The organism is Bacteroidota bacterium (genome assembly GCA_036522515.1).
Lineage (GTDB): Bacteria > Bacteroidota > Ignavibacteria > UBA10030 > SZUA-254 > VBOC01.
Genome location: DATDFQ010000028.1, coordinates 1 through 82,006 on the forward strand (window position 1 = coordinate 1; position 82,006 = coordinate 82,006).

An 82,006-nucleotide genomic window follows, 5' to 3' on the forward strand; every position below is an offset into this window, starting at 1 on the left:
ACTACAAATATAATACACTAACGAGCTTTTGCGAGGGGCACAGATAGATTTTTTTCTCGCATGATCTCACGCTCGGAGCCCCTTCGACGGAGGAACATCCGGAGGGGTTTTCACACAGTCTGAGAGCGTGGGAACGAGAAAATAAGGCCGAGTCATCGGTAGGCGCAACCTTTAGGTTGCGTCCCGTTCCCACGCAGAGCGTGGGAACGAGAAATGACACGTTACAGGGGGGAGGCAATGGGAGGATTCACCAACCGTCCGGCGGTGAAGTTCTTAGCACCGTTTATGACCGGTATCGCCCTGGGATGGCACTGGCCGTTTAGCGGGCCGGTGGCCCTTTGCGCTCTGTTTGTCGCCTCATCCGTATTGATTGTCATCGCTATCATCGGCCGCCCTGCGCCGATGCGGCCTCTCTTCCTTTTCCTCCTGATTCTCCTTTTCGGAATCCTCAAGATCACGTATGATTCGAGAATCGCCCCCGCGGATGCGATCGCGGACGAGATCAAGCCCGGGCAGAGGTGTGTCGTCCGGGGAGCGGTCACCGATCTTCCTGATCTGACCCGGCCCTTTGTCCGATTCGTGGTGGAGGCGGAGAGCATCCGCACCGGGGATGAGGGATTTCGATCCGTTTCTGGAGGCATACTCGTGAGCGCAGCCAGGGAGGGAACCGATAGCGTTAATTTTGCAGCGTTTGTCTATGGCAGCAGAGTTGTTCTCACCGGCGAATTGGCCCGGCCGTTGCGTGCCCGCAACCCGGGGGAGTTTGACCAGCGGGCCTACCTGCACCTGAATAACATCGACGCGAGAATGTTTCTTGCTCCCGGGGAACTCACCGCCATCGGACCGCCTTCGAAGTCGGATTATCTCGCGAATTTCGTCGCTCCCGTGCGAAGGTCGGTGGGAATCCGGATCGACCGGCTGATCGGGGGGACCGAGTCGAGATTTCTGAAAGGACTCATAACCGGAGACCGGGGCGGCATCCCGATGGAGGTCAAAACGGCGTTCATCAATTCCGGGGTCATGCATATTCTCGCCGTCTCCGGGCTGCACGTGGCGATTGTGGTCATGATCCTCCTCGCACTGCTGCAGGCGGCGCGTGTCCCGGAGATACCCCGGATCATCGTGACATGCCTTCTCCTCGTGTATTATAACTTTCTCACCGGCGGGGCCGCATCGGTGACCCGCTCTGTGCTCATGGCGATCGTGTTCCTGGGAGGGAAACTTTCGCAGAGGAAGCCGGATTTCTATAACACCCTCGCGGTTTCCGCTCTTCCCATTCTTCTAATCGACTCCAAGCAATTCTTCGACCCGGGTTTCCAGCTCTCATTTGCCGCCGTCTTCTCGCTGGTTTACCTCTATCCCAGGCTGGATGCAATGTGCAAATTGCTTCCCCACGCCTTCCGGCAGATCTCCCCGCTCATGTACGCTCTTTCCGCCTTCTGCGTCTCTCTCTCCGCCGGCATCGGAACGCTCCCGTTCACATCCTATTATTTTGGGAAAATCTCGATCGTGGGTATTGCGGCAAATATCATCGTGGTCCCGCTCTCAAACGTCATTCTTGCCGCGGGGATGCTGGCTGTAGCTCTGTCTTATGTCTGGGGCTGGCTCGCCTCCGTCTATGCCGGCGCCACGGGGTTTCTGACGAACGCCCTGCTTTATTCGGTCGAATACTTCGGAAGTCTTCCGTTTGCTTATCTGACCTCCCACTTTACGTTTTGGTCCTCGGTCTTGTTCTATGGCGGATTGGGGATTGCGATCGGAATGACCCGGCCCGGCTCGAGGAAGACTGCGCTGATCGCGCTTTTCATCTCGGCCGATGTCTTTCTTTTCGTCGACATCCTCAGGCCCGTCGGGCCGGGGACGCTTAGGGTGACCTTTCTCGACGTCGGGCAGGGGGATGCGGAACTCGTCGAGCTGCCCGGCGGAAGGAAACTCCTTGTAGACGCGGGCCCGAAGAACACTTCAGGGGATGCAGGTGAGAGGTTCGTGGGGCCATTCCTGGCGAGGGAGGGGATAGGCAAGATCAACGCGATCGTGCTCACCCATCCTCACAGCGATCACCTCGGAGGAATTCCTTACCTGCTGAGGCACTTCGGGGTCGGCGAGGTAGTGGATGCCGGCTCCGGGGCGAACTCCTCGCTCTACCGGGAGTATGTCCACGTTATCGATTCGCTCGCCGTTCCGAGGAGAATCGTGCGTGCGGGCTTCACGCTAGACGCCGCGGAGGGGGTTCGCCTTTACGTGTTGCACCCGTCCGGCAGGTTTGCCGCCCGGGACACGCTGAAGCATGGGAACCTCAACAATCAATCGGTGGTCCTCAAGCTGGTGTACGAACGCACTTCACTGTTGCTCGCGGGAGACGCGGAAAGAGAGGCGGAGGAGAGGATGGTCGCGGTCTACGGCGACTGGCTCCGGTGCGATGGGTTGAAAGCGGGGCATCACGGGAGCATCACAAGTAGTTCCGAACCATTTCTCGACCGGGTGAGGCCTTCGGTCGCAGTTGTCTCGGTGGGCGCAAGAAATAAATTTCGCCTCCCCTCGGAGAGGGTCCTCCGGCGATTCGCAGAGAGGGGGGTGGAGTATTTCAGGACCGACGAATCGGGTGCGGTCGTCCTCGAATCGGACGGAGAAAAGTGGAGCGTGGTGGATTGGCGGTAGCAAAAAGCCCGCAGCCTGAAGGCTGCGGCTACCGTGGCCGAGGGGCCTGGGGGCGCAACCCTCTGCCTGTAGATTCGGTAGCCGCAAGCTTTAGCTTGCGGGTTTTGCCTGGGTTCTTGTATGTCTGACCTTCTTTATGTATAATCAAGCAACCAATGAGTACGACACACAAATCGAGCCCCAGATCTTCGAAGGAGACAAAGCCCGCTGCAGCTCCGGCCGTCGTCCGCACTGATTCGGGGATTGTAATCGAACCCGTTTACAACCCGGTTCCGTTCGATTATGAGTCGAGGCTCGGATCCCCGGGGGAGTACCCCTTTACGCGTGGAATCTATCCCACCATGTATCGCGGGAGACTCTGGACAATGCGCCAGTATGCCGGATTCGGGAGCGCCCGGGAGGCGAACCAGCGGTACCGCTACCTTCTCGGCCACGGAACGACGGGGTTGTCGGTCGCTTTCGACCTGCCGACTCAGATGGGGTACGACTCCGATCACCCGATGGCTGACGGGGAGGTGGGAAACGTGGGGGTCGCGATCGATTCGCTGGAGGATATGGAGGCGCTCTTCGAAGGTATCCGCCTGGATGCGATCACGACCTCGATGACGATCAATTCAACTGCCGCGATCCTGTTGTGCATGTACGTGGCCCTCGCGAAGAAACAGGGCGCCGACCTCACAAAGCTTTCGGGCACGGTTCAGAACGACATCCTTAAAGAGTATATCGCGCGGGGCACCTACATCTATCCGCCTGTGCCCTCGATGCGGCTCGTTACCGACATTTTCACCTGGTGCCGGGACCATCTTCCAAAGTGGAACACGATCTCGATCAGCGGCTATCACATCAGGGAGGCGGGCGCGACGGCGGTTCAGGAGCTGGCGTTCACCTTCTCCAACGCCATAGCGTACGTCCAGGCCGCGCTCGACTCCGGGCTGGAGATCGATACGTTCGGACCGCAGTTGTCGTTTTTCTTCAACGCCCACAATAACCTGTTCGAGGAGATCGCGAAATTCCGTGCGGCGCGCCGGCTCTGGGCGCACATCATGAAAGACCGTTTCAAGGCAATCAACCCGGAGACGATGAAGCTGCGATTCCACGCCCAAACGGGAGGTTCGACCCTGACGGCCCAGCAGATCGATAATAATGTCGTCAGAGTCTCCCTGCAGGCCATGGGGGCGGTGCTCGGAGGTTGTCAGTCCCTTCACACAAACGGCAGGGATGAAGCGCTTTCCCTTCCGTCCGAGGAGGCGGCCCGTCTTGCCCTCAGGACTCAGCAAATCATCGCTCGGGAAACCGGCGTCACGAACACGGTAGATCCCCTCGGCGGTTCGTATTTTCTCGAAGAGCTGACCGATGCGGTGGAAAGGGGTGCGGTGGAATACATCGCCAGGGTCGACGCAATGGGAGGCGCCGTGAAGGCGATCGAGCAGCAGTTCTATCAAAACGAAATCGCGGAGAGTGCCTACCGCCACCAGAAAGAAGTCGAGGCGAAGCAGAAGGTGGTCGTCGGCGTGAATGAATTCGTCGTGCCGGAGGGGGGCGGAGCGGGAGCCCGAAGGTCCAACGAAGAGGTGCAATTTCGGCAAATCGAGAGCGTCCGGTCCGTCCGCTCGAGGAGGGATCCCTCGAAGGTGGCCTCAACGCTCCGGGGATTGGAACGGGCGGCCCGCGGAGATGAAAATGTCATCCCGCACATTCTCGCTTCAGTAGAAGCGCTCGCAACTCTGGGAGAGATCTCGGATCTCCTCCGGGGCGCCTGGGGGGAATACGGTCACTGATGTGCCCGCCGCCCGCTGTCGGGGCAATCTTATTCACCGCGGCGAATTGGGGTCACGTATGATTCATCACGACTGCAGAGTGAAGATGTTACCATCCTGTAAACAATCTTCCCGGCGATGATCGGCAGGACTATTTCGCATTATGAGATCCTCGAGAAGTTGGGCGAGGGGGGCATGGGCGTGGTCTATAAAGCCAGGGACCAGAGACTCAACCGCATCGTGGCCGTCAAGTTCCTTCCCGAAAACCTTCTGCAGTTTACCGACGCGCTCGAACGATTTCAACAGGAGGCTGAGGCGATCTCCGCGCTCAACCACCCGCATATCGCAACAATCTTCGAGATGGATGACATAGAGGGGCGAAAGTTCCTCGTTCTCGAATACCTCGGGGGCGGAACGCTCAAGTCTGCGATCAAAACCCTTCACCTCTCCGGCAAGGAACTTCCACTGAAGGATGTCATTGAGTACGGGGTCCAGGCCGCGGAGGGTTTGGGCCATGCTCACCAGCGGGGCATCGTTCATCGCGACGTGAAGACCGATAACATGATGCTGACCGAAGATGGGAAGGTCAAGATCACGGACTTTGGATTGGCGAGGTTGCGGGGAGCCGCCCATTTGACCAGGACAGGAAGCACCGTCGGGACGGCGGCGTACATGTCGCCCGAGCAAATTCAGGGCGAAGAGGTCGATCATCGGTCCGACCTGTTTTCCTTTGGCGTTGTTCTCTACGAGCTCACCACAGGGCGACTTCCGTTTCGCGGCGAGCATGAGGCGGCAATCAGCTATGCCATCGTCAACGAAGCTCCGGCACCGGCCGGGTCGTTGCGTCAGGGTTTGTCGAGGCCGCTCGAACAGGTCATCGAGCGATGCCTGGAAAAGGACAGGCAGATTCGGTATCAGAGTGCCGGCGAGATCGCAGAGGATCTTCGGGGAATACTCACCGGGTCGCAGGAGATGGGGAAGGTGAGTTCCGGATTTTCGAGGCGTGCGCGGGTGGCGGTGGGAACGATCCTGGTGGCCTGTGCCATCGCAGCGACGCTTTTTCTCCAGCGGACCCGGCCCGCACCGGCGGTGGAGAATTCGCTGGCGGTGCTGCCGTTCAGGAACATGAACCAGGACATCGAACTGGAATACTTCAGCGACGGGATGACGGAAGATATCATCACCTCTCTGTCGAAGATCGCAAATCTCAGGGTCATTTCACGCACCTCGGCGATGCGATTCAAAAACACCGAGAAGAGCATGAAGGAGGTTGCAAGGGATCTCAATGTGAGCGCCCTCCTGCAGGGAAGCGTGCGGCGTTCGGGCAACCGTGTCCGGATTGGCGCACAGCTCATTAGCGCCGGGGAGGATGAAAACATCTGGGCGGAAACCTACGATCGTGAATTGACGGATGTCTTCGAAATCCAGAGCCAGATATCCCGGGAAATTGCGGCAGCGCTGAAGTTGAGGCTGGACGGAGGTGTAAACCGGGGGATCGCACACAGCCCCACCGGAAATCCGGAAGCTTACGACCTGTATCTCAAGGGCCGTTACCAATGGAATAAACGAGTGCCGGAGTCTCTGCTCAAGAGCGTGGAATTGTTCCGCCAGTCCGCCGAAAAAGATCCCGGGTACGCCGCCGCCTCGGCGGGTCTGGCCGACGCCTACACGCTGATCGGGACGTTCGGTCTCCAGCCCCCGGCGGTAGCCTTCCCGCAGGCAAGGGCCGCGGCGATGCGGGCGCTGCAGATCGATTCCACGCTTGGGGACGCTCATGCCTCGCTCGCCTTCGTCCTCATGTACCACGACTGGAAATGGGACGACGCGGAAAAGGAATTTGGCAGGGCCATCTCCCTGAACCCGGGGAATGCGGTCGCGCATAGCTGGTATTCGATGCTTCTCACCCTTCAGGGGCGTACCCGGGAGGTGCAGATTGAGCGGAAGAAGTCCGGGGATCTCGATCCCCAATCGCCGGTCATCAGATCGGACCTTGGCCTTGAATCATACTTTCAGCACAACTATGACCAGGCCATCGATGATTTCCAGGGGTGCCTGAAGCTCGACCCTCTCTTTGTGGCGGCGTACGTTCCGCTTGGCGGCGCATTCCTGCAGAAAAAAATGTATGCCGAAGCGATCGACGCGTTTCAACACGCGAGCATGTTTTCACAGGGGCATCCCATTACGGTGGCGGCGCTGGGGTATGCCTACGCTCTGACGGGGAGGACGGAGGACGCGGTGTCGATGCTCGATCTCTTGATCGAGCGCCGCGCCGGGGAGTATGTCCCGCCCTACTGGATCGCGGTGGTCGAAGCGGGTCTGGGGAGGCGCGATGCCGCTTTTGATTGGTTACAAACAGCGTTCGAGGAGAAGGACCCCTCTCTGCTTTACCTGAGATTCGATCCTGCTCTGGATGGTTTGAGAACGGATCCCAGGTTCGCCCTCCTTGTTCAGAAGGTCGGCCTCGGGCTTTCGGGGGGTTAGGAGGGAAAGCCGGTCAGGCTCCGGCTCGAAGAAATCCGGCCGCGGAGGGGCAGAGGTCGCTGAGCCCGCACTCCGCGCACTTCGGCGTTCTGGCCTGGCAGGTCCGTCTCCCGTGGAGGATCAACAGGTTTCCGATTTCGGTCCAGTCTTTCCTCGGGATAACCTCCATCAGGTCGAGTTCGATCTTCTCAGGGGTGGTTTCCTTCGAGAAGCCGAGCCTGCCGGAGAGTCTCGCAACGTGGGTGTCGACGACGACCCCTTCCGCCTTTCCGAAATGGTTTCCCAGAACGACATTTGCGGTCTTCCTCCCGACTCCGGGCAGCCTGACCAGCTCGTCCAAAGAATCGGGGACTATGCCGCCATGGGTGGCGACTAGTTCTTTGCAGCAATTGATGATGCTCTTTGCCTTGGCATGGAAGAACCCCGTCGAACGGATGATCTCTTCAAGCTCGGGTTGCCGCGCATTGGCAAACTCCGCTGCCGAACGATATCTCTTGAACAAGATCGGGGTGACCTTATTGACACGCTCGTCGGTGCACTGGGCGGAGAGAATCGTCGAGAGTAGGAGCTCGAGCGCGTTCGAATGGTTCAGGGCCGTCTTCGCTTCCGGGTAGAGCCGCTTGAGCTTGCGGGTGATGGTGGCCGCGCGTTTCTTGCGTTCTTCGGGGGTCTCTTTTTTCGTCACAATTCCTGCCGATGTGTTTCAGAATTACGATCTGAGATAGAAGCTCCTACCGTCGCAAAGCCCGCAAGCTAAAGCTTGCGGCTACCGATACCTCTGGCGATTCTTTATTCCACCCTGATGCTGCCGAACACGCGTGTGATCGTAACTTTGAGACGGTTGGTTGCGGTCGCGTAGTTCGGCGTCACGTGCTGGATCTCCGTGGAGATACCACCCTTGCGCTGCCCCAGGATCATGAGGTCGCCGAAGACCGAGCTTGCCGAGATGGCGACAGCGGCATCCCTCGGGAGGACCAGCCTCGATTCTCCGAACACGCCATGGATCCGGAGCTCGTGCTCACCTTCTGCAATCCCTGCGGCGGAAAGGTCGAGATTCGACCCCCCGAAGACCGTCGAGATTGATCCTCCCCGGAAATGGGTAGATGTCACGTTGACAGAAATGTCGCCAAACGCGCTCGACTGGTGGAGAAGCTCGCTCGCAGATTGGTTCGGTCCGCCTGCTGACGAGGGGGGTTGGTACGATCCCTGCTGTTCGGACCCCGTGTCGCCCGGTTCGGTCTGTTGGGTCTCCCCGCCAACGAAGCCACCCGGCTGCGACCCCGGTTGCTGAGCGGCGCTCTGCGGGTATCCTGCCGGTCCCGGGACCTGCGAGATCGACCTCTTCCGGAGGAGGATGGCCAGCCCCCAGAACACCAGGATAAGCGGCCAAAAGTTGCTCATCACGTCCCCGAAATCCGCCACCCCAAGATTGTCAAGGAGAATAAGGATGCCGATGATGATGAGGATGAATCCCCAATAGAGATTTCGCATGGTTCTTGTTCGAAGTGAATGTTAACGGTTAAGGAGCTTGGCGACTTCCCCGGCGCCGAGGGTGTTGATCACGTCTTTTTTCTCGAGCCATCCCTTGCGGGCAATCCCGACGCCGTAGCGCACATCCGTGAGACCGTGAATATTGTGCGCGTCCGGGTTGATGCTTATTTTGACGCCTTTTTCCTTCGCATACTTGCACAGCCGCCAGTCGAGGTCGAGCCGGAGGGGGTGAGAATTTATTTCAATCATTTTCCCGAAGTCCGACGCGGCATTGATCACCTCAACCATGTTCACGGGGTACCCTTCGCGTTCCAGCAGAAGCCTGCCGGTGGGGTGGCCGAGCATGGTCACATATTTGTTTTTGACGGCCTTGATGATCCGCTTCGTGGCCTCTTTCTCCGTCATTTTGAACTTGCTGTGGACGGAGGCGACCACAAAATCGAATCCCGCAAGGATCCGGTCGTTCCAGTCGAGGCTTCCGTCTCCCAGGATATCCACCTCGGTGCCCTTAAAGATCCGAAAACCCCGGAAGGTCCCATTAAGTGATTCGATTTCCTTGTGCTGAAGTTTCACACGGGCCTCGCTCAGACCGCCCGCGTAGGCCGCGATCTTGCTGTGATCGGCAATTCCGATGTATTCCCAGCCCAGCGCCCTGGCCGCCTGGGCCATCTCGGCGATGGAATTCGATCCGTCGCTGTATGTCGAGTGGCAATGAAATGTGCCGCGGATGTCCGATTCTTCGATCAATCTCGGAAGCGTACCCTTATGAGCGGCGTCGATTTCGCCCATATTCTCCCGAAGCTCCGGGGGGACATATGACAATCCCAGTGCCTTGTAGAGGTCTTCTTCCGTTTTGCAGGTGACGAGGCGTTTCGGCTTTGTCCGCAATTCGGATGCGGGAAGCTTTGAGAAGCCGTACTCGTTGAGGCTCCACCCGAACCGCTTGGCACGGGCGCGGATCTCGATATTGTGCTCCTTGCTGCCCGTGAAGTACTCCAGGGCGTAGGGATATTCGCTATCGGAGGTGATTCTGAGATCGCAATTGATTCCCGATTTGAGCACAACGCTCGATTTCGTCTTCCCTTTGGCGAGGACCTTTTCCACGTCCTCGTGCCTGGTGAAGGCGTCCATGATCTTCGGCGCGCGTCCGCTTCCGGCGCTCGCGAGGATGTCGATGTCGCCTATGACTTCCTTCCGGCGGCGGAGGCTTCCGGCAATCTCGCACCGGATCACCCCCTGCTGGCGGCGGATGAGGGCGAGGATGGAGTCTGCGGCCGTCCGGGCCGTAGAATAGAGGTGCTTATCCGCGTGCTTCTGAAGCTGCTCGATTCCCGAGAGGATGTTCGCTTCCGTCTTTTCGCCGAAGCCTTCCATCGAACCGAGTTTGTGGGCCGCCGCGGCAGCTTTGAGCTGATCGACGCTCTTGATCCCGAGTTTCTCATGGAGGAGCTTGACCTTCTTCGGCCCCAGCCCCTGGATCCGGAGCATCTCGGTAAGTCCGGCAGGGAGGGAGGACTTCAGCTTCTCGTAGTAGGGGGAACTTCCGGTCTCGACGAGTTCCACGATCTTTTCGGCGAGGCCTTCTCCGATCCCTTTGATGTTCTTCAGGCCTCCGCTCTCGATCAGGGCGCTCAAATCGTCAGGGAGAGCCGCGATGATCCTGGAACCGTTGTGGAAGGCGCGGCACTTGAAGGGATTCTCTCCCTTGAGTTCCAGAAGGGTGCCGATCTCGTCGAGTATGGAGGCGACTTCTTTGTTCGTCATGCTATTTGAGGAGTTGATAAAAACAGAACACGCGTGCGGCGGATAGCCTCACCACCGGAGGAGAGCCCCTTCGAGCGCGAGGCCAGGGCCCATCGCGAGCATCACTCCGAGGTCGCCCGGCCGGGGCGCCGATTCCCGCAAAGTTTCCTGAAGTACGAACAGGACCGTGGGCGACGACATGTTTCCGAAGTGCTTCAGCACGCATTCGCTGTGGCGGACCTGTTCGTCCGTGAGGGCGAGCTCCGCCTTGAGATTGTCGATGACCTTCCTTCCGCCGGAGTGGAGGATCCAATGCCGGATTAGGTCCTTCCTCACGCCGGTCTTCTGGAGCAGGTCCGTCACGACTTGCTTTGCGAGTTTGCCCGCAACGTCCCGGATATCCTTGGAGAGAATGATGCGCAGCTTGCCGTCGCGTTGCTCGAATCCGACCTTATCGATGAGCGAGGGCTCGAGAAACGAGATGAATTCCGAGATGCGTGGAACCGTTCCCTCTCCGTCCATGCCAACGATCACCGCCGCCGCGCCATCGGCACAGATGGCGTTCCCCACGACCGTTTCAAGAGAGTCGTCGATGTAATAACAGGCGGAGCATATCTCAACCGTAATGAGGAGCGCGCGCTTCTCCGGGTACGCTTTCACGAAGTCGTAGGCGCGCTGCAGGCCCGGCATCGCCCCCGCGCACCCCATCCCGAGAAGGTCCGCGCGCTGAATATCGCGCCTCATCCCCAATTCCTTGATCAGGAGGGAGGAGAGGCCCGGGCAGAGGTACCCGGTGCACGACACGGCGACAATGTAGTCGACGTCGGAGATGGAATACCCACCGGAGGCGAGGCAGGCGTTGATGGCCTCTGCGCTGAGCGTAACCGATCCTACCGCGAACCGTTCGTGGAGTTCGTCTGAACTCTCGTTGAGATTGAACGATTCGATATCGAAACAAAAATGCCGGAAGTCAATCCCGGAGTTCATGAAGATCTGCCTGACCCGCTCGCTCCGGTAAAATGCCGATGAGCGGTGTGCCAGCTCGTAGATTTCCTCCTGGGAATATCGGCGCGGCGGGTTTGCCGTGCCGACGGCGAGAATGGCGGGAGAGGCGTTCACCGGGTCACTCGGATTCGAGCCCCGTCGAACGCTCAGGCCGCGAGGGCTTCGTCTCTGGTTTGTGGGGTGCCATCCGGAAAATTGGCAGCGAATTGCCGGAGTTCTTCAAGAATCTGGTCGAGCGCTGTGTGTGCCATGAGCCGGGCGCGCAGCCAGGCGATACCGCGGATATTGCGAAGGTAACCGCTATAATGTTTGCGGAATTCGATCACCCCGTAGCGGTCGCCCTTGTGTTCGATCGATAACCTCAGGTGCTGGATCAGGGTTTCAAGACGCGCTTCGAAGGAGGGCTCCGGAAGCAGAGATCCCGTCTTGAGATAATGTTTTATCTCTCGGAAAATCCAGGGATTCTGGATCGCGCCTCGGGCGACCATGACACCGTCGCATCCGGTCACATCGAACGCGTGCTTCGCCGAGGCCGGGGAGTCTATCCCACCGTTCACGATGATGGGGATTTCCACGGCCTTCTTCACGAGGGGGATCCAGGAGTAATCGGGGGCTCCCTGGTGCCCCTGCGCCCTGGTCCGGCAATGGACGGTGAGAGCTTTTGCACCGGAGTCTTCAACCATTTTCGCCACATCCACGATCCGGATCGTCGAGGTGTCCCAGCCAAGGCGGGTTTTCACGGTGACTGGAATCCCCACCGAGGAGACGACGGTCGATATGATCCTCATCATCCGGTCCGGATCGAGGAGCAAACCGGCTCCCGCCCCGTGGCCGGCGACGTTTTTGACCCAGCATCCGCAATTGATGTCGATCAGATCGGGGTTCAATTCTGCCGCCATCCTTGCGGCGCCCGCCATCGATTCCTCGGCCCCGCCATAAATCTGGATTCCGAACGGCCGTTCCTCTTCCAGGAACTCCATTTTCCGCTTCGTTTTGGCGGAACTGCGGACAAGGCCCTCCGCGTTGACGAATTCCGTATACATGACGTCCGCCCCGAGCCGCTTGCAGATGAGCCGGAACGGAATATCCGTCACATCTTCCATCGGTGCGAGGAGAACCGCCTGCGATATGTCTGTTTTGCCGATGATCATGGTTTTTCGAGGTGTCATTCTGAGCACGTTCGCTTCGCTCAGTGCAAACTCTACGCAGTGAAGCGAAGAATCTCCTATTCCGACCAGTGAGATCCTTCGCTTCGCTCAGGATGACAATACTAAAATATCGAAAATACGGCCGGAATGCAAGCCCCTATTTCATCAACAGAATCTTTCGGACCTGGCTGAAATCGCCTGCGGTCAGGCGGACCATGTACATTCCCGAGGGGACCGTCAATCCGTGCTCGTCCCTCGAATCCCATTCCGTGACATGGTATCCGGCTGCCTGCTCTCCGTTCATGAGAGTCGCAATCTTTCGCCCCAACACGTCGTAGACGGTGATATTAACCGCCGCCGCCTTCGGGACATCCACGCTGAATTGCGTCGTCGGATTGAAGGGATTGGGATAATTCTGCGAGAGGGCGAATTCCTTCGGTACCGCAAGCCCGTCCACGAGCTTCAAAACCAGTTTCGTGACGTTGGGATCGGAGATCGTCACTTTGCCGGTCCCGTTAATGATGCCGAGCAGCTGGCGTTCTTTTGGCGTCGTTGCCATGATCGCAAGTTTTTGATGTTCGCCCGGCTGAGATTCCCATGACAGGCTGAGTGGGTAGACGGCGTCATCCATGGTAATCGTGTACTCATTGAGATTTGCATGATCGGGCTGCGAAGGATAGACCTCAACCATTCTGCCCGAGGCAAACCTCACGTTCAAAGCCTTCTCGGGAGCCGAAGGGGGCAATTCGTACTTATGCGCGGCTTCTGCGCTGAGAATGGCGTCCGAGCCGATGTAAAGTGTCTGCGATCGACCCTTGACCTCCTGGATCGTTACCCTGTCCAGGCCCGAGAGTTCCGAAATACCAGGGGACTGCTTGGCGATTGCGCCGGAAGTCGAACAGAGGTGCATAATGCCCGCCGCATTCGTTTTTACCCAATATCCTCTTCCTGGATTTATTATTGTGGCGACAGTGTACGAACCGGAGAAGCCAAAGTAGGGGGAGGTGACAATCGACGGAGGCGTCGTTGTAAGTGAGCCAACGAGCACCGGCTGCGACACGCAGCCGATAATGTTCCAGCCGGCCAGGAGCGTGTCATCGACGCAAGTTATGGCAGATCCAACATAGCACTGATTCTGAGCGCCGCTGAACTTCACCCAGTACCCGCGCCCGGGGACGATTGTCTGTGTGGGAACGTAGCTTCCCCCATAGTAGAACGCGCTCGGCGATGTTGCCGTCGGGAAGATGAATGACTTCTGATTGCTGGGAGAAAATGAGCCGAGGCAAACGAGGTTCCAACCGTCCGTTCCGGCCGTACAGAAGAGGACCGGGTTATACGTGACGCACAGCCCGTTGTGAAGATGGCTCTCGGGAGGGTAGCCATCCTTGTTGAAATAATTGAACGGAGCAATTGGGCCCGGAGGATGCTTCAGGGAATCCGAATTGATCCCGGTGAGGTTTGCCGCGTCGAGCCCGCCAATACCGATGTTCGGATACTGGAATTGGATCGTTCCCGTACCGCGGTCAAGGATTACACGGAATATGTCGTTATCGCCGATCGCCCCGGTGGCGTCGAAATCGCCGCTGGAGTCCCACTCAACGACAAATTTTCCGGGGTATGCGGTGCTGCTTGTCCGGACATGGCCATATGTGGCAAAGGGTGAATCCTGTTTGCTGATCCAATCCGCCCAATACGGGGCGATAAAATTCTTGGGCATAAAGCCCGCGGCGCGGCGTGCGGTATCGGGCCGACCCTGGTGCTGGCGCTGCGGAAGGTCAAACCCGTCGGTTGCAAATCCGTTGGAGTTGACGTCGAGCGTATCTGTGGCGTTCCTGGAGAGCGCGATCGCTCCGTTCACGCCGACCCACGCATAATTCAGCGTGTCTCCAAAATAGACAAACGGTCCGCCGAGTGAATAGGGTCCGGCAGTTCCGTCATCTCCCCTGGCTACGTTGGTTGTGCCCGGAGGGAGGAACCATTTCGAAGTGTCGATGACGGTCCCGGTACCGACGATGCTCATCGGGGTGCAGGCCAGCGTCGTATCGCACAAATAATAAGTGCTGTTGAAGTCAACGACCTTGTACGTATATTCAAGCGTGGAGTCGGCCGAACCAAGGGAGTCAACTGCGAAAACTCTGTAATGGACGATCCTGTTTTTTGAGCCTGTTCCCGGGAGAGTTCCGAGATACGTGTCCCCTCCGATATTCCCCAGCGATGCCGAACCGCTGGTGACCAAATTTCCGGCCAGGTCGGTGACCCTGTAACGAATGCCCGCCGATTCGACGCCTGCCTTGCCCGCATCCGCGGGATCGCAGTCGAATATTTCGGCGGAAATTGTCTGGGGTGCCGTAGAAATTGTATTATTGATCTTGTCGAAGTTGGAAATCGTCGGGGGGAGGTTGGAAGTCGCGGTCATGACGTACCAGAAATTGATGTTAAAATCGCCGCGCGCCACCCAGCCTTTGCAGGTAAAGCCCGCCTGGAAAGTGACAACGTTCTCATAGAACTTCCAGTTGTGAGAGTGAACGTGGTCTGTGTCGGCCGAAGCGAAAAAGCCCGTATTCTGGTTTGTGCCGCATGTTCCGCAGCAATTGTCGTTGACATCTCCCGTGATCTTTAGTGTCATGAAAAATGGAACTCCCTGGTGAAGCGTCACAGTCCCGCCGGTCGCGAGCGATGGATCCATATAAACCGAGTTGACGCTATTTGCTTTCGCTTTCACAGGGAATCCTGATAGCCCCCAGATTGATGAATCGACAGGCGGGTAGGATGGGCCGGGGCCTCCTACCACGGTTGAAGTCCACGGACCGGTGGCATCTTCGGGGAAGGCTGCGACGCCATCCTCGAGATCGGCGCTGCTTTCCCAGTAGCCCCAGCACGTGCTTGAGGAAGCGGCGGGATATCCGCCGTAACCGGGGCCGTGGCCCGGATAGACGTTCGATTTAAAGAGCCGGAGGACCAGTTGCGAGTCGGGAGCGCACACATTCGCGGATTGGAACCAGAAGACACTGTCGAGGGTTCCGTTCGCCGGTGGCATAAACCACTCTGCGACGATATCGTTGTGGAAACCGATATGATTGGTAGTGCTGGGGTAGAGCGCAGGGGGGTACCCGAATGTGGCCAGACCCGTACATCCCGCGCCTTCGGGGAAGAGCCCCACTTCCTTCGCGACGGAGAGGGGGCTTTGACCCTTCGCGAGAGGGATCGCATCCCCCCTGGAACTAACGAGGAATCGCTGCTGTGACAGGGCAGGGAGGGCAGCAAGAATCAAAAGAGGTAGTAGTCGTTTCATGGCGATCCTTTCCCGAAATGAATTCTGACCTCCCGTATATCCCGACCTGATTCAGGTAGTATCGGACTTTTTCTGCTGAAAGTCAAAGGAGTCGCCCGGTGGGTAGAGGGTGAATTTCAACAGCCGAACCGAAAACCCGCAGCCTAAAGGCTGCGGCTACCCTACCTTCCCCGCAATGGCCTCAGCCATTTCCATCGTTCCGACGGGTTTTCCGGGATTCAGGTCGGCGGTGACGAATTTTCCCTCCCGGACGACGGATTCGACGGCGGACTCGATCTTCTTCGCTATTTCCCCCTCTCCGAGATGGCGGACCATCATGGCGGATGCGAGGATGAGGGCGCTCGGATTCGCGATGTTCTTCCCGGCGATGTCCGGGGCGCTTCCGTGCACGGCTTCGAACAGGGAGACCGATGCGCCGATATTCGCTCCCGGAGCAAGGCCGAGGCCCCCCACGAGGCCCGAGCAGAGGTCCGACAGGATATCACCGAACAGGTTGGTGGTTACGATGACATCGAACTGATGCGGGTTCATCACCAGTTGCATGCACATATTGTCGATAATCTTGTCCTCCATCCGAATCTCGGGATAATCCGCGGCGACCGCCCGGGCTACGTCGAGGAAGATACCCCCTGTAAACTTCAGGATGTTCGCCTTATGGACGACGGTGACCTTCTTCCGCCCCGCCTTCTTCGCGTATTCGAAGGCGTAACGGATGATCCGTTCTGAGCCGGAGCGGGTGACGACGCCGATCGTTTCGGCGGCGCTCTTGGCGGGGTCTATGTAATGCTCGATCCCCGCATAAAACTCCTCCGTATTCTCCCTCAGGACGATTAGATCGATCTTCTCCCACGGGGTCTTGACGCCGTCAAACGATCTCGCCGGCCGGAGGTTGACGAAGAGGTCAAATTCCTTCCGGAGGGCGACGTTCACGCTTCGGAAGCCGGAGCCGATGGGTGTGGTCAGGGGGCCTTTGAGGGCGACCTTGTTCCTCGTGATCGATTCGATGACGCCGGGAGGAAGTGGATCTTTGTACTTCTCGAGCGCCTTCGCGCCGGCCTCGAGTGTTTCCCATTCGATGGGGACTTTCGCAGCCTCGAGGACGCTGAGCGTGGCCTTGCTGATCTCCGGACCGATGCCGTCGCCCGGAAGAAGCGTTACTTTATGCATCAGATGGTCTTTTTCTTGATTAATGAGGTGATAATGTACGAAAAATAACGGCACCGAACAATGGAGCGAAGGGCGGAAGGAAGGCTTCTCGTTCCGCCGCTCTGCGGCGGAATGCATATTCGGGCGCTCCGCGCCCGCGGCCGCGGAGCGGCCGGGATACGCGTTGCCACGCGGAGCGTGGGAACGAGAAAACCGAAAACCCGCAGCCTAAAGGCTGCGGCTACCCTGCCCGAAAGACTTTTAGTGTTGATACTTTCCGGCCGTCTTCCTACATTCAACAGTCAAAACCATTTCATCCTCAACGGCAAGCCCTTGCGCCACGTCGGCAACATCAAATCCCTTCACCGCTACCCGGTCAAATCGATGGCGGGAGAAGCGCTCGCGTCGGCCGTGCTCGGCTGGCACGGCATCGAAGGGGACCGGCGTTTCTCCTTTGTCCGGGGGGGAAACCTGAGCGGTGTGCCTTGGCTTGTCGCCAGCAAGATGCCGGGGCTGATACGGTACAAAGCCTACCATGCGAACGGCAGGGACCCTTCATCGCCGGTTGTTCGCGTGCGGATGCCCGAGGGCGCCGATGTCGAGGTCGAAAGCGAGGCCCTCCTCACGCAAATAGCCGCTTCGTTCGGGAGCGAGGTGACATTGATCCGTGTGCGCAACGGCATCTTCGACGAATCTCCGCTCTCGGTGATCAGCACGACCACCGTCAGGGCCGTCGAAACGGAGACGGGAATCGCGCTCGACATACGTCGTTTTCGACCCAATATCCTTGTCGAACCGGCCGGCGATATACCGGTTCACGAGGACGAATGGACCGGCGGAACGGTCGTCTTCGGGAGCGGCGTCGATGCGCCATCGGTGCGGGTGACGATACCGGATTTGCGATGTGTCATGGTAAACCTCGACCCTGAGACCGCCGAGTCCGATCCGCGCATACACAAAGCGATAGTGAAATCGTGGAACAATTGCGCCGGAGTATACGCCTCGGTGTTGAGAACGGGTACGCTATCGGTTGGCGATCCTGTTTTTCTGGAGAAGAATCAGTAGGAGGTTTACCGTGTCGGGAGGAGGAGATCCTTCGCTGCGCTCAGGATGACAGGTGGGGGGTTCAGGATGACAGGCGGGTCCGCTTATGGCCCTTCGAGAGTTCCTTTTCCAGCTTTCTCAATTCTGCAATGAGGAGCCGGGGCGTTTGCCACGCAAAGCGGTTGTGCCGATGCATATCTTCGAGTAACTCGTGCGTGTCATGGCCCGTTGTCTTTGCGATTTCGGAGAGTCTCCGGTAATTTGACGTCAAGTCGGCCGCCCGGGGGAGGTCGAGCCGCAGGAGAGTGTGGCCGATAAACTGCGTAAGGAAAAGGCTTGACGCGATCAGCTTATCGTGTTGCCGCGCGCTCATGCGATGGACGATCAGGCCCCGCCCCTCCAGGTAGCGCGAGATTCGGCGGAGCCGTTCGCGCGGGATTCTTACCGGGCAGAGGACTATTCTCTTTCCGGCGCAGCTTGTTGCAGCGCTATCCGGGCCGAAAAGCGGATGAGTTCCGAGAATAATCGTGTGCCGTGGGAGGATCGACTTCATCCATAGGATCGGTTCCACCTTCACGGAGCAAACGTCGCAGAGGATCGTTCCCGGGGAGAGGAGGGGGGCCAGTGAGCGAAGGACCGGCTTGAGCTTTCCGATCGGGACGGCGAGAATGATGAATTTCTTCCGGGCGGCTTCGGAGACGGGAACCTTCCTCACACCCTGTTCAGTTCGAACGGACGGCCGGCTGTCGGAAATGCAAATCCGGAAATCCCGCTTCAGGTAGCGGGCGGCCAGACGGCCGAACCTGCCGTACCCGATGATCGCGATTTCCTTCTTCATACGGTCTTCTGGATCTTCCGTGCGTGCTCGAAGACCGCCTGGAAGACCTTTCGGACGAATCCCGGATCGAGGTTCGCATCGGAAACGAGAGCCAGCCGCTTGCGTATAATTTCATGCTCGCGTCGCGGGTCCGAGATCGGCACATTCCTGCTTTTCTTCAGGCGGCCCACTTCTCTCACAAGATCCTGCCGCTGGCCGAGCAGCACCATGAGCATGTCGTCGATGAAATCGATCCTCTTCCTCACCGCCGCGAGAGAATCGCGGGGGCGAAGCAGTTCCTGACGGACAAGGTGATCCGCGAGCACCAGCGCAATCATGGATTCCACCACCGGCACCACGCGCGGGCAGAGGCAGGGATCGTGCCGCCCTTCGACAGAAATCTTCCTGCTGCGTCCTTTAAGGTCGATTGTGCTCTGTGCCTTGGGGATTGAGGAAGGAGGCTTGACCGCGACCCGGACCACGATGTCCTCCCCGTTCGAAATGCCGCCGAGGATTCCGCCCGCATAATTCGTCTTCGTCCTGATTCTGCCGGTCTTCCGTTCCTTATAGAACGAATCGTTATGTTCGCTTCCCATCATCTTCGTCGCGGCAAATCCCGACCCGATTTCAAACCCTTTGATCGCGGGGATCGAGAGAAGCGCCTTCGCGAGATCGGCCTCCAGCTTGTCGAACACAGGATCGCCGAGTCCCGCTGGGCAGTTCTTCACGACGGCCTCGACGATTCCGCCCAGGGAGTCGCCGGCCTTCTTTACTTTGAGTATCTTGCGCACCATTTTCTTCGCCGCCTCCGGGTCGGGGCAGCGGACGGGGTTCTTTTCGATCTCCCGGTAGTCGATTGTTTTGGCCGAGATCGAGCCGACCTCCCTGGTGTAGCCGATTATCCGGATCCCGCGCTTTGCGAGCACCTGCATCGCCACGGCGCCGGCGGCGACACGGCCTGCGGTTTCCCTTCCTGAAGAGCGGCCGCCCCCGCGATAGTCCTGGATGCCGTATTTCGAGAGGTAGGTGTACCCGGCATGACCCGGCCGGAAGAGATCCTTGATCGCATCGTACGCGCCCGACTTCTGGTCTTTGTTCCAGACCAGAAGGCAAATCGGTGTGCCCAGTGTTTTCCCCTCGAAGACTCCGCTCAGGATGTGGACCTGATCGGTTTCGCTCCTGGAGGTGGTGACGGAGCTTTGTCCGGGCCTTCGCCGGTCAAGCTCCTTCTGGATGTCCTGTTCCGATATCGCCAGCCTGGGTCTTACCCCGTCGATCAGGACCCCCACCGCCTTGCCGTGGCTTTCACCGAATGTCGTAATTCGAAATAAACTTCCCAAGGCATTTCCGGCCATACGCTAACCCTCTTGTTCAAGTTTGCTGAATTCGTCCCAGAAGGTGGGGAAGGACTTCCCGACACACCCCGGGTTCGTGATGACGACACCCTTGACGCGTAATCCCGCCACTGCAAAACTCATCGCCATCCGGTGATCGTTGTATGTGTCGATTGTCGCCGCCCGCAATGTGCCCGGATGAATCGTGAGCCCGTCTTCGTGCTCTTCGACCGACGCGCCCAGCCTGGTCAATTCCGCCGCCACCGAGATCAGGCGATTGGTCTCCTTATGCCGGAGGTGAGCGATATCGAAAATGCTCGTCGGCCCCTCTGCGAAGGCGGCGACCACCGCGAGTGTGGGAACGCTGTCGGGAATCTCATTCATTTCGACGTCGATACCCCGCAATTTGTTCCCCCGAAGCTCGATGCTGCTTTCGTGGCGCGTCACGGTGCAGCCCATCTCGCCGAGAAGGCTCAGGAACCTGATGTCTCCCTGCAGAGATTCCGGAGAAAGGTTCTTGATCACCACATGACCGCCGGTGATAGCCGCGGCGGCGAGGAAATAGGTCGCCGACGAGGCGTCTCCTTCGATCGGGAATTCGTGCCCGATGTACCTCTGCTTGTTGTTCACCCGGAACAGGGAGTAGTCGATGCTATCGATCTCGGCTCCGAACGACCGCATGACGTGCAGCGACATATAGACGTACGGCAGGGAACTTAATTTGCCCTTCACGCGGAGCTCGACGGAGCGCGACGCGTACGGGGCGGAGAGAAGGATGGAGGAGACGAACTGGCTGCTCGCCGAGGCGTCGAGTTCGATCCGCCCTCCCGTGAACGTGCCCCCATGGATCGTGACCGGGGGGTATCCATTTTTACTGGCGCTCCGCACTCCGGCAGAGTGTAACGCGTCGAGCAGGTCCTTGATCGTTCGTTTTTTCATGTCCTCGTCGCCCGTGATGACGGTCTCACCTTTCACAAGAGCGGCGAGCGTGCTCAAATATCTCATCGCGGTCCCTGCGTTCCCGACGAAAATCTCTTCCGCCGGAGCCCGGAGCTCGCCTCCTGTGCCTTCAACCTCGAGCCCACCAGGGTGGTCGTTGATCCGCACCCCGAACTGCCGCAACGCGGCGATGAGGTAGTTCGAATCGTCGCTGCGGGAAGGGTCAAGGAGCGTCGAAGTGCCGTCGGCCAGCGCCGCGGCGATGAGCGCCCGGTTGGTATAGCTTTTCGAAGGAGGAACTGCCACCTCGAGATCAATCGTCCGTGCCGGGCGGATCGCTCTGACAGAAGGCGCGTTCATGCGGAGGGGTTCCTGTGGGTAGGAGATCCTTCGCGGAGTTTACACTGAGCGAAGCGAATGTGCTCAGGATGACAAAATGGAGGGAGGTTCAGCATACCTCTAGAAATAATTTGGATTGGAGCCGGGCCTGCTCTGTAAACAGTTCTGACCCGGAAATGATGTTGCACCCGGCTGCCTTCGCATTCCGAAGCAGGAGTGTCATCGGTGGATAATGGACGGCGTCCAGGACCGTCATTCCGCGACGCAGGAACCGCCGGGGGACCGGAGACTCGTTTGAACGGGGTGACATGCCGACGGGCGTTCCGTTCATCAGAATGTCGGCCGCGAGATCGGGAAGGTCCTCAAAGGACGCCCATGAGCAGTCGAGACGCGATGCGAGTGCCCTTGCCCGCTCGATTGAACGTCCGACTATCGTTGTCCTCGCGCCCGCATTCCGCGCAGCGAACGCCATGCTCGATGAGGTGCCCCCGGTGCCGAGAACGATCGCCCTTTTCCCCCGAGGCTTTGTTCTCGTTCGGAGGAGCTTCCGAAGAGCAAGATAGTCCGTGTTGCATCCCGAAAGAGCTCCTCTTCGAGCCACGACGGTATTAACGGATTGGAGGATCAGTGCATCCTCGTCGACATGATCGATAAATGGGATGATATCTCGTTTAAACGGCATGGTGATGCTGAGGCCCGAAACCTCGTCCCGAAACGCCTTGAAGAACCTCCGGAGGTCGTCCACCAGAAATGTCACATAGACCGCATTGAGAGAGTTGCGCGAAAAGAACGCGTTATGATGACGGAATCCCTGGCTCTGGGAGACGGGATTCCCGACAAGTCCGAAGAGGCGGGTGCTCCTGTTTATATTCTCGACCCGGAAGATCTCTCTCAAGTCCGCCGCAGACAACTGCCCCGGTGCCGTCGATTCGCTGATCCCGGAGGAGGCGTAGCTGTACGCCGACCCATACTTTCCTCCGAGAATCCTGCTCACCTGGCCCCGTTCGTTCATGCAGAACGCGGAGATCCGGCGCCCCCTGTTCCGGGCACCCATGAGAAGATCGAATATCTTCTTATTGTCGCTGATGTCGTTTGCCGATGTGACGAGCTTGAGGTTCCTGGCGGGGGTCGCGCAAAGGCGTTTCAGGATCGAGCGAAGGTCCGGTGGCGTCTGTTTCGTATCGTGATGAGATACGATCACTCTCGACGCGCGACCCGCCGAGAGTAAGCGCCGGATCTGGCGAATTCCCCATCGCAATTCGATGTCCACATATTCCGCCCCGGAAGCCAGTGCGGAGGAGAGGATGCGTACCTGCTCTTCGGCGGAGCCCCGGAACCATCCGCCCTCGGCACGATGACGGTTGGTTATTATTACATGCGGCCTCGGTGAGCGGAGAAGCTTCTCCATATCGGGATTTTTCATGCGGTCGATCCTGATCTCCACGAGATCGCGGGAGCCCGCCTCTGCTTTCAGGATCGACCGGGCCTCTTTCATCGAGCGGGGCGCTATCGAGACGATGAGCTTCACGCCCACGCCTCGAGCGATGCGCGCACTTCGGCGCGCGAAAGCGGGATTCCGGTGACCGCCTCGCCGACCGCAAGGGGAAGGGTGTACCGCACGACACCGCCCACCGATTTCTTGTCACGGCTCGTCATCAAAAGGAGTTTCTTCCGGTCCGTCCGCGCGGGCAATTCGGTCGGAAGGCCGTAGAGACGCAACAACTTCTCTAAGCGGGCAACCCCCGTGAGGGCGAGCATGTTCTTCGTGGCTGCGACCCGCGCCTCAGTCACCATGCCGATGGAGACCGCTTCTCCGTGGGAAATCCGGTAGCCGGAGAGAAGCTCGAGCGCATGGCCGATGGTATGGCCGAAATTGAGTATCCGCCTTAGATCGAGCTCAAGTTCATCTTCCTGCACGACGCCCCGTTTCAGCTCGCAGCACCGGGTGATAATCTTCAGGAGGATGCCGGTTTTTCTCGCAAGGACCCCGGAGGCGGATCGTTCCAGCTTCGCAAACATGCCGGCATCGAGGATCATGGCGTATTTGACGACTTCCGCAAGACCTCCCCGAAATTCGCGCAAGGGGAGAGTCTTGAGTAACGACGGGTCGATGAAGACGGAATCGGGCTGGTGGAAGGCACCGATAAGATTCTTACCGAGCGGGTGGTCCACAGCCACCTTGCCTCCGACGCTGCTGTCCACCTGGGAGAGAAGGGTCGTAGGGATCTGGACATAGGGCACGCCCCGGTGGAGGGTCGCCGCCACGAAACCCGCAAGATCGCCAACCATCCCTCCGCCGAGGGCGATGATCAAAGAGTCGCGTCCGGCGCCCATCCCGAGGAGCCTGTCTTCGAGCCGGTTCTTGGTATTCCTGTCTTTGCTCCGCTCCCCGGCCGGGACGGCCAGGAGATGAGCCCGATGCCCCGCAGATCCGAGCGCCTTCAGAAATGTCGGCGCATAGAGCTTCTGCACATGATTGTCTGTGATGACGAAGAGCCGCCTCTCCCCGTATCGCCTCCGGATTTCGGCAGCGGCCTGTTTCAGGGTCGTCCCGATCACGATGTCGTACGAATCGTCGACGACTCGCTTCAAGTTTACATGAATCTTCATTTGCAAGGTCATCCGGCAAGTTCTATTTCGTTAAAAGACACGCAAGCTAAAGCTTGCGCCTACCAAATCCGAACCCACATCATAATCGTCGGTAGCCGCAGCCTTTAGGCTGCGTCACCCGGTCAATGTGTGTCCAGCGCCTTCCGTATCGAGCGGACAAAATCGCATGCGCGTTCGATTCCGCGGCCGGGTGGAGCGTCCCTGAGCGTCTTGATGAGAGCGCTTCCGATGATCACACCGTCGCTCATCTCCGCGACCCGGCGGGCATCATCGGGAGTCGAGATGCCGAAGCCCACAAGGAGCGCGTTGTTTTTCACGGCTTCCCTGGCGCTCCGGAGAAAGCCTTCCGCCTGGCCCGCGAGCGCCGTCCGCTCGCCCGTTACGCCCGTGATGGAGATGCAGTAGAGGAACCCGCTCGAGATCCTGTCGAGCTCGGCGAGCCGGGCCGGAGGAGTCGTGGGCGCAGCGAGAAAGATTGTCGAGACTCCCCGCTCTTTGGCGGCGGAGACATATTCGGCGCTTTCCTCGAGCGGCAGGTCGGCGATGATGGTTCCATCGATGCCGCCCGAGGCGCACTCTCCCAGAAAGCGGTCCATGCCGTACGAATAAACCGGATTCGCATATCCCATCAGAACGAGTGGAAGGTCGGTCTCCTTCCTGATTTCCCGCACGAACCCGAAAATCCCGGCGAGCGTCACTCCGTTCCCGAGCGCCGCTTCTGAACTCTGCTGGATCGTCGGGCCGTCGGCGATCGGGTCCGAGAACGGAATGCCGATCTCGATGATATCCGCGCCAGATTTCGCGAGCCCGAGGATGAGCGGTACGGTATCCTGCATTGCGGGGTATCCCGGAGTTACGAACAGGGAGAGCGCCTTGTTCCCGTTTTCCTTTAGCTTGAGGAGTGTTCGTGCGATCCTCATGGGGTTGAAGCCTTCGTGATGGCCGGAAGATCCTTCTCGCCTCTGCCGGAAAGGTTTACCACCACGATCTCGCCGGCGGTTGTTTTCGGCATGAGATGCCTCAGGTAGGCGATCGCATGCGCCGATTCGAGAGCGGGCAGGAGGCCTTCAAGGCGTGTCAATTCGAGCCCCGCATCCAGGGCTTCCTGATCGGTGACGGAGACGTACGACACGCGGCCGGAATCTTTCAGGTAGCTGTGTTCGGGGCCCACGCCGGGATAGTCCAGCCCCGCAGAAATCGAGTGCGCCGGCATGATTTGCCCTTCCTTGTCCTGCAGGACGTAGCTATAGGAGCCGTGCAGCACTCCGGGCCTGCCTGCGGTGAGCGTCGCGGCGTGGTGCCCGGTGGCTACGCCGAGCCCGGCCGCCTCCACTCCGATCATCTTCACCGGATCGTCCAAAAAATCATAGAATAAACCGATCGAGTTGCTCCCTCCCCCCACACACGCGACCAGGTAGTCCGGAAGGCGCCGTTCCCTGGCCAGCACCTGCTGCCGCGCCTCCTTTCCGATCACACGCTGAAAGTCTCTGACGATCATCGGGTAGGGGTGGGGGCCGACGACGGAACCGATGACATAAAAGGTGTTGCGGACGTTTGTGACCCAGTCGCGCAGGGCCTCGTTCGTCGCATCCTTCAGGGTCCTCGTTCCGGAGGTCACCGGGACGACCTCCGCGCCGAGAAGCTTCATCCGGGCGACGTTTATTTCCTGGCGCGCCATGTCCTCCGTCCCCATGTAGACGACGCAGGAAAGGCCCATCATGGCCGCGACCGTGGCGGTGGCGACGCCATGCTGGCCGGCGCCGGTCTCGGCGATGATTCTCGATTTGCCGACATGCCTCGCGATGAGAATCTGCCCGATGGTGTTGTTGATCTTGTGGGCGCCGGTGTGGCACAAATCCTCGCGTTTCAGGTAAATCGCAGCGCGGCCGAACTTCGCTGTCAGCCTCTTTGCCGGGTAGAGCGCGGTGGGCCGGCCGGCGTACTCTTTCAGCAGCACGTCCAGCTCGGCCTGAAACGACTGGTCGCGGCTGAGTCCGGAGTACGCATCTTCCAGCTCCTTCAACGCGGAAATCAACGTCTCGGGCACAAACCTCCCGCCGAAGAGACCGAAGTGCCCGCGGTTGTCCGGAAACCGCCCTTGAGTCGAACTCATCCGGCCGCCTGTGCGCTGTGGATATTCCGGGTCAGCGTTCTGTTCATGATGGGGGCAAGTTGTTCGACTTTCTCCAGAAGCAACTTGAACTTGGAGGGTTTCAGCGATTGATACCCGTCGGAGAGCGCCATGGCGGGGTAGTTGTGAACTTCGATGATCAGCCCGTCGGCTCCCGCGGCGATCGCGGCGAGGGACATCGCGGTGACGCCGTCCCACACGCCGATGCCGTGGCTCGGGTCGACGATAATCGGGAGGTGCGACAACTTCTTGATGATGGGGATGGAATTGAGGTCGAGCGTGTTGCGCGTCGCCGGTTCGAACGTCCTGATCCCCCGTTCGCAAAGGATCACGTTGTAGTTTCCTCCGCTCAGGATGTATTCGGCGGACATCAGGAGCTCCTCGATCGTCGCCGCGAAACCCCGCTTGAGGAGGATCGGTTTGCGCAGCCCGCCGAGCTCTTCCAGGAGGGAATAGTTGTGCATGTTGCGGGCGCCGACCTGCAGGACATCGGCGCATTCGGCGACGATCGGGAGGGTTGCGCTATCCTTCACTTCCGTGATGATCCTGAGCCCCGTCGCATCCCGCGCGTCCTTGAGGTAGAGCAAGGCCTCGTCCTTGAGCCCCTGGAACGAGTAGGGGGAGGTTCGCGGCTTGTAGGCCCCTCCCCGAAGGAACTTGATCCCCAGCTCCTTCAGATTGAAAGCGAGATCGATGATCTGCTGTCGGCTCTCGACGGAGCACGGACCGGCGGCGATGGCGAGCTCCTTCCCCCCGATCAGGGCGCCGTTGACGGCGATGACGGAGTCTTCGGGCTTTCCTTCCCGGCTCACGAGCTTGAACGGCTTGGTGACCGCGATCGCCTCCACCACGCCGGGGAGGTTGAGGAAGAGCTCCGGATCGACCTTCCCCTTGTTCCCGGTGACGCCGATCGCGAGGCGCTCCTCGCCGGGGATCTCATGGGGAGTGTAGCCGAGGGACCGGATTTTCTCTTTCACCCGTTCGACATCCGAACGCGGTGCGTTGAGCTTCATGACGATGAGCATGGCGGTTCCGTAGAGGGTGGAGGATTACTCGATTGTTCCGAGCGCTTCAAACAACAACTTCACTTTGTTCCGGTCCTTCTTGCCCGGGGCGGATTCGACGCCGCTATTGACGTCGATCGCGTAGGGCTTTACCGCCCTGACGACGACGGGCGCATTTTCCGGATTGAGTCCCCCGGCGACGATGAGCGGATAGTAATTCTTCAGGCGCTCGGCGACCGAGAGATCCGGCATCGTCCCCGATCCGCCGTACACGCTGGCTCCGTGTCCTTCGCCGGGAGTGGGTTCCCCGCCGTCCGGGCGGATGCCCGGGCCTCCGCTCGCGCCGTCGAGCATGGCGGCGGAGATCGCGTACTCTTTCACCCGTTCGACCTCGTCGATGTTCCTGATCCTGAACGCTTTGACGACACTCAGGGGATATCCCTGGCAATCCGCCGGAGTCTCGTCGCCGCTCAGTTGGATCGCCCGAATCCCGGTCCGCCTGATGACCGATTGGATCGTCTCTCTCCCGGCGTTCACAAACACGCCCACAGGCGTAATAAAAGGCGGCAGCTCCCGTATGATCGCGGCCGCCGCATCGGGATCAACGTACCGCGGGCTCCCCGTGTAGAAAATAAACCCGAGAGCATCGGCGCCCGCCGACGAGCACATCTGCGCATCTTCGGAATCGCGTATGCCGCAAATCTTAACCCTGAGTTTCATGACCGACTCCTTTCAAGAGTTCCCGGAGCGACGCGCCGGGCGACGACGATTTCATAAAATGTTCTCCGATCAACGCCGACCGGACTCCGCAGGCGAGGAGCTTGAGGAGATCGGAGGGCTCGCGGATTCCGCTCTCGCTGACGAGCGTGATTCCTTTCACCGGCGCAAAATGGGCTGCCATGGTCACCGTGCGGCCCAGGTCGATTTCGAAAGACCGAAGATCCCGGTTGTTGATGCCGATCAGGCGCATACGGTCGAGATCGAGGCGGTCGATTTCCTTCTCGTCGTAGAGCTCGACGAGCGCCTCAAGGCCGAGTTCGGCGGCGGCGGCGTGGAGGTCGGCCAGATGGGCCTTGTCGAGGATCCCCGCGATGAGCAGGACCGCATCGGCGCCGCATGATTTCGCCTCATGTACCTGAAACTCGTCGATGATGAAATCTTTCCGGAGGACCGGAAGGAGAATCGACTCGCGTACGCTCCGCAAATCCTGAATCGTGCCGGAGAAAAACCGCTCGTCGGTCAGCACCGAGATGCCGGCCGCACCGTTTGCCGCGTACTGGCGCGCGACCTCGACGGGAGAGGGGCCCTCCCTGCGCGAGCCGGCCGAGGGTGAGGATCGCTTGAACTCCGCTATGATCGCGAAGGTCTTTGCCTGCGCGATGGCGCGGGTCATCGACCGCGTGCCCGCTCCGTAGAACTCAGTCTGAGCCAGGTCCGAGATCCGTGTCCCGCGCTTCCGGGACGCGACCTCTCCGCGTTTGTGATCGACGATGGTCTCGAGAATATTCATTTGGAAGCGTACTCCCTCAATGCTTCGAGCTTCCCGAGCGCCTTCCCCGAATCGATCGATTCCCCCGCCAGGCGGACCGCATCGCTGACGTTCGCGGCTTTTCCCGCGGCCATCAGGCCGAGAGCCGAATTCGCGAGCACGATATCGCGGTGGGGGAGCCTTTCGCCTCCGAGAATGCGGAGCGCGATCGCAGCGTTGGCTTCACTCGAGCCGCCGAGGATGGAATCACGCTTCACTGCCGGCAAGCCGAAGTGCCCCGGTTCCAGATGGCTCGGTTCAGCGGAGGACCTGCTCCCGATATCGAAAAGCGTCGTGCGTGCTTCGAGCGACACCTCGTCGAGCCCGTCGTCCGAATGAACGACCAGAATCCGGAGGGGATCGAGGCGCGAAAAAGCTCCCGCCATCATCCGGGCGGCCCCTTCGCTGAACGCGCCCACGAGCTGGCGCCGGACCCCGGCCGGGTTGGTCATCGGGCCGAGGATATTGAACAACGTCTTGACCCCGAGCTCTGCCCGGGCCTTCGCCGCATGTTTCATCGCCGGGTGAAAGAGGGGCGCGAAGAGGAAACCGATTCCGACGCGGTTGATGCAGTCCCCGGCCCGCCCCGGGGGGAGGTCGATATTCACTCCAAGCGCCCTGAGCACGTCGGCGCTGCCGCACGCGCTCGATATCGACTTATTCCCGTGCTTCGCCACCGTGACGCCGGCACCGGCCACGACAAAGGAAGCGACTGTCGAGATGTTGAACGTGCCCGTGCCGTCGCCGCCGGTCCCGCACATGTCGATCGCGTCGGCATCGTCCAGCGCGACCCGAACGCATTTTTCCCGCATCACCTCAACAAACCCGAGGACTTCCTCGGTCTGCTCCCCCTTGGTTCGCAGGGCGACAAGTAACCCGGCAATTTGCACGTCCGTCGCGGCCCCCTCCATGATGGTACGCATCGCGGAGGCAGCCTCCTGGCGCGTGAGATGTCCGCCTTCCGTGACCTTCCGGATCAGCTCCCTCATCGCGCGGCCACCTCGGGGCGGGGGGCGCTCCGCAGCCAGTTGGCAATGATCCGGGGGCCGCTGGTGGTGAGCACCGACTCGGGGTGGAATTGAATCCCCTCGACCGGGTACTCCCGGTGACGCACTCCCATGATGATTCGATCGTCGGTGGTCGAAGTGACTTCGAGCTCGGGGGGTAAATGGTCCGTGCCGATGATCAACGAGTGATAGCGTGTAGCGGTAAACGGAGTTCCGAGGCCAGCGTAGAGCCCCTTCCCGTTATGGCGGATCTCCGAGGTTTTTCCGTGCATCAGGACCGGCGCGCGGCAGATGGTGCCGCCGTAGGCGGCTCCGATCGCCTGATGCCCCAGGCAAACTCCGAGGATCGGCGTGGAAGGGCCCAGGAGCCGGATGAGTTCGACGCAGACGCCCGCATGTTCCGGCCTCCCGGGCCCCGGCGAGATCAGAATTCCGCCGGGTTTCAGCGAGACGATCTCCTTCAGAGTGAGCGCGTCGTTCCGGACCACCCGGTAGTCGCCGGTGTGAAGGCCGACGAGCTGGACGAGGTTGTACGTGAACGAATCGTAGTTGTCGATGATCAAAATCAACGCGAAATTCCTTCCGCCATCCGGAGCGCCTCGACGAGCGCGCGGGCCTTGTTGGTGGTTTCGTCGTATTCCCGGGCCGGATCTGAATCGGCCACGATTCCGGCGCCTGCCTGCAGGTAAATCCGCCCGTTCGATGAAAACATCGTCCGGATCGCGATGCACATGTCCATATTTCCGGAGAAGTCGAAATATCCGACCCCCCCCGCATAGAGGCCCCGCCGCGACGACTCAAGCTCGTCAATGATCTCCATGGCGCGGATTTTCGGCGCCCCCGAGACGGTTCCGGCGGGAAAGGTGGCTTTCAGGACGTCGACGCAGCTCGTTCCCTGCCGCACCTTCCCGATCACACGGGAAGCGATATGCATGACGTGCGAATAACGGACGACGGTCATGAGCTGGTCGACGGCGACGCTGCCCACCTCGCACACGCGGCCGAGGTCGTTGCGGCCGAGGTCGACGAGCATGACGTGCTCGGCGCGCTCCTTCTCGTCGGAGAGAAGCTCCGCTTCCAGCCTTCTGTCCTCCTCTTCGGTGATGCCCCGCGGACGGGTGCCCGCGATCGGATAGACTTCCGCGATTCCATTTTCCATCCGGACGAGGATTTCCGGGGAAGAGCCGATGACCTTGAAGCCGTCGAAATCGAGATAATAAAGGTAGGGGGAGGGGTTGATGACCCGGAGCGACCTGTACGCGTTAAACGCGTCGCCGCTGATGCCGGCTGAGAAGCGGCGCGAGAGGACGACCTGGAAGATATCGCCTTCCTCGATGTAGTGTTTCGCCTTCCTGACGATTTCCTCATATCCGGCCCTCTCCTTCTCTTCGGCTTGCCGGCCGGCCGGGTGGCTTTCCAGGCGATCGGGAAGCGGGCCCGCGAGGAGATGAAACTCGTGGGGACGGCTTTCCCGATCGGCCAGGAGGGTTTCGAGCCGCGTGATTTCCTCCTGGGCATGCTCGTACTGGCGGCGGAGATCGCTGCCGGGTTCGATGAGCTCGTTCACGATCGTGATGATCTCGTGTTTCAAGTGATCGAACACGAGCACCGAGGCGTACAGCCCGAGGATGCTGTCGTCGAGGTTCATGTCGTCGCCCGCGGCCGCGGGGATATTCTCGATGAACCGGATGGCATCGTATCCGATGAAACCGACAAGCCCGCCCCGGAATCGTGGGAGAGAGGGGAGAGGCGGTTGGCGGTAACGGCCGACAAGCTCGTTGACGATTTCGAAGAAGTTCCCTTCGGAGACGCGCTCCGAACGGGTTGAATCGGATTGCCGTACCTCGATGATCCGGGTCTTTTTCCCCTTGCATTTCAGGATCGCGAGAGGGTCGCGCCCGAGGAACGAGTAGCGCGCGAAGCGCTCGCCTCCTTCCACGCTTTCGAGCAGGAACGAGCACGCGGCGCCTTCCCGGAGCCGCAGGTAGGCGGAAACGGGCGTCAAGGTGTCGGCAAGCATCCGCTTGCTGACGGGGATGACGTTGTATGTTTGGGAGAGTTCCTTAAATTCTTCGAATGTCATCAGATTCGCCCTAAAACACGAAAGCCCCTCCTGGTGTTCCAAGAAGGGCTCGCTGACTACTCGATCTTTAGAAAATTATGCCGTTCTCGTCCCACCCGGTACCGAAGGTACAGGAAACCAGTACCAATACCAAAAACCGCTATTCCGGGGGACTGAGATCATGTTTGAACGATACGAAGAAAAGAGGAAATTGTCAAGTCAAAAACCGGATCGGCTGTTTCTCACTCTCAGCCGTTGCCGTCGACCTGTATTCGTTGTAGGGGCGGGGCATGCCCCGCCCGCGGTTCGGATACCGCAATCCTTTCGGGCGACGCATGCGTCGCCCCTACAAAAGCAGGAAAGAGCCCACGACCTAAAGGTCGTGGCTACCGATCCCTCGGGTTTGGTAGGCGCAGGCTTTAGCCTGCGTTTATTCCGTTGGTCTGTTGAACCTCAGCCAGCACCCGGTATCAGGCGTAGATGTGGTAGAGCATGACGTAGACGACCACCCCGGTGATTGAGACGTAGAGCCAGACAGGGTAGGTCCAGCGGGCGATGGCCTTGTGCCTGCCGATCTCGTTCCTCAGGCCCCGGCGGAGGCTGATCAGCACGAGCGGAACGACCGCCGCAGCGAGAACGGTGTGGGAGCCGAGAAGCGTGAAATAGAACGGACGGACCCATCCTTCTCCGGTGAATCTGGTCGTTCCGTGATAGTAATGGTAGGTGAGGTATGAGACGAGAAAGCAGGAGGAAACGACGCAGGCGGCGATCATGAATTTCCGGTGCGTCTCCCGCCGCCCCTTTTCGATCATCCGGTGCCCGGTCACCAGAAGGATCGCGCTGGTCGTGTTCAGCAGGGCGTTGAGCGCCGGGAGGAATTCGATCACCGGTCGACCCTGCTCGAGAGAATCCGTGTGTCGTGAAGCAGCGAACGGACGGCGTCCGAATCGTCCATATCGTAGTAGCCTCTGATGCCCGCCTCCTGGTCGATCAGCACGAATTTCTGACTGTGGATGATCGCGCTGTCTCCTTCGATGTCGAGGCCGAGATGGAAGCCGTCGCGCGTGAGCCCGTAGATCGCGGTGCGATCCCCGGTCAGAAAGCGCCACCTTCCGCTGACCGCGCCATACTGCTTCGCGTACTGCCGGAGAACTTCCGGAGTATCCGTTTCGGGGTCGACGGAGATGGAGACAAATTGAGCATGGGGATCCGCCAGGAGCGATTGTTGAAGTTCAGACATTTTCGAGCTCATGACCGGACACGCCCCCGCGCACTGTGTAAAGATGAAGTCGGCGATCGTGATCTTGCCCAGGAGTTGCCGGCGGGAGACGGGGCTCCCTTCTTCGGAGGTAAGCCGGAACTCCGGGACTGTGCCGTACGTGGGCAGGAGGACCTTCTTCTCGACTCTGTTGGAGATATACCAGTATGTCACGATCGCCATCCCGAGCGTGAACGGAATTCCGAAAATGATCAGGACAAGGAGGCGGGGCCGGGCGCTCATATCAGGCCGATTTGTCCGCCCGGACGATGGCGACGGAAATCAGAAACGTGGCGAGGGCGAACGCCACCGAGACCGAAAGAGAAACGGGAAGAGAGGCGAACTCGCGCACCGGGACGGGTGCGGCCAGGTAGAGCGCCTCCCTCAGAGCGACGATCCCGTACGAAAGAGGGTTCAGCATCATGACGGTCCCGAGCCACCCCGCGGCGCCCGAGACGGGGAAGAGGCTTCCGGAGAGGAGCCACAAAGGGATCAGGAACAGGTTCATGATTGCATGAAACCCCTGCGACGAATCCATCCGCCACGCGATCAAAAATCCCAGCCCGGTCAGACCGAAAGAGACGACGATCAGGATGAACAGGATAATGAGAAGGGAGGCGGGACCGATCGAAATTCCGATCACCGGGGCGAGCAGCAGAAGGATCACGGCCTGGATCAACGAAAGGACCGTCCCTCCGAGGATTTTGCCGAGCGCGATGCTGGATCTCGGGACCGGGGCCACGATCACCGACTGGAGGAAGCCCTCGCGGCGGTCCTCGATGATCGAGATCGTCGAGAAGATCGCCGTGAAGAGGATAATCAACACGATCGTCCCGGGGTAGAAATACTCGAGATAGTTGACGTTGGGAGGGGCGTTCGGATACCGGAACGACGTCCCGAGTCCCGATCCGATCAGAAACCAGAACACCAGGGGCGAGCCGATCACCCCGATCATCCGGGTGCGTTGGCGGTAAAATCTGACGAGCTCACGCCGCGCGAGGCTGAACGCGGGCCGCCAGAAGGATGAAGGGGCGTTTGTCATGGGATCATCCGTGCTGTTCATCCTCGCGGTCCCAGAACCTGTGTCCCGTCCGGCCGATGAACACGTCCTCGAGGGTCGGCTTGGAGTATGTGACGGAATCGATCCTGCCCGGGTAGGCGCGCACAAGCTGCGGAATGAATTCGTGGCCGTTTGCCCGCTCGATGCGAACCGTCTTTCCGATCACCTGTGGGGTGCCGCCGAACGATTCGCGAAGGAGGCGCCCGACCGCGTCAGGCTCGGGCGCGGTGATCGAGACGACATCTCCCCCGATCTCCTCTTTCAATGCGGCAGGGGAGCCGAGGGCGACCAGAGAGCCGCCGTCGAGAATCCCGATCCGGTCGCACTGGTCCGCCTCGTCGAGCAGATGGGTGGTCAGAAGGACGGTCACCTGTTCCGCCGCGCACAATTCCTTCAGGTAGCCGTCGAAGTCCTTCCGCGCGCCCGGGTCGAGCCCTGTGCTCGGTTCGTCGAGGATGAGGAGTTGAGGCTTGTGCAACAACGCTTTGGCGAGTTCCACCCGCCGCTGCATCCCGCCCGAAAGCTTTTCGATCAACTCGTTTGCCCGGTCGCCCATTCCCACACGCCCGAGAATTTCGCCGATCGCCGCCCTGAGAGCCGCTCCCCCGAGGCCGTAGAGCTGCCCCTGGCAATAGAGGTTTTCGTAAGCGGTCAGTTTTTGATCGAGACTCGGGTGCTGGAAGACGACGCCGATTTTTCTGCGTGATTCGATCAGATGGAGCCCAAGGTCCCCGCCGAAGACGCGGACCGTCCCGAATGTCTGCTTCATCAGCGTGGAGAGGATGCGGAAGAGCGTGCTCTTTCCGCTCCCGTTCGGGCCGAGGAGGCAGAACATCTCACCTCTGGCGACTTCAAATGATACGTCGTTCAGGGCCGGGGGCCGGGCGCCGGTTGCCGCCTGGCCGGCCGCCGGTCGAAGGCGGGCGGCGGAGCGCCGGGGAGTTCCGTACGAATGAACCAGGTGCTCTACTTCGACTGCATGCTCCATTGTCATCCTGAGGGAGCGGAGCGACCGAAGGATCCCAGTCCACGAACAAGAAGATCCTTCGCGGAGTTTACACTGAGCGAAGCGAGCGTGCTCAGGATGACAGATATGGGATTAGGATGACACTTGGGAGGCCTCGTCGATGCTCTCCTATACCTTATCAATCGTCAGCAGGAGCATGAGACAGGGGAGATAGACCAAGGAAGCGAAAAACATCCGCCGGGAGTAAAAGTTAAATTCGACCGGATCGGCCGCGTGAATTCCAGCCGGGGAACGCCGCGACTGCCTGGCAAGAAGGACTCCGATTGAGAGAAAGCCGAGACTGAGCATCGCGGCCCCGGTTACGGACATGAGGCCCGTCATTCCGGCGAATGCCGGGGCGAGGCTCACCGGCACGAGCCCGATCGAATAGGCGAGGATTTGCCGGCTTGTGCGCCTCCCGCCCGGGTCATCCACGGTCAGTATCTTGAACCCTGCCCGCGCATAATCGCGGCGGTACATCCAGGCGAGAGAGAGAAAATGAGGCATCTGCCAGCAAAACAAAATGGCGAACAACACGGCCGCCTCCGTCCCGATGCTGTTCCGGGCAGCCGTCCATCCCATGACCGGAGGAAGCGCGCCCGGAATGGCTCCGACGAGAGTGGAGTAGGGGGTGATGCGCTTGAGGGGAGTATAGAGAAAGATGTATGTCGCGAATGTCACCGCCGCGAGGAATCCGGTCAGGATATTTACGAAGAGCGTCAGCTCGAGCATTCCGGCCGCGGCGATCACGATTCCGAAGGTCAGGCATTCGGAGGGTTCGAGCCGGCCCGCCGGCAGGGGTCTTCGCTCTGTCCGCTTCATCAGCGAATCATACTCTCGCTCGATGAATTGGTTGAGAGCGCCCGCCCCGCCCCCGAGAAGAGCAGTCCCGAGCGCCAGGTGCACAAACAGTATATAGTGAAACGGTCCGGAGCTCGCAAGATAGAACCCGCAAAGCGAGGTCAGGACGGAAAGACCCGTCAATTCGGGCTTCATCAGCTCCCCGTAATCGGACAACTTCGATAAAAGCGGATACCTCGCGCGCCCGATCGCCTTTGCCGTTCCGTTCATGAGGCGCCTCCATACGCCGATTGGGCGGAGGCGGAATGAAGGATTCCAAGGCGCGGCAGTCCCCACACTCTGGCGCCATGCAGTGTCGCGAGCGCGAGACCCACAAGCAGTAACGCACCCGTCGCGACATGCGCGGTCGCAGGAAGAACAGCTTTCCCGGAGAGAACCGTCATCGCGCCGAGCAGGATCTGGACGGCCACGAGCGCGCCAAGGATCCAGCCGAACCGTGAAAACCGGCCCGAGACCGGTGCAAGCCTGACGAGTCTTACCGAAGTCCATAGGACGAGAAGGAAGACCGGCACCGCCCAGATCCGGTGAACCAGATGGATCAGCACCTGAGAGGAAGAGATGGGACCGTCCGCCGCAATCCGGATCCCAAGGTCGAGGAGCGTGGCATTGTAGCGCGCGAGAGCGTCCGCCGAGAGTGACGGAAGAAGCTGGCCGTAGGCCAGAGGGAAGTCGGGGATCGCAAGTCCGGAATCGGTATGGCGCATGAGGGCGCCGAGCATCAACTGGATGAAGACCGCGGCGGTCGCCGAGCCGGCCAGCCAAACGATCGAGCGCGAGCGGGCCGGCGGGCGCGGCTGAGCGCTCCGCCACCAGGGGGAAGTAAAGAGCGCAAGGGACGCGACGACGACAAAAAATGTCTGGGCGAGCATCGCATGACCGACTGAGAGGGCGGGCGGAAGGAGAAGAAGCACGGTCAGACCGCCAAGGAGGCCCTGCGCGACGACGAGGCCGACTGCCGCAACCCCGAGGATCCGCACCCATCTCCGGTCTTCGCGCTTCCAAAGCCAGATTGCGAGGAGAACCGTCAGGAAACCGACGGCCGAGGCGATCAGGCGATGCGTGTGCTCGAAGACGATCCCGCCGACCATCTGGTCAAGCGGGAAGGCGAACATAAACCGGCCGTACGTGTTCGGCCAGTCGGGCACCGAGAGCCCCGAACCGGTACTGGTCACCAGACCGCCCGCGACGATGAGGAGGAACGTGCAGACTGCCGTCCCGAGGGCGAACCGGTGAAGGTTCCTGTAACTCGTCAATGCTTGCTCTCCGCGGCCGGGGGGGTCTGTGTCGAATCGGTCCCTGTTTGTGCCGGGGTTTGTTCCGGAGCCGATGCCTGGGTCAGGGCGGCCTCCTGCTGATCGAACCAGGCCTTGTACTCTTCGGGAGTCTGGACGGTCATGTATCCGCGCATGCGGAAATGGCCCAGGCCGCAAAGCTGGGCGCACGCGATCTCCGTGGGGGTCGCCGGAGCGATGACGACCTCGGAAAGCCCGGCGTCGGCCAGTTTCGTAAGAAGCTCTTCGGTAAGCGCGTCCCCCTTGTTTGCGGCGACTGCGCCCGATTTGTCGTTGTAGGATTCCATCACCACGAAGGCATCCATGTTCGACATCTGGCGGGCCGAAATCTCCTTCACACCCGCCTCGACCAGTTTCGTGACGGCGTCTTCGCTCAGCGGATCGTTCTTCGAGATCATGGCGGCGCCGCTCGAATCCTTGTGGTCCTCCATCGAGACGAACTTATCCAGATTCGCTACACGCCGGACAGGCGCATCGGTCATGCCGGCCTCGGCCAGCTTCGTCGCGTTCTCGGCCGTGAGATGATCGCCCTTGGATGCGATCGTGCCCGAGCTGTCGGCGTACTCCTTCATGAGCATCAGATCCTCATGGCCCGATCCGGCGGAAATCGCCGTGTGCGTCAGTTCGGGAAGCTTCAGCATTCGCACGCGCTTCATTGCGTCGGCGATCGAGAACGAGTGGCGCAATTCCTCCCGCACTTCCGAAGTCGTCTTCGTCGGCGTGAACCAGACGGGGATGACCATGCCGGGGATGGCGTCCTGCTTGACGCGAAACGCGGGTAGATTGAAGCTGTGAATCACGTCCTTGGTGCTGAGCTGGACGATCACCGGCTTGTTGACGGGGAGGTTGAGATTGTTGTTGGTGACGATGTCGTCCTTCGCGTCGGGGTCGGTGCGGTCGAGCCCGAGCGGGTTATCGGTGTCGATCAGCCCGATCGAGGTCCGGCCGAATTTGCCGTCCGGGCCGGGATAGTGGATGTTCCATGCGAATTGTTCCGCCACGACGCGGACGATCGTCGCGTCCTTTTCCGCCGGAAACGCGTCGACGCGCTTCGACCAGAGGGGGATGGAAAACGCCGCGAGGAGCACGATCTCCGCGACGAGCACGCCGACTTCGATGTAGCTCGAATAATGGCTCTTGACGCCCGCGTAATTTGCGGTGGGATTCTTCGACCTGCGAAAGCGGACGAGCGTGCTGATGTAGAAGGCGCCCCAACCCACGAACAGGATCAGCATCAGCCAGTGAACCAGCCCGATGAGGTGGTCGATCGCCGGACCATGCTGCGATGCGTCGGGAGGCAGCCCTAAAAATTGTTCCATTCCATGACTCCTTTTTCGTCGTTCTGGCGAAGTACGCCTTGTTGATCGATGTATGTCTGTGCTGAAAGTTGGCCCCGGAGCCGTCGATACCGCCTCCAGAGCATCACGAAGAAGAGCGAAATGATCCCCAGGACGAATCCGGTGATCCCGAGCATGACCAGGAGAGCCGTGTTCATGCCCGCGTTCATGGGGGAATCGTTCGCCCTGTAACAGACCGGGCAGGCCGCCGCGGAGCCGGAGAGCGCCAGCGTGAGCGCCGCGGGGAGCGAGAGAAAAAGAAATCGTTTCATAAATACCCCACGTGTCTGAGTTTCTTCAGGATCCTGATGCCGTAGAGGATGAGCGCAAGGCCCGCGGCGAGCGAAGCGACGGCCGCGAGCAGCGTCCAGACGTCGCCCGAGCCCGAGTACGACCGGAAGAGCCAGACGGAAAACCCGATCGCGAGCAGGACCGAGAGAGAGATGAAGAAAATATGGAATGCCTTAAGGGACACTGTGATAGAGGATCGGATCCGAGTGATGGAAGAGCGGAAGCGACATCAGGACGGCGAAGAACACGACGGTCAACAGAAGCGTGGCGTAGATGACCTTCTTCTCGGAGACGAGGTGCATGAAGTAGCTTGCGACCAGAGACCCCTTGATGGTTGCGATCACGAGCGCCACGGTGATGGCCATGGGAACGGAAAGATGAAGCCGCGAGATCGCGACCGTGACGATCGTCAGGCAGAGAAGCGCGACGAACACGGTGACGTACTTCCTGACATGTTTCTTGATTTCCTGCGGGTCGGCGGATTCCATGCTGGCTCCTATAAGAGGTAGAGTACGGGAAACAGGAAAATCCAGACGAGATCGACGAAATGCCAGTAGAGTCCGGCAACCTCGATCCGGTTGGTGAAGCGGGCGGGCTCGGTCTTCCACATTTTGCTTCCGGGCCCCCAGAAGTACGAATTCACGATCATCCCCCCGATGACGTGGATCCCGTGCAATCCGGTCAGCGTAAAGTAGATCGCAAAGAACGTGTTCTTGCTCGGAATGTCTCCCATCCGGATATGGTGGCTGTACTCGAAGTACTTGATGATCAGGAACCCGAACCCGAGAAGGATCGTCAACCCGAGATAGAGCTTGTATTTCCGGAAGTCCTTCATCATCAGCGACGCCCAGGCCATGACCATCGTGATGCTGGAGGTGATGAGGACTCCGGTGTTGACCGTCGCGAGCAGGACATCCAGCTCTCCGTGCGGCCATTCAGGCGCCCCGAGACGAAGCAGGATGTAGGTCGTGAAGAGCGCGCCGAATAACATGACTTCCGAGGCGAGGAAGAGCCAGATCCCCGCCTTGGCGTTGAACAGGCCGGTGTCGGGGCGGGCGGTAACGGTATAGGGAATTTCCATGATTTACGATTTGGTTGATTGGTTCTGGGGAGTAAAATCGGACGCCGCACCGGGGACCGAGTACTCGTACGGACCATGGTAGACTTCCGGGACAGTGGCAAAATTTCCGTGCGGAATCGGGGGAGTCGGCGCCGCGGCCCACTCGAGGGTCGTCGCCTGCCAGCAATTCTCCTCCGCCTTCTTCCCCTTCCTGATGCTCAGGAAGAGATTGAGGATGAAGACGAGCTGAACGATTCCCATCACCCACGCGCCGACCGACATGACTTCGTTCAGGTGAAGGACTCCCTGGGCGTGGGCGTACTGCTGTCCGCCGTCATACAGTCGGCGCGACACGCCCGCAAGCCCCTGAATGAGCATCGGGAAGAAGATGACGTTCATGCAAATGAACGTGCCCCAGAAATGGATCTTGCCCATCGCCTCGTTCATCTTCCGTCCGGTGATTTTGGGGAACCAGTAATAGATCCCGGCAAAGAGGCCGAAGAGCGTCCCCGGCGCCACGACATAGTGGAAGTGGCCGATCACGTAATACGTGTCATGGAGCGGTATGTCCGAAGCGGCGAGCCCCAGCGGGAGCCCCGTCAGGCCGCCGATCCCGAACATCGGAAGAAATGCGAGCGCGAAGAGCATGGGAGTCGTGAACCGTATCGACGCCCCGTAGAGGCTCATGAACAATGCGGAGAGAATGATCACGGAGGGGATCGAAATGATCATCGTCGTCGTCTGGAAGAACGAGCTGATGGCGGTGCCCATCCCGGTGAGAAACATATGATGGGCCCAGACGATGAACGACATGAACCCGAGGAAGATCACGGAGTAGACGAGCGATTTATATCCCCAGAGCGGCTTCCGGGTGTTGTTCGCGATGACTTCCGCGACGATTCCGAGAGCGGGGAGGATCAGCACGTAGACCTCCGGGTGAGCGAGGAACCAGAAGAGATGCTGCCAGAGAAGCGGGTTCCCGCCTCCGCTGTTGGGCCACACCTGGCCGCTTACGACAAGCCCCGACGGAAGGAAGAAGCTCGTTCCCGCGACCCTGTCCATCAGCTGAAGCACGCCGGCCGCCTCGAGAGGCGGAAACGCCAACAGCAGAAGGAACCCCGTCACCAGCTGAGACCAGACAAAGAACGGGAGGCGCATGAACGAAAGGCCCTTCGCCCGGAGCTGGAGTATCGTGACGATAAAATTGACCGAGCCGAGCAGGGAGGAGGTGATCAGAAAGACCATGCCGAGAAGCCAGAACGTCTGGCCGCCCCAGAATCCGGGGATCGTGACATCGGATAGCGGAGGGTACGACGTCCAGCCCGACTGGGCTGCGCCGCCCGGCACGAAGAAACTTCCGAGCATCGTCACGCCGCCCACGAAGTAGACCCAGTAGCTCGCCATGTTCAGCTTCGGGAAGGCCATATCGGGCGCGCCGATCTGGAGGGGCATGACATAGTTTCCGAACGCGCCCACCGCAAGGGGAACGACGCCGAGGAACACCATGATCGTGCCGTGCATCGCGCCGAGCTGGTTGTAGAATTCCGGCAGCATGATGCCTCCGGGCGCGCGGTCTTCACCGAGAAGGGAACCGATCCAGGGAATCGGATCGCCGGGGTACGCGAGCTGCCAGCGCATGATCATCATCAGCCCGAAGCCGAAGAACAGGAATATCATGCTGGTGAGCGCGTACTGGAGGCCGATCACCTTGTGATCGGTGGAGAAGACGTACTTGCGCCAGAACGGCAGCTCGTGCTCGTGGTGCAGCTCCGTGTGCGGCACCGCGACCGCCGCGGGCGTGACGTGGTTGGTTTTCATAGACCTCGATTCATCGTAAGTGGTGTCAGGTGAGCCGTCGTCCCGGCCGTTCCCTCAGGGACCGGCGGGGGTGGCGCTCCCGGTGGAGGCCTGCCTGCTTACTTTCCGGTGAAGGTAAAATCCACCGTCTTGGTGTCGCTCGCCCCGACCGTGACTTTCATCGTCTGTGTCCCGTACACTTCATGCCAGGCTTCCACTTCGTAGTCGCCTGCCGGGAGGCCTTTGATCTCGAAGCTTCCCTTGTCATCGGTGACGCTGTAGAACGGATGATCGAGGACTCCGACGTATGCCGCCATCCAGCTGTGGACGTCGCACTTGACCTTCACCATCACTTCGCTGGTGGCGAATGTCTTCACGTTTTTCATGCCCTGCTTGGGTTGCGCCATGTTGAACGGCGTGCTGTTCTTCGGGAGGGCGTGGATGTTGTGGAGGGTTGCATCGCTGTTCACGATTTCGAGCGGCTGATTGGCCATCATTCCGAACACGTGGGGATGGTATGTGCATCCGCGCTGGTCGATCGATTTCTTGTCCTTCGCAACCGGAAACTTCTTCCCTTCGAGCCCTTTCTTGACATAGACGAAGGACCACTGAAGGGTGTTATTGGAATTCACGACGGTTTTCTCGGAGGGGACCTGCTTTCCCTCGTGCATCTTCAGGCATTTTTGGTCTGCGCCCATCGTAATCATGGTCACGGGCGGCTTTGTCCCCTTGAAATTGACTTTTCCAACGATTGTCCCTGCATCGGCGCGGGCGGCGGTAAACAGAATGGAAGCTGCCAGGAGGGAAAGGAACAACCAAGTGTTACGTTTCATACACGTTCTCCTAAGTGATTATGCAATAAGTAATTGGATTCTTAGCACCAAGAGCCTTTCCTCGCCGGCCGGCGAAGGAGCGGGGCTTGCGTTTCACATTCAGCCGCCAAATATACGCTTTTCCTACAACTAATTCAAGATAATATCCTCCTTGGTACTGGCTGATTTTCGATTCCTCCTCGTCACGCGACCTGAAGGTCGCGCCTACCGATCCCTCGGGCTTGGTAGCCGCAGCCTTTAGGCTGCGGGTTTTCGGCTCGCTTGTTGAAATTTACACGCTACATCCTCTTGTACTCTAGTAACGCGGGGAACTGGGGTGAGAGTTCAGGTCTGCGGTAAGAGAGAGGCGGGAACCGCGGTTAGGATTGCGATCCCGGCTCGTCTTCGCCGGCGTGATGCTTCACGACCCGCGCCTGGGCCATGAATATCACCTCTTCCGCGATATTGGTCGAAAGGTCGGCGACGCGCTCCAGGTTTCTGCTGATGCGGATAAGATCGAGACCGGCATCGATGGTATTCTGGTCGCCCTTCATCATCTTGACGAAACCGGTGACCGTCTTCCGGTTCAGCTCATCGATCACGTCGTCCTGCAGAAGAACCGCCCTTCCGAGCCGGGCATCCCGGTGGATAAACCCGTCGAGCGCGTTCCGGAGCATCGATTGAGCGACCTTCGCCATTTCCGGGATCTCGAGGAGCGTTCCCTGGGTGGGGAGCTGGACCAGCGTGAGGGCGGACTCGGCGATGTTTACCGCGTGGTCGCCGATCCGCTCGAGGTCGTTGTTGATCTTCTGCACGGCGAGGATGAGGCGCAAATCGATCGCCACCGGTTGCTGAAGCGCGAGGAGGTCGATGATCGCGTTATCGATTTCAATTTCGAGGGAATTCACGCGCTCGTCCTGTTCGATCACGAGCCGGGCGAGGCTCTCGTCGCGCTCGAGAAACGCCTTGATCGAACGCTTCACCGCCTCCTCGACGACGCTCCCCATCTTGATGAGGCTCGTCTGCAGACTTTCGAGTTCACCTTCAAAGTGCCGTTTCATCCGAACCTTCCCGTAATGTAGTCCTCGGTCTGTTTTTTCGCCGGAGTCGTGAAGAGCTTTTTCGTCGCGTCGAACTCGATGAGCTGGCCGAGGTAGAGGAATGCGGTCCAATCGCTGATCCGCGCCGCCTGTTGCATGTTGTGTGTGACGATGATGATGGTATAGCTCTCCTTGAGTTCGAAAATCAGCTCCTCGATTTTTGCGGTGGCGATCGGGTCGAGAGCGCTTGCCGGCTCGTCCATGAGAACGACTTCGGGGTCCACCGCGAGAGTCCGCGCGATGCAGAGGCGCTGTTGCTGCCCTCCCGAAAGGCTGACACCCGACTTATCGAGAGAATCCTTGACCTCGTCCCACAACGCGGCCCTGCGCAGGCAGCGTTCGACGACCGGTGCGAGCTCCTTCTTGCTCATCCGGCTGTTGAGCCTCAATCCCGCCGCCACGTTATCGAAGATCGACATGGTGGGGAAGGGATTTGGCTTCTGAAAGACCATCCCCACCCGGCGGCGGAGGAGCACGGGATCGTAGCCGTTGACCGGCTCGCCGTCGAGAAGGACCGTGCCGTCCATCGTCCCTCCCCCGACTTCATGCATCCTGTTCAGGCACCGGAGAAAAGTGGATTTCCCGCACCCCGAGGGGCCGATGATCGCGGTGACACGCTTTGCAGCCATCTCCAGGGACATGTTCCTGAGAGCCTGGGTCTTTCCGAAAAAAGCGTTCAGTTCGCGCGTCGCCATCTTCGGCACGGCGGCGGCGCCGCCCGCGGAAGCGGGATGAATTTCGTTCGCGGCCGATGTCGTCATGACAGACTTACCGTTCGGCATATCGCCGCCTTGTCGCAATCCGGAACAGGACATTCAGGACGCAGATGAGTGAGATCAGCACAAAAGCGGCCGCCCAGGCCTGCCGGTTCCAATCCTCAAAAGGAGCTTTTGCATAATCAAAGATGAAGACCGTAAGAGACGCGATCGGCTCGCCGATCGAGGTCGACCAGAACCGGTTGCCGAGCGCTGTGAAAAGGAGGGGGGCGGTCTCTCCCGCGGCGCGGGCGAGGGCAAGCAGGAGGCCCGTCGTAATTCCTTTCAGGGCGGTCGGCAGAACGATCCGGATGGTCGTCTTCCATCGGGGAGCTCCGAGGGCGAGGGCGGCCTCGCGGTACGAGTGGGGCACCAGGCGGATCATTTCTTCCGTGGTCCGGGTGACGGTGGGGATCATGAGGAGCCCCAGCGCGACCCCGCCCGCAAGGGCCGAGAAGCGCTTCATCGGGATCACCACGAGGATGTAGGCGACGACGCCGACCACAATCGAGGGAATGCCGCTCAGGACATCCGCCAGAAACCTGAGCGTGGACCCGAACGGATTCGAGCCGTACTCCGCCAGGTAAATTCCCGCGAAGATGCCGATCGGAAGGCCGAGTGCGCTCCCCAGGGCGATGAGAATTCCCGTTCCGGTGAGCGCATTGGCCATTCCGCCTCCGGTTTCACCGACCGGTTTCGGCATCTGGGTGAAGAAATCGAGGTTGATGGCGCCGATGCCCTGCGAGATCGTGTAGTAAAAAATCAGGAAGAGCGGCAGAATCACCAGGAGGCCGCTCAGGATCGAAAGGGCGATCATCGCTCCGTTCTTCGACTTGCGCCAGAGAAAATAGAAGGAGGATGGCGCGCTCATGCGGTCTTGAACCTTTTGGTGGTGCTCCAGACTATCCCGCGGGCGAGGGCGTTCAGGACGATCGTGACGACAAAGAGAAGGAGCGCGATCTCGATGATGGAGCTCACGTACATCGGGGACGTCGCCTCGGAAAATTCGTTCGCGATCACGCTCGCCATGGACGCGGCCGGACTGAACAGCGAAGAGGAGATCTCCGCACGGTTTCCGATGACCATCGTGACTGCCATCGTTTCTCCCACCGCACGCCCCAATCCGAGAAGGGCGGCTCCGAACATGCCCGATTTGGCTCCGGACACGACGATGATCGTCGATTCCCACTTTGTCGCCCCGAGTGCGAGGGCTGCCTCCCTCTGGGAGGCCGGGATCGCCTTGAGCACGTCCCGCGAGATCGAGATGATGATGGGCAGGATCATGATGGCAAGAATGAGTCCCGCGGCCATCATCCCGAACCCGTACGGAGTACCCCCGAAGAAGGGGAGAAAGCCGAGCGATCTTGAAAGGAACGGTTCCACCGAGACGCGAAGCCATGGGACGAGAACGAAGATTCCCCAGAGTCCGTACACGATGCTCGGGATGGCGGCAAGGAGCTCGACGACGAACGATAAGGAGGGTTCCATCCACCGGGGGGCGAGCTCGGAGAGGAGGATCGCAGTGCTGAACCCGAGCGGAAGCGCGATCAGAAGTGCGAGCATCGACGAGCCGAGCGTCCCGAAAATGAACGGGAGGGCTCCGTATTCCTCGGCGACGGGATCCCAGGTGGAACCCGTCAGAAAATTCAGGCCGAACTTTTGAAGCGAGGGGAGAGAGCCTTTATACATCTCGTACCCCATCAGGCAGACGATGAGGAGAATCGCCACGGCGAACATCGCGGTGAAGTACTTGAAGAGAATGTCGCCGATATTGGCGGTAGCCCTGGAAGTCGGTCTCATGGTCTCAGACGAAATGGGTGGCGGAGGGAGGATTCCCCCCGCCACCCGTTGGATCAGCCTATCTGTCGCGGGTTACTTGACCGCAAAAGAAGCGATTTTCTTTTCGCATAATTTTCGCACCTCCGCCGGAAGGGGGGCATAGTAGAGATCCTTGGCGTAGGACTGCCCATCGCCCATCGCCCAGCGCAGAAACTTGCCGATTGCCTCCGCCTTCTCGGGGCTCTTCATTGTCTTGTAAATCAGAAGCCAGGTGAAACCCGATATCGGGTACGAGTTCTTGCCGTCCGCATTGGTGATCGAAACCCGCATGTCCGGCGGGATCGATTTCAGCGAACCCGCTGCCGCCGCCGAGACGGCGTCGAAACCGGCTTCGACGAAGTTGCCGGCTTTGTTCCGGAGGCTTGCGTAGGGAAGGGAATTCTTGACGGCATATGCGAGCTCGACGTATCCGATCGAACCTTCGGACTGCTTGATCAGGCCCGCCACTCCCTCGTTCCCCTTTCCGCCGAGTCCCACCGGCCAATTGACCGCGGTGCCCTTGCCGACCTTCCCCGCCCACGGCTGGCTGACCTTGGTGAGGTAATCGGTGAAGATGTTCGTCGTGCCGCTTCCGTCGGACCGGTGCGCGACGAGGATGGGCTGGCCGGGGAGCGTCTTGCCCGGATTCGCGGACGCGATGGCCGGATCGTTCCAGACGGTGATCTGACCGAGGAAGATCCCGGCGAGCGCTTCCGGGGTCAGTTTCAAGCCGGTGCCGATGGCAGGGAGGTTGTAGCTCACCACGACGGCACCCAGAACCGTCGGGATATGGAGGACGTCGGAACCCTGCTTATCATGGGCTTCCTTGAGTTGATCGTCCGTCATCGGAGCGTCGGTCGCGCCGAAATCCACCGTTCCCTCGATCACCTGTTTGATGCCGCCGCCGCTCCCGATCGACTGGTAGTTGAACTCCACCCCGGTCTTGGAATGATAGACGTCGAACCACTTTGAATAGATCACATAGGGGAAGGTCGCCCCCGCGCCGTTCAGCTTCACCTGCGGCACTGCCGCCCCGATTGCGATCGCCGTGAGGGCGGCGGTGAGCAGGATTGATCGGATTCGTTTCATGCTGTTCGCTCCTTCATAAAGGTAATGATTTGATGTTACGCCTTCGTTAATTCAGTGTTAAGAAATCGTTACGCCTCCTACCGGTAGACGTAATTAAACGTCATTCTCGCCACCACGTCGCTCGTCACATTGTCGGCCGCGTACGATTGCAACCAGATATTGGGCATGAGATGGACGTCCTTCACCGGCATGTAGTCGAGGGCTCCGATAAAAAGATAGACGGCGTTTTTCGTGGCTGCGGTATTCGAGTTATAGGCGTCGAAGCGGCCGACGAGCCGGAGCCTATCGGATACGGATCCCCAGGCGAATGCCGTTACCCCGAACGCGTTCTGGTTCTCCAGAGGGGTGGTGGGGCCTGTCACCAGGTTATTCTGCGTGACATGATAGAATCCCTCGATGCCGAACGAGTACTCGTCGGGTTGGCGGAAGTTGAGGAATCCGGCGAGCGTCATGCGGTCATTGGTCTTCGTCTGGCCGTCGAATGCATCGAGTCTACCCGGTTCAGATTCGAGATCCGCGTAGGCGGTCGCCTGGAACTGTGAGCCGGATTTGACATGCAGCGAGCCGTAATACCGTTTGTACTTGTCCGTTTCGGGCGTCTGCCCGGAATTATCCCCGATCTTGGCCCAGTAATTCAACGAGCCGTCGCCGGTGATCTTTCCCTTGAGGTCGGCGCTCAGGTCGGTGCGGGGAGCGATCCCGCGGAGGTCCATGATGGTCTTTTCGAGCGATCGATATCCCCATGCCGCCTCGGACACGTCATAGGCGGGTGTGGGGGAGAGGCCGGCGATGAAATCGCTTCCCTCAAAAATGTTCTTCCATTTCATCCAGGCTTCCTTCAGGAACGTGGTCAATTTTCCGCCCGGCGTCGAGAGTTCCTTTCCGTCGGCTTCCAGGCGCATTCGCGCGTCGAAATCAGGCGAAATCGAATGATCGTAGGTAAAATAGATCCGCCGGACTTGAAAGCCGTTCAGGTCTTTCTTGGTGGTGTCCCGCATCTGAATGTTGTAGTAATAATCGAAGTACGCCTCTCCCGTGATCGTTTGCTTAGGGGGTGGGGGTGTGGCTGGGGTATCGGACTGCTGGGCGTGTGTGGAGACGGTAGCACCCAGCATTCCGAGCACAAATAAACAAGCGATTGTTTTCATCGTGCGTCCTTTAGGAATTTGTGATTGCGCTGATTTGAATGGCGACAAACCTCCGTACACGGGGGGAAAATACAAAATCGAGATAACGTTGCCGTTACCGGTGTGTTATCTAATTGTTAAGATTGCAGGGGGGGTGTTTATGATCCTAAATCGAAACTGAAGGTGCTTCCTTTTCCGGGTTCGCTTCTGACCTCCACTTTGCCTCCGTGGGCCTCGACGATATGCTTCACGATTGCGAGCCCGAGACCCGTTCCACCCGCGTCCCGGGAGCGTTCCTTATCGACACGGTAGAACCGCTCGAAGATTCTGGGCAGGTGCTCGGGGGGGATTCCCGCCCCCGAATCCCTGACCGATATTGTAATCCGCTCTCCGGCCTGGTCGGACGAGACCACCACCTCGCCTCCCGGACGGTTATACTTGATCGCGTTTTCTATCAAGTTCACCATGACCTGTTTCAGACGGTCCTGGTCGCCGAGGACCTGGAGGCCGTCGTCCGGGGCCTGCAGGACCAGCGTGACGTTCCGTTCCCCCGCCCTCGGCCGGAGGTCTGAAGTGATGGTACTGAGAAACTCATTGAGGTTAAAATACCGGAAGCTCATCTTCATGTCGCCCGACTCGATCCGCGAGATTTCGATGAGGTCTCCCAGAAGCGCATTCAGGCGTTCGGTATTCGCCAGTGCCCGTTCGACAAAATTTCTTGCGGCGTCCCTTTCTTCAAGAGCACCGTTGAGAAGGGTTTCGAGCATCCCCTGGACGGCGAAGATCGGCGTCCTGAGCTCGTGAGAGACGTTCCCGAGGAATTCGCTGCGGACACGTTCCAACTTTTTCAGCCTGGTGATATCCTCAACGAGCTTGTCGAGCATGCTGTTGATCGTACCGGCGAGCCTGCCGAACTCATCGGAGGAGCGGACCGGCATCCGTTGTGAAAGGTCTCCCGCCCGGATCATGAGCGATGCGTCCGCCATTTCCCTGATCGGTCGGGAGATCCGCTTCGGGACGACGACCGATATGATCGTCATGAGGACCAGCACGATCGCGGCGGCCAGGAGGTACTGCTCGAGCGAAATGGTCGAGAAGATCGAGAGCGCGAGGATCACTGCAATGGAAAGGGCGCCGAGAAGGAGTGAGATTCTGGTTTGAATCCTCACTGCTCTTCCCTGAACTTGTAGCCCACTCCCTTGATTGTTTCGAGCATCCCCGCGCGCTTCCCGAGTTTTTCGCGAATTTTCCTGATATGCACGTCGACGGTCCGGTCGACGACCCGGACGTCGCTTCCCCAGACGGACCGGAGAAGCGACTCGCGGCTTACGACCTGTCCGGTGTGCCGCGCAAGATAGAGGAGCACCTCGAACTCCTTCCGGGGAAAGAAGACTTCCTTGCGATCGATCCGGACGATGTGCTGGGACTGGATGATCTCAACCTCTCCGATCGAAATAGGTTGAACGGGCGCGGCATCCCCCTCTTCGCGCTTTCGAAGGACGTTCTTCACCCGGGCGGTGAGCTTCGGGATGCTGATCGGCTTGACGATGTAGTCCTCGGCTCCCAGCTCGAGCCCGAGCACTTCATCGACATCGCTCCCTTTCGCCGTCAGGAACACAACCGGTATGCGGCTCGTCCGTTCATCTTTTTTCAGACGCTTGAGGACCTCGAGCCCGTCGTATTCGGGCATCATGATGTCCAGGAGGATGAGGTCGGGATTCTGCCGGGCCATCTCGAGGGCCTCTTTTCCGCTTCGCGCGGTCAGCACCTCGTATCCTTCCTTTTGCAGATTATACCTGACGAGGTCCAGAATGTCCCGTTCGTCGTCAACGATTAGAATTGTCCTCATGGGCCCAATATTCGATTATTCAAACCAATTACAAATCCCTTGGGGGCTGGCTGTGTTTCGTTGCCATCCCTACCGATCCCTCGGGCTCGGTAGCCGCAGCCTTTAGGCTGCGTTTCTCCGATCCGGCAGATGAAATTTAGCCGCCACGGAAATCCCCTGCCACCAACATTTTGCGCTTGACATTCTTGGAGCCGCTTCCTACATTACGCCACGCCTTTTTCCCACCTTCAACCGGAAGTCCGGCCACATCATGTACAGAACCACATGCCCGCAGTGCGGGTCATCCGATTTCGTGGTGAGCAAGAGCCGCCCCGGCGACTTCCCGCCGGCCCTGCACTTTGTGGAGTGTTCGCGCTGCGGATCGACCGTCGGTCTGACAAGCCTGGCCAGCCTGATCGACCTCTCGCGAAGGAATTCGAGATCGGCGAGGGCGATGGCACGCGCGCTCCTTCACGATTTTCCGAAGGGGTCTCCGTCGCTCCGCGCTTCCAGGAAACCTTCCTCGGTCTGATCGCAAGCGTCCCCCTCAACGGTCTGTAAAGCGGACCTCCACGTCAAAGGTCTTCTCGAATAATCCCTTCTTGTGTTCCGCCCCCCAGATTTCCATTTCCACCGGGAGGCCTTCAAACCGTTTCAGATGGAACGTCACCTTGTCCTTCGTCCGGCGGCAGCGGATGTCCTCCACAGCTCCGGCGTGACTTCGATCCAGCCCGTCCGCGATGCGGAGGATTGCGGCGAGCTTCACGACAATCCGCCTCTGTTCCCCGGACAGGGTCTGAAAGTTTTCATGTTTCGGTTTCGGATGACTTTTCCTGTGGTAACGGGCGACGTTGGCGATGATCGCCTTTTCGTCCTCGGTATAACCGAGCAGGTCGGCATTCTTGATCAGATAGTACGAGTGCCGGTGGTGCTGGCTGTGGGAGACGTAGAGTCCGACCTCGTGAAGCAGGGCCGCCGCTTCCAGGAATTCCCTCTCGGGCGCTCCAAGCCCGTGCAGGGACTTGGTCTGGTCAAAAATCCGGAGGGCCAGCTGCGCGACATGTTGCGTGTGGGCTTTTTCCACCGCGAGCGTCTCTCCGAGGTGGCGGATGCTTTCACGGCGGAGGTCGTCGGGGGATGATTCGGCGCGCAGGTATTTGTTTTCGATCGTATCCATCACGATTCCCTCGCGCAGGCCGTACTCCGAAACTGTCATCTCCTTGAGATCAAGCTCCTTAAAGAGCTGCTCAAGAATGAGCGCTCCCGCCACGATGATGTCCCGCCGCGAGGGATCGAATTCCTGGAGCTCTTCCATCGAATCATGGACGGCCGCATCGAGGATCCGTTCCACCGCCGCCCGGAGATCGTCGCGTGTGAAGGAGAACCCGTTCAGGTTCGTCACTCCTTCGTCCTTCTGTCCCGTCCGGATCAGGCTGGCGACTGCCTGGATCGTCCCCGAGGTTCCGACGACGGTCTGGCGGTCAAGGTTGCGCAGTTGCCGGGCGATGGGATTCAGCATTCCCAGAATGTAAATCCGGCACTGCTTCACGGTCTTGGCCGAGTAGTTTCCGTGCTTGAAAAAGCGCGCCGTCAGTCTCACCGCGCCCAGCTTGAGACTGTTGTCATAGAGGACCTGGCCCTTCTTCCCGAGGAGAAATTCGGTGCTTCCTCCCCCGATATCGATCAGCAGCACTTTCTCCTGATACAGGGGAAGCGCCTGGAGAATTCCGAGGTAAATGAGCCTCGCCTCCTCGACGCCGGAAGCGATCTCGATGGTAATTCCCGTCTTCGCCTTTACCATCAGAAGGAATTTATCCCTGTTGATCGCCTCCCGGATCGCGCTTGTTCCGACCGCTCTGACCGTGGCTCTTGCCCCGTCCGCCACGCGTTTGAACCTGCTCAGAGTCTCAAGGCCGCGCCGGATGGCGGGGCGGGATAAGTATTTCATATCGGACGAACCCTTGCCCAGCCGGACGACGTCTTTTTCCCTGTCGATGATCTTGAACCTTCCGGTGCGCGTGTCCACACGCACGACGATCAGGTGGATCGAGTTTGTCCCGACGTCGATGGCGGCGAGGTTCCGGTTCCTGCTAGCCACGGGAGAGGACGGAAGTGATGCCGGCCTTCAAGGCGCTGTTTGTTTCGTGAAAGTTCCGCGACGCGTCTACTTCGACGAACCCAAAACTCCTGGACATGCGGGAAAATTCCCGGAGAATCCATTTCTGGTATGCGATGAAGCTGTCATAAAAGTCCTCACCGAGCTTCAGATCCATTCCCGATTCCCAGTACTTGAGTCCCTCTCCCAGGCCCTCGTCCCAGTAGCGTTTCGAAAGCGTTTCGCTATTGATGACTCTCGGAATAAGGTCTTCGATCCCGATCTGCATGTAAAAGACCGCATCCGGTTTCAGGGCAAATCCGAACACCTTTCGGATCCACGTCCGGTCCGCTCCCCTGACCGTCGCGCGGGCAAACGCCGTGTAGACGTACCGGTCGGCAAGAACGATGAAGCCGGAATTCAGGGCCGGGATGATCTCGTTCTCCAATCGATCTGCGAAGTCCGCGGCATAGAGGAGGCAATACGTGTTGACGTTGAGCGTATGGCCCGCCTTCGCCTTTACGATCGTGCTCCCGAGGAGGGGGGACCGGGTCCATCCGGTGGTGATCACCCCGTAGCCTTTCACCTCGAGCCACTTCTTGATATCTTCGATCTGGGTGGAGCGGCCGACGCCGTCTGTGCCTTCGATGACGATGAGTTTCCCTTTCATGGCGCTCACATCGACATACGGAAGGCCTTCACCGAAAAAGGGGCCCTTATTTGACATAGATATTCTCCTTTTTTTGCAGATAGGGGGCGGGTTTGTACTTCCTCAGCACGGCTTTGGTCATCGCCCGAACTATCGCCTGCTGCTCCTGGATCGGCCTGGTTGCGTCGATGACCTGGAGATTGTACTCGGCGGACATGGTGTCGTATTCCTCAAGGATCTTGCTCTGAAACATCCGAAAACTTTCACTCGGATCGCCGCTGAGGCCGAGGTCCATTCCCGCCTCGTGAAATTTAAGATTGATGCGGCCGTTCAGGATCCGGCTGAGGGAGACTTCGATCGGCACCTTGAAGTAGATGGCCAGGTCGGGTTTTGCCGCAAAGCCGTAGAGGTTTCTGACCCACTCCGGGTGAACACCCCGAACGACATCCCTCGCGAAGGCCGTGTAGACATACCGGTCGGCCAGGACGATCATCCCCGCCTTCAAAGGCGGAATGATCAAATGCGCGAGGCGGTCGGCAAAGTCCGTGGCATGGAGGATGCTGAAGGTGGTGGGGGTGAGGAGATTTTTCTTCTTCCCCAGCTTGATCGTCTGCTTCACCAGCGCCGAGGAGTTCCACTCCGTGAGAAAGGCGCGGTAACGCTGGCTCGAGAGCCATTTGTGAAGCAGCTGGAGCTGTGTCGACTTACCCGACCCGTCGATTCCTTCGACGACGATGAGACGGCCCGGATAAGGGTGGTTTCTGAAGAGGCTTTGTCCTGTCATGCTGTTTAGCCGGTGATAGTAATCGAAGCTGTTTTGGTGTGAGGTGATAGATCAAACGACCGGTGGAACCGGTCCGGAGTTCATCCACGTCGATTCTGCAGAGCCCGCCCTTCTTGAACACGATGGAGAGTGCGGGTGAGCCCAGGAGCGTGGAAGCAAACACCCCGAGATCAGGTTCATGCCCCACGATCAAGAGAGACTCCTTTTGCCGCCCGAGGAGGAGGGCGTTCACGAGCATCCCGGGCTCCCGCCCGGGCAGGAGTTCCTCCAGAATTGTAATCTTCCCCGCAAGGCCGAGCTCTTTGGCTGCGATCCTCGCGGTATCGAGGGCGCGTTTGAGGGGGCTTGAGAAAATAATGTCAACCGTCCCGATTGCCGCAGCGATCCCCCCGGCGGCCTTCCGCATCTTTTTTCTTCCATCCTCCGTGAGCGGCCGGTCGTCGTTGGGATAGTGGGTTCCCGCCCGGGGAACTGCGATCGCATGCCGCAAGAGGTGAAGACGCATCGGGCTTATCGGCGATTTGTTGAACGTGATGGAATGGCTTCGGGCGGCGCTATTTTGAATCGAGGGCTTTCTCGAACCGTTTGCGAAGCGCTGAGATTTCCCGTTGTTTCAGCGCGGCGCGCAGCCGGGCGAACAATTCAAGCCTCAGGGCCCGCTGACCGGAGAGAAGCTCGCGCAGGGGCCGCAACGCGAGCGCCGGTTCATCCGCGCTTTGCATCGAATTAAAGATCTCGAATTCCCTGAGGAAATCCGCCAGGATCCCGATCGATACGTCGCAATCATGTATCAACCCCATCAGCCGGAGGATGTCCCGAATCTCCTTCAGCGACCGCGCGAACGCTTTCCCGAAGGCAGGGGCGAACGCTTCCATGGCGAATCGGAGCCGCTTACCCTCCAGGCGCATGTCGTGCAATTCCCGGGCATTGTCGGGGTTGCGGAGGACCAGATTGCTCCCCGCAAAAAAACGCCGCAGAAGAACCGGCAACAGCCTTCGCCCGTTGGATCGAAAACTCTGCTGTGGTCTCGGCTTCAGATGGAAGCCAGGAATTTACGCAGATCCCGGCCGGCCTGCGCCGATTCGAATCTCTTGAGCCGGCGGACGAGTCGACGCCGTTCGTCCGTTTGCCGGCGGAGTGTTCGCGCCGCGATCAGATCCAGGGCGGACCGGTCTGATCCGGAAAACGATCCCCGCCGGTCTTTGAGCAGGGAGAGAAACACGTCCATCTCTCTCACCCTTCCGGCCGCTCTGATCAGGGAGCGGATTGATTGAGCCTGTCCCCCGGCCTTCTTTCCGCTGAAACAGCTGTGAAACAACTGAAGGAGCGTCTGAATCCTGCGCGCGTTTGTCCGGAGATCGTGGAGCGCTTCGGCGTCGGTTCCCTCGGCAGAGGGCCCGATCAATGATTGCAAGGATTGATAATACGCGCCAAGAATCTGTTTCAGGCAAATCCGCAGGCTTGCTTCCGGGTCGATTCGAAGTGAGGCTGCTCCCCCTGGCACTCTGGAACCTCTGGGCATTAATGAATTTTGCGATCGGTCGGTGGTAAGATAGCAGATTTTCGGGTGAGGCTCAAGTCCCAAGGAACGGCGCAGGAAGATACCCCCCAGTTGTTACGGAGTGATGATGCGGGGGTTAAGAAATCATTAAATCGGAATGTCCGCCCGCCCCGTCATTCTCATCCGGATCGGCATTTGGCCAAGATCTTTATACCATCCTTATACCCCCGCGCCCTCATTTTACGGCTTCTTCATTTCTTTTCCGTTCGCCCCGTCCCATATTATGACCATCAAAAATCCGGAGAAACCGTCTTGAGCTTCATATGTTGATTCTGAAGCAACTTCGTCCCGCGATCATCCTGATCGTCCTGTTTACGATCCTTACAGGGCTCGCCTATCCGCTTCTCATCACTGCGGTCGCACAACTTGTATTCCCGGAAACGGCAAACGGAAGTCTCATCTCGAGGGGTGGGAAGGCGATCGGCTCGGAGCTCATCGGCCAGGCGTTCAGTGATCCGAAGTATTTCTGGCCCCGTCCTTCGGCGACGAGCCCCTTCCCCTACAACGCCGGCGCCTCGACCGGATCAAATTACGGGCCGCTGAACCCGGCACTCCTGGCCGGGGTCAGGAAACGCATAGAGGATTTGAAACGCGCCGACCCCGAGAACGACCGGCCCATCCCGGTCGACCTTGTGACCGCTTCGGGAAGCGGTCTCGACCCGCACATCAGCGTGGCTGCTGCGCTCTACCAGCTTCCCCGTGTGGCGAGAGTCCGGGGAATGACCGAAGATAGAATTCGATCCCTGGTCGACCGGTACACGGAATGGAGACAGTTTGGATTTCTCGGCGAACCACGTGTAAACGTGTTGCGACTGAACTTTGCATTGGATGAAATCCGTTCTCTCCCGGAGGTGAAATAACCATGGACATCCTCTATATCGGCATCGTACTCGTGTTCTTTCTGCTCACCTGGGGCCTCCTGAAGGGATGCGATCTTCTCGGCGAAGAGAAGTCGGGAGACCGGTCATGAGCTGGCTCTATATAATTTCCGGAATTATCTCCCTCGGACTGCTGATCTACCTATTTGTGGCCCTCTTGAAGCCGGAGATATTCGAATGACATTCAGCGGCGTTTTACAAATTGTGATCTACCTGGCCGTCTTACTCCTTCTTGTCAAGCCCTTGGGCGCTTTCATGGCAAGGGTGTACCGGCGTGAGCGGACATTTCTCGATCCGGTTCTCGGTCCTCTGGAGCGATTGCTCTACCGGCTTTCGCGGATCGATCCCGACAAGGAAATGGACTGGAAGGAAAACGCGGCTGCATTACTCGTCTTCAATTTCGCAGGGCTGATTGTCGTCTATGCAGTACAGCGCCTGCAGCAGTTCCTTCCCATAAACCCCCAGGGTCTGGGGGCGGTATCCCCCGACTCTGCCTTCAACACGGCCGTGAGCTTCGCCTCGAATACGAACTGGCAGGGATACGGGGGCGAGACGACGATGAGCTACCTGACGCAGATGATCGCCCTGACCGTTCAGAATTTCCTCTCCGCGGCGTCGGGGATGGCGGTGCTGGCGCTTTTCATCCGGGGAATCTCCCGTCACTCCGTCAAGACGCTCGGGAATTTCTGGGTCGACATGACCCGGAGTACCCTCTACATTCTCCTCCCCCTTTCCGTCGTGCTGGCCCTGGTCCTGGTATCACAGGGAGTTGTGCAGACGTTTTCCCCCCCGGTCTCCGTGCCGCTTCTCGAGCGAACAGTGGATGGGACCGGAGCCGCCGTCACGCAGCAGGTGATCCCTGTCGGACCTGTCGCCTCTCAAATCGCGATCAAGCAGCTCGGTACGAACGGCGGGGGATTCTTCAACGTCAATTCCGCGCATCCCTTTGAGAATCCGACGCCCCTCACGGATTTCCTCGAGATGCTCTCCATTCTGCTTATCGCCGCGGCGCTCTGTTATACGTACGGCTCCATGGTGGGCGACACGCGGCAGGGGTGGGCGGTGCTCGCGTCGATGTTGATCATACTCATCCCGGCCATAGTTGTGACACACGCTGCCGAATCGTCCGGTAACCCGAAACTGGCGGCCCTCAACGTGGAGCAGCGCTCCACCTCGATCAACCCGGGTGGAAACATGGAGGGAAAGGAAGTGCGGTTTGGCATCGCGAACTCCGCGACCTGGGCAATCGCGACAACGGCCGCATCAAACGGTTCGGTGAATTCCATGCATGATTCGTTCACCCCGATGGGGGGGTTGATGGCGCTCGTCATGATGCAGCTCGGGGAGGTGGTCCTCGGCGGCGTCGGATCCGGTCTCTACGGGATGGTGGTCTTCGTGATCGTGGCGGTGTTCGTCGCGGGATTGCTGGTGGGCCGGACACCGGAGTACCTGGGTCATAAGATCGAGGCCTACGAAATGAAGATGGCCTCGCTCCTGATCCTCATCATGCCGCTGACGGTCCTCGGACTGACGGCCCTTGCCGTCGTCACGGACCCGGGGAAGGCGGCAATGCTCAACCCGGGCCCGCACGGCTTCAGCGAGATCCTCTACGCCTTCACTTCAGAGGGCAACAACAACGGAAGCGCATTCGCGGGCGTGAGTGCGAATACCCCCTATTACAACATCACCGGGGGGATCGCGATGTTGATCAGCCGATACTGGCTCGCGGTGCCAACGCTTGCTCTTGCCGGTTCACTCGTGAGGAAGAAACTCGTTCCCACGAGCGAAGGAACGCTTCCGACTCACACCCCTCTTTTCATTTTCTGGCTGATTGCGGTCGTCCTCATCGTCGGGGCTCTCAACTTCCTGCCGGCACTCGCGCTCGGCCCGATCGTGGAACATTTCATGATTGCATATTGACATGGCGGCTTCTTCAACATCCGAACAGCTAAAAAACAAGCCGATCGCGTTAACCGGGGAGATGTTTCGGCGCGCGCTGGGCGATTCGTTTGTCAAGCTGAATCCGTTCCTGATGGTCCGCAATCCGGTCATGTTCGTGGTCGAGGTCGGCAGCATTCTAACGAGCGCGCTCTGGATTCAGGCGTCGACCGGGAGCGGCGAAGCCCCCGCCTGGTACATCGGAGGGGTCTCCCTCTGGCTCTGGTTCACGGTTCTCTTCGCAAACTTCTCCGAGGCGCTGGCTGAAGGCCGCGGCAAGGCGCAGGCGGATGCCCTGCGGCGCGCGCGGAAGGATATCACCGCCAAGAAACTCAGTCAGCCCGTCCACGGAGCCGCATACGAGATCGTCACCGCTTCAGCCCTGCATACGGGGGATGTATTTCTCGTGGAGGCGGGGGACACCATACCTGCGGATGGCGAGGTGATCGAGGGCGTCGCCTCGGTCGACGAAAGCGCGATCACGGGTGAGAGCGCCCCGGTCATTCGCGAATCGGGCGGCGACAGGAGCGCGGTCACGGGAGGGACTCGAGTGCTCTCCGACTGGCTGGTGATCCGGCTTACGGCGGAACCCGGTGGCGGATTCCTCGATAGAATGATCAAGCTCATCGAAGGCGCCAAACGCCAGAAAACTCCGAACGAGATCGCCCTCAATATTCTTCTTGCGGCTTTTACGATCATCTTCCTCGTCGTCTGTGTGACGCTCCTGCCGTTCTCGATCTTTAGCGTCGCCTCGGCGGGGCAGGGATCGCCGATCACCGTCACGGTTCTGGTGGCGCTCCTGGTATGCCTGATTCCCACCACGATCGGAGGGCTCCTCTCCGCCATCGGCATCGCCGGCATGGACCGGATGATCCGGCATAACGTGATCGCCACCTCGGGGCGCGCCATCGAAGCCGCGGGCGATGTCGATGTACTTCTCCTCGACAAGACCGGGACGATCACGCTCGGCAACCGCATGGCGACGGAATTTTCACCCGCCCCCGGAATTTCGAAGGAGCGGCTTGCGGACGGCGCCCAGCTTGCTTCACTGGCCGATGAGACTCCCGAAGGAAGGTCGATTGTCGTGCTCGCGAAGGAGAAGTACGGTCTGCGCGCCCGTGATATTCATGAGATCGCGGCTCAGTTCGTCCCGTTCAGCGCGCAGACCCGCATGAGCGGGGCAGACATTCAACCGGAGGGGCTGAACGGGAAGAGAATCATCCGAAAGGGAGCCGCCGACGCGATCAAGACATTTATCGTGCAACAGGGCGGGGTCTTCCCTGCGGCTGTTCAACAGACAGTTCAGGACATCAGCAGGATCGGGGCGACACCCCTCGTGGTGGTGGAGAATAAGGAAGTGCTCGGGGTCATACACCTCAAGGATATCGTCAAAGGCGGGATCAAGGAACGGTTCGCGCATCTCCGTAGAATGGGGATTCGGACGGTGATGATCACCGGCGACAACGCACTCACGGCAACCGCCATCGCCGCAGAGGCCGGGGTCGATGACTTCCTCGCGGAAGCAAAGCCGGAAGATAAATTGAAGCTGATCCGCGATTACCAGAAAGGCGGGCGTCTCGTCGCCATGACCGGCGACGGTACGAACGACGCACCGGCTCTTGCGCAGGCGGACGTGGCCGTGGCGATGAACACGGGGACACAGTCCGCCCGCGAAGCGGCGAACATGATCGATCTCGACAGCAATCCCACAAAGCTCATGGAGATCGTCGAGATCGGAAAGCAGCTTCTCATGACGCGGGGAACGCTCACCACGTTCAGCATCGCCAACGATGTCGCGAAGTACTTCGCGATCATTCCGGCTGCGTTCGCCACCACCTACCCGGCCCTGGGGGCGTTGAACGTGATGGGGCTTGCCACTCCCGAGAGTGCGATCCTTTCCGCGGTTATCTTCAATGCACTGATCATCGTCGCGTTGATTCCACTGGCATTGAAGGGAGTGAAATACCGGCCGGTGAGCGCGGTGAAGTTGCTCCGCCGCCATCTTCTGATCTACGGTGTCGGCGGGTTGGTCGCCCCCTTCGCGGGGATCAAACTCGTGGATCTGGTGCTGGTTGCCTTTCGATTAGTCTGAGCGCCGGCGCGGTCCGACGCCGGCCTCGTGAGGAGCGAAAACCGTATCATCGGTTCGATAATCGTTCGTTTTTGAGCTTCTTCCCGCAATGAATATGAGGCCGGGAATTGGTATATTTTGAGCCATGAAGGCTGAGGACCATATCCGTCCCGATCCCGATGCCCTTCTCAACACGCTGAAAAAGGAGGAGGCGGAGGAAGGAAAGGGGCGTCTCAAGATCTTTTTCGGCATGTCCGCAGGCGTCGGCAAAACCTACGATATGCTCAAGTCGGCGCATGAGGCGAAGTCGAAGGGAATAGACGTCGTCATCGGGTATGTGGAAACGCACAAACGCCCGGAGACCGAAGCCCTGCTCGCAGGCCTGCCGGTGATTCCGAGAAAATCGTATCCCTACCGCGGCACGATCCTCGAAGAAATGGATCTCGACGCCATCCTCACGCGCAAGCCACGTCTCGCGCTGGTCGATGAGCTTGCACACACGAATGCTCCGGGCAGCAGGCACACGAAGCGTTTTCAGGATGTGCAGGAGATCCTCGAAAGCGGAATTGACGTCTACACGACGGTGAATGTCCAGCATCTCGAGAGCCGTGCGGACACCGTCGCGCAGATTACCGGAACGACGGTCAGGGAGACGGTCCCCGACTCGATTTTCGACCAGGCTGACGAGGTGGAAATCATCGACATCCCTCCCGATGACCTCTTGAAACGGCTCTCCGAAGGTAAGGTCTACACGCCTGAGCGCTCCCAGCAGGCCATTGAAAATTTTTTCCGGAAGGGGACTCTGACCGCCCTCAGGGAGATGTCGCTCCGGTTGACCGCCGAAAGGGTCGATCACCAGCTGCGCGATTATATGCGGACGGAGCGCATCTCCGGGCCGTGGAAATCCGGCCAGCGCCTGCTGGTAGGGATCAGCCCCAGCCCCCAGAGCGCTACCTTGATCCGGTGGGGCCGGCGCATGGCCTATACGATGGATGCCTCCTGGATCGCGGTCTATGTCGAGGGCTCCTCGCGGATGACCGATGCTACGAAGGCCAGGCTGGCGAAAAACATCAAACTGGCCAGGGAGCTCGGAGCGGAGATCATCACGACGGCCGACGAGGACGTCGCCAGAGCGCTTGTCAGAGTGGCCCGGCAGCAGAATTCGACGCAGATTCTGGTCGGGAAACCACAACAGCAGTTCTCCTTCAGGAAGAATCTGCTCGACAGGGTCATCGAGCAAAGCGGTGAGCTCGATGTATATGTCGTCGGCGGCGAGAACGAATCGCCGAAACGTCCCGCTTTGTTCCGGATCCCTGAATTACACTCGGGGATCCTGCAATACCTTGCCGCCGCCGCCGCGGTCTGCGCGGTCGGCCTCCTTTGCTACCCCTTATCGGGGTATCTCGGATATCAGACGGTCTCGCTGATCCTTTTGCTCACCGTCGCACTCCTGCCGCTCAAGCTCGGTGCCGGACCCGTTTTGCTCGCCGCCGGCGCGAGCGCGCTTGTCTGGGACTTTTTCTTCATCCCTCCCCGCTTCACCTTCGTGGTGGCGCGGGGACAGGACATCCTCATGCTCGCGACCTACTTCGCGATCGCGGCGGTGACAGGAGCTCTCACTGCGCGGGTCCGGGCCCGGGAGAAGGCGGTCCGGAGCAGGGAGGAACGAACCCAGGCCCTCTATTCGCTCACGAAGGACCTTGCGAACGCGACGAGCCAGACTGAGGTCGCCGAAGCGGCTGTCTCCAATTTGCGGCGGTTTTTTCAGGCCGATGTCGCGATATTCCTTACGGATCTTGACGGCGAGATCTTTACCAGGCCTCACGAATCGAGCAGCTTCGCCGTCGACGAGAAAGAGTTCGGAGTCGCCGCATGGGTCTACTGGAACGAGAAAAAAGCGGGGAAGTTTACCGACACGCTTCCGTTCGCGCAGGCGATCTACTATCCGATGTCCGGACCGCGGTATCCGCTCGGTGTGGTGGGAGTCAGGTTCAACCAGCAGAATCCGCCTGCGATCGAACAGGAGGTCCTCCTGGAGAATTTTATCAGCCAGGTGGCTTCCACCCTCGAGCGGGAACAGCTCAACGAGATGGCGAAGCGATCGATCGCGATTGCGGAATCGGAACGGCTCTATAAGACGTTGTTCAATTCGATTTCCCACGAATTGCGGACGCCGATCGCCGCGATTGTCAGTGCCTCCGAGGGCCTTCTCGATGAGCGGACATCGGAGCGGACGGGCGTCCGGAATGAACTTGCGGGGGAGATCCATACCGCGGCTCAACGGCTGAACCGGCTCATCGGAAATCTGCTCGACATGACCCGCCTCGAATCCGGGCGGCTGGCGCCGGTGCTCGACTGGTGCGAGGTGCGGGATCTGATCAATACGGCTGCCGATAAACTTGCCGCGGAACTGAACGGACACACCCTTTCGATCGATATCCCGGCAGGAATCCCCCTGGTGAAAGTGGATTTCGGACTGATGGAACAGGTGCTTGTGAACCTGCTTCATAATGCGGCATCGTACACGCCTGCGGGATCATCGATTTGGGTCCGCGTCCTTGCGGGAGAAAGCGAGTGTGTTATCATCATTTCCGACAACGGGCCCGGCCTTCCCCGGGAGGCTGTGCCGAAGCTCTTCGAAAAGTTTTACCGCGTCCCCGGGACGAAGGCGGGAGGAACCGGCCTCGGGCTCTCGATCGCGCGCGGCTTCACGGAGGCGCAGGGCGGAGCACTCAGTGTCGGGAACAGGGAGGGGGGCGGGGCAGAGTTCACCATCCGTTTGCCGCTGCTGGAACGGCCGCGTGGAGAAGAGCAGCCGTGACCACGCCGGTACCGGTCCTTGTGATCGATGACGAGGTCCAGATGAGACGCCTGCTGCGCATAACGCTGGAGGCGTCGGGCTTCAAGGTCCATCTGGCGGAATCAGGTGAGGATGGATTGCGGCAGGCCGCAACGTCCAGGCCGGAAGCAGTTATCCTGGACCTCGGGCTCCAGGATATGGAGGGCCTCCAGATTCTACGGAAATTGCGGGAGTGGGCAAAATTCCCGATCCTCATCCTTTCGGTGCGCGCACAGGAGCAGGATATCATCGCGGCGCTCGACGCGGGTGCGGACGATTATCTCACGAAACCTTTCCGCACCGGCGAGCTCCTGGCCCGGCTTCGGTCTGCATTGCGCCACAACCAGAGGACGGAGGCCGGGACCGTCTTTACGAGCGGCTCACTTTCGGTGGACCTTGCCGCGCGCCTCGTGAAGAAAAACGGCGAGGTGATCAAGCTGACCCCGACCGAGTACTCTCTTCTCGCCTTGTTCGTGCGGAACGCCGGCCGGGTGCTCACACACGGATTTATTCTCCAGCAAGTCTGGGGACCCACCTTCGAGGAAGAGACTCAGTACTCGCGTGTGTACGTCGGCCAGTTGCGCAAGAAGCTGGAAGATGATCCGGAGAGCCCGCGGTTGCTGCTCACCGAATCGGGCATCGGGTACCGCCTGGCGGCAGGGGACGAGGGTTCGGGGTAAGGACCATATTGGTCCGCAATCATTTCTATGGAGATTCGGTAGGCGCAGGCTTCAGCCTGCGTTTAAGTGCACGCGACCTGAAGGTCGCGCCTACCGATGCCTAGGGCCGCCTCACCCCGATTTCATCGCAGCAACGGAGAATGATCCTCGCTGATTTTTCCCTCCCGGACGACGTCCTGGATCTTGTAGGTCCCGAGCTTTCGCGCTTTGAGAAAACCGGACCAGGCGGCTTCGGCGAAACGCCCGTTCCGGAGAAGGTCGAAGAGCCATTGGTCTGTGTACGCGGGGTCGTCCTGCTTGATCCCAGCTTGAATCTCCAGCAGCCATTTCCGGTTGAAGTACTCATGAGAGCCGATCGGGGGCGAGATGATGAGGGGAATCCCGAGGGCGCAATAGAATGAGAGTTCGCTCGGTTTCGTCCAGAGGATATCCGTGGTGCGGAGCGCTTCGTTGAAGAGCGAGTAGTACTGTTCGAACGAGTCGCCGTAGACAATCTCCACGTTCCGGGAGGCCGCTTCTCCGAGTTGCCGCTGTACGTCGCGGAAGTATTCGCGGACCAGCGGCACCGATCCCGCCGCCAGTTTCAGCCTGATCTCTCCCGCCTCCAGCTTCTTCCGCAGGCTCAGCGCGATCTCCCTGCCAATTTCCTTCTGTGCCCCGGCCCCGCCGACCGCAAAGGTGAGCGTCAGCGTCCGGTCCGGCCTGTGAACGCAAGCCTCACTCCCGAGAATGTACTCCACATTCCTTCCGTGGAGCGGCCAGAAGCGCTTGTTCGGGTCGAGGTAGTGCAACCGTTGCCCGAGGTCGGCCTTGAGAGTCGGGAGGTTTCTTCCCCCGAGAAGTTGTTCCGGAAGCGGAAACCCCGTGAGGACGATGCGGTCATAAGGGACTCCGTAGGTTTGGAGCCGCTGCGCGGCCCTGCCGCAGGGGGCCAGGTACGTGATCGTGCTTTCCAACGGGTCCTTTGCGACCCAGACCCGATTGATATCGGCGTCACAAATGATACAGTAGATGGGCTGCACTCCGCTCATCTCGGCCGCAATCGCCGGCGCATAAAAAGATGTGAGCAGCGGCAGCGGGTGCCCGGAGACTTTGTTCAGTATTCCCGTGCAGAGTCCGGAGCGGATCGCGGAGAGGAGCATGCGCACCTGGAACGTGCTTCCGGACAGGTTTCTGATCGGGTAGAGCGAGGGGATGTAAAGGAACTGGTTCAAAATCTTGAAGAGGTACTTTCCGATTCCCGGTATTCCGGTCGCGCGGGAGAATTTCGTATGGACCGCGAGCATCCTGTTCCAGAGCTTTTTCTCTTTTGGGGTCGAGTCGTCATTCACCCCGAGTGTAATGATCGACTCGTGGGCGATCGCCTGCAAAGGATATACCGCGCGGAGGTGCCCGTATCCCATGTCGGCTGCAACAAGCCAGACCTTGCCGGCCTCACGGGCGAAAGAGTCCGATTGTTGCCCCGGGTTGGCGCCGGCCGATTTTGTCATTCGTCCCATTTACCTGAGTGTGTTCAAGAGTTTACTGAGCGCATTGAAGGAGGAATCCTTCAACAGGGGGAGTTTCGCCCCGAACTCCGAATCAAAGACGATTCGAAACGTGTTCACGGATCGTGTGGAATCGGTCAGGAGGGAATAGTCCCTGTTCGGGAAGTAGAACGCCGAAAGAATGTCGAACTGCTCGGCCATCTTCTGCGGACCCTCCAGAAAACGGTAGCCATGATCCCCCTGGATGATGATGATCGCGGCGCCGTTCGATGCTTCCCTGATCGTATCGGCGAGCCGAAGCATCAACCGGTGGGAGTAAACGGCCTGCCCGAGGTAGCCCCCCATGTCCTGTGCATCCATGACACCCGATGGTTTCAGGGTTCCCTTCTCATCGATGAAGGCCGGTGTGTGAGGGACAAAAAAGTGCGCGTACACAAATTTGGGCGGCGCGTTTTTCTGCCCGGTGAGCAACGCGAGGGAATCGAGCATCGTTGCCAGGAGGTTTGAGTGAAGGGCCCTGTACGTTGTGTAGGTGTAATTCGCCGCCCTGTCGACCAGGAAATAAAAAAGAGTCTTGTCCCAGATCGTATACTGAATCACCGAACCGAGCTTCGGCAGGCCGTTGACCGTCAGGAACGATAGATTGTGGACCGTGTATCCGTTCGATGCGAAGATGTTCATGACCCCGGACGTGATCGACTGGGGGAACTCCTCGCCGAACGTATCGGCGGAGTACCCGCTCAGATAATTCATATTCAACGTCGATGCGATCGAATAGGGGGTGAGATTATAGTTCGACCGGTTATGCGTGCCGACGAAAAACCCCCGCTGCCGGAGCGCCTGTTGGACCGAATCGTTCTGATAGCCCCAGTACCGGCGGAGGCTGCTCGGGCTTGTCTCGGAATCGAAAATCAGAAAATAGACGTCAGGCTTATCCTTCCCCGCGCGGATGGTATCGGCGTATTCGGGGGGTATGACATGCACGCCGGGCCTGCCCTGATAGTACACCACGATATCCATGATCATCAGGGCCGAGACGAACACCAGGGCAAACGTGCCGATCTTCGCGGATGCTTCACGCCGGGACTTGAAGATCCAGCCGGCTCCGAGCGAAACGAGGAACGCGAGGAGGATGAAGAACGTGTTGTTCTTGTTCCAGAAGTAACTCCGGACAAAGGAGGCGATCGCCGGGCTGCCTATCACCTCGTCCCGGAAGTAGCCGTAAAAGAGCGTCATGGTCAGGACAAGCGACGCGAACAGAAGGTTCAGGGGAGGCTGAGCCCGGCGGAAGAGCAGCACGAGGCCGTACGCGTAAATCAGAATGACGAGCGCCGTGAGCGCGATCGTGGGGAGCCGCAGCGAATCCAAACCGCGCCGGAAGAAGATCGAATGAACGACAGAATAGATCGCGAGCGCGCCGGGAAGAAGAAAAAGAGAAGGAAATTTTCTCACTGAGACGGAGCGAGGATTATTTCTTCTTCAGTGATTTCATCAGGTAGATGACCCGCGTCCCGGTTCCGGTCGGGTACTGCCCGAGAGTTTGATAGTGCCGGCCGAATGCCTCCTCAAAGTTTGCGGCGGAATACTCATCGTGCCTTCTCTCCTTGAACGAAAGAAGCTCGGCCACGCGGGGATCATCCTTTTCCAGGAATTCAATCAGGAGGTGGCCCGCGAGGCCGCTCCAGAGGTTTGCGATCAGGTCAAAGCTGATATTCTGCGAGATCGCGAGGTGGTGGACGACCGCGAAGGCGACGATCAGATCCGGTTCGCTTCGCCGGAGAAAGGAGTGCCGTTCTTCGTTGGCCCATCCCAGACCCGGCGACGGGTCGGCGATGTTAAGAAACAGGGGATGGATGTGAGAGTCCTTGCCGCCCCTGGCGATCCGGTAATTCTCGTCCACGCAGCCGGTGTCCCCGTCGAGTGAAATCACCTCGATTTGCTTTTCGGAGAAGAGCCGGCTGAATTCCCCGTTATTTGCCCCGATATCCCATACCAGCCTCGGCTTGACGGCGGTGATGGCCGTTTCGACAATTTCCCTCTTCGTTCTCCGGTATTCTTCGTCGCTAGAGTCCTTATAGTATGCGGCCCATGGGGTCGTTTTTTTCGGAGGTTTGAGGCGGAGGACCGCTGTCGTGAGGCTCTCTGTCAACCCAAGGAGCGAATTGATGGAAACAGTCCGAACGGCCTTTCCCTTTCCGGCCCCCCGGCTGGCGTACTTCCGGTGGAACCTTGAGTGAAGATGGACGTGCATGAAGAGTGTGAGCGAGAAATAACTCCTGAAGGGAAGGAGGTCCGACCCGAGATCGATCGGGACGCCGTCGAGGAAGGACCTCAGGAGGAGATTCAACCTGCCGTCGACGTAACTCATCAGCGCGAGGGGGACCAGGAATTGCTCGCAAAACTGCTTATAGGCGGCCCACGGTTTGATCTCGGCGCCGATTTGAATGAACGACAGCGTATCGATGAGGCAGGGTTTCCCATCGACGAACTGGATGTTGAACGCCGATGCGTCTTTCAAAATCATGCCGCGCGGAATGGCAAGCCGCTGAATCTCAAGCGTGGCCAGCGCGGCGTCTTTCAGCTGATTGAACGACCATTCGAAGGGAAAGCTGATGAACCCGACCTGCTCAGGACGAATGACTCTGTTGTTGAGCCCGGGAATCACGTCGAACTGCTTGAGATCCACCTCCTGATGCCCGATCAACAATCCCTTTGAGGTCAGGGTCTCATACAACCCCGAGCTCAGGAAAAAGTCATACTGCTCCTGGAAGGAGATGTCGATATGGCGGTAGACGGTTCCCTGGTGGGTGAAAACATATCCCCCTTCGTCCCGAAAGGAGGAACTATTTCGTTCCATTATTCCTTTTCAGGTACTTGAAAAACCTCGAGAGGGATCCCTTTATCCTGTGAGAGAAGAAGAAGAGAAGAGCGGTGACTCCCGCGATCGCCAGCTGAAAAAGATAGCTCCCTGTCCCCGGATCAAGGTATTGCGCAAATACCGGGTGATTGAATATGAGCATGCACATCTCACTTTCTCTACGCTACGGGTGAACGGTGAGGGGTATCCCTCCGGCCGTGTGAGTACGAGCGTAAATTTAGTCAGAATGCCGCTCATTGGCAAACCGCCCGGGTAATCGTTAGTTCCCCATTTTGATTTTGTCATCCTGAGCACATTCGCTTCGCTCAGTGTAAACTCCGCGAAGGATCTCCCTCCAGTTGAAAGCCAGAATGCCAGATCCTTCGGTCGCTACGCTCCCTCAGGATGACAAATAACGGGGAAATGTCTATCTCCCGTTGAGCTTCTCCACTTCCAGGCGTAGGCGCTCCTCCTGATGACGCAGTTCGGGGGTGAACTCTTCGCCGAAATCCTCCGCCTCGAAGACCTGCCGGATTTCCACTTCGGTCTCTTCGAACGGGGCGCGCTTGAGCCAGTTGATCGCCTCATCCATCGACTTCACCTTCCATATCCAGAAACCCGCCACCAGATCTTTGGTTTCGGCGAACGGCCCACCGACGACGGTCTGCTTCCCTTCCGAAAACCTGACGCGCACTCCTTTGGAACTCGCATGCAGACCCTCGCCCGCGAGCATGACGCCGGCTTTCACCAGTTCCTCGTTAAACTTTCCCATTTCGGCAAGAAGCTTCTTGTCGGGCAGAACCCCCGCTTCGGAGTCCTTGTTGGCCTTGACTATCACCATGAATCGCATGATTGGACCTCCTTCTTGTTGTGAGCCTGGCCGTCCGGGAGCTCTTGATCCGGACTGGCCCGGCCCGATGATTGAGTTGTGGCTTCAGCAGTTAGCAGTGCGACAGGACACAAGATCGAAAACGCCGGGGACGATTAAAAAATTCCAGCTGGTCAGGGGTGCGGGGGGGAGCTGGAACCTGGGGTGAGATTGTCAATTCAGGGCAAGTTCAGGGGACCGACCCGTCCTCGGGGAATCGGGTGCGTCGGAGGTTTCAGCGGATTCTTGCCGGAGGGGAGGCGAGTATATTCCGAGGTGGACGGTCCCGTTCCGGATACTGAGATAGGTTGGGGGGAATTCGGTCCAGCACCCCCCGTTCACATAGGTGACGCCGCCCTCCGTCATTTGCTCGGCGAAATGAGTATGCCCGCAGCAGACGATTCGGGCGTTCTTCGATCTTGCGTAGGCGACGGATTCGACTCGGATCTTCTCGATGCACCGGAGAAACACCTTTGTGTTGCTCTTCGCGAACCGGGCGAAACGGTGGGTCCGGTCGATCCACTGCAGCAACCGGTACAGAAGGTCCCCGAGGAGTGTGATCGTCGGGTACATGCTGATAAAGTCATCAAACTGGTGACCATGGAGAACCAGCACGGAAGCCGCGCCGCTCATAAATGTGTATTCATCCCTTACGTCGACTCCGAGGAGATGAGAGATCGGGTCCGCCGGTCCGTCATGGTTCCCGCAAACCCATGTGATGGGAACCGTGTCCGATAATTTTCGAATCAAAGAGAGGACTTTCCAATGGCGTTTGTTCAGCCGGCGAAAATCGATGGAATCGAAGACATCTCCGTTCAGAATCAGTCGCGTTGGAGGAAACTCCGAGTGCTGAAGCTCCTGGAGAAACTCGATGAGGAGTTTGTCCTGGCAGAGAGAGCTGCCGAGGTGCAAATCGGAAATGATGATCGCATCGGCGGGCGACCGGCCGAACGGGGCATAGGGGAGGAGAGGGCAGGTTCTGTCAAAGATCTCCAGAAAATATCCTTTCAAATGTGTCGAATAGTTCGCGCTTCAGTTTCTTCTGAACCTTGTGATGCCTGCTCATCCTTCTCCAATTTAGGATATTATGTTACCAGGATATGACCCCATTGTTACTATTGCGTGAATAAGCCGGTTCCGTTTGATTGCTTGATAATAGTGGGGATTTTGATTAGTTTATCGGGAATTTTCCTTCCCGCCAGAACAACGACACCGGCAACATGTCCGACAAGGAACAGCAACCCGCCCAGACAGCGTCCCGCATCGGGTCGATCGACCTGATCCGCGGCGCAGTGATGATCCTGATGGCGATCGATCATGTTCGCGTCTTTTCAGGAATCCCTGCGGGCGGCCCCGTGCCCGGGGTCTTCTTTACCCGTTGGGTCACGCACTTCTGCGCCCCGGCATTCTTCTTCCTTGCGGGGACGAGCGCCTTCTTCTACGCGAGGAAGCACGGCGATCTCTCAAAGCACCTGCTGGTTCGCGGCAGTTGGCTCGTCTTCCTCGAACTGACATTCCTCCGGCTCGCCTGGACGTTCAATTTCGATTTCGCGCACTACGAAATGGCGGGTGTCGTTTGGGCCCTGGGATGGTGCATGATCCTCATGGCGGGACTGGTGAAGCTGCCGCCCAAACTCGTCGGCATCATCGGAGTACTCATCATCGGATGCCATAACCTTCTGGATCCGCACCTGGGAGATCTGACCCCCGCCATGCTCAACAGCGGCTTCAGCGGGCTCTGGAAAATCCTGTACCTTTCTTTTTTTGCGGGACCGGTCACGCTCGGAGAGAACGGTCCGAATCTCATCGTTCTCTATTCCATCGTCCCGTGGATTGGGGTCATGGCATCCGGATTTGCGTTCGGAAAGATCCTCATGCGGGAGCCCCGGGATCGGAACCGCGTTTGTCTGATCATCGGCCTCGGAGCGACGGCGCTGTTTGTGCTGCTTCGCGGTTTCAACATCTATGGCGACCCGCGCCCGTGGAATCCCGCCGCTCAGGGATTCAACGGTGGGCCCCCGATGCCTCCGTTTCTTGCCTTCCTGAACACGACAAAGTACCCCGCGTCGCTTCTGTTCCTCCTGATGACGCTCGGCCCGACCATCGCGCTGATCCCCTTCGTGGAAGGCGCCCGGAACGCCTTTTCGCGATGGCTCACGATGTTCGGACGTGTCCCGTTTTTCTTCTATCTTCTCCACATCCCGCTGATCCATGCTCTTGCGCTTCTCGTTTCCTGGATCAGGTCCGGCGAAGTGAGCCCCTGGCTCTTCACCAACCATCCGATGGGAAACCCGCCGCCTCCCGACGGCTACACCTGGAGTCTCCCGCTCCTCTATCTGGTCTGGGCGGCAGCGATCCTGATTCTCTTTTATGCGTGCAGATGGTTTGCCGGACTCAAAGCCCGGAGGAGCGAGTGGTGGCTGGGGTATCTGTAGACGCAGGCTTTAGCCTGCGTTAAACTCGACGATTAAGGTTTGGCAGGTTGTTCGATGTAGGGGCGACGCATGCGTCGCCCGAGAGGGTCATCGCATCATCTGAGCTTCCGGGCGGGGCATGCCCCGCCCCTACAACAGCCCGCAACCTGAAGGTTGCGGCTACCGAGGCCTCCGGCTCCTCGTTGCGCCGTAGAGCATGGGAACAAGACATTCTCTCGGGCTTGGTAGCCGCAGGCTTTAGCCTGCGGTCTTTTGGTCCGGCAGTCGAATCTCAGCCTCCCCCGACGATTCGATCCTCTTGCATAATTCAGACCGATTCATTATCATTTGTTGAGTTTGGGAGTTCACCTGTTCTGCCATCCGTCGAGCCTTCGAAAGTAGTGTCGAGTATCTTTAAACCAAAAATCAATAATCAGGAAGGGACCCGTCATGTCGCTGAGAATCAACGATGAAGCGCCCAATTTCACCGCCGCCACAACCCAGGGGAACATCAATTTCCACGAATGGATCGGCAACGGCTGGGCAATTCTCTTTTCACATCCGAAGGATTTTACCCCGGTCTGCACGACCGAGCTGGGGTACATGGCGAAGCTCGAGCCGGAGTTTGCAAAACGCAATTGCAAAGTCATGGGACTGAGCGTCGATCCTGTCGAAAGCCACAAGGAATGGGAGAAAGACATCAGGGAGACGCAGGGGTACTCCGTGAACTACCCGATGATCGGTGACCGCGATCTGGCGGTCGCGAAACTCTATGACATGCTCCCTGCGACGGAATCGGGCACTTCGGAGGGGCGGACGCCTGTGACGAATCAAACCGTGCGCTCCGTCTTTATCGTAGGACCGGACAAGAAAATCAAGCTGACGCTGACCTATCCGATGACGACGGGCCGCAACTTCGACGAGATTTTGCGCGTCCTCGATTCGATGCAGCTGACCTCCAAGCACAAGGTTTCGACTCCCGTAAACTGGAGGCAGGGGGAAGACGTCATCATCGCCGGATCGGTCTCCGATGCAGAGGCGAAGGAGAAATACCCGGATGGCTGGAAGACAGTCAAACCCTACCTCCGGGTAGTAAAGCAACCCGGCGCGTAGAACTCCGCCCATGAAATTACGGGTGGTCGTTCTGGGTGCGGGGTTCGGCGGTCTCGAGCTCACCGCCCTCTTGTCGGAGGCGATCTCCGTTGATCTGGAGCTTACTCTTATCGACAGGAGCGATTCGTTCTACTTCGGATTTTCGAAACTCGACGTGTTGTTCGGCCGAAAGGAAGCCGAGGCCGTCCGGATTCCGTACCGGGCCATCGTAAAGCCGGGCGTCCGTTTTGTCCGGGAATCCGTCACAGCGATCGATCCCGGGGCCCGTCGTGTCACGACCGATCAACATGTCTATGAAGCCGATGTGCTCGTAGTGGCGCTCGGAGCCGACTATGATACCGGCGCGACACCGGGGCTCGCCGAAGGGGGCAACGAGTTTTACTCCATGGCCGGCGCCGAACGTTTGCGGAAGATTCTTCCGGGATTTACGAAAGGGAACGCCATTGTGGGGGTGACATCGGCGCCGTTCAAGTGTCCCCCGGCGCCGAGTGAAGCGGCGCTGTTGCTGCATGACTACCTTGCCACGCGGGGAGTTCGCGACGCCTGTACGATCAGCCTCGTGATGCCCTTCGGCATTCCCATCCCTCCGTCCCCTGACACCTCCAAAGCGCTTCTTGCCGCGTTTGCGGAGCGGGGGATTTCATACGTTGGCGACCGCAAGGTGAGTTCGCTCGATCCCGCGCGAAAAGTCGCCATCCTTGACGACGGGCGCGAGATGCCGTACGATCTCTTTCTCGGGATTCCGAAGCATTGTGCGCCGGACGTCGTCCTCCGGAGCGGCATGGCGGAAAACGGATGGATTCCGGTCGACAAGAGGACGCTTAGAACAAAATTTCCGGGCGTGTACGCGGTGGGCGACGTGACAAGCGTCGGGACGCCGAAAGCAGGGGTGTTTGCCGAAGGGGCCGCGCGTGTGGTGGCGGCATCGCTCATTGCCGAAGCGCGCGGGGGAGGGGGTTCGTCTCAGTATAAGGGTGCCGGGTCTTGCTATGTCGAATTTGGCGGGGATCGGGTCGGGCGCGTCGATGTGGATTTCTTCTCGGGTCCGAAGCCGACCGGGACCTTTTTTGAACCCTCGCCCGCCCTGGTGGAGGAGAAGCGGTATTTTGGATCGAGCCGGCGCTCCCGCTGGTTCGGGCTCTGACCATGACAAATGTAAGCCCTCTCGGGACGTTCAGAGAGGAATAGTTGTTCGAACAAGGGAAAGGGGGTACTCATGGCTATCCTATCCACAGTTCTCACGACCAAAGAAACGAACGAAATCGATCGTGCCAACAAGTCCGGTTTGCAACCGGTTGTGTTCGTGCACGGACTCTGGCTTCTTTCGAGCAGTTGGGATCGCTGGCGGGCTCTCTTCGAAGAGAAGGGCTTCATCACTCTCGCTCCGGGTTGGCCCGACGACCCCGATACCGTCAAGGAGGCCAAGCAGGATCCGGAGGTTTTTGCCCACAAGCGGATAAAACAGGTTACGGATCACTATGTAAGGGCGATACGCCGGCTCAGAATGAAGCCCGTAGTGATCGGCCATTCTTTTGGCGGGCTGATCGCGCAGAGATTGGCGGGAGAGGGCGTGGCGGCTGTGACCGTCGCGATCGACCCGGCGCCATTCCGTGGAGTTCTTCCCCTGCCGCTCTCAGCTCTCAAGTCAGGATCGGCGGTCCTCGGCAATCCTCTTAACTATACCCGCGCCGTCCCGCTCACGTACGAGCAGTTCCGGTACTCTTTTGCGAACGCGGTGGAGGAAAATGAAGCCCACCAATTGTACGAGACCTACTCGGTTCCCGGTTCGGGAGTGACGGTCTTTCAGGCGGCGACCGCCAATCTCAACCCCTGGACGGAGGCGCAGGTCGACACCGGCAATCCGCAGCGCGGACCGTTGCTCATCGTCTCAGGCGAGTACGACCATACCGTGCCGTGGGCGATCGCGCACGCGTCCTACAAGCAACAGGAGAAAAATCCCGGTGTGACCGAAATTCATGAAATCCCGGGCCGCGGCCACTCCCTCACCATCGACCATGGTTGGCGGGAAGTGGCGGAGACGACGCTGGCGTTTGTCGCCAAACAGATCCGGAATAACCAACATTTGCATCAGGAGAACGAGGCGAAGCGGACTTTATAGGAGGCTTCACGATGTCGATCAGACCTGTCAAGCGGATCATCCAGGCTCAACCCACGCTCGAAGGGGCCGGAGTGCACTTGCGCCGGGCGTTCGGGTTCGGGCAGACGGAGGAGTTCGATCCGTTCTTGCTGTTGGATGATTTCCGGAATGAGAATCCCGCCGACTACCTTGCGGGTTTTCCATGGCATCCGCATCGGGGAATTGAGACTATTACGTACGTCCTCGCAGGGGAGGTCAACCACGGGGACAGTCTGGGGAACAAGGGGAAGCTGGGCGCAGGCGATATCCAATGGATGACGGCGGGAAGCGGAATCCTCCATCAGGAAATGCCCCGTGGAGATCCGCACGGGCGGATGCACGGATTTCAGTTATGGGCGAACCTTCCTTCGTCGCTGAAAATGACGCGGCCGCGTTATCAGGATATTTCATCCGGGGAAATTCCGGAGGTGACGGACGACGATGGTACCAGGGCCCGGATTATTTCCGGAGATTTCTGGGGAAAGACAGGCCCGGTGGAGGGTGTCGCAGCGGATCCCCGGTATCTCGACATCGCGGTTCCCCCGGGGAAGTCGAAAACACTCCCCGTGGAGACGACACGCCACGCGTTCGCGTACGTTTTTGAAGGCGACGGCAGGTTCGCTTCGGCCTCGAAGCCGCAGCCGGTGAGAACAGATCGCGTCGGCTCGACGGGCGGCGAGGTCTACGAAATGGCTGGAAATCGATCTCTCGTGCTCTTCGACAGGGGCGACGAGGTAACGGTTCAAGCCGGCGAGAAGGGTATCAGATTCTTGCTGGTGTCCGGCCAGCCGCTCGAGGAGCCTGTCGCCTGGCGCGGTCCCATCGTGATGAATACGCAGGAGGAGCTGCGTCAGGCCTATGCCGAGCTCCAGAACGGAACGTTTATCAAGAGTCGATGATCACGGTCTTGGAAATCAACCAATAGAAAGGAGAATGCGCCATGGATGACGGGCAGGTACTGAAACACATCAAGGATTTAACCGACGAGGAGGAACGCCTTTACACACGGGAAAACCTCAGCGACAAGGAAGTGCGCCGGCTCCAACAGATGAAGGTCGAGTTGGATCAGTGCTGGGACCTTCTCCGCCAGAGGCAAGCCCTGCGATCAGCGGGCAAGAACCCCGATGACGCGAGGGTTCGCCCTCCCGATATCGTCGAAAACTATGAGCAGTAGGGCAGGCCGGGAATGAAGAGATCGGAGAAGCAGGGGTGATCGGTCAAACGGTATCCCACTATAAGATCCTGGAGAAGCTCGGGGAGGGCGGAATGGGCGTGGTCTACAAGGCCCACGACACGAAGCTCGACCGCGTTATCGCGTTGAAATTCCTGCCGTCTCATCTCGCGGACTCTGAACAGGATAAGGCGCGGTTCCTGTTGGAAGCGCAGGCCGCCGCCTCGTTGAATCATCCGAACGTCTGTTCGGTCATCGACATTCAAACCGCCGACGATCAGCACTTCATCGTCATGGAGTACCTGACGGGGGAGAATCTCAAGAAGAAAATCAAAAAGGGCGCGCTGAGCGTCGACCAGATCGTCGAAATCGGAGCCGGCATCGCCCAGGGGCTCAACGCCGCGCACGAGAAGGATATTATCCATCGGGATATCAAATCGGATAATATCATGATCGGTTCCGACGGGCAGATCAAGATCATGGACTTCGGGCTCGCCAAGCTTCGCGGGAGAGCGGACCTGACGAAGGCGGGCAGTACGGTGGGCACTGCGGCGTATATGTCGCCCGAACAGATTCAGGGGATGGACGTCGACCGGCGGACCGACATCTGGGCGTTCGGAGTGGTCTTCTATGAGATGATCGCGGGACAGCTTCCGTTTCAGGGAGAGCATGAGGCCGCGGTGATGTACGAGATCCTGAATGTCGAACCGAGGGCGCTCCAGACCCTCCGGTCCGATCTCCCCGCTCATCTTCAGGAGCTCGCGGCGCAGTGCCTCCAAAAAGACCGCTCAAGGCGGCTCTCCTCCGCTGCCGAGATTGTCAAACGCATAAAGCAGCCTGTGCCGGCGGTTCCCCCCGCGGTCGACGAGAAATCCATTGCGGTCCTCTATTTTGAAAACATGAGCTCCGAAAAGGAGAGCGAGTATTTCTGCGCCGGGATCACCGAAGACATTATCACCGACCTTTCGAAGGTCAAAGAGCTGAAGGTCGTGTCGCGGAGCGATGTCCAGCCGTTCCGCAATAAGGAAGTGAACCTCAGGCAGGTCGGTGAATCCCTGCGTGTAAATTATATTCTGGAGGGAAGCGTTCGCAAAGCGGGGAATAAGATCCGTATTACCGCCCAGCTCATCGACGTGCAGACCGGTTTCCATGTCTGGGCGGAACGCTATGACCGGCTCATCGAGGATATTTTTGATCTGCAGGATGAGATCGCTCAAAATATCGTGAAGGCGCTGAAGGTATCGCTCACGGAATCCGAAAAGGAGTCTTTAAGCAAGAAACCGACTGACGACCTCCGCGCGTATGATTTCTACATGCGCGGCCGGGAATCGTTGTTCAAGCGGGGAAAGAAGAACACCGTTGCAGCGATACAGATGCTGGAAAACGCGATCGCGCTCGATTCGAATTTTACCAACGCCCATGCGGCGCTCGCCGAGGCATACTCGAACATGTACACATTCTATGAGGGCACCCCCGAATGGCTGGAAAAAACCATCGAGAGCAGCCAGAAGGCGCTCACGCTTGATCCGGGGTCGATTGAGGCCCAGTTCGGCATTGGTATGGTATATTTTCACCAGAAGCGGTATCTCGAGGCACAACGAACCCTGGAATCAGTCATACAGCAGAATCCCGATCATTATGACGCGTACCGCTGGTTGGGAATCACATCAGACATTCTCAAAGAGTACGATGCTGCTCTCGGATGGTATGAGCACTGTGTCACGCTCAAGCCTTACAGTGAAGAGCCCTGGATGCATATCGATATGACTTGTCGGAGGAAAGGGGATGCGAAGGGTTCAGAGCTGGCGACGCGCAAGCTTGTCGAAGTCGCCGAGCGGAAATTGAACGTCAACCCCGACGATGTGATCGTATTAAGCCGGGTGGCAAATCCATACGCACAATCCGGCGACAAAGAGAAGACCTACCGGGCTCTCAGACGAGTCCTTGAATTAGACCCGGAGGATGGTCTTGCAATCTATAATTGCGCCTGCACCTATGCCATGCTGGGGGACAAGAAAGAAGCATTCGATTGTTTGCGAAATGCAAGCCGCAAGGGATACAAATACGTCAGCGAGTGGGTAAAAAGCGACCCGGATTTTGCCCTCTACCATGAAGACCCTGAATTCAACTCTCTTCTTTCGGAAATACGTTAGCAATCTGCCTCATAATCCCCGCACCCTTTCAGTATTCAAACCAGACACCATAAGATTAAGCTATGGCAAAGAACAAAACAATTGAAACAGGCAAGAGCGTTCAGGGTTTCCTGGCGAAGATAAAGAACGCTCAACAACGCGATGATTGTGCCGCGATAGCCACCTTGCTCGCCAAACATTCCGGATTCGAACCGAAGATGTGGGGGCCGGGCATCGTCGGTTTTGGCACCGTTCATTACAAGTATGAAAGCGGGCGCGAGGGCGACATGCCGCTCGTCGCATTTTCTCCGCGTGCAAGCGCGATCGTCTTCTACCTCTCGGCGAACTTCGAGCAGCGTGACGAATTGTTGAAGAAATTGGGGAAGCATAGGACAGGAGGAGGGTGTCTGTACATCAAAACCCTCGCCGATGTCGATCCGGCGATCCTGACCAGGATGGTCAAGAACACCATCAAGCATAGAAAGACAGGCGTGGGGCACACATGAGGACCATCGACGCGCCCCTTTCTCCGGAGGTTGTTCTGTTGTTTCACTAAACCTTCCGCCGCGCCGTTCCAACGGCCGGGCGATTTCTCCTTGCGGGAAACACCGGTCCTGCCTAGATTTCCGTGAATTGCCCCTGAACATCCCACTATATTGTTTCCCCTGAGGAATCTCCTGAATCTTCTCCTTGCCGCGCTCATCTTTTGGGCGAGCTCTCCGGCCCATGCCGGGACCCTATCCGCCCGTTTTCAGGATCGCCTCGCGAACCTCAAACCCGGCGAGACCTTGCCGGCGCTTCTCCGGTTTTCCGATCAGGCCGATCTGCACAGGTTTACAGACGGTAAGAAATCGGCTCCGGCGCTCATCCGGTCATTGCGAGACCTGTCGCAACGGGATACCGGGAGGCTTCGGGCCGTTCTCTCGGGGCAGGAGTACAAGGGACGCTTCACGCCCCTCTGGATCGTCAACGCCGTCGCGCTCGATGCGACATTATCCTCTGCGCAAAGATTATCCGATCTTCTCTATGTGGCGAGCTGTGACGAGGATGAAGCTGTCGTGGCGGGAGATGTCGACATGGACAGCCCCACCGATTTCATCCAGCAGGGAGGATCGAATCCCGGCTGGAACGTCAGTAAAATCGGCGCGGATTCCGTCTGGTGGCAGTATGGTCTCACGGGTGAGGGGGTACTCATCGGGTCGATGGACGGAGGGGTCGATACCGCTCATCCCTCGCTGGCACCGAAATGGAAGGGGGGAGCCCACTCGTGGTTTGACGCGATCAACGGCAGGCCGAACCCGTACGATGACCTGGGCCACGGGACCCATACGACCGGCACGCTCGTGGGCGGCGACGGCACGGGACCCGATCCCAACGATGTCGGGATCGCCTACGGGGCAAAATTCATCGCCGCGAAAATGCTCAGCAGCGGGTACTCCACCGTGTCGCAGGTGGTGAGCGCTGCGCAGTGGATGCTCGATCCCGACGGGGATCCATCCACCAACGACTTTCCCGACGTCATCAATAATAGCTGGCTTTCCAATACGCGAGGCTCGACCTGGTTTTACGATGCCGCGGCAGCCTGGCGGGCGGCGGGGATCATACCGGTGTTTTGCGCCGCCAATTTCGGGCCGGCGGACTCGTCGACCCGCTCTCCCGGCGACTACGGAAACTGCATCAGCGTCGGGGGAACGAACTCTGTGGACGACCGCTTCGCAGCCACCTCCGTGGGTCCCTCCCCGGTCGGGGCCCCTTTTCCGGATGATAGACGAAAGCCCGACTTGTCGGCTCCCGGCGAGGGGGTGGTTTCATCGCTCGCCGGAGGGGGATTTGGCGCGGCGAGCGGTACCTCCATGGCGACGCCTCACGTGACGGGAACGATCGCTCTCCTGCTCGAATCGGTCCCCGACCTTTCCTATGATGAGATCCTCGATATTCTGAAACGAACATCCGTCGACCTGGGGGCTTCCGGGTATGATTATGTGTTCGGGTACGGGCGCATCAACGCGCTCGCCGCCGTCCGGGAGGCCCTCAGGCTTCGCGTCAAAACAGCGTACGACGAGCGATGGAATCTTGTCTCGATGCCTCTCGTCGCGGGGAATGATTCGGTCGCGTCGCTCTTCGGGTCGCCGGCAGTCCCGGCGTACGGTTATGACTCGGGTTTCGGCTATACCGCCGCGGTCACGATGGCGATGTGCAAAGGGTACTGGGTAAGGTTTCCCGCGGCTCGTTCCGCCTCCTTCTCGGGCCGTGTAGTCGAAGACACTTCATTTTCCGTGACAACCGGCTGGAACCTCATCGGCGGGATTTCTGTCCCTGTTCACGCGTCTTCCATTACAAGCGAACCGCCGGGAATGATCACCGGAAATTTCTTTGGTTACGCGGGCTCGTACTTCGTGTCGACCGACATCAACCCCGGAAGAGCCTATTGGGTGAACGCTAGCCGGAGCGGGACGATCCGCCTGTCGTCGCATCCTGCGGCCGATCCATCGAGCCGTCTCAGGATCCTCGGGACTTCGGAGCTGCCGCCATCTCCGCCGGAATTCAGCGTGAGGGTTTCAACGGAAGTGCCCGGAAAATATTCACTTCGACAGAATTACCCCAACCCGTTCAATCCGTCCACCGTTATCCGTTACAATCTTCCGGCGGATTCACGCACTAAGATCAGGATCTACAACACCCTGGGCCAGCTGGTGGCGACTCTCGTGGATGGCGTCGTTCGCGCGGGACCTCAGAAGGCGATCTGGGATGCATCGAACGCGGCAAGCGGGGTGTACTATTACAGGCTCGATGCCGTGAGCACCGCCCCTGGAGGCGGCTCGTTCACAGAGACCGGAAAAATGATCCTCATAAAATGACTTTTACACCGCCTTCCTGATCCAAGCAGTGCCTCAATTTTAACGAACATGTCATCCTGAGGGAGCGTAGCGACCGAAGGATCTCGTCTTTCCGATCTGCGAGATCCTTCGCTTCGCTCAGGATGACAAAATAGGACAGCACCCTGGTCCGGTCCGGATTGTAAATTCCAGGTTTTCTGCGTACGTTAAGGCGAAGTTTTCGACTCTTCCTGCTTGATCTAAAGGGGGTACCTGATTGACCACAACCAAGCCAAAGGAATACGCCCTCGGCACGCATGATGCCGAGGTTGTGCGCCTGGGAATACAACACAAACTCTGGAGCGCCTCGGCCTTCGCAATCTGGGAGAGAGCGGGGATTTCGGCAGGCAAGACCGTGCTCGACATCGGTTGCGGCCCGGGATACACGAGCTATGACCTGGCGGGGCTTGTCGCGCCTTCGGGAAAGGTCATCGCTGTCGACGAATCGGTCCGGTTCGTCGAACACCTCAAGCAGCGCCTCCGCGCCGACGCCGGAGTACCCATCGAGCCCCGCGTGGGCGATGTGCAAAAACTCGATTTGCCCCCTGAGTCCATCGATGCCGCATACCAGCGCTGGGTGCTTTGTTTCGTGCAGGATCCGGAAGCCGTAATACGCGGGGTCGCGAAGGCGCTAAAGCCGGGAGGGGTTTTTGCAATACAGGATTATATGCATTACGAGGGAGTACTTCTCTCGCCGCGGAGCGCGGCGTTCATGCGTTTCATGGCCGTCGCGTCGAAAGCCTGGAACGAGCATGGAGGAGATACGCAGGTCGGAATGAAGCTTCCCGGCCTGCTGGCGAAACATGGGCTCAGACCGGTGGAGATCAGTCCTCTTCATCGCATCGCGCGCCCGGATTCCCCGCTCTGGAGGTGGCCGACAATTTTTATCGAAACCTATGCGCCCAAGCTCGTGGAAGAGGGGAGACTGACGCCGGAGGAGCACGAAGCGCTTGTCCGTGATTGGGCCGAGCACACGAAAAATGCGGCGGCATTCTTTTGCTCGCCTCCGATGATCGACATTATTGCAGTGAAAGAATAGAACCGGGGAAGTTCAACGTTCTTCAGCCCGTCACCGCGGGCAACACCGCCATTCATTAGAGAGGAGCATTCGATGGACAGATATCTCATTTCCCTGACACATACCACTGAAGACTGCGTCAGAGCGCTGAAAGCGGTTGAAGGGGTCGGCATGATCACTCACTTCGACTGGGGCTGCAAAGACGGCGAGCACACAGGATGGGTGACGATCGAGGCGGAGAACAAGGCCCAGGCCATGATGGTCGTTCCCCCCTTGCTGCGCGACAAGGCCCACGCAGTGATGCTGGTGAAGTTCAGCCCGCAGGATGTCCAGTCGATGCACGTGATGTAGCGGCCGAAGGGCGTCCGCCTCTCATTCAACCTTGTATTTCTCCATCAGTTTCTGAAAGCG

The 82,006-nt window shown here is 59.1% G+C and carries 75 protein-coding genes and 1 pseudogene; 23 read left to right on the top strand and 53 right to left on the bottom strand.

The features are described 5' to 3' along the window. The first annotated feature begins 213 nt into the window (after positions 1–213). The 3 genes from VI215_04260 to VI215_04270 all read left to right on the top strand — a co-directional run bounded on the left by VI215_04260 (position 214) and on the right by VI215_04270 (position 6,896). A complete protein-coding gene (locus VI215_04260; protein ID HEY6191523.1) occupies positions 214–2,658 on the top strand; it encodes a DNA internalization-related competence protein ComEC/Rec2 in 2,445 nt (814 codons plus the stop codon). Between the two features lie 155 nt (positions 2,659–2,813). Continuing rightward, the gene (locus VI215_04265) at positions 2,814–4,436 is read left to right on the top strand and encodes a methylmalonyl-CoA mutase family protein (GenBank protein ID HEY6191524.1); all 1,623 of its coding nucleotides are present in this window, start codon (positions 2,814–2,816) and stop codon (positions 4,434–4,436) included. Between the two features lie 117 nt (positions 4,437–4,553). Next, positions 4,554–6,896 (top strand): protein kinase, encoded by a 2,343-nt coding sequence (locus VI215_04270; protein ID HEY6191525.1) that lies wholly within the window; start codon positions 4,554–4,556, stop codon positions 6,894–6,896. A gap of 13 nt (positions 6,897–6,909) precedes the next feature. On the opposite strand, the gene nth is transcribed toward VI215_04270, so the two are convergent. From nth to VI215_04305, 7 genes are all read right to left on the bottom strand, one after another. Further along, positions 6,910–7,581 carry an endonuclease III gene (gene nth, locus VI215_04275; protein ID HEY6191526.1) on the bottom strand — a complete coding sequence of 224 codons (672 nt, stop codon included), beginning with the start codon at positions 7,579–7,581 and terminating at the stop codon, positions 6,910–6,912. A gap of 104 nt (positions 7,582–7,685) precedes the next feature. Beyond that, positions 7,686–8,387, bottom strand: a complete 702-nt coding sequence (liaF, locus tag VI215_04280) for a cell wall-active antibiotics response protein LiaF (GenBank protein HEY6191527.1) — start codon at positions 8,385–8,387, stop codon at positions 7,686–7,688. Between the two features lie 21 nt (positions 8,388–8,408). After that, complete coding sequence (gene polX / locus VI215_04285) at positions 8,409–10,151, bottom strand: DNA polymerase/3'-5' exonuclease PolX (GenBank protein HEY6191528.1); 1,743 nt, start codon at positions 10,149–10,151, stop codon at positions 8,409–8,411. 48 nt (positions 10,152–10,199) lie between these two features. Next, the gene (locus tag VI215_04290; GenBank protein ID HEY6191529.1) at positions 10,200–11,249 is read right to left on the bottom strand and encodes a type III polyketide synthase; all 1,050 of its coding nucleotides are present in this window, start codon (positions 11,247–11,249) and stop codon (positions 10,200–10,202) included. A gap of 32 nt (positions 11,250–11,281) precedes the next feature. Further along, positions 11,282–12,286 carry a tRNA dihydrouridine synthase DusB gene (gene dusB, locus VI215_04295; GenBank protein HEY6191530.1) on the bottom strand — a complete coding sequence of 335 codons (1,005 nt, stop codon included), beginning with the start codon at positions 12,284–12,286 and terminating at the stop codon, positions 11,282–11,284. 154 nt (positions 12,287–12,440) lie between these two features. Next, positions 12,441–15,575 carry a T9SS type A sorting domain-containing protein gene (locus VI215_04300; GenBank protein ID HEY6191531.1) on the bottom strand — a complete coding sequence of 1,045 codons (3,135 nt, stop codon included), beginning with the start codon at positions 15,573–15,575 and terminating at the stop codon, positions 12,441–12,443. 156 nt (positions 15,576–15,731) lie between these two features. Next, positions 15,732–16,742 (bottom strand): isocitrate/isopropylmalate family dehydrogenase, encoded by a 1,011-nt coding sequence (locus VI215_04305; GenBank protein HEY6191532.1) that lies wholly within the window; start codon positions 16,740–16,742, stop codon positions 15,732–15,734. 243 nt (positions 16,743–16,985) lie between these two features. Between VI215_04305 and VI215_04310 the strand changes: the two genes are divergently transcribed. Further along, complete coding sequence (locus VI215_04310) at positions 16,986–17,786, top strand: MOSC domain-containing protein (GenBank protein HEY6191533.1); 801 nt, start codon at positions 16,986–16,988, stop codon at positions 17,784–17,786. A 61-nt stretch (positions 17,787–17,847) separates the two neighbouring features. Here the strand turns inward: VI215_04310 and VI215_04315 are convergent, their stop codons facing one another. From VI215_04315 to VI215_04485, 35 genes and pseudogenes are all read right to left on the bottom strand, one after another. Further along, a complete protein-coding gene (locus VI215_04315; GenBank protein HEY6191534.1) occupies positions 17,848–18,603 on the bottom strand; it encodes a prephenate dehydrogenase in 756 nt (251 codons plus the stop codon). Next, positions 18,600–18,908, bottom strand: a complete 309-nt coding sequence (locus tag VI215_04320; protein ID HEY6191535.1) for a chorismate mutase — start codon at positions 18,906–18,908, stop codon at positions 18,600–18,602. The genes VI215_04315 and VI215_04320 overlap by 4 nt, the downstream gene beginning before the upstream one ends. After that, a pseudogene (aroC, locus tag VI215_04325) lies at positions 18,885–19,937 on the bottom strand (chorismate synthase). The gene VI215_04320 and the pseudogene aroC overlap by 24 nt, the downstream one beginning before the upstream one ends. Before the next feature lie 3 nt (positions 19,938–19,940). Continuing rightward, a complete protein-coding gene (gene aroA, locus VI215_04330) occupies positions 19,941–21,215 on the bottom strand; it encodes a 3-phosphoshikimate 1-carboxyvinyltransferase (GenBank protein ID HEY6191536.1) in 1,275 nt (424 codons plus the stop codon). A gap of 88 nt (positions 21,216–21,303) precedes the next feature. Next, the gene (locus tag VI215_04335) at positions 21,304–22,722 is read right to left on the bottom strand and encodes a type I 3-dehydroquinate dehydratase (protein ID HEY6191537.1); all 1,419 of its coding nucleotides are present in this window, start codon (positions 22,720–22,722) and stop codon (positions 21,304–21,306) included. Then, the gene (gene aroB, locus VI215_04340; GenBank protein ID HEY6191538.1) at positions 22,719–23,804 is read right to left on the bottom strand and encodes a 3-dehydroquinate synthase; all 1,086 of its coding nucleotides are present in this window, start codon (positions 23,802–23,804) and stop codon (positions 22,719–22,721) included. The genes VI215_04335 and aroB overlap by 4 nt, the downstream gene beginning before the upstream one ends. A gap of 122 nt (positions 23,805–23,926) precedes the next feature. Beyond that, positions 23,927–24,724 carry a tryptophan synthase subunit alpha gene (gene trpA / locus VI215_04345; GenBank protein HEY6191539.1) on the bottom strand — a complete coding sequence of 266 codons (798 nt, stop codon included), beginning with the start codon at positions 24,722–24,724 and terminating at the stop codon, positions 23,927–23,929. Continuing rightward, on the bottom strand, positions 24,721–25,917 hold the full coding sequence (trpB, locus tag VI215_04350) for a tryptophan synthase subunit beta (protein HEY6191540.1): 1,197 nt from the start codon (positions 25,915–25,917) through the stop codon (positions 24,721–24,723). The genes trpA and trpB overlap by 4 nt, the downstream gene beginning before the upstream one ends. After that, complete coding sequence (gene aroF / locus VI215_04355) at positions 25,914–26,960, bottom strand: 3-deoxy-7-phosphoheptulonate synthase (GenBank protein HEY6191541.1); 1,047 nt, start codon at positions 26,958–26,960, stop codon at positions 25,914–25,916. The genes trpB and aroF overlap by 4 nt, the downstream gene beginning before the upstream one ends. Positions 26,961–26,984: 24 nt before the next feature. After that, entirely contained in the window at positions 26,985–27,659 is a 675-nt protein-coding gene (locus VI215_04360) for a phosphoribosylanthranilate isomerase (protein HEY6191542.1), read from the bottom strand. After that, positions 27,643–28,449: an indole-3-glycerol phosphate synthase TrpC gene (gene trpC, locus VI215_04365; GenBank protein HEY6191543.1), complete on the bottom strand. Its 807-nt coding sequence runs from the start codon at positions 28,447–28,449 to the stop codon at positions 27,643–27,645. Before trpC ends, VI215_04360 begins: the two co-directional genes overlap by 17 nt. Then, a complete protein-coding gene (trpD, locus tag VI215_04370) occupies positions 28,446–29,456 on the bottom strand; it encodes an anthranilate phosphoribosyltransferase (GenBank protein ID HEY6191544.1) in 1,011 nt (336 codons plus the stop codon). The genes trpC and trpD overlap by 4 nt, the downstream gene beginning before the upstream one ends. Further along, positions 29,453–30,043, bottom strand: coding sequence for an aminodeoxychorismate/anthranilate synthase component II (locus tag VI215_04375; GenBank protein ID HEY6191545.1), 591 nt, complete (start codon positions 30,041–30,043; stop codon positions 29,453–29,455). The genes trpD and VI215_04375 overlap by 4 nt, the downstream gene beginning before the upstream one ends. Beyond that, positions 30,040–31,557 carry an anthranilate synthase component I gene (gene trpE, locus VI215_04380; protein ID HEY6191546.1) on the bottom strand — a complete coding sequence of 506 codons (1,518 nt, stop codon included), beginning with the start codon at positions 31,555–31,557 and terminating at the stop codon, positions 30,040–30,042. Before trpE ends, VI215_04375 begins: the two co-directional genes overlap by 4 nt. Positions 31,558–32,006: 449 nt before the next feature. Then, a complete protein-coding gene (locus tag VI215_04385; protein ID HEY6191547.1) occupies positions 32,007–32,423 on the bottom strand; it encodes a DUF420 domain-containing protein in 417 nt (138 codons plus the stop codon). Then, complete coding sequence (locus tag VI215_04390) at positions 32,420–33,037, bottom strand: SCO family protein (protein ID HEY6191548.1); 618 nt, start codon at positions 33,035–33,037, stop codon at positions 32,420–32,422. Before VI215_04390 ends, VI215_04385 begins: the two co-directional genes overlap by 4 nt. Position 33,038: 1 nt before the next feature. Beyond that, positions 33,039–33,836 (bottom strand): ABC transporter permease, encoded by a 798-nt coding sequence (locus VI215_04395; protein ID HEY6191549.1) that lies wholly within the window; start codon positions 33,834–33,836, stop codon positions 33,039–33,041. A 4-nt stretch (positions 33,837–33,840) separates the two neighbouring features. After that, positions 33,841–34,842: an ABC transporter ATP-binding protein gene (locus VI215_04400; protein ID HEY6191550.1), complete on the bottom strand. Its 1,002-nt coding sequence runs from the start codon at positions 34,840–34,842 to the stop codon at positions 33,841–33,843. Between the two features lie 147 nt (positions 34,843–34,989). After that, entirely contained in the window at positions 34,990–35,931 is a 942-nt protein-coding gene (gene cyoE, locus VI215_04405; GenBank protein ID HEY6191551.1) for a heme o synthase, read from the bottom strand. Continuing rightward, positions 35,928–36,974, bottom strand: a complete 1,047-nt coding sequence (locus VI215_04410; GenBank protein ID HEY6191552.1) for a COX15/CtaA family protein — start codon at positions 36,972–36,974, stop codon at positions 35,928–35,930. The genes cyoE and VI215_04410 overlap by 4 nt, the downstream gene beginning before the upstream one ends. Then, positions 36,971–38,332 carry a hypothetical protein gene (locus VI215_04415; protein HEY6191553.1) on the bottom strand — a complete coding sequence of 454 codons (1,362 nt, stop codon included), beginning with the start codon at positions 38,330–38,332 and terminating at the stop codon, positions 36,971–36,973. The genes VI215_04410 and VI215_04415 overlap by 4 nt, the downstream gene beginning before the upstream one ends. Further along, positions 38,317–38,622 (bottom strand): hypothetical protein, encoded by a 306-nt coding sequence (locus VI215_04420; protein ID HEY6191554.1) that lies wholly within the window; start codon positions 38,620–38,622, stop codon positions 38,317–38,319. The genes VI215_04415 and VI215_04420 overlap by 16 nt, the downstream gene beginning before the upstream one ends. Beyond that, positions 38,619–38,825: a hypothetical protein gene (locus tag VI215_04425; protein HEY6191555.1), complete on the bottom strand. Its 207-nt coding sequence runs from the start codon at positions 38,823–38,825 to the stop codon at positions 38,619–38,621. Before VI215_04425 ends, VI215_04420 begins: the two co-directional genes overlap by 4 nt. Continuing rightward, positions 38,815–39,129: a cytochrome C oxidase subunit IV family protein gene (locus tag VI215_04430; protein HEY6191556.1), complete on the bottom strand. Its 315-nt coding sequence runs from the start codon at positions 39,127–39,129 to the stop codon at positions 38,815–38,817. The genes VI215_04425 and VI215_04430 overlap by 11 nt, the downstream gene beginning before the upstream one ends. An 8-nt stretch (positions 39,130–39,137) precedes the next feature. Next, positions 39,138–39,722, bottom strand: coding sequence for a cytochrome c oxidase subunit 3 (locus VI215_04435; protein ID HEY6191557.1), 585 nt, complete (start codon positions 39,720–39,722; stop codon positions 39,138–39,140). Positions 39,723–39,725: 3 nt separating this feature from the next. Then, positions 39,726–41,519 (bottom strand): cbb3-type cytochrome c oxidase subunit I, encoded by a 1,794-nt coding sequence (locus tag VI215_04440; protein HEY6191558.1) that lies wholly within the window; start codon positions 41,517–41,519, stop codon positions 39,726–39,728. A gap of 98 nt (positions 41,520–41,617) precedes the next feature. Beyond that, positions 41,618–42,331: a carboxypeptidase regulatory-like domain-containing protein gene (locus VI215_04445; GenBank protein HEY6191559.1), complete on the bottom strand. Its 714-nt coding sequence runs from the start codon at positions 42,329–42,331 to the stop codon at positions 41,618–41,620. Positions 42,332–42,690: 359 nt separating this feature from the next. Further along, positions 42,691–43,371 (bottom strand): phosphate signaling complex protein PhoU, encoded by a 681-nt coding sequence (gene phoU, locus VI215_04450; GenBank protein HEY6191560.1) that lies wholly within the window; start codon positions 43,369–43,371, stop codon positions 42,691–42,693. Then, on the bottom strand, positions 43,368–44,105 hold the full coding sequence (gene pstB, locus VI215_04455) for a phosphate ABC transporter ATP-binding protein PstB (protein HEY6191561.1): 738 nt from the start codon (positions 44,103–44,105) through the stop codon (positions 43,368–43,370). Before pstB ends, phoU begins: the two co-directional genes overlap by 4 nt. Before the next feature lie 73 nt (positions 44,106–44,178). Further along, the gene (gene pstA, locus VI215_04460) at positions 44,179–45,036 is read right to left on the bottom strand and encodes a phosphate ABC transporter permease PstA (protein ID HEY6191562.1); all 858 of its coding nucleotides are present in this window, start codon (positions 45,034–45,036) and stop codon (positions 44,179–44,181) included. Continuing rightward, positions 45,033–45,965: a phosphate ABC transporter permease subunit PstC gene (pstC, locus tag VI215_04465; protein HEY6191563.1), complete on the bottom strand. Its 933-nt coding sequence runs from the start codon at positions 45,963–45,965 to the stop codon at positions 45,033–45,035. The genes pstA and pstC overlap by 4 nt, the downstream gene beginning before the upstream one ends. A gap of 72 nt (positions 45,966–46,037) precedes the next feature. Continuing rightward, complete coding sequence (gene pstS / locus VI215_04470) at positions 46,038–47,072, bottom strand: phosphate ABC transporter substrate-binding protein PstS (protein HEY6191564.1); 1,035 nt, start codon at positions 47,070–47,072, stop codon at positions 46,038–46,040. 77 nt (positions 47,073–47,149) lie between these two features. Continuing rightward, complete coding sequence (locus VI215_04475) at positions 47,150–48,220, bottom strand: hypothetical protein (GenBank protein ID HEY6191565.1); 1,071 nt, start codon at positions 48,218–48,220, stop codon at positions 47,150–47,152. Between the two features lie 137 nt (positions 48,221–48,357). Beyond that, positions 48,358–49,368, bottom strand: a complete 1,011-nt coding sequence (locus VI215_04480; protein ID HEY6191566.1) for an ATP-binding protein — start codon at positions 49,366–49,368, stop codon at positions 48,358–48,360. Beyond that, positions 49,365–50,048 (bottom strand): response regulator transcription factor, encoded by a 684-nt coding sequence (locus VI215_04485; protein HEY6191567.1) that lies wholly within the window; start codon positions 50,046–50,048, stop codon positions 49,365–49,367. The genes VI215_04480 and VI215_04485 overlap by 4 nt, the downstream gene beginning before the upstream one ends. Before the next feature lie 250 nt (positions 50,049–50,298). Between VI215_04485 and VI215_04490 the strand changes: the two genes are divergently transcribed. Then, positions 50,299–50,559: a hypothetical protein gene (locus VI215_04490; protein HEY6191568.1), complete on the top strand. Its 261-nt coding sequence runs from the start codon at positions 50,299–50,301 to the stop codon at positions 50,557–50,559. 15 nt (positions 50,560–50,574) lie between these two features. Here the strand turns inward: VI215_04490 and VI215_04495 are convergent, their stop codons facing one another. From VI215_04495 to VI215_04520, 6 genes are read right to left on the bottom strand one after another with little or no spacing between them, the layout of a single operon-like run. Continuing rightward, complete coding sequence (locus VI215_04495; GenBank protein ID HEY6191569.1) at positions 50,575–52,125, bottom strand: Ppx/GppA phosphatase family protein; 1,551 nt, start codon at positions 52,123–52,125, stop codon at positions 50,575–50,577. After that, the gene (locus VI215_04500; protein ID HEY6191570.1) at positions 52,118–52,849 is read right to left on the bottom strand and encodes a thymidylate kinase; all 732 of its coding nucleotides are present in this window, start codon (positions 52,847–52,849) and stop codon (positions 52,118–52,120) included. The genes VI215_04495 and VI215_04500 overlap by 8 nt, the downstream gene beginning before the upstream one ends. Further along, positions 52,839–53,555: a dTMP kinase gene (gene tmk, locus VI215_04505; GenBank protein ID HEY6191571.1), complete on the bottom strand. Its 717-nt coding sequence runs from the start codon at positions 53,553–53,555 to the stop codon at positions 52,839–52,841. Before tmk ends, VI215_04500 begins: the two co-directional genes overlap by 11 nt. Further along, complete coding sequence (gene sixA, locus VI215_04510; GenBank protein HEY6191572.1) at positions 53,476–54,060, bottom strand: phosphohistidine phosphatase SixA; 585 nt, start codon at positions 54,058–54,060, stop codon at positions 53,476–53,478. Before sixA ends, tmk begins: the two co-directional genes overlap by 80 nt. Before the next feature lie 49 nt (positions 54,061–54,109). Continuing rightward, entirely contained in the window at positions 54,110–54,544 is a 435-nt protein-coding gene (locus tag VI215_04515) for a CHAD domain-containing protein (protein ID HEY6191573.1), read from the bottom strand. 44 nt (positions 54,545–54,588) lie between these two features. Then, a complete protein-coding gene (locus tag VI215_04520) occupies positions 54,589–54,960 on the bottom strand; it encodes a CHAD domain-containing protein (protein HEY6191574.1) in 372 nt (123 codons plus the stop codon). Between the two features lie 425 nt (positions 54,961–55,385). On the opposite strand from VI215_04520, the gene kdpC reads away from it, so the two are divergent. The 7 genes from kdpC (at position 55,386) to VI215_04555 (ending at position 63,522) form a co-directional block, all read left to right on the top strand. Continuing rightward, a complete protein-coding gene (gene kdpC, locus VI215_04525) occupies positions 55,386–55,976 on the top strand; it encodes a potassium-transporting ATPase subunit KdpC (GenBank protein HEY6191575.1) in 591 nt (196 codons plus the stop codon). A 2-nt stretch (positions 55,977–55,978) separates the two neighbouring features. Continuing rightward, positions 55,979–56,086: a potassium ABC transporter ATPase gene (locus VI215_04530; GenBank protein HEY6191576.1), complete on the top strand. Its 108-nt coding sequence runs from the start codon at positions 55,979–55,981 to the stop codon at positions 56,084–56,086. Continuing rightward, positions 56,083–56,175: a K(+)-transporting ATPase subunit F gene (kdpF, locus tag VI215_04535; GenBank protein HEY6191577.1), complete on the top strand. Its 93-nt coding sequence runs from the start codon at positions 56,083–56,085 to the stop codon at positions 56,173–56,175. Before VI215_04530 ends, kdpF begins: the two co-directional genes overlap by 4 nt. Next, on the top strand, positions 56,172–57,914 hold the full coding sequence (kdpA, locus tag VI215_04540; protein HEY6191578.1) for a potassium-transporting ATPase subunit KdpA: 1,743 nt from the start codon (positions 56,172–56,174) through the stop codon (positions 57,912–57,914). Before kdpF ends, kdpA begins: the two co-directional genes overlap by 4 nt. Positions 57,915–57,975: 61 nt before the next feature. Continuing rightward, a complete protein-coding gene (gene kdpB, locus VI215_04545; protein ID HEY6191579.1) occupies positions 57,976–60,024 on the top strand; it encodes a potassium-transporting ATPase subunit KdpB in 2,049 nt (682 codons plus the stop codon). 124 nt (positions 60,025–60,148) lie between these two features. Next, entirely contained in the window at positions 60,149–62,824 is a 2,676-nt protein-coding gene (locus tag VI215_04550) for a sensor histidine kinase KdpD (GenBank protein HEY6191580.1), read from the top strand. Then, on the top strand, positions 62,821–63,522 hold the full coding sequence (locus VI215_04555) for a response regulator (GenBank protein HEY6191581.1): 702 nt from the start codon (positions 62,821–62,823) through the stop codon (positions 63,520–63,522). Before VI215_04550 ends, VI215_04555 begins: the two co-directional genes overlap by 4 nt. 122 nt (positions 63,523–63,644) lie before the next feature. Here the strand turns inward: VI215_04555 and VI215_04560 are convergent, their stop codons facing one another. From VI215_04560 to VI215_04580, 5 genes are all read right to left on the bottom strand, one after another. Then, positions 63,645–65,012, bottom strand: a complete 1,368-nt coding sequence (locus tag VI215_04560) for a hypothetical protein (protein HEY6191582.1) — start codon at positions 65,010–65,012, stop codon at positions 63,645–63,647. Positions 65,013–65,021: 9 nt separating this feature from the next. Further along, positions 65,022–66,461, bottom strand: coding sequence for a sulfatase-like hydrolase/transferase (locus VI215_04565; protein ID HEY6191583.1), 1,440 nt, complete (start codon positions 66,459–66,461; stop codon positions 65,022–65,024). A 16-nt stretch (positions 66,462–66,477) separates the two neighbouring features. Beyond that, on the bottom strand, positions 66,478–67,866 hold the full coding sequence (locus VI215_04570) for an SAM-dependent methyltransferase (GenBank protein ID HEY6191584.1): 1,389 nt from the start codon (positions 67,864–67,866) through the stop codon (positions 66,478–66,480). A gap of 427 nt (positions 67,867–68,293) precedes the next feature. Then, a complete protein-coding gene (locus tag VI215_04575; GenBank protein HEY6191585.1) occupies positions 68,294–68,716 on the bottom strand; it encodes a YciI family protein in 423 nt (140 codons plus the stop codon). 192 nt (positions 68,717–68,908) lie between these two features. Continuing rightward, positions 68,909–69,745 (bottom strand): UDP-2,3-diacylglucosamine diphosphatase, encoded by an 837-nt coding sequence (locus tag VI215_04580; GenBank protein HEY6191586.1) that lies wholly within the window; start codon positions 69,743–69,745, stop codon positions 68,909–68,911. Between the two features lie 209 nt (positions 69,746–69,954). Between VI215_04580 and VI215_04585 the strand changes: the two genes are divergently transcribed. From VI215_04585 to VI215_04635, 11 genes are all read left to right on the top strand, one after another. Further along, complete coding sequence (locus VI215_04585) at positions 69,955–71,169, top strand: heparan-alpha-glucosaminide N-acetyltransferase domain-containing protein (protein ID HEY6191587.1); 1,215 nt, start codon at positions 69,955–69,957, stop codon at positions 71,167–71,169. 429 nt (positions 71,170–71,598) lie between these two features. Beyond that, positions 71,599–72,261 carry a peroxiredoxin gene (locus VI215_04590; protein ID HEY6191588.1) on the top strand — a complete coding sequence of 221 codons (663 nt, stop codon included), beginning with the start codon at positions 71,599–71,601 and terminating at the stop codon, positions 72,259–72,261. Positions 72,262–72,271: 10 nt separating this feature from the next. Further along, entirely contained in the window at positions 72,272–73,405 is a 1,134-nt protein-coding gene (locus tag VI215_04595) for an FAD-dependent oxidoreductase (GenBank protein ID HEY6191589.1), read from the top strand. A 72-nt stretch (positions 73,406–73,477) separates the two neighbouring features. Beyond that, complete coding sequence (locus VI215_04600; protein HEY6191590.1) at positions 73,478–74,380, top strand: alpha/beta hydrolase; 903 nt, start codon at positions 73,478–73,480, stop codon at positions 74,378–74,380. Between the two features lie 11 nt (positions 74,381–74,391). Next, positions 74,392–75,297 (top strand): pirin family protein, encoded by a 906-nt coding sequence (locus VI215_04605; GenBank protein ID HEY6191591.1) that lies wholly within the window; start codon positions 74,392–74,394, stop codon positions 75,295–75,297. 41 nt (positions 75,298–75,338) lie between these two features. After that, positions 75,339–75,572, top strand: a complete 234-nt coding sequence (locus VI215_04610; GenBank protein ID HEY6191592.1) for a DUF2630 family protein — start codon at positions 75,339–75,341, stop codon at positions 75,570–75,572. A gap of 35 nt (positions 75,573–75,607) precedes the next feature. After that, on the top strand, positions 75,608–77,722 hold the full coding sequence (locus VI215_04615) for a protein kinase (GenBank protein ID HEY6191593.1): 2,115 nt from the start codon (positions 75,608–75,610) through the stop codon (positions 77,720–77,722). A gap of 62 nt (positions 77,723–77,784) precedes the next feature. Next, positions 77,785–78,207, top strand: a complete 423-nt coding sequence (locus tag VI215_04620) for a DUF1801 domain-containing protein (GenBank protein HEY6191594.1) — start codon at positions 77,785–77,787, stop codon at positions 78,205–78,207. 282 nt (positions 78,208–78,489) lie between these two features. Next, positions 78,490–80,559: a S8 family peptidase gene (locus VI215_04625; protein ID HEY6191595.1), complete on the top strand. Its 2,070-nt coding sequence runs from the start codon at positions 78,490–78,492 to the stop codon at positions 80,557–80,559. A gap of 235 nt (positions 80,560–80,794) precedes the next feature. Further along, complete coding sequence (locus VI215_04630) at positions 80,795–81,616, top strand: methyltransferase domain-containing protein (protein ID HEY6191596.1); 822 nt, start codon at positions 80,795–80,797, stop codon at positions 81,614–81,616. A gap of 72 nt (positions 81,617–81,688) precedes the next feature. Further along, positions 81,689–81,946: a hypothetical protein gene (locus VI215_04635; protein ID HEY6191597.1), complete on the top strand. Its 258-nt coding sequence runs from the start codon at positions 81,689–81,691 to the stop codon at positions 81,944–81,946. The last annotated feature ends 60 nt before the right edge of the window (positions 81,947–82,006 follow it).

What these genes read in the sequence shown, in the direction of transcription:
- VI215_04530 (HEY6191576.1), top strand. Translation starts at nt 55,979, where the DNA reads ATGGACATCCTCTATATCGGCATCGTACTCGTGTTCTTTCTGCTCACC.
- VI215_04415 (HEY6191553.1), bottom strand. Translation starts at nt 38,332, where the DNA reads ATGGAACAATTTTTAGGGCTGCCTCCCGACGCATCGCAGCATGGTCCG.
- trpD (HEY6191544.1), bottom strand. Translation starts at nt 29,456, where the DNA reads ATGAGGGAGCTGATCCGGAAGGTCACGGAAGGCGGACATCTCACGCGC.
- VI215_04300 (HEY6191531.1), bottom strand. Translation starts at nt 15,575, where the DNA reads ATGAAACGACTACTACCTCTTTTGATTCTTGCTGCCCTCCCTGCCCTG.
- VI215_04485 (HEY6191567.1), bottom strand. Translation starts at nt 50,048, where the DNA reads ATGAGGACAATTCTAATCGTTGACGACGAACGGGACATTCTGGACCTC.
- VI215_04435 (HEY6191557.1), bottom strand. Translation starts at nt 39,722, where the DNA reads ATGGAAATTCCCTATACCGTTACCGCCCGCCCCGACACCGGCCTGTTC.
- VI215_04595 (HEY6191589.1), top strand. Translation starts at nt 72,272, where the DNA reads ATGAAATTACGGGTGGTCGTTCTGGGTGCGGGGTTCGGCGGTCTCGAG.
- VI215_04360 (HEY6191542.1), bottom strand. Translation starts at nt 27,659, where the DNA reads ATGAAACTCAGGGTTAAGATTTGCGGCATACGCGATTCCGAAGATGCG.
- VI215_04575 (HEY6191585.1), bottom strand. Translation starts at nt 68,716, where the DNA reads ATGCGATTCATGGTGATAGTCAAGGCCAACAAGGACTCCGAAGCGGGG.
- VI215_04390 (HEY6191548.1), bottom strand. Translation starts at nt 33,037, where the DNA reads ATGAGCGCCCGGCCCCGCCTCCTTGTCCTGATCATTTTCGGAATTCCG.
- VI215_04270 (HEY6191525.1), top strand. Translation starts at nt 4,554, where the DNA reads ATGATCGGCAGGACTATTTCGCATTATGAGATCCTCGAGAAGTTGGGC.
- VI215_04600 (HEY6191590.1), top strand. Translation starts at nt 73,478, where the DNA reads ATGGCTATCCTATCCACAGTTCTCACGACCAAAGAAACGAACGAAATC.
- VI215_04260 (HEY6191523.1), top strand. Translation starts at nt 214, where the DNA reads ATGACACGTTACAGGGGGGAGGCAATGGGAGGATTCACCAACCGTCCG.
- kdpF (HEY6191577.1), top strand. Translation starts at nt 56,083, where the DNA reads ATGAGCTGGCTCTATATAATTTCCGGAATTATCTCCCTCGGACTGCTG.
- VI215_04400 (HEY6191550.1), bottom strand. Translation starts at nt 34,842, where the DNA reads ATGGAGCATGCAGTCGAAGTAGAGCACCTGGTTCATTCGTACGGAACT.
- aroA (HEY6191536.1), bottom strand. Translation starts at nt 21,215, where the DNA reads ATGAACGCGCCTTCTGTCAGAGCGATCCGCCCGGCACGGACGATTGAT.
- VI215_04620 (HEY6191594.1), top strand. Translation starts at nt 77,785, where the DNA reads ATGGCAAAGAACAAAACAATTGAAACAGGCAAGAGCGTTCAGGGTTTC.
- aroB (HEY6191538.1), bottom strand. Translation starts at nt 23,804, where the DNA reads ATGAAGATTCATGTAAACTTGAAGCGAGTCGTCGACGATTCGTACGAC.
- VI215_04265 (HEY6191524.1), top strand. Translation starts at nt 2,814, where the DNA reads ATGAGTACGACACACAAATCGAGCCCCAGATCTTCGAAGGAGACAAAG.
- VI215_04610 (HEY6191592.1), top strand. Translation starts at nt 75,339, where the DNA reads ATGGATGACGGGCAGGTACTGAAACACATCAAGGATTTAACCGACGAG.
- pstA (HEY6191562.1), bottom strand. Translation starts at nt 45,036, where the DNA reads ATGAGCGCGCCATCCTCCTTCTATTTTCTCTGGCGCAAGTCGAAGAAC.
- sixA (HEY6191572.1), bottom strand. Translation starts at nt 54,060, where the DNA reads ATGCGTCTTCACCTCTTGCGGCATGCGATCGCAGTTCCCCGGGCGGGA.
- VI215_04490 (HEY6191568.1), top strand. Translation starts at nt 50,299, where the DNA reads ATGTACAGAACCACATGCCCGCAGTGCGGGTCATCCGATTTCGTGGTG.
- phoU (HEY6191560.1), bottom strand. Translation starts at nt 43,371, where the DNA reads ATGAAACGGCACTTTGAAGGTGAACTCGAAAGTCTGCAGACGAGCCTC.
- VI215_04605 (HEY6191591.1), top strand. Translation starts at nt 74,392, where the DNA reads ATGTCGATCAGACCTGTCAAGCGGATCATCCAGGCTCAACCCACGCTC.
- VI215_04560 (HEY6191582.1), bottom strand. Translation starts at nt 65,012, where the DNA reads ATGACAAAATCGGCCGGCGCCAACCCGGGGCAACAATCGGACTCTTTC.
- cyoE (HEY6191551.1), bottom strand. Translation starts at nt 35,931, where the DNA reads ATGAACGGAACGGCAAAGGCGATCGGGCGCGCGAGGTATCCGCTTTTA.
- trpB (HEY6191540.1), bottom strand. Translation starts at nt 25,917, where the DNA reads ATGAGTTCGACTCAAGGGCGGTTTCCGGACAACCGCGGGCACTTCGGT.
- trpA (HEY6191539.1), bottom strand. Translation starts at nt 24,724, where the DNA reads ATGAGGATCGCACGAACACTCCTCAAGCTAAAGGAAAACGGGAACAAG.
- VI215_04440 (HEY6191558.1), bottom strand. Translation starts at nt 41,519, where the DNA reads ATGAAAACCAACCACGTCACGCCCGCGGCGGTCGCGGTGCCGCACACG.
- aroF (HEY6191541.1), bottom strand. Translation starts at nt 26,960, where the DNA reads ATGCTCATCGTCATGAAGCTCAACGCACCGCGTTCGGATGTCGAACGG.
- liaF (HEY6191527.1), bottom strand. Translation starts at nt 8,387, where the DNA reads ATGCGAAATCTCTATTGGGGATTCATCCTCATCATCATCGGCATCCTT.
- VI215_04475 (HEY6191565.1), bottom strand. Translation starts at nt 48,220, where the DNA reads ATGAAAACAATCGCTTGTTTATTTGTGCTCGGAATGCTGGGTGCTACC.
- polX (HEY6191528.1), bottom strand. Translation starts at nt 10,151, where the DNA reads ATGACGAACAAAGAAGTCGCCTCCATACTCGACGAGATCGGCACCCTT.
- VI215_04305 (HEY6191532.1), bottom strand. Translation starts at nt 16,742, where the DNA reads ATGCATAAAGTAACGCTTCTTCCGGGCGACGGCATCGGTCCGGAGATC.
- VI215_04585 (HEY6191587.1), top strand. Translation starts at nt 69,955, where the DNA reads ATGTCCGACAAGGAACAGCAACCCGCCCAGACAGCGTCCCGCATCGGG.
- kdpA (HEY6191578.1), top strand. Translation starts at nt 56,172, where the DNA reads ATGACATTCAGCGGCGTTTTACAAATTGTGATCTACCTGGCCGTCTTA.
- VI215_04590 (HEY6191588.1), top strand. Translation starts at nt 71,599, where the DNA reads ATGTCGCTGAGAATCAACGATGAAGCGCCCAATTTCACCGCCGCCACA.
- VI215_04570 (HEY6191584.1), bottom strand. Translation starts at nt 67,866, where the DNA reads ATGGAACGAAATAGTTCCTCCTTTCGGGACGAAGGGGGATATGTTTTC.
- tmk (HEY6191571.1), bottom strand. Translation starts at nt 53,555, where the DNA reads ATGACAGGACAAAGCCTCTTCAGAAACCACCCTTATCCGGGCCGTCTC.
- pstB (HEY6191561.1), bottom strand. Translation starts at nt 44,105, where the DNA reads ATGGCGACGCGCGAACTGAACGCTTTTTTCGGAAAGACCCAGGCTCTC.
- VI215_04430 (HEY6191556.1), bottom strand. Translation starts at nt 39,129, where the DNA reads ATGGAATCCGCCGACCCGCAGGAAATCAAGAAACATGTCAGGAAGTAC.
- VI215_04315 (HEY6191534.1), bottom strand. Translation starts at nt 18,603, where the DNA reads ATGAAGAAGGAAATCGCGATCATCGGGTACGGCAGGTTCGGCCGTCTG.
- dusB (HEY6191530.1), bottom strand. Translation starts at nt 12,286, where the DNA reads ATGATCATCGGCAAAACAGACATATCGCAGGCGGTTCTCCTCGCACCG.
- pstS (HEY6191564.1), bottom strand. Translation starts at nt 47,072, where the DNA reads ATGAAACGAATCCGATCAATCCTGCTCACCGCCGCCCTCACGGCGATC.
- pstC (HEY6191563.1), bottom strand. Translation starts at nt 45,965, where the DNA reads ATGAGACCGACTTCCAGGGCTACCGCCAATATCGGCGACATTCTCTTC.
- VI215_04395 (HEY6191549.1), bottom strand. Translation starts at nt 33,836, where the DNA reads ATGACAAACGCCCCTTCATCCTTCTGGCGGCCCGCGTTCAGCCTCGCG.
- VI215_04445 (HEY6191559.1), bottom strand. Translation starts at nt 42,331, where the DNA reads ATGAAACGTAACACTTGGTTGTTCCTTTCCCTCCTGGCAGCTTCCATT.
- trpE (HEY6191546.1), bottom strand. Translation starts at nt 31,557, where the DNA reads ATGACATTCGAAGAATTTAAGGAACTCTCCCAAACATACAACGTCATC.
- trpC (HEY6191543.1), bottom strand. Translation starts at nt 28,449, where the DNA reads ATGAATATTCTCGAGACCATCGTCGATCACAAACGCGGAGAGGTCGCG.
- kdpB (HEY6191579.1), top strand. Translation starts at nt 57,976, where the DNA reads ATGTTTCGGCGCGCGCTGGGCGATTCGTTTGTCAAGCTGAATCCGTTC.
- VI215_04500 (HEY6191570.1), bottom strand. Translation starts at nt 52,849, where the DNA reads ATGTCAAATAAGGGCCCCTTTTTCGGTGAAGGCCTTCCGTATGTCGAT.
- VI215_04420 (HEY6191554.1), bottom strand. Translation starts at nt 38,622, where the DNA reads ATGAAACGATTTCTTTTTCTCTCGCTCCCCGCGGCGCTCACGCTGGCG.
- VI215_04635 (HEY6191597.1), top strand. Translation starts at nt 81,689, where the DNA reads ATGGACAGATATCTCATTTCCCTGACACATACCACTGAAGACTGCGTC.
- VI215_04550 (HEY6191580.1), top strand. Translation starts at nt 60,149, where the DNA reads ATGAAGGCTGAGGACCATATCCGTCCCGATCCCGATGCCCTTCTCAAC.